Consider the following 115,343-nt stretch of genomic DNA (forward strand, 5'->3'; position numbering starts at 1 on the left):
TGGTGGTCGGCCGAGCTTGCTCGAGCGGGGTGGCGGCATCGGCCAGGCCAGGCCTTCGTCGACCAGTGTGCTGAGTGTTCGGCGGGCGGTTCGCAGGGTGACGCCGAGGAGTTCGGCGACCCTCTCCGCGTCGACGATCCGCTCGGTGTCGTTCGCGTTCTCCAGTTGTTCGGCCAGCGTGGCCAGGATCTGCAGCGCGCGCGAGTCGCCCGGCACCGGGCGCTCGGCGGCACGCGTGCGTTCACCGGGAACCTGCAGTACGAAGCCGTGCGGTCCGACCACGAACGCAGTACCGCCGCCGGCCGCCTTGTCGACGGCGGATTGCGCGTTCACCTCCGCCTCGCGGGTCGACGTACCGAGTCCGATGCCGATCTCGAGCCGGATCCCCAGCTCCTCGGAGATCCGGTCCAGGAACGGCGCCATCGACAGGTTGTCGGTTGCCAGCCGCAACGAACCCATCGTCGTGACGATCAGGAAGCTGTGCTCGTCGCGCGGCACCACCGCCGCGTCCATCGGCCGGGCGTCGCGCAGCAACTCGCGGTGCAGCGACAGCCGCAGCTCCTGGTACCAGTACGCGCTGGCGCTCGCGTGCGCCGGCAGCGACGCGGCGGGAACCCGGACGATCATCGTGACGATCCGGGACTCCTCGAGCTTGGCGCCGCTGCCCATCAGGATGGCCGTGGTCAGCGCCTGCCGGATCGTCATCGACGACGGCGTCATCCGCAGCGTCGGTACGCCGGCCTTGCGCAGTGCCACGTCGACGGTCGGCACCGTGGTCACCGCCCCGGTGGTCCGCCCACGCTCGTGCAGCGAGCGGTGAAAGTCGAGGAACGTCTCGGCCGACTCCGGACCGGTGTATTCCTTCAGCCGTACGCCGGAAGCGCTCAGGCCGATCTCTTCGTAGACATGCGTGAGATCGCGCCGCGACATGGTGTCGACGCTGATCCGGGCCGGATCGAAGACCTTCTCGAGCACGCCGCGCAGCAGGGTCGAGAACAACGCCGGCCCGCCGCTCGGCACGTACGTCGCCGGTACCGGCAGCCCGCCCGCGACCGCCACGTCGTACGGCAGCGGTCCCGCGAACAAGAAGGAGTCGACGCGCGAGGCGATCCGGGCTGCCTGCTCATGCGCGTCGTGCTCGTCGGCGTACTGGGCGGTGACCAGTCGCAGGCCGGGGTTGTCCAGCTCGCGGGCCAGGTTGATGATCCGGTGCACGATCTGCTCCGCGCCGACGACGCCGACCGTGACCTGTTCGTGGGACGCCACCCCGTCAGGTTAACCGGCTCACCCGCGCAGGGGCGGATCGACGTTGACGGTGGGGATCCCGCCGCCCGCCCGAGCGATGATCGCCAGCGACGGGTCGTCGGTGGGGTTGCTCTCGCGGTGCACGGTGAAGGCCGGCACGTGCACGAAGTCGCCTGCGACCGCGTCGAGGTACTCGTCGGTGCCCTCGAACTCCAGCCGCAGTACCCCGGACAAGATGTAAAGGCTGCTCTCGTTCCGGTCGTGGTGGTGCCAGCCCGAGATCGCACCGGGCTGCGTGATGACCTGACCGGCCCACAGGATCGGGAGCTCGAAGGCTCGCATCCGGAGCATGCCGGCCGTCGGGTCGGCGGCGACCAGGTCACCCGCTTTGATCACACGGACCGGCTCAGTCATGGCAACAGTCTGCCTCTGCGCGAGCTGCCCAGGCCATCGGGGCGGCGCGTAAGGTTCGGCTATGGCGAGGATTGTGTTCCGGATCCGGATGATGAGCGGCGACCACCTGGATGTCATCTACGAGGAGCCCGGGGCGGCGGACGACGTGACGATCCAGCATGCCGTCACAGCACTCGCGGGTGACAACGGACTGCTGCGGTGCAGACATGGCGACCGGGACATGGTGCTGTTCGCGCGCGGAGTCGCCGCCGTCGAGATCGCACCACGAGGCGCTGTTCTGTAAAGCCGGATGCCCTGGCCGCGGCCGGCCAGGGCATCCGGTGTCAGTTCAGCCCTCCAAGGTCAGTGCCGCGGGTAGGCCGCGTCGACTTCTACCTCGACGAGCCAACCGCCGACCGGGAGGTTCTCGATCTCCAGGGCGAACCGGGACGGGCGGGACTTGTTGACCACGAACGGTTTCGCGGGTGCCGCCGTACCGAGGGGGACGGGGACGTAGGCGCCGGTGGTGAGGTCGGTGTTCGCGAAGTACTGGCGGTACGCGCGGTTCCACCCGGCGAAGTCGGCGACCGTCGCGCCGGCCGGGTTCTGCAGGAAGACCCGCATCGTGTAGACGTCGGCGTAGGACAGCCCGGCGGCCGCGAGGTTCTCGCCGATCCGCCGGAGTGCGTTGATCCCTTGGGCCTCGGTGATCGTGACGCCCGCGGGCAACGTCCCGCCGGGGAAGATCGCGGTGTCGATGTACGACGCCTCGGATCCGGCCGGGGCGCCGGCGTTGAGTGCCGACGGCCCGATCCCACTCGTCTTGTAGACCGGGGTGTTGGCGCCGATCCCGACACCGCTCGCGATCATCGGGTTGGACTGCCCGGCCGGCAGCGCAGGCACGACGGTGCCAGGCTTGGGCGGCTTCGGGCCGTTCCACCAACCCACAGCGGTTCCGGCTCCTGCACTGAAGGAGACGACGACCGCGACCACACCGACAATCAGACGTGATCGCTTCATCGGCTCGCCACCCGACTGTGTAGGGCGGTCACGGCCGCGCGGGCGGACACCATCGCACCGTGCTGCCAGGCGATCGCGTGCGACAGGTGGTCGCCGGCGAAGTAGATGTTGCCAGTGGCATCGAGCAGCCGGGCGTAGATCCCGTCGGTCTGCGACGGCCAGCTGACCCAGGACGCCTCGGAGTACTTGGTGCCCAACCAGTTCACCGAGAACGACGCCTTCACGTCCTTTGTGTAGACGTCCCCGTGCATCTTGGCGCCCTGCATCAGCGCGCGCTGCAGTCGAGCCGCCGGCGTCAGAGCGCCGTACGTGTTGGCGTTGGTGCCGGTGTTGTAGTAGCCGATTAATGTGCCGCGGTCGCCGTGGAAGCCGTACGACGGGTACCACGTGTTGACGGTGTCGAGGTTGCTGTTGGTGATGCCGCCGTAGATCCGGTGGTCCTCCTCCCACCAGCGCCGGCCGTACTCGATGCCGATCTTGCCCGCGTTCGTCGGGCGGGCGTACTTGAGTGCCTCGACGATCGGCGCGGGCAGGTTGGACGGGACCTTCGCGGCCAGGTGCGGCGGCAGCGTGCAGATCGCGTAGTCCGCGGTGATCAGCTTGGTCCGCGACCCGGTCTTGTAGGTGACCTGGACACCGTTGCCGGTGTTGGTCATCCCGGTCACCTCGGCGCCGTACCGGATCTTGTCCTTGCCGACCGCTCGCTCGAACGCGTACGGGATCCGGTCCATGCCGCCGACCGGCTGGAACATCATCACCGCCTGGTCCCAGCCGAACTCGAACGAGAAGTAGTTGCCGACGCCGCTGGCGAAGACATCGCTCAGTGCGTACGGCGCGGCGGTCGTACCGCCCTCCATTCCGGCGCCCGGCTCGACCGTGTAGCCGCGTCGGCCGTCAGTCCCGGTGTAGGCGAACCCGGAGGCCTTGTTCCCGATCGAGCCGAAGCTGGTCAGGAATCCGATCAGTGCCTCCTTGTCGGTCGCCGTCAGTTGGCTGTCGAGCGCGCCTTGATCGGCGGCCGTGGCGAGCAGTTCGGCGACGTAGCCGTACACGTCCGCCTTGGCGGTGCGGTGCCGGATCGGCTTGTTCGACAGGCTGGTGGCGCCTTCGCGGTAGAGGTACGCGTCCGCGTTCTGGTTGACGAACGGCTCGATCGCGACGCCGAGCTCACGGCAGTAGTCGAGCGTCACGTGGTGCTGCGGCAGTCGCGCCGGCCCGGCGTTCATGTACTGACCGGGCGAGAACGTCGCTCGCTGGGTGTTTCCGGCGAGGTCCGTCTCGACGGTGCCGCCGCGGACGGTCCAGTTGCGGCCGCCCGGACGCTGCCGGGCCTCGAGCAGGGTGACCTTGTAGCCGGCCTTCAGGAGTTCGTACGCCGACGTGAGTCCGGCGATCCCGGCGCCGAGGATGACGACGTGCTTGGCGCCTCGGCCGTTGAGATCGGCCCGCGACGGAGCGGCGTACGCGGGAGTTTCGGCGACGCCCGTGAGGCCGAGCGCCGACATGGTGGAGTAGAGCACCCCCGCTCCACCGGTGAGTCCGACCTGTTGCAGGAATTGACGTCTCGTCTGCGCCATACCTTCTCCTCACTGGGCAACTGGGTAGCTGACCAGAAAGGTAAGGACATGGTGTTTTGATCGCGTGTCATGACCGTAACGAGCAGACGCTCGTACTGACAGGTATGTTTCGGCTTAACGAACCTGTTGGAGCAACGCCTTCGCCGCGCCCGCGATTTCGGTGTACACGCCGGGCTTGCCGGGCTGGGCGCAGCCCTGGCCCCAGGAGACGACGCCGAGCAGCCGGCCGTTCAGGACGAGCGGGCCGCCGGAGTCGCCCTGGCAGGCGTCGGTGCCGCCCGCGAGGTAGCCGGCGCAGACGTTGGTCGCGGCGGCGTACCCGTTGGAGACGTAGCTCTTGACGCCCAGGCACGTCTTGTCGCCGAGGTCCGGTACGGCGGCCTTCTGCAGGGTCTCGTCCGGGCCGGTGTCCTGCGTGTCGCCCCAGCCGTAGACAGTCGGTACGGCGCCGGTCCGGTCCGCTCGCGCGCGGGTCTCCAGTGGCAGTACCGGTACGCCGATGAACGGCTTCGCCAACGTCAACACCGCAACGTCGTACCGGTGGTCCTTCGTGTTGTAGCCCGGGTGGACCCACGCCTTGCTGATCGCCGACACCCGTCCGACCGAGTCGTCCGCGAGGTCCGCCCGACCCTGCACCGCGTAGTACGTCGACACCGCCTCGTCCATGCAGTGTGCGGCCGTCACGATCTTGTCCGGGGCCACCAGGGCGGCTCCGCAGTACCGGCCGCTCGACGACATGGACTGCGTGTTGTTCAACGCGATCGCCCACGGCGCCTCGGTCGGGCTGGCCACCGTCCCTCCGACGATCACCGGCTTTGCGCCGGCAGTGACAACCAGGAGAACCCCGACAAGAAGTACAACCCGCTTCAGCATTCACTACTCCACGTGAGACAACGATCGCTTCAAGTAAAGTCCCACACCGAGCGCGATCGTCCACAGCCCCCACGCCGTACTCCCGAGCAGTCCCGCCGCGTCCCACACCGGGAAGCCGGGGAACGCGGTCGCCAGGACGTCGCCTTGGTTGGCGAAATACAGCACGCTCGCCGCGAGGCCCATCCATCCGATCCACCGCGGTAGCGCGTGCGTCCGCAGGATGACGAGACTCACAATCACGCTCCACGCGATCGCGAGCAACTGGCCCAGGTGTTCGCCGAGTAGTGCACCGCCGAACTGATGCTGTGTGGTCCATGCCATGGCCGCCGTCGGGTCCCCGGCCGCGTGCGCGCGGGCCAACGGCGGTACGACGAAAACCCAGCGCAGGAAGCCGATCAGCGACAGCAGAACGGATGCCGCGCCGAGTGCGGTGCCGACGCGTAGTGGCTGGTTGATTGCCTTCGGCAACATCAGGATCGGGATCGCCAGCAGTCCGTACGTCCAGGCGGTGGCGAACCAGGTCCAGGTCAGCCCGGACCCGCCCTCGACGTACTCGGTCAGGACCTTCGCGGCCGGCTCGCGGAGGATGTCGGGCCAGTCGAAGGTCGCGGACAGGACGGATGCGGCGACGGCGAAACTCAGCGCGGCGAGGACGAACAGGACTCCAGTGGTACGGCGCATGATCCCCCCAATAGAAATTGTACGGTGTACAGAGATAGTGTGCAGGTAATTCTGTACGCTGTCCAGAGATGGCTACGCGAGGGCGGCCCGGGCCGCGACGAACCCTGACCGAGGATGAGCTGCTCGACGCTGCGCTCCAGCTGCTGGACGAGGGCGGGCAGGCGTCGATCCGCGGGATCGCGGCGAAGGTTGGGGTGGCCCCGAACGCCGTCTACACGTACTTCCCGGACAAGTCCGCGGTGATCGCCGCGCTGATCGAGAAGCTGCTCGGCGACGCCGACAGCGGCGGTTTCGCGGACGAGAGCCGACCGTGGCGCGAGCGGATCGAGGCGCTCGCGCTCGACGTCCGCACGAACCTGGTCGCGCACCCCGGCGCCGGGGCGCTGTTGATGAGCGGTCCGATGGACGGTCCGCGGACGACGGCGCTGAACGAGCGTCTGCTCGGTCTGCTCATCGACGCCGGCCTCGAAGCGGCCGACGCCGCGCGGTCGACGTACCTGCTGATCGTCTACGTGCTCGGGTCGATCGCGCTCGAGGTCGCGGACGAGACCGACCCCGGACCGCTGCCGCCCGAGGATGCGCGCGTGGCGCGGCGGCGCGCGACGTACGACCAGATCCCCGCTGAGGTGTTCCCGCGATCAGCCGCGGCGGTGCCGACGATGGCGCGCTACATCACCACCGAGCAGTACCTGTGGGGTCTGCGCCGGATCCTGGACGGCATCAAGAGCTGACTGGGGCCCGCAGACTCCCGTAGCGCTCCATGCGTTGCCAGCGGAGCCTGGTGCCGGCCAGTGCGGTGAAGACCGACTGGATGACCACCAGGTACATCAGCTGCCGGTAGACGAACTGCTGCAACGGCAGCGTCCACAGCGGTCCAGCCCGCTCTCCGTCCAGTCGGAACGCGTAGAAGCCCATGGCCACCTGCAGTACGACGAAGCCGGCCCAGACCGCCAGCACGCGGACCGGGTCGAGGAACACCAGGCCGTAGATCGCGAACACGTCCACGACAGGTGCCAGGAGCGGCAGCAGCACCTGAAAGAGCATGAGGTACGTCAGACCGCGCCGGCCGAACTTCCCGGCCCGGCCGCCCTGCACCATCGCCCCGCGGTGCTTCCACATCGCTTGGAGCGTCCCGTAGCACCAGCGGTACCGCTGCCGCCACAGTGCACCCAGCGACGCGGGCGCCTCGGTCCACGCCACTGCACTCTCCTCGTAGACCACCCGCCACCCGTCCCGGCACAGCGCCATCGTCAGGTCGGTGTCCTCGGCCAGCGTCACGTCACTCAGTCCGCCGATCCGCTCCAGCGCCGTACGACGGAACGCGCCGACCGCACCAGGCACGGTGGGCATGCACTCGGCGAGGTCGAACAACCGGCGGTCCAGGTTGAACCCGATCACGTACTCGATGTGCTGCCAGCGGCCGAGCAGACCGCGCCGGTTGCCCACCTTGGCGTTGCCCGACACCGCCCCGACCGACGGGTGCCCGAACGGCTGGATGAGCTTGCGGACGGCGTCCGGCTCGAACACCGTGTCGCCGTCGACCATCACGATCAGCTCGAACCGCGCCGCGCGCAGCCCGGTGTTCAGCGCGATCGGCTTGCCTGAGTTGGCCTGCCGGATCACGCGGACCCCGGGGATGTGCAGCGCTTCGACAAGGTCCGCCGTACCGTCCGTCGACCCGTCGTCGACGACGATGACCTCTAGCGGGTGGTCCGACGCCACGAGCGAGCGGATCGCGGCCTCGATACCCGCACTCTCGTTGTACGCCGGAACGATGACACTGACCGGCTCTGTCACCGGGGGCCCGTAGCTCCAGCCACGCATCTTCACGTGCCGTCGGGCGGCGATAACCGTGGTGATCGCGCGCAGCACGCTCAGCGCGCCGGCTGCGTACAGCAGCCAGCCGATCAGGGCCATCACGGCATCGCTGATCCGCATCACCCAGATCACCGCGAGACCTCGACCGCGGTCCAGCAGACTTGCTTTACGGGTGGGGTCCGGCAGGCCAACCGAGTCGCTGACCGTGGCGAACCGGAAGCCACGGGCCTTCAGCCGGGGGAGCAGTTTGCTCAGTGCCTCGACGGTCTGGCTGCGGTCACCGCCGGCGTCGTGCATCAGCAGGACCTGTCCGGCGGTGCTGCGCGGCATCGAGTTGGCAATGACCTGTGCGGTCCCGGGCTTACGCCAGTCCTCACTGTCCTGCGTGCTCAGCACGCTGAGGTAGCCCGCCTTCCGGATCTGCTGGAGGCTTGCCCAGTCGCGGTCGGTCAATGCGTTCGGCTCGGAGGAGTAGGGCGGCCGGAAGAGCGTCGTACTGGCACCTGTCGCTCCGGCGAGGATGAGCTGGCTCTGGCGGAACTCGAGCGCACGGCGCCAGGAGGCCGCGGTCGACAGGTCCGCGTGGGTGAAGGTGTGCAGGGCGATCTGGTGCCCTTCGGCAAGGATTCGGCGGGCCAGCTCCGGATGCGCGGCGACCTCGGTGCCGACGACGAAGAACGTCGCGTGCACCTGCTGTTCCCGCAGCAGGTCCAGGATCTTCGGGGTCCAGACGGGATCGGGGCCGTCGTCGAAGGTGAGCGCGATGGTGCGGGCCTTCGGTGACGCGGACCGGGGAGTGCCGTCGCCGGCGTCGATGACCGGTCCGCCGGTGACGATCTGCCGCGGTACCGAGCCGGATCCGCCGGTCGGCTGGATCGCGCCCTCGGACAGCGTACCGAGCATGTGGTGCGTGTAGCCGTTCAGCAACAGCATGCTGGACAAACAGACCAGCACCATGGTCAGCACGATCCAATGCGTGCGGAGCGGGACCTGCTTGGCCCGCCGCGCAACCGGTCTGCTCACGGCGCGGTCGGCGTCTTGGTCTTACCAGGCGGAGTGGTCGGCTTGTTGCCGTGCGTGGCCGTCGCCGTCGGTGTGGGGGCGGTCGTCGGCGAGTTCGTCCGGCCCGGCGGTGTGGTCGTGGTCGTCGTCGGAGCAGTCGTCGGTACGACGGTCGGCGGCGGCACCGGAGTCACCGGCGGGATGCTGGTCGGGACGGTCGTGGGGCTGGAGGTCGGTCCGCCGGTGGGGGTCGTCGACGGCGTCTGCGCGGTGGAGCTCGGCTCGTCACCCGGCGTACCGGACGTGTTCGTCGGCCGGGGCGTTTCGATCGCGATCTCGGCCGGCGGAGCGGTCGGCCGGTGCTTGGGTTTGGCCGCTTCGGGAAGCGGGATGAGCGGCGTATCCATCCGCGGTCCGCCGAGGAGGCTACTGGCCATGAGCACGAGGTAACCGACGGTAGGTACGGCGAGGAAGGCGCCAGTTCTGCGGATGGTGCGACGACGACGCCCGGTCGAGTCCAGGAAGACCGGCCGCCGGGCGGAATGGTGCTTCACAAGGGCGAGAGCTTAGCCGAATCGAGTCAGGATTGGGATGTTGCAAGTCTTGCAGCTTCCTGCAAGCCCTTCCCCGGTGAATTCTCGAAACCGAAACACCCGGCGGTGCGGTGGCCGGAGGCCGGGGTGGCTACTGTCGTCAGGTGCAGAAATGGCCTGGTCGTCCTTACCCTCTCGGCGCCACGTACGACGGCGCCGGGACGAACTTCGCGGTGTTCTCGGAGGTTGCCGATCGAGTGGACCTGTCGCTGGTCGGCGACGACGGAACCGAGCAGCTGGTGCAGCTGACCGAGGTGGACGGGTTCGTACATCACGCCTACCTCCCCGGAGTGCAGCCGGGAGAGCGCTACGGCTTCCGGGTGCACGGGCCGTACAACCCGGCCGAAGGTGACCGATGCAACCCGTCCAAGCTGCTGCTGGACCCGTACGCGAAGGCTGTCGACGGGCAGATCGACGGTGACGAGTCGCTGTTCAGCTACCGGTTCGCGAAGCCGGACGAGCTGAACACCATGGACAACCGCGAGCACACGATGCTCTCGGTGGTGACCAACCCGTTCTTCGACTGGGGCAACGACCGTCCGCCCGAGCACGCGTACCACGAGACCGTGATCTACGAGGCGCACGTCAAGGGCCTCACCAAGACCCATCCGGGGCTGCCCGAGAACATCCGCGGCACGTACGCCGGTATCGGCCACCCGGCCGTCATCGAGCACCTCAAGGAGCTCGGGGTGTCCGCGATCGAGCTGATGCCGGTGCATCAGTTCGCCCAGGACGGGCACCTGCAGGAGCTCGGCCTGTCGAACTACTGGGGCTACAACACGATCGGCTTCTTCGCGCCGCACAACGCCTACTCGTCGACCGGCACCCGCGGTCAGCAGGTGACCGAGTTCAAGGCGATGGTGAAGGCGCTGCACGAGGCGGACATCGAGGTGATCCTCGACGTCGTCTACAACCACACCGCCGAGGGGAACGAGTTCGGTCCGACGCTGTCGTTCAAGGGCATCGACAACGCGGCGTACTACCGCCTGGTCGACCAGGACAAGTCGCACTACTACGACACCACCGGCACCGGCAACAGCCTGCTGATGCGGCACCCGCACGTACTGCAGCTGATCATGGACTCGCTGCGCTACTGGGTCACCGAGATGCACGTCGACGGCTTCCGCTTCGACCTCGCGGCCACGCTGGCCCGCCAGTTCCACGAGGTCGACCGGCTGTCGGCGTTCTTCGACCTGGTCCAGCAGGACCCGGTGGTGAGCCAGGTGAAGCTGATCGCCGAGCCGTGGGACGTGGGCGACGGCGGCTACCAGGTGGGCAACTTCCCGCCCCTGTGGACGGAGTGGAACGGTAAGTACCGCGACACCGTGCGGGACTTCTGGCGGGGCGAGCAGTACACCCTGGCCGAGTTCGCCTCCCGGCTGACCGGCTCCTCGGACCTGTACCAGGACGACAGCCGCCGGCCGCTCGCGAGCATCAACTTCGTCACCGCTCACGACGGCTTCACGCTGCGCGACCTCGTGTCCTACAACGAGAAGCACAACGAGGCGAACGGCGAGGGTGGCAAGGACGGCGAGAGCCACAACCGCTCCTGGAACTGCGGTGTCGAGGGCGCGACGGACGACCCTGAGGTACTGCGACTGCGCGCCAGGCAGCAGCGCAACTTCCTCACCACGCTGCTGATCTCGCAGGGCGTGCCGATGATCGCGCACGGCGACGAGCTGGGCCGGACGCAGAGCGGCAACAACAACGTCTACTGCCAGGACAACGAGATCGCCTGGGTCGACTGGGGTCTCGGCGAGCCGCAGAAGCACCTGCTCGAGTTCACCAGGGCCGTGGTGCGCCTGCGCAACAACCACCCGGTGCTGCGCCGCCGCCGCTTCTTCCACGGCGACACGGGGATCGACGGACTCGGCGACCTGGTCTGGTTCGCACCGAAGGGCGCCGAGATGCAGAACGGCGACTGGCAGCAGAACGACGCGCGGGCGATCGCCGTCTTCCTCAACGGCGACGCGATCTCCGAGCCGGATCCCCGCGGTGAGCCCGTGGTCGACGACTCGTTCCTGATCCTGCTGAACAGCAACTACGAGGCGGTCGACTTCCTCCTCCCACCTGAGGAGTACGGCGAGAACTGGACGGTCGTCGTCGACACGACGAGTGCCACCGGCGCCGGGACCGATGAGCCGCACGCTGCCGGGACCACGGTCCAACTGGAGGCCCGCAGCACGCTGGTCCTGACCCGCCCTAGGCAGGCGGCCGGATGACGGGAGTCCCGCAGGCGACCTACCGGTTCCAGCTCCGCGCTGAGTTCGGCTTCGACGCCGCGGCCGCGGTGGTCCCGTACCTGGCCGGCCTCGGGATCTCCCACGCGTACCTCTCCCCGATCCTCCAGGCCGCACCCGGTTCCACCCACGGGTACGACGTGGTGGACCACAGCCGGCTGTCCGAGCCGATGGGCGGCCGCCCCGCGTTCGACCGGTTGTCCGCGCAGCTCACCGAGCACCGCCTGGGGGTCGTCGCGGACGTCGTACCGAACCATGTCGCCGTACCGACGCCGGAGAGTCTCAACAAGGCGCTGTGGTCGGTACTGCGGCTCGGGCCTGGTTCGCAGTACGCGGACTGGTTCGACGTCGACTGGGGTGCGGGGAACCAGCCGTTGCTGATGGCGGTGCTGGGGCAGCGGATCGGCAAGGTGCTGGCGGACGGTGAGTTGTCGGTCGACGGCGACGTACTGCGGTACTACGAGCACGAGTACCCGCTGCGGCCGGGGACCGAGGGGCTGCCGATCCAGGAGCTCGTCACCGAGCAGTGGTACCGCCTCGCGCACTGGCGGGTCGCTGACGAGGAGCTCAACTACAGGCGGTTCTTCGACGTCGACACGCTCGCTGCCGTACGTCAGGAGACGCAGGAGGTCTTCGACGCGACGCATCAGCTCCTGCTCGCACTGCTGCACGAGGGCAAGCTCAACGGCTATCGGATCGACCACCCCGACGGTCTGGCGGACCCACGCGGCTACCTGCGCCGACTGGCCGAGCGCACCGGCGGAGCCTGGGTCGTGGTGGAGAAGATCCTGGAAGGCGACGAGCAGCTCCCACGCGACTGGCCCTGCGCCGGCACCACCGGGTACGACGCCCTGCTGCGCGTCGGCGGCCTGTTCGTGGACCCTGCCGGTGCTGCACCGCTTGCAGCACTCCACTCCGAGCTCACCGGTGCACCAGCCGACTTCGGGCCCGTGGTGGAGGAGGCGAAGCGCGAGATCGTCCAGCATGGGCAGTACGCCGAGGTGCATCGACTGGTCGAGTTGCTGGCCCGCATCTGCCAGGACGACGTACGGCTGCGTGACCACACCAGGCGGGCGTTCCACGAGGTCGTGGCCGAGCTACTGGTCCAGTTCGACGTCTACCGCGCGTACGTCGTACCAGGTGAAGAGGCACCGGCTGCTGCGGTTGCTGCGATGGAACGTGCGGCCGAGAAGGCACGGGCCAATCTCGACGAGGACCGGCAGGCGACGCTGGACGTAGTACTGCACCTCTTGCTGGGACGTGAGACGAACGCGATCGACGAGCAGGCGCGGGCCGAGCTGATCGTGCGCTTCCAGCAGACCTGTGGGCCGGTGATGGCCAAAGGCGTCGAGGACACCGCGTTCTACCGATGGCTGCGGCTCACATCGCTCAACGAGGTCGGTGGGGACCCAGAGCACTTCGGTGTCACGCCGGAGGAGTTCCATGCGTACGCCTCCCAGCTGAACCGTCACTGGCCCAAGACGATGACCACGCTGTCCACTCACGACACCAAGCGGTCCGAGGACGTCCGTGCGCGTCTCGGCGTACTGTCCGAGCAGCCGGCCGCCTGGTCGGAGGCGGTGCGTGAATGGCGCAGGCTCTCTGAAGACCACCGGAACCCGTTGCTGGACGGCAGCACGGAGTACCTGTTCTGGCAGACGCTCTTCGGCACCTGGCACGACGGACCGCTCGCTGAGGACCGCCTGCAGGCGTATCTGTTGAAGGCGATCCGTGAAGCCAAACGGCACACTTCGTGGACCTCACCCGATGACGAGTACGAACAGACTGTCGCCGCCTTCGCTACAGCAGTCCTGCACGACAACACCGTGCTCGACTCGGTACGCCGCTTTGCTGACGAGCAGACCGACTACGTGCGCGCAGCCACGCTCGGACAGAAGCTGGTGCAGCTGACGATGCCCGGCGTACCGGACGTGTATCAGGGCACCGAACTGGTCGATCTGTCCCTGGTGGACCCCGACAACCGACGTCCCGTGGACTACGAGCAGCGCATCGGTCGGCTGCAGCGGCTGGACGATGGTGGCAAGCCGGAGGACCTGTCCGACGAGAAGCTGCTTGTGACGTCCCGAGCGCTCCGCCTCCGCCGGCAGTACCCGGAGGCCTTTGCCGGCAGCTATACGCCGCTCCCGACGTCAAACGGACATGCGGTTGCTTTCGCTCGTGGAGACGCGGTCATCACCGTGGCAACCAGGCTGCCGGCCGCGCTGCAACGTCTGGGCGGTTGGGGCGAGAGCATGGTGGTACTGCCGAGTGGCCAATGGAAGAACGTACTGACCGGCCGCGACGTCGGTAGCGGCGCTGCCAGGATCGTCGACCTGCTGACCGACCTACCGGTTGCCCTGCTGGTCAGGAGCTGACAGCCATGCACACCTTCCGCGTCTGGGTACCCGGGGCGACCAACGTCGACCTGGTACTGCGGGACGGTGTGCTGCCGATGCGCTTCGCCGCCGACGGCTGGTGGGAACGTCAGGTGGTCGAGGCGCACCACGGCACCGACTACGCGTACTCCGTCGACGGCAGTGACCCGCTACCCGATCCACGCAGCCCCTGGCAGCCGGACGGCGTCCACGGGTTCAGCCGGGTCTTCGACGCGGACCGCTTCGAGTGGAACGACGACAGCTGGACAGGTCGCGACGTACGCGGTGCTGTCTTCTACGAGCTCCACCTGGGCACCTTCACGTTGGAAGGCACGCTGGACGCCGCCGCTGAGCACCTGGACTACCTGGCTGTGCTCGGCGTGGAGGTGGTCTCTCTGCTGCCGATAGCCGCGTTCCCCGGCGCACACGGCTGGGGGTACGACGGTGTGGACCTCTACGCCGTGCACGAGCCGTACGGTGGCCCGGAAGCACTGCAGCGGTTTGTCGACCGGTGTCATCTCGCTGGACTCGCGGTCTGTCTCGACGTCGTCTACAACCACCTCGGCCCAAGCGGGAACTACCTGGCCAGCTTCGGTCCGTACTTCACCACTCGCCACTCCACGCCGTGGGGCCCTGCGGTCAACCTCGACGACACGGGCAGCACCGAGGTACGGCGGTGGATCTGCGACAACGCACTGCGCTGGTTCCGCGACTTCCACATCGACGTACTGCGGCTGGACGCCGTACACGCGCTGGTCGACGACAGCCCGACCCACCTCCTCCAGCAGCTGTCGACAGAGACCGCAGCGTTGTCCAAGGAACTGGGACGGCCGCTGGGGCTGGTGGCTGAGTCCGACCTCAACGACCCGCGCACGGTCGAGCCTGTGTCGCAAGGCGGGATGGGCATGACCGCGCAGTGGAGCGACGACTTCCACCATGCACTGCACGCTCTGCTGACCGGCGAGCGGTTCGGGTACTACGTGGACTTCGGGGATCCGGCCGTGTTCGCGAAGACGTTGACGCGGGTGTTCCTGCATGACGGGGAGTACTCGACGTTCCGCGGCAAGGACTGGGGCCGGCCGGTCGATCCGCGGAACCACCGCGGCGGCGAATTCCTCGTCTACACGTCGAACCACGACCAGATCGGGAACCGGGCGCTCGGCGACCGTCCGGCGTTGACGCCGGGACAGCTCGCGATCGGCGCCGCGCTGGTGCTGACCTCGCCGTACACGCCGATGCTGTTCATGGGTGAGGAGTGGGGTGCCTCGACTCCTTGGAGGTTCTTCACCGATTTCACCGAGCACGCGCTGGCCGACGCGGTGCGGACCGGGCGGCGGCGGGAGTTCGCGGAGTTCGGCTGGGACGCGGACGAGATCCCGGACCCGCAGGATCCGCAGACCTGGCGGAGCTCGGTGCTCGACTGGTCCGAGCCGGACGAGGCACCGCATCGCGACGTACTCGCCTGGTACCGGCACCTGCTGAAGTTCCGGGCCCGGATGCCCGAGCTGCGCGACGACCGGCTCGAGTCCGTCGGGATCGCGTTCGACCCGGCCGGCGCCTGGCTGGTGGTGACCCGCGGCAGCCTGCGGGTGGTCGCGAACCTGACCGCGTCCGGCGCGGTGGTGCCGGTCGACGCGATCCCGGAGTACGTGGTGATGTCGTTCGCCGGGGCCGAGCTGACCGGCGACGGGGTCCTGTTGCCCGCTCACGGCGTCGCGATCCTCGCCGTCTGAGACTTTCTTCACAAACAGCACGTTTGTGGGTCAATCCAACACAAGACGGCGTTCGAGCGTGTTGATCCGTGGTGATTTCCGGAATCACTTGCTGCCGGGCCCCTCGTGACCGACTGTAGATGAGCCAGCAGGGGACGGGGGGTTTGACGGGAGGACCGGATGACAGTCGGAGGCGTCGACACCTACTACGATTACGAAGAGAAGCAGTGGAAGAGCCGGAAACTGGGGGGCGGCCCGATCCGCCGCGGCCCCGTGTGCCCGGCCCCACGCACCCCGGACCACGCGGTGCACGACACACTCCCCGAGCGCCGTCGCGACCACGACGTGCCGAACCACACGCTCAACTGAAACCACCCTGGTGGCAGGGCCCGCCAGACCAGGTCACCGATCGGACCACAGCGGCCGCCGTACGACGGTCGCTGTGGCATGCCCCGTTCAGCCGGCGGCGGTGATGACGTCGGCGGCGAGGAGGGAGCGGAGTTCGTCCATGGAGGGGCGGCGGCCGAGGGCTCGGAGGCGTTGGGACTGGGCTTTGCGCATGCCTTCGACCAGGCGGCGGGCCTCGCGGGCGTTGCCGAAGTTCGGGCCGTCGGCGATCCGGTCGAAGTAGGACGTCAGCGGTGCGCCGGCTGCCGGGTCGAGCAGATAGTCGCCTCCGGCAACCATCCGGTCGGTGATCAGCAGCAGCTCCTCGGCGCTGTAGTTCTCGAACTCGATCGTCTTCGAGAACCGGGACGCCAGGCCGGGGTTGGCGGCCAGGAAGTCGTTCATCTCGGCGGTGTACCCGGCGACGATGATCGCGATCTCGTCGCGGTGGTCCTCCATCAGCTTCACCAGCGCGTCGATCGCCTCCTGCCCGAAGTCGCCGTTCCCGGCCGCGCGGGACAGCGTGTACGCCTCGTCGATGAACAGCACGCCGCCGAGTGCCTTCTCGAAGACCAGCGCGGTCTTCTCCGCGGTGTGCCCGATGTACTGGCCGACGAGATCCCGTCGCGACACCTCGATGAACCCGCCGTCCGGCAGTACGCCGAGAGCCTTCAGCAGCTTCCCGTACAGCCGGGCCACGGTCGTCTTCCCGGTCCCCGGCGCACCCGCGAAAATTAGGTGGTGACTGACCGCGCCGATCGACAGCCCGGCGGAGCTTCGCCACTCGTTGACCTGGATCTCGTCGACCAGCGCCCGTACCTCGGCCTTCACGCCGGGCAGCCCGACCATCGTGTCCAGATCGCCGAGCAGATCGTCCACCGGGCCGTTCTCGGCCGACGCCGTACTCTGCTCGATCACCTCGACCGTGCTGCCCGCCGCGATCGAGAGCGCGGGGTCCGCGGTGTTCGTCGCCCGCAGCCCTTCGACCGCTCCGCCGCAGCCGGGCGCGAACGTGATCGCCGACCCGCGGGTGTCGTGAACAACAGGACGCCGGACCGTCGGTGTACTGCCGTGCGCGACGCCGATGCCTTCGGTGCCGGTCTGGCCGATCTCGACGTCGACGAGTTCCGGACGGCTGTACTGGTAGATGTACACGCCGCGCCCGCCGCAGCCGGTGATCGTGCAGCCGCGGATCAGCGGATCGGCGCCCAGGGCGACGACGATGCCGTCGCCGAAGATCTCCCGGACGGTCGTGTCGAGGATCTGCCCGCCGGCGCCCTCGACCACGATCCCGGTCTCCGCGCCGCGCACCGTGCAGTGCTCGATGGTGAACGACGTACTCGCGTGCACGCTGACCGCCGGCCGCGTCTGCCCGGCCACGGTGCACCGCGAGAGCGTCAGCGCCGTACGGTCGACCGAGACCGCGATCCCGTCCGTCGCGCGGATCTCCAGCCCGCGCAGGGTCAGCGTGCCGTCGACGGCGCGGATCGTCGGCCAGTCGGCGCCTGATCCGTCCAGTACGACGTCCGCGCCGTCCTCGGCCTGCAGCGTCACCGAACGCCCGGTGAGCTCGAGCGTCTCGGCGTACGTCCCGGCGGCGATCGCGACCGTGGCCCCGTCCGGCGCCTCGAGAAGAGCGGAGCCGACGGTCTGGTAGGCGCCGGGACGATCGGCGGCGACGGACAGGATCCTCATGACGCGCGCTCGAGGAGCCAGCCGCGGTCGGCGGCCTTGACGCCGGCCTGGAAACGGCTGCGGGCGCCGAGGCGGTTCATGATCTGCGCGACCATCCGGCGTACCGTCCGGACCGAGATGTCCAGGTGCGCCGCGGCCACCTCGTCGGTCGCGCCGAGCGCCAGCAGCCGCAGCATCTCCTGCTCGCGGAGCGACAGGTCGGCCTCGTCCGGCAGGTCGCTGTCGGCGAGCGGTACGGCGTCCGGCCAGATCCGCTCGAACAACTCCAGAGCCGTCACGACGACGCTGGTCAGCCGCAGTACGGCGATGCTGCCGTTGGTGGTGTCGGCGGGGAGTACGGCGACCGAACCGTCGATCACGATCGCGTTCATCGGCACATGCGGGATCGTCCGTACGGCGACACCGGCCAGCGACAGCGCACCGAGGTGCCGGCCGACGGTCGGCGTGGTGCGCGCGTGGTCCGGGAAGATCGCCCGGTAGCGCACGCCGTGCTTGACCTCGCGCGGCCCGAACGTCGGACCGGCGAGGGTGCTCATGGTGATCACCTCGTCCTCCGCGGATGCGAGCAGTTCGGCGAGCCCGCTGTGGGCCGGGATGTGCTGAAGACCAGAGGGGCGGTTGAGCATGGTTACGGTCATGAGAGAGGGACCCCCAGAGGTAGCGTGGCGGCGACGCCGGCGGCGTGCCGCCCGTCGAGGCGTTCGGGCTCGACCCCGAAGGAGCGGGCCAGCGTGGTCAGGACGGAGAACGCCGTGTCGAGCGTGGCCGGATGGGATGCGGCCAGGCGGAGTACGACGTCGTGGCGGGCGGAAGTCGAATGGGCGGAGCTGGAGGTGGCGGTGACCGCGATCGTCTGCGCGGCGCCGGTCCCGGTGCCGAGCAGTGCGCCGATCAACGCGTGAGTCGTTGCTGCAGGCAAGGATGCGGATCCGGCCAGCCGCACGGACAGCTGCCGGACCGGCCCGCAGGACCACGAGGTCCAGCGCTCGTGGAGCTGTCCGCGGCCGGCGTTCGCGTGGGCCAGCGCGCCGAGGGACGCGAGTACGTCGGACTCGTCGAGCGGCATGTACTCGACTTGCTCGCGATCCAGCCGCCGAACGAGTCGCCGGACCGTGTTGGCCAGCACCTGCCGCAACTGCTCATCGGTGGCGATGTCCGGGGTCCGCTCGGCCGCGACCGCGATCCACGCCCGCGGCGGTTGGTTCTGCTTGACCCCGGTGTGCAGGATCAGCTGTACGCCGACACCGACCGGCTGCTCGTCCGACGCCTCCGCGAGCTGCCCCAGCTGCGGCAGCAGTCGGTGCTGCGTGTCCGAACCGAGCCTGAGCGCGACACTCGCCCCGGCAGGCCGGCTGAGCACGCCGTACGGCTGCTCGCGGACTACCACCTGGTCGGTCGAGGTCCGGCCGTGGAACGTGCTGACCAGCCGGACCGCGATGTCCTCGCCGAGGTCGTGCTTGCGCCGCCGTACCAGGAAGACGAGCAGGACGCCCGCCCAGCGGTACAGCCACAGGCCGCGGATGCGGACCGCCGTGAGCAGGACCAGCGATACCGCGGCGACCGAGGTCAGGATCAGTACGGTCCGGGACGCGGTGGTCGCCGCGCCGACCGCCACCACGGCCAGTTGCCAGCAGATGATCTGCCCGACGTGGACGGCCCGGTCCGGTAGCTCGACCCTGTCGGCGACCGGTGCCGGAGCGGGCGGCTCGGCGGTCAGGTGCAGCTTCTGTTCGGCCGGCTTGACCGAACCCACCGACGCGATCAGGGTGCGCGTCGGCGGCTGCTGCACCCGAGGCTGGGCCAGCGGCATCCCGACCGCGGTCGCCTGCGGGAGCGTCGTGGTGGTCGCGGCGTACTGCGACTCGCCCTCGTGCTGCGGCGCTGCGCCGTAAGCGGCGGACTTCATGCGACCAGCTCCGCTTTGGGGCCGGCGATGACCAGCAACTGGCCGGCGTGATCGCGGACGATCGGGTGCAGCTCGAACCGTCCCGGTGCCGGCTCGGTGACCAGGTTGAGGTCCATCAGCTGGTCGACCATCAGTTCGGCGTCGGACGGGCTGGTGCCGGTGAGCCGGGCCGCCTGGCGCAGGTCGAAGCGCGCCGTCATCCCGATCTGCCGGTACAGCCGCTGGACGGGGCCAGGGAGCGCCTCGTACGCGGCGTCGAAGCGGGCCAGGACCTCGCCCAGCGCCTGGCAGCGCGCCGTCTGGTCCTCGAGCCGGGCGGCCATCCGCGCGACGGTCCACGGCTGCCGGTTGCGCAGGCGCTCGACCAGGTTCCGGATCGCGCCCGGGTGACCGCCGCAGCAGCTCAAGATCTGCTCGAGGTCGGTGAGTTTCGCGGCCTCGTCCGGTGCCAGGACGTCGAGCGTCATGGCCGCCGTACGGTCGAGATCGGAGAGCCTGCGGCGACTGATCACGAGCACCAGCGCGGCCGGGTCGTTCGGCAACAGGTGCCGGACCTGGTCGGCGTGCTCGACGTTGTCCAGGATCAGCAGGCCAGTTGCTGACGGCAACGATGTCGGGCGGTTCAGGTCGACGTACTGCTGGGTCTCGAAACCGGAGGCGGCGGCGACCTCGAGTGCGAACGCGGTCTTGCCGATGCCCGGCATTCCGTCGATCGTGACCACGCCGGTGGCGCCGCGCAGCGCGCGCAACTCGGGACCGCGGCCGACGAAGATACGGACCCGCGGCGGCAGGTTCGAGCTGACGGGCGGCACCGGCGTCGGCAGGACCGCGGGGGACTCCTCGCTGAGGATCTGCTGGTGCAGTGCGGTCAGCTCGGCGCACGGCTCGATCCCCAGGTCGCGGACCAGCGCGGTCCGGGCCCGCTGGTACGCCGCCAGCGCGTCGTGCCGTCGCCCGACCTGGCGGTACGCCGCCATCAACCGGGCCCACGCCAGCTCCCGGAGCGGCTCCTCCTCGGTCAGCGCCCGCAGTACGGCGATCGCCTCGGCGGGCCGCTCCAGCAGCAGCTGCGCGTCCGCCAGATCCTCGCGGAGCGCCCGGTGCAGCTCGGTCAGCCGATCCACCGCCGACGTCGCATCGGCCGTCAAGCCGTCGTACGGCGCACCGCGCCAGAGAACTAGTGCGCGCTGGACGACGTTGACCGCCTCGGCTGCATCGCGATGGCTGAGCAGGTCGCGGGCCTCGTCGCACAGGGCGGCTGCGACGTCGGCGTCGAGCTCGCCGGGCAGCACGTGCACCCGGTACGCACCCGGGCGGCTCTCGATCCGCTCCTCGGGCAGCGAGCGGCGGAGCTGCCAGACGTACGTCTTCAGGTTGTTCTGCGCCGAGGCCGGCACGTCCCGGCCGGCCCAGACCGCGTCCACGAGCTGCTCGGTGCTGACCCAGGCGTTGCGGTGCAGCAGGAGCAGGGTCAGCACGGTCGCCGGCTTGCCGCCGCAGAGGTCCAGCGGGTGTCCGTCGGGCCCGTCGACCTCGAGCGGGCCCAGCACCCGGAAGCTCAACCGGTCTGGTGTGTGCGCTGCGTGACCGTTCATGACACATACGATCCGGGGGAACGATGACATTTCGATGACACACGAGGTTGACCGTGCGCGTACTGGTGGTAGAGGACGACAAAGAGCTGCAGGTGGCCGTCCCGGCGGCGCTCCGCTCCGCCAATCTCGCGGTCGACCTGGCCGTCGACCTGGACGACGCGGACGAGAAGCTGTTCGTGAACTCGTACGACTGCGCCGTGTTCGACCGGATGTTCGAGATGAACGGCCGGAAGGTCGACTCGCTCGCCTACGTCAGCCGCCGCCGGAAGGAGGGCTGGACCCTCCCGGTACTGTTCCTGACCGGACGGGACACGCTGGCCGACCGGGTGGACGGATTCGAGCACGGCGGCGACGACTACCTGGTCAAGCCGTTCGCGGTCGAGGAGCTCATCGTCCGGGTGCTCAGCCTGGTCCGGAGAGGCCCGACCATCCGTCCGCCGATCATCAGGTACGCCGACGTGGAGCTCGACACCGCCCGGCGTACCGTGCACCGGGCCGGCGTGCTGGTGACCCTGCGAGGGAAGGAGTTCTGCGTGCTGGAATACCTGATGTCGCGGCCCGAGCAGCTGGTCACCCGGACCGAGCTGATCGACCACTGCTGGGACGGCGACGGCCCGATGTCGAACGTCGTCGACGTCACGATCACCCGGCTGCGGAACCGGCTGCGCGGCGGTCCGGATCTGGTCCAGGCCGTCCGCGGCCAGGGGTACCGGCTGCACAGCCCGGGCGGTGCCGGATGAGTCAGCGCGGGATGCGCGGTCCGTCGGCCGACCGGCTGCGCCGGTTGCGCTGGTGGTTGACGGTGCTGTTCACCGCCACGAACACCGTCGCTCTGATCGTGCTGGCGCCGGTCATCATCGTCCTGGACGCGCAACGCGGCGCCGATCAGCTCGACCACGACCTGAGCGTGGTGACGCAGCCCGTGCTGCGGTTGATCGACGAGAACCACGGTGCGTTGGTGACCGCCCGAGTCCCGGCGGACCCGCTGTCGTCCGAGTGTCCGCAGTTCGCCGTCATGCCGGGGCAGACGAGAGGTTTCGATCCGTACTTCAGCACGAAGGAGTGCGTGAAGGTCGACCAGCAGGTGCTCGCCGACCTCGCCGCCCAGGCGGTGGACAACGGCGGTCCGCTGACCGCCGACAAGAAGGCGGTGAACGGGCACGAGGTGCAGATCGCGGTGGAGCCGTTCAAGGACTCCAACGGTCGCTACTTCGGCGCCGTACTCGCCTGGAAAGACACGCATGACCAGAGCGATCAGCACCAGCAGCTTACGATCGCCGTGCTGGTCGTCTGCGCGATCCTGATCGGAGCGGCCGCGCTCGTCGGCTACTGGCTGTCCGGTCGCGCGATCCGTCCCGCGATGGCCGCTCTCGAGCAACAGGAGACGCTGCTCGCCGAGACCGCCCACGACTTGCGTACGCCGGTTGCCGCATTGCGCGCCCTCGCCGAGACAGCGGCGCGGGATCCCGAACAGCGTGCGGAGCTGCTGCCGCGGACCGTCCGGCTGGCCGGGCGGATGGGCGACATCATCGACGGACTGCTCGTCCGCGCCCGGCTCGCGGCGGGTGTTGAGCACCTCGCGATGCAGCCGGTCTGGCTCGATCAGCTGGTCGCCGGTGTGGTCGAGGACATGCCGACCGACGGCGCCCGGTTCTCGCTGGTGACCGCGCCGACCATGGTGCGGGCCGACCCGACGCTGCTGCAGCGGGCGATCGGCAACGTACTGGGCAACGCGATGCGGCACGGCCGGGCTCCGGGTGCGGACCAGGCGATCATCACGGTGACGGTCGCCGACGGCCGGGTCACGGTCGCCGACCAGGGCCCGGGGATCGATCCCACCGTCGGCGCGGACCTGTTCGAGCCGTACACGACCGGCGGCGCCTCGACCGGGCTCGGCCTGTCGATCGTGCGCTGGGTCGTACTCGCGCACGGCGGCGACCTGAAGGTCTACAACGCGGACGAAGGCGGCGCGATCTTCGAGCTCCAGCTCCCTACCGTCCAGTAGTAGACCGGTTCTGTACGGCGGATGGACCACGGCTGAGTAGGGTCACTCAGTGCAGTCCGGCGTACACCTGGGGAGACATCTATGAGCGCGACCATTCCGCCTGGCGAGGCGTACCGGCTGGTGGCGGACAACCTGGCGAAGGTGATCCACGGGAAGCCCGAGGTGATTCGGCTGGCGCTGACCGCGCTGTTCGCCGAGGGGCACCTGCTGATCGAGGACGTGCCGGGGCTCGGCAAGACCACGCTGGCCCGGTGCATCGCCCGCAGCATCGACGCGAGCTGGAACCGGATCCAGTTCACGCCGGACCTGCTGCCCGGCGACATCACCGGCGTGATGGTGTACCACCAGGGCACCGAGTCGTTCGAGTTCCACCCGGGCGGCATCTTCGCCAACGTGGTGGTCGCCGACGAGATCAACCGCGGTACGCCGAAGACGCAATCCGCGCTGCTCGAGGTGATGGCCGAGCGTCGCGTCACGGTCGACTCGAACACCCGCGCCGTACCGGACCCGTTCCTGGTCATCGGCACCCAGAACCCGATCGAGATGGAGGGCACCTACCGGCTGCCGGAGGCCCAGCTCGACCGGTTCCTGATGCGGATCGAGATCGGTTACCCCGACCACGACGCCGAGGTCCGGATCGTGCTCGGCGACACCGGCCGGGTCGGACCCGACTCGCTCAGCCCGGTCATCGACGTACCCGCACTGCGGAACGCGATCGCCGCCGTCCGGTCGGTGCACGTGGACCCCGCGATCAGTTCGTACGCCGTGAAACTGGCCGCCGCGACCCGCGAGCACACCGCGGTCCGGTACGGCGCCAGCCCGCGCGGCAGTATCGCCTTGGTCCGTGCGGCCCGGGCGTTCGCTGCCACCGACGGCCGGGCGTTCACGACACCTGACGACGTCAAGCAGGTCGCGCATCCGGTGCTCGCGCACCGGTTGGTGCTGACGCCGGACGCGGAGCTGAGCCAACGGCCGCCATCGTCCGTGGTGGACGAGGTGCTGTCCGCCGTACCGGCGCCGACGGCCGGCGCGACAGCGAGCTGACATGCGGCCGGTCAAGGAGTTCCTGCGGCAGGAGGCGTGGCGCTCCCGGGCGGCGCTGGCCTCTGTCGTGACGGTCTGCGTGGTGGCCACGACGCTCGCCGTGACCGGCGCGGGCGCGGACACCAACGGGATGAAGTTCCTGCAGACCGGCCATCTGATCTACAACAGCACGCTCCGCACGGTCTTCCACATCGACGGCGGCACGAAGGCCGTCGACGGGCAGTTGCCGGTGCCGGAGCTCGGCTCGGGCGTCCAGACCGTGCAGACCGACAAGCACGGGTACATGCTGGCGCGCGGCAGCATCACCGAGTTCGGCAAGTCCGACCTGAAGGTGGAGGACCCGGTCAAGGCGCCGTCCGAGGAGCGTCCGACCGCGCTCGAGGCGGCGGGAGCGGCGTACGCCGTGTACCGCAACGCCGGTGCGATCGCTCGGCTCAGCGAGGATCCGGTGACGTTGCCGGGCAGCGGTTCGCTGGGTCCGCCGGTGACCACCGCGGACGGGACGTTGTGGGTGCACCGGCTGACCAGCCGTGAGCTCTGCCGGCTGCCGATCAAGGCGGACCGGTTGACCTGCACGGCCGAGGTGCCGAGTGGTCACACTGGTGCGCTCACCGTGGTGTCGGACCGGGTCGTGTTCGTCGACACGACCGCACGCGAGTTGCGGGCGGTGGACTCCGACGGGTTCGGCCGGAAGGTGCCGGTCCCCGAGGTCGCGATGACGCCGGCGTCGATGGTCGCGCCGTACGACGTGGACGGCCGGATCGCGATCGTGGATCCGACGAGCAACGAGCTCCAGTTGGTCGACGCCGCGCCGGTGGTCGGCGACCAGCAGGCGGCGGCCCCGGTGGTACAGAAGCTGCCGGCGGGCAAGTACTCGCAGATCGCGTCCTCCGGGCACGGCCTGGCACTCATTTACTCCACCAACGACACCTTGGTGACATTGGGTGCTGACGGCAAGGAAAAGTCAGTCCGGCGGATCCCGCCGGCGAACAAGGCCAAGCCGGACCAGAAGCACGAGCCGACGCTGTTCCGCGGTGCGGACAAGCGGCTGTACGTCGACAGCGTGGCCGGCGAGCACTCAATGGTCGTCGACGACGACGGCGAGGTCACCGAGGTCGAGGCGGTCGGACCGGCACGGAAGCCGGAGAAGTCGCGGCCGAAGGAAACCATCACGCCGTCCACGCCGCCGCGGACCGAGGAGACGCAGAAGCCGCCGCTACCTAAGAACACCGAGGGGTCGGACGGGGACAAGCGCACGCCGCGGCGGACCGAACCGCCACGCACCGAGAAGCCGCAGCGCAAGACCACGCCGCCGCCGTCGAAGCCGACGCCGACCAAACCGACGACCACCAAGCCGACGCCGCCGCCGGTCAAGCCCACGAAACCGAAGCCGAAGCCGCCGCCTGTGAAGGCGAGCCCGGCCGCGGCTCCGCCCGGGCTGAAGGCGACGCCGGGCGACAACGCGGTGACGCTGACCTGGCGGCGACCGAACCTGAACGGCGGCACCTTCGTCAGCTACAGCGTCAGCCAGGACAGCGATCCCGAGACGACGACGTCACCCAGTTACACCTGGGACGGGCTGAAGAACGGTACGGCGTACACCTTCGAGGTCCGTGCGGTGACGCGCGGATCGGACGGCGAGATGCTGATCGGGGTCGCCGCGACGGTCACCGCGACGCCGGGTTCGGGAACGTTCTCGATCACCTACGGGCCGCAGGTCACCAAGTTCACCGACTCGAACTGCCCGGAAGGTACCGAGCAGGACTGTCACTACATGGTCTTGCACGCCAGGGGATTCGAGCCGAACACCGACTACACGTTCCGCGCGTACTCGAACGGCACCCAGATCCATGACCCGTACACGCTGAGTACCGATGACAACGGCGACCTGGACCAGGAGAAGTTCCACAACTCCCGGGTCGGAGAGACGGTGTACGTGACGGTGACAGGGCCTGGTGGGCCGTACAAGTCCAACTCGTTCAAGTGGCCGGCCGGATGAGGCTCACGGGACGCGGGGTGGCGGTGCTGCTCGGGTCGATCGCCGCCTACGTGCTGGGCGAAGTGGCCGGGTACTCCGTCTTTCGCGCACTGGCCGGGATCGGGCTCGGGGCGTTGATCGCCGCGACCGTACTGACGGTGCGGCAACCGCAGGTGACCGTGCAGCGGGTGCTGTCGCCGGACCGGGTCGAGCGCGGCCGTCCGGCGCTGGCGACCTTGCGGGTGCGGAACGAGGGCACCCGTTGGCAGGCCGCGTTCGCCGCGCACGACTCGGCGGGTGACGAGCGGCAGGAGGTCAAGATCCGGCGGCTCGGTCCCGGCAGCGAGGCGACGTACCGGTATGAGCTGCCGACCTTGCGGCGCGGCAAGATCGCGGTCGGACCGCTGACGCTCGAACGGCGCGACCCGCTCGGCCTGGCCCGCAACCGGAAGGCGACCGGCGACGTCGCGACGTTGTGGGTGCATCCGAAACGGCATCCGACCAAGACCGTGGTCGCCGGCCGGCCGCGGCACCACCACGTCGGCCGGACCGCGGACGACTCGTTGCGCGGATCGGCCGACCTGCGCGACGTACGCCCGTACGTCGTCGGCGACGAGGTCCGCCACCTGCACTGGAAGGCGACCGCGCGGACCGGGCAGTTGATGGTCCGCGACTACGCCGATCCGGATCAGCCGCGACTCACCGTGCTGCTCGACACCCGGCGCGAACCGTTGTCTGAGGCAACTTTCGAGGAGGCGACCGAGGTCGCGGCGTCGATCCTGTTCGCCGCGTCCACGGCCGGCCACCGCTGCCGGTTGGTGACCACGGCCGGCGCTGACCTCGCAGCTCCTGGCGGCGCCGTCGCGTCCCGGATGTTCCTCGACGAGCTGTGTGTCGTGGAGCAGCGGGACGACAAGTCCGGTCTGGTGCCCCTTGTGCTGACCACCGGAACGTCCGCGGGCGGCGCGATCGTCGTCGTCACCGGTGCGCGCGGCTCGGCCGCGGACTTCGCTTCGCTGCTCAGCCGGTACTCGTCGGTGACCGTCATCGGCCTCGGTGAGGCGCAAGGTGTCGCGCCGATCCTCAGTGCCCAGGTCGTCCTCGGCGGATCCGCGCAGGAAGCTTTGCAGCAATGGACAGGAGTCTTGCAATGAGTCGCCGGCAGACGATCGCGGTGCTCGCCGCCGTACTCGTCGGTGGGTTGTGCTTCGGGCCGGTGTTCGGGCTACGCAACCTGTGGCTGCCGGTGGGATCGGTGTGTCTGATCACCTTCGTCGTCACGGAGATCTGCCGGCACTGGCTCGCGGCGTGGCGGCCGATTCTGATCGTCCTCGGCGGGCTGCTCGCCGTCGTCGAAACGGTGCTGCGGGCAACTACTGTCGCCGGATTGCCCACGGCGGCGTCGATCCGGGCGCTCGGGGACGGGCTGACGGGCTGGCGGTTGACCTTGGAGTCGACCTGGCCGGCGCGGCCGGATCCCGAGCTCGTGGTCTTCGTCCCGCTGCTGACGTTGATCGCCTGCCTGCTCGCGGTCGAGCTGCTCGATCGTGCGCCGCCGCTGGTCGCGTTGATTCCGGGACTCGGGGTCATCGGTGCGAGCCAGTTGTACATCGCGGCGGACGGGTGGGGCGCCGTACTGATCGCGGCCGCGCTCGGGTTGATCGTGGTGGCGCTGCTGATCCCCGACAACCTCGAGTACCGGCGGATCGCGCCCTGGGTCGCGACCGCGGTGGTGACCGTCGCGGCGATCGTGTGCGGGCTCGTCGTGAGCACGATCGATCCGGTCGGGCGTACGCCGTACTCGCTGCAGAAGGTGCAGTCTGCGACGGCGCCCGGCGTACGGCAGACGAGTCCGCTCGACGAGCTGGCGAGCCGGTTGAGTGCGCGGGAGCGCGACGAGGTGGTGTTCAAGTACACGGCCTCGAAGCCGGTCGATCGCTGGCGGCAGGTCGCGCTCGACGACTTCGACGGGGCGAACTGGACGACCGATCACCCGTTCCTGCGGATGGGGTCCGAGGTGGCCTCCGACGTCACGGTGCCGACGTCGCTCGAGTCGGCGAACGTGCAGCTCGAGGACCTCGACGGTCCGTGGTTGCCGAGCCAGTTGCTGCCGGCAACGGTCAGCGGCGTGACCGATCCGCAGGTCGAGCCGATCGGCGGAACGCTGATGTCGTCGGGCCGGCCGGATGACTACAAGCTGACCTGGCGGAAGCCGGACATCGACGCGCAGTACCTGCTGGACGCCGGGATCGACGGGGACGTGATGAACGGCCTGAGCGACCTGCCGCCGGTGCCGCCGGAGATCGCGTCGATCGATCCGTTGCAGGGCAAGCGCGCGACGTTCGAGACGGCGATCGCGCTGGAGAAGTACATGCGACAGCACTACACGCTGGCGGTCGGGGACAACCTGCCGACCGGGTACGGGTGGCCGCAACTGAAGAGTTTCCTCCTCGACGAGAAGCCGGGCGGGGCGCAGGCCGAGACCAAGCAGCCGGGCACGAGCGCGCAGTTCGCCGCGGCGTACGTCGTACTTGCGCGGCTGAACGGGATCCCGGCGCGGTTGGTGGTCGGGTTCCGCGCACCAGCGAAGCCGGAGGCGGACGGGTACTACACCGTGCGGAACTCGGACGCGTTCGCATGGCCCGAGGTCGCGGTCGACGGCCTCGGTTGGTGGCCGCTGGATCCGGCCGAGGACGCGGCCACCGGGAAGAGTACGGTCGCCGGCTCGATCGACGACATCACCAGCCAGGCGCGGGCCGCCGTACCGTCGGTGGAGAAGATCAAGGACCCGGAGGTCCCGCCGCAGACCGACCGGGGCGACGACACGGGCACGCCGATCCTGCCGCCGATTTCGCTGACCGCCGTGTTCGCGGTGTCGGCAGGGTTGCTGCTGCTTTGGCTGGTCGGCGTACCGCTGTTGAAGCTCGTCCGGTCGGCGCGACGCCGGCGTCGGGGCGGAAGCGCGGCGGTGGTCGGGGCCTGGGCCGAGGCGCGGGATCGGTTGCGTGCGCACGGCGTACCGGTGACTGCCGGTATGACGGTGCGGGACCTCGCCGATGCCGCGAAGGAGTTGCCGGAGACCGCGGGCGGGCTGACGCGGGTCGCGCGGGCGGTCGATCACGCGCTGTGGTCCGGGGGAGCGACGACGCCCGACGTACAGCGCGACGCGTGGACAGGGGTCCGCGAGCTGCAGAAGGCGTTGCGCGGACGGCCGTGGGTCGACCGGTTCCAGGCGTCACTCGAACTGCGAACGCTGTTCACTCGTTAGCTTTGCTGTGACTTGCCGGGGCCGGGAGCGAGGTAGTTTCCGGGTCGCATAGAGTGACATCTGTCTCTACGAGGAAGGATCCGCGCGGTGGCCGATGCAGGTGAGAACTCGCCGTTCCCGGGCTTCGACACGACCAAGCCGAGTATCGCGCGGACGTACGACTACCTGCTCGGGGGCAAGGACAACTTCGCGGTCGACCGCGCGTTCGGGGACCGGTTCATCAACGAACTGCCCGGATCCCGCGTGATCGCATACGACAACCGCGGCGCCTTGATCCGTGCGGTCCGCGAGATCGTCACGACGACGCCGGTCCGGCAGTTCATCGACCTCGGCAGCGGCCTGCCGACCGCGGACAACGTGCACCAGGTCGCCCAGCGGTACGTGCCGGACGCGAAGGTCGTGTACGTCGACAACGACCCGATCGTGCTCGCGCACGGCCGCGCGCTGCTCGCCGAGAACGACAACACCGCGGTCATCCAGGCCGACCTGCGGGAGCCGAAGGCGATCATCGACCACCCGGAGACCGTGCGGCTGATCGACTTCTACCAGCCGGTCGGCGTGATCTTCAGCGCCACCCTGCACCACGTGAACGACGACGAGGACCCGGCCGGCATCGTCGCCTTCTGGAAGGACCGGATCGCCTCCGGCAGCCACGTCTTCATCAGCCACTTCCGCAGCGAGAACGACCCCCGCAGCCAGGAACTCGAGCAGGTCCTCCAAGGCTCCCTGGGCCGCGGCCGCTGGCGCACCGACGACCAGATCCTCGCCCTCTTCGGCGAAGGCTTCACCGTCCTGGACCCCGGCATCGTCCCCGCCACCAACTGGCGCAACCCAGAACCCCCCGACGACCTCACCGACTACCAACACCTCATCGCCGCAGTCCTCGCAGTCAAGAACTAACTGTTCTACCCGGCCTTGGCTTGGGTGGGTTGGTCAGGAATTGATAAGCGGGTGGCTGGGGGCGCGGCTAGCGTGGGCGGCAGGTAGAGGGCCGGAAACGTGATGTCGGGAGGGTGACCATGACCGAGGTGTTGTCGGGAGTGCAGGATCGGACGTTTGAGGGTGCTACCGCGGCGACGGCGAGGACCTATCCGCCGGAGCGGCGGTTGACGGCCGAGCAGTTGACGAGTTATCTCGGTCGGCGTGAGTACGCGGTGGTCGGGACCACTCGGCCGGACGGGCGGCCGCATGCGTCGATGTCGATGTACATCCGCAGTGGCAGCGCGTTCTGGCTGCCGGCAGTCGCCGGATCGGTCCGCGCCCGCAACCTGAAGACCAACCCCTGGCTCACCCTGGTCGTCGCCGAGAACGACGACGAAAGCCACATCGCCGTCATCGCCGAAGGCCCCGCCGAACTGGTCACCCTCGACGACCTCCCCGCCGACCTCCGCACCTCCGTCGACGAAAACTGGCCCCACGTCTGGAAGTGGGTCGGCCTCTGGATCGTGCTGAACACCGAACGAGTCCTCTCCTACGCCGCCGAAGACGCCGAGCCGTAAAGACCCGATCGCGGTTCGGTCAGGTGTCGGATTTCCAGAAGAACTTGTTGGAGGTGTAGGTGCCTTCGGGGCCTTGGACGGTGACCCAGGTGAGTTGGCCCACGGCGCTGCAGGGGAACTGGTCGGGGACGAGGAGTTGGCCCGCGGAGTCCGTCTTGATGCTGTAGCCGGGGTTGAAGTTGCCCCACTCGGACGTGAACGGCTTGATGGTGTACGTCGTGCTCGGCGTCAGGTTCTCGATCCGGACCTGGACGTACGCGCACTCCGGGTGCTGACAGTCGTCGCCGTACGTCGTACCGTCGCCCCGCGAGGCCACCACCCGCTTGGTGGGCTGGTCCTTGCCGATCGAGGTCGCGGACAGGCTGGTGTACTTGCCCACCACCTCCTGCCCGTCCGACGCCTTGGTGATCGCGCGGACGTAGAACGTGGAGTGCTTCCCGTCGGTCAGACCGTTGATCGTCGCGGTGGTGGTGGTCGACTTCACCCGGACCGGCGCGGTCCGCGACCCGATCGACACCTCGTACCGCAGGAACGTCCCGTCGCCCATCGTCGGTTGCATCCACTCGAGCGTCAGCGACCCGCTCGTACCGTCGCCCCTCACCAGGAGTTCGCGCGGTGACTCGGCCGGAGCCCATTTCAGCTCGACCCGGTTCGACTTCACGGCGGGGCCGTTGCCGGCGCTGTTCACCGCGTAGACCGTGAAGTAGTACGCCGTCTTGGTCTTCAGCGTCGGGATCAGCGCCGACCGCGTCGACCCGCTGACCGTCGTCGATCCGCCGGTCCAGCTCAGCTTGTACGCCGTGATGGTCGCGCCATGTGCCGCCGCCGCGCCCCACGTGACGACCGCGCCGCCGTCGATGATGCGGGCCGCCACGTTCAGTGCGGCACCGGGCCGGCCCGGTTTCACGGGCGGCGGTGTCGGCGGAATGGTCTTGCGGGTCGGCGGTGGCGTCTTCGTCTTGCCGGGATCCGGTTTGTCGGGTTTGTCGGGTGTGTGTTCGTTGCCGGGCCGATTCGTCGGCGTGGTCCGCCGCGGCTTCTCCGGCTTGCGAGTGCTCGGAGGAGTGCCCGGCGGAGTGGTCTTCGGAGGTGTGGTCTTCGGCGGGACCGTGGGCTTGGCCGGCGGCGTGATCGTCGGTTTGCCGGTGTTCTTGGGGTTCGGCGTGGTCGTCGGCTTGCCGCCGCCGTCCTTGCCGTTGCCGATGTCCACGGACTCGGTCTCGCCGTCGCGGTCGACCACGACGACGCGGTCGCCGATCCCGTTCTCGACGTACACCCGAGAGTCATCGCCGCGGTACAGGTTCGCCTCGGGCTTCTCGCGCCCGTCGGCCGGCCGGCTCGGGAGCTTGGTCGCGTCGACCTGGTGGCCGTCGCGGCCGAGCGTGATCAGGTTGGAGTTCTTCCGGTCCAGCAGCGCGAGTCCGTCGCCGGAGGACGCGACCTTGTCGTAGTTCCCCTTCGGGATCGACGTGCTGATCGGCGCCTCGGGCTTGTCCGGGTGCGCGATGTCGACCAGGTGCAGCCGGTTGTGGTCCCGGTCGACGATCGCCAGCCGGCCGTCGACGTCGTTGCCCGCGACCAGCGCGTCGTCGGGTACGTCGATATCGCCCAGATCGGGGCCGGTGTCCATCCCGCCGGCGTTCAGCGTGTACACCTGCTGCGCGGTCAGGTCGACGAACACGGCGTTCGCGCCGACCGCGGTCAGTGCTCCCTTGTGCCCCTTGGGAGCCTTCGCGGGACAGGACATCCGGTCCGCGGTCATCGGCAGCCGGCACAGGTCGCCGTCTCCGACCTGGTGCACCCACAGTGTCCCGTCCGACGTCACGACCGGATCGCCGAGCGGCCCGGCCGTGAACGCGATCGTCTCCTTGTCGCCGAACCGCACCACCCGCCCGGCCTGCTGGTACACGGCGAACGCCGCACCGGCCGCCTCGAGGCCGACCGGCTGCTCGTTCGTCGCCGGCGGCTGCACCGGGTCCAGGACCGTCAGGTCGGACTTGCCGAACTGGTCGATCCGCGACCGGGACAGTACGTACCCCTGCTTGTCGGTCTGCACGACCTGGGCACCGGGCGTCGCGCCCTTCAGTTCGGCGTCCGCGTCCACCTTGCCGGTCGCGCCGTCCAGGTGGAAGATCCGTCCGACGACGCTGTTGTAGACCCAGTGGCCGGACTGCGTGAACTTCACACCGCTGTTCGGGGAGCCGGCGCCCGTCAGCACGACCACGCTCATCAGTGCGACGCAACCGGCCACCACTGCGGCCAGCGTGGCCTCGGAGCGGCCACGCCTGCGGAGCAGTTCGGTCAACCGCCTGGGGCGGAACGGGATCGGCCTCACGCGCTCAGACTAGGCGATCGAGGTCCAGAACCGGTCCAAAGTCCGTCCACGGTCAACCACTGCAGGTTGCACCGCGGATGGCCCTCGGCGCGCTCTCGAACTTGTCCACGCCATCGGTGCCCTGCACAAGGAAGCAGTACTTCAGGCCGCTGCTGACCTGCACGGTCAGCGAAGTCATCGTGCCCCGCAGCGTCGTTTGCGGCTGCTTGGCGCCCTGCTCCGCCACGATCACGGCATACGTCAGCCTCGGCGGGCCTGACCAGGTCAGAACAACCGAGGTGCCCTTGTCCACGGGCGGATTCAGCTTGATCGTGGCCTGTTGTGGGGCCGTAGGAGTCGGTGTCGGCGTACTGACAGCCGGCGGTGGCGCGGCCACGTGATCGGCCGGGTCGTCGCCGCCCGGCCGGAACACCACCGGTACGACGGCCACCAGTGCGACCGCCGCGCCCGCGCCGATCAACAGCGGTTTCCGGGACTTTCCGGGCGCATCCTTGACCTTGTCCTGCTTCTGTTTCGCGGGCGCCTTCTTCTTCGGCGCCTCGACGACGGCCAGGGGCGGAACGCTCCGGCCCGCGGCCAGTTCGTCGCGGAAGTCGTCGAAGTCCAGCTCGTCCTCCGGCTCCGCCTCCGCCCCGGCCAGCAACGCCTCGAACTCGCGGACCACGGCCGCTGCCTCAGGACGGGCGTCCGGTTCCTTCGCCATCATCCGCTGCAGCAGCGCCGACAACGCCGGCGGCACGTCCCGGCCGGTCACCTCCGCGGGCGGTTCCCGCAAAACCCGCAGTACGACGCCGTCCGGCGGCTCACCCGTCCGCGCCGGGAACGGCGGCCGCCCGGTCAGGGCCAGATACAGTACGGCGCCGAGCCCGTAGACGTCGGCCGCCTCGGACAACTCGCCTTCCCGCAGTACCTCGGGAGCCGTGTACGCCGCGTCGCCCATCAGGTCGCGCGGAAACCGCAGCCGCAGCGCCATACCGAAGTCCGACAAGGCCGGCTGTCCGCTGGATCGCTCGAGCACGTTGGCGGGCGTCACCCCGCCGTGCACAAGACCGGCGTCGTGCGCCTCGGCCAGCACCGAGCTGAGGATCTGTCCGAGGACGATGACGTCCCCGATCGGTAACGGGCCTCCTGCAACCAGATCGGGCAACCCCTGTGGGCAGAACTCCATCCGCAGCCCGGTCCGCCCGTCCGGCAGGTCGTCCATCGACTCGACCCGAACGATCGACGGCGCCGACCGCAACCCGGCCAGCTTCGCCTGCTCGACCTCGATCCCGTTGTAGGTGCGCCGGTCGAGCGGCTGCGGGTAGACCTTCAACGCGACCGTCCGGCCGCCGGGAGGCGCGAGCAGATACACCGTGGCCACCGGCCCGGTGGCCCGCGGCACCAGCGCATCGGGGGAGATCTCAGCCATCAGGGTCATCTTGTCATCCCGCAACGTCCAGGTACGCGCATCCGCGTGCCACCAGGAACCGCAGGTCGCCGAGGATCTCGGCCAAGGCGGCGTCCGGATCGGGCCGGCCGGACGGCTCGGCGGACACCGTCGCGCGGACCTCGCAGCTGTGCCACAACGTCGGCGCCACCGAACCCCATTGCCACAACTCGTAGCAGTCCGGGTCGAGAATCGCGACGGTCCCGAGGCCGGGAATCCCGACCGCATGCCCTTCGAGCCGGTCCGGAGCGTTGCCGAGGCCAACGAACATGATGTCCAGCCGGTGCCGCTGCGCGAACTGCCGTCTTTCCTCCACAACCGCGATCAATCCCGCGTCGGCGAGGCGCTCGACGTACGCCGCCGGTTCCGCGACCCCGGCGCGCTGAGCATGTACGACGACATCGTCGACGGTCCATGAACCCTTGCCGACCTCAGGCACCCCGTGAGCCAGCACCCAGACCGCGAAGGTATCCGCATCGAGCCGGTGCTGACTCCACCCGACCCGGACGACTTGCTCCTCATCCCGAACACCGTTGTAGTGCCCGATCGGGAAAACCAGTGCGGTCATCGGAGCCTCCGCCGGTCGAAGTACGCCGCGCGTACGCAGAGCAGACCGTGGATCTGCCCGAGCACACCGGACAACACGTTCCGCGGATCCGTCTCCTCCGGCGCCGTCACCCCTGCCTGCACGGCAACCTTGGCCGCATCGTGGCAGCCGCTCCACAGCTCCGGTGCGAGCTGCGCCCACATCAGTACGTCGTACACGGCGACGGAGACCTGCGCGACCGGCTGGTTCAGGAGCCCGACGGTCTGCATCCACGGCTGGTCCGGATCCGGCCCGAGCCCCTGCAGCAACGGGAACAGCTGATGCTCGCAGGCGAACTCGACCGCATCGTCCGCTTCCGGATCGACCGCCGCCAGCAGCCCGTCGCGAAGGAACCGTTCGGCGACCTCAGCCACCTGTCCGGCCTCCAGCCCGATGTTGACGGCGCGCTCCGTCAGCGACGACCGGGTCGGCCGGTCCTGGTCGTCGACCCCGTGCGCCAGCAACCAGACCGCGAATTCGCGGTCCTGCAACTCGGCGACCTCGACGCCCACCCGGACCTGCTGCCGTCGCTCATTCGCCCCCGAATACACCACACCCAGGTCGTGTCCCACTGGGATCAGCAGCTCTCGATCGGTCGTCACGGTCCCTCCACGTCTGCCGGTACGCACAGCACGCTAAGGCGGTCCGACGTACGGCGGTCGTCGACGGCAGGAAGCTGTCGCGCCCGCTCCCGACCGCGCGATCGCCAAGACAGTGGGGGACATGAACATCACAGGTTTGGTCCGGGTGACAGTCGTGGCTCCCCAGCGGCGCCTCGACCTGGCCTTACCCGAACAAGCAGCAATAGCCGAAGTCCTTCCCGGCCTCCTGACCAAGGCCGGTGAACACCTCGCCGACCAGGGCGCGCCGGGCGGCGGTTGGGTCCTGCGCCGCAGCGACGGCATGGAGCTGAACCTCGGCCGGACCCTCGGCTCGCACCGGATCCGGGACGGCGAGATCCTGCACCTGGTGTCGCGCGCTCTCGACTGGCCGGAACTGGAGTACGACGACCTCGTCGACGCGGTCGCCTCCGGCGTGGGCAAACTCGGCGTACCGTGGACCGCCCGTCACACCCGGATCGCAGGCCTGACCGGCGCCGCGCTCGCCCTGCTGGTGGTGCTGGCCGTCGTCCTCCGCCGCGGTGCGCCCTGGGCCGACGCCGCGAGCTGGCTGCTTCTCACCTCGGCGCTACTGGTCGCGGCCGGTGTCGCGCTGGCCCGCGTGGTCGGGGACTCCGGCGCAGGTGCACTGCTCGGTGGTCTCGGACTGCCGTTCGCGACGATCGGAGGCGGCCTGCTGTTCGCCGGTACGTCGACCTGGCCGGCGATCGGCGCGCCGCAGATCCTGTCCGCCGGTACGGCGTTGATGCTCGCCGGAGTCGCGTGCTACCTGGGGATCGTCGACAGCGGCTCGCTGTTCGCGGCGGCCATGAGCACCGGCCTGCTCGGCCTCATCGCCGGCTGGATCGGTACGGCGGAGTCGCTCGACGGCCCCGACGTGGCCGCGATCCTCGGCGCCGCGACGTTCGCGTTCTCACCGCTGCTCGGTCCGCTCGCGCTGCGGCTCGGCCGGCTCCCGATGCCGATCCTTCCACGCACGACGGCCGACCTGGTCCGCGACGATCCACAGCCACCACGCCGGCACGTGTACGGCGCGGTGGTTCGCGCCGACGGTCTGCTCACCGGCATGCTCACCGGCATCGCGCTCGCGGTCTCGGTGTGCCTGGTGCTGCTGACCACGGACCGCAGTACGCCGGCCACCGTCCTGACCGGACTACTCACCCTCGGATGCTTGCTGCGGGCAAGGATCTATCCGGTGGTGAAGCACCGCCTGATGTTGCTCACCACAGCGTTGACCGGAATCGCCTGCCTGGTCCTCGGTCCGCTGAGCGCATCGGCCGCCGACCCGGTCTCGCTGATCGTCCCGTTGATGGTCATGCTGGCCGCCATCACGATCTTCTGCGGCCTCCGGTACAGCACGAAGCTCCCGAGCCCGTACCTGAGCAGGTACGCCGAGATCCTCGAAGTACTGGTCACACTGGCGCTGATCCCGCTCGCCTGCTCGGTACTCGGCCTGTACGCCGTGGTCCGGGGCTGGGGAGGCTGACATGGCGACCAGGAAGGACCAACTGCAGTCGCACCAGTTCTCGGTGCAACGGATGGTGTCCGCGCTCGTCACCCGGGAGACCGATCCCGAGCAGCCGCCTTTCAAGCGAGCCACCTCCGCCGCGTTCGGCGGAGTCGCGATCATGATCCTCGCACTGGCCGTCGTCTGGGTCTACGGGATGGTGGTCCCGGGCGGCAACAAGGCCTGGAGCAAGGGCGACAGCGTGATCGTCGAGAAGGAGACCGGCACCCGGTACGTGTACCTCGACGGCCATCTGCACCCGGTCGCCAACTACGTGTCCGCGTTGCTTGCCATCGGCAAACGAGGACAGACACTGCGGGTCTCGCAGCGGTCGCTCGCCGGTGTCCCGCGCGGTCCGCGGATCGGGATCCAGGACGCGCCGGACGCGCTGCCGCCGGCGTCCAAGCTGCTCGGCGGCGGGTGGACGCTGTGCTCGCAACCGTCCCGCGACCAGGCCGGAACCCGGACCAGCGAGTCGGTGCTCATGATCGGACAGCGGCCCGGCGCCGGTACGGCGATGACCGACGACGCGATGCTCGTCCGGGTGATCGAGACCGGTGACGAGTACCTCCTCAGCGACGGCTACCGGCATCGGATCGCCAAGAGCGACATCGCCACAGTGGCGGTCGCGCTGCATTCGCAGCCGGTTACCCAGGTCGGTGCGGCGTTCGTGGCGGCGCTTCCCGACGGTCAGCCGATCGCCCGCCTGCGGCCGGCAGGCATCGGTACGCCGACGACCGTCGTACCCGGCCGGCCGAAGACGTTGGTGGGACAACTGTTCGTCGTACAGACGTCTGCGGGAAGGCAGTACTACCTGGCGACGCAGAAGGCGTTGCTGCCGATCAGTGACGTGCAGTACGACATCCAGCGTGCGTACGCTCCGCTCAAGGCGGCGTACGGCGGCAAGTCGCCGACGGCGATCGAGCTCAACCTGATGTCCGTCAGTGAGGCCGAACTTCCGGCGGTCAGCACCGAGGAAGGTGCGGTGCCGCGCGTCTGGCCGCGCTTCGTCGGCCCGCAGGACGGCATCGGTACGGTCTGCGCCGCGTTCACACCCGGGCAGTCGCTCCCCGCGATCTTGATCGACCCGGCGATGCCGCTGCCAGATGCGATGACCGCGACCACGAAACGCACCCGACGTGACACCGTCCTCGCTGACCGGATCCTGATCGCCCCCGGTACGGCGGCGGTCGTCGAGGCTCGCCCGTCGGATCATGCCCCGGCCGGCACGATCTCGGTGGTCACCGATATGGGACGCGTCTACCCGTTGTCCGATCCCAAGCTGATCCAGACCCTGGGCTACGGCGGCGTTCAGCCGGTCCCGATCCCGGCCGCCCTGGTCGCCCGAATCCCCCAGGGCCCCGGCCTCAACCCCACCGCCGCCGTGCAGCCCGTGTCCTAGTACCGCAGCGGCAGTTCGTGACGTTGCGCGACGAACAACGATCCGCGGTCACCGACCACACCGCACGGACCAGACCGCACGCACCGCACCGCCGCACGCACCGCCGCACGCACCGCATCCGGCGTGCACCGCCCGGTCCGTCCCGCCGGCCGGTCCCAACCGAGCACGACGGGAGGCCCGGCACACGTGGGGATATCCGACGGCGTTGTGAGTTCTCCGTTGGTATACGAAAGGAGAAGCCACAACACCAGGGGATATCCGGCTCTCTGCCGTCTGTGTGTGGGGTGTTGCATTGCCGGCTGGCGGGAAGCAGCAGGCCAGCGGTGACATAACCCGCCAGTGTGACCTGACGGCGAGCTGGCGTGGGGCTGTTCCGCCGGGCGGTTCAAGCCCGCCACCGCCTACTCCACCCCCCACTCCAGGTCAGCGAGCACCCAGCAATCCACCCCCGCCGATCCAGCTCTGTCATCTTTGAGCTCCCACCAACCATTTTCGAGCCGCTGAGATGGTTGGTGAGGGCTCAAGGATGACCGTGTGCGGTGCCGGGGGCGGATGCCAGCAGCAGCAGGGAAAAGCCCGGCTCGAGATCGGATATCTCGAGCCGGGCTTTTCGGTGATCAGTTGGCGGGCCGGCGTTCCTGCCGCGCGGCGGGCGGCGCCGCCTTGGCGTCGGTGGCCTCCACCTTCCAGAGGTCCTCGTCGAGGAGCTGGAGGGTGTTGGCCGCCTCGGTCTTCTCCTTGCGCCTTCGGGTGTTCACCGGTACGGCGGGGAACGCGCCAGGCAGGTCCTTACCCGCCCTGCCGCGCAGTCCGACCGGGACGCCCGGCGTATCGCCCTGCTGCCGATCACGCCGACGATTCCCCGGCGCGATCATGCCGTTGCCGGGACGCCCGGCCTTGGTGCCGGCACCAGCCGCGCCGCCCATCATCGGCGGCATCATCGGCGGCATCCCGCCGGCACCAGCGCCCGCGCCGGCCGCAGCACCGGTACCACCGGCCAGCCCGCTCGGTGCAGCCGGCGCCCGCCCGCCAGACAGCGGACCTTGCGACGACACGGGTTCGGCCACTGCACCCGGCAGCTTGGAGTCGATGCTCTTCTGACTGCCTCCGCCACCGGGAACACCTGGCAGACCGCCGCCACCGACCCCACCGCCAGGAACCTTGCCGACACCACGTCCGCCGGTGGACCCGCCCGGCACCGCACCGACCGGCAGGTTGCTCATCGGCGGCACAACCGGCGTATGGGTCGTCGGCGGCGCGATCGGCATGTTCGGCAGCGACCCTTCGAACCGGGGCGCAACCGTAGAGGCCGCAGGCATCCCGGCCAACCCGGTACCACCACCGGGCACCCCCGGAATCGATCCGGCACCGGTACCACCCGGCCCACCGGCCCCGTCCGTCCCGCCCCCGCCGGCACCTGCCCCGGCAGCGGCGTCCTGCGCCCCACCACCTTGCTCGGCCGGCCCCGCCTGCTGCCCACTGGGATCAGCGGCCGCCGGGTCAGCACCCGTAGGCCCACCTGGCGAACTGGGCACCGAGGGCGCGTTGGTCGGGGCGCTCGTCGTGGGCGCCGCGTTCCCACTGCCGGGACCGTCCCACTTCAGCTTCGCCGCGTCGGACGTCAGAAACGAACCAGCGAGGCTGTATTTCCCCGCAAGCCCAATCATCGCGTCGCCCGCCGCCTGCAGCGGCACCTTTGCCTTTTTCGCCCAGGCTCTCTCGAAGCTTTCGGGGGATTGCCGTTGCGGGGTCGACGAGTTGTAGCTCTCCACCACCTTGTTGAGCTCGTCTACCTTCGTCGCGACGGTCGAGGCCGTCGTCCGGATCTGCTCAGCCAGGGCATTGAGCACCCCCTGCACCGGAGCCATGGCGCTGTAGGACGTCGACAGCGAGGCTTCAGTGATCGTCCGGGCAGCCACGAAGTCCTTGGCGTCCTCGCTGCCCCACTCCTGCAGCAGGGTGTCGGTGACCGAGTGGAGCTCCAGATGCGCGGTGTTGACGGCATCCGCGGACGAGTTCCACATGATTCCCGCCGTCTCGAGCGGGCCGCTGAGTTCCGCGTCCGTCCTCATCATCACGGAGAGGGTCGTCATCAGATCGACGCAGGCCTGAACCGTCTGCGCACCGCCGATCTGGCTGGTCACGGTGGTGATGGACGAAGCGCCTCCGTCTAGTTTGTCGGCCATCAGTGGCCTCCTGCCGGTGCGGGATTCGGGCGTGGGTGGTCGATTTGGTAGGTGATGGCGTGTCCGGGGTCGAACACCTCGTTCGGCCGGACGTTGCCTTCCAGCGGGTTCAGCAGCTTGGTCAGACGGGCCTTGGTCACCTCGACGTTCCGGTCGAGCGCGCCGCCGATCTCGGTGATCGCGGACTGGTAGCCCTGCAGGCCGTCAGCGGTGTTCGACATGTACTGAACGAGCGTGTTGCGGGCATCTCGTTCGACCTTCATGAAGGCGACGCTCTCGGCCGTTCCGCCGCCGGCGGCCGGCGATGCCGAGTTGTTTCCGGCCTCCCGCATCTTCGTCGAGAAGTCGTCCGTCACGCTGGCGAGGCCGCCGCTGGCTGTTTGGAATGCTTCTGTTCTGGCGTCTAGGTCCGCCATCAGTCCTCCTTGGTCGGTGGTTGGGTCAGTTGGATCAGTTGGTTGGTGCCTTGACGGGTGATCAGCCAGCCGCGGCCGGGTGGCATCGGCTGGGCGCGGAGGCCGCCGAGGAGGGGACCCTCCTCGCGGCTGCCTGACATCAGCAGGCCTGGTGAGCCCACGTCGCGCATCCGGGCGAGGACGGGCTCGAAGAGCCCGCGCATGGCGCCGCCGGTCCGGCGGGCCACGTAGATCCGCAGACCCAGGTCGGCGGCCTGCGGGATGAACGGCAGCAGCGGCATCAGCGGATGGTTCTCCGCGGAGGCCACCAGGTCGTAGTCGTCGATCAGGACGAACAGCTCGGGTCCTTCCCACCAGCTACGATCACGCAACTGGTCGGGAGTGACCTCGGGACCAGGCAGCCGTTCCTGCAGCACGTTGGCCAGGCCGTTGACGAGCTCGGCCGTGACCGCGTGGTTGGTGCCGTAGCCCAGAAGGTGCTCACTCTCGACACCGCCCAACAGACTGCGCCGGTGGTCGACGACCAGCAACCGTGCCTGTTCCGGTGTGTACGTCTCCCGGATCCGATGCGCCATCGTCCGCAGGAAGCCCGACTTCCCGGCACCGGTGTCACCCAGGAGGATGAACGTCGGGTCCGCGTTCGGGTTGAGCAGCACCGCTTCCAAGCTGCGCTCCGCGACGCCGACAGCCAACCCGTGCTCGCGGGAGCTGGCGCCGTTGTTGGCCGCGTACGGCACATCACCTGGCAGCAGTTTGATCTCCGGCGCCGGCTTGCCGGACCAGGCTTCCTTGACGGCGGCAACGAGCTCGCCCAGCCCGACTGAGACCCGATCCTCGCTGTCGGCGAGTCGTGGCGCCGCGATCAGGAAGTGGTGCTTGCTCGTCGTGACCCCGCGCCCGGGTGCATGCTCCGGGACGAGCGCCGCCGTCCGGCGGTCGATCAGAGAGTCGATCGGGTCACCCAGGCGCAGTTCGAGCTTCGTACCGCACAAGTCGCGGACGTTGGTCCGCAGGTCGAACCAGCGCGGGACGCTGATGAGCAGGTGGACGCCGTACGCGAGACCGCGGGCGGCGAGGTCGCCGAGCGATTGCTCGAGATCCTCGAAGTCGTTGCGGATCGTCTGCCAGCCGTCGATCACGAGGAACACGTCGCCGTACGGCGAATCGCCCGCCTCGCCCCGCCGGCGCCGTTCGCGGTACGTCGCCATGCTGTCGATACCGTCCTGCGCGAAACGCTTCTCCCGCTCGGCGATGATGCCGAGCAGTTCGATGACGGTCCGCCGTACGGCGTTGGTGTCCTGCCGGCCCGCGATCGTTCCGATGTGCGGGAGGTCGCGGAGGCTGGAGAGCACGCCGCCGCCGAAGTCGAGGCAGTAGAACTGCACTTCCTCGGGGGTGTGAGTCAGGGCGAGGCCGGTGATGATGCCGGCCAGCGCGGTGCTCTTGCCGCTGTGCGGTGCACCCGCGACAGCGACGTGGCCGGCACCACCCGACAGGTCCAGCAGCAACGGGTCGCGGCGCTGGTCGAGCGGCCGGTCGACGACGCCGGCGACCGTCTGCAGCCGGCCCGGGACGAACGAGTTGCCGGGATCCTGGGCGAGCTGCGAGAGCACCTCGGCCAGCGCCGGCGGCTTGTCCAGCGGAGGCAGCCAGATCTGGCGGGCCGGCGTACCCCGGCCTTCCAGACGATCGACGAGGATCTCCAGCAGCGTCTCGCCGCCGGACTCGTCGAAGACACCGTCCGGATCGTCGTCCTCCTCGACCTCTTCGGTGACCGCCGGGGCGACGTACCGGCTGGAGTAGTCGAGCAGTTCGACCGTGTTGTCCTGGAGCGGCAGACTGTCCGCGGTGGGCCGCCGATGGATTCCGGACACGTACGCCGAGCGGAACCGGTCCATCTGCTCGGTGCCGACTTTCAGGAAGCCGTGGCCAGGAGCACGCGGCAGCTTGAACGCGTCGCTGACACCCAGCACGGTCCGGCTGTCGATCTCGGAGAAGGTCCGCAGGCCGATCCGGAACGACAGGTGCGTCTCCAGCCCGCGCAGTCTGCCCTCCTCCAGTCGCTGGCTCGCCAGCAGGAGATGTACGCCGAGCGACCTGCCGACGCGGCCGATCTGGACGAACATGTCGATGAAGTCGGGGCGCGCAGTCAGCAACTCGGAGAACTCGTCGCAGATGACCAGCAGGGTCGGTACCTCCTCGAGCGGCGCTCCGGCCGTACGCGCCTTCTCGTAGTCGCGCAACGACGCGAAGTTGCCCGCGGCCCGGAGCAGCTCCTGGCGGCGGAGCAGCTCACCGTTGATCGCATCGCTCATCCGGTCGACCAGATGGAGTTCCTCGGCCAGGTTGGTGATCACCGCGCTGGTGTGCGGCAGTGCGTCGAGTCTGGTGAACGTCGCACCGCCCTTGAAGTCGACGAGTGCGAAGTTCAGGGATCGCGGCGGGTGCGTGATGGCGAGCGCCAGTACCAGGGTCCGAAGGAGCTCGCTCTTACCCGAGCCGGTCGCACCGATCAGCAGCCCGTGCGGCCCCATGCCTTCCTGGGCCGACTCCTTCAGGTCGAGTTCGATCGGCTGTCCGTCGGCCCGCAGACCGAAGCGGACCCGGAGCCGCTCCCGCATCGGCCGCGGCAGCCAGGTGTCGTCGGGATCGAAGTCGAACGGATCGCCCAGATCGAGCAGTTCGGCCAGGCCGAGGTCGGCGCTCAGCGGCTGGTCGCCCTGCGAGCCCGCGGTCAGCCGTAGCGGGGCCAGCTGCCGGGCAAGTCCTTCTACAGCAGCGATGTCGAGGCTGTCGGCCTGCCCGAGATGCTCCTCGCCCTCCATGGTCTCGGCGGTAATGGCGCCGTCGGTGGCGATGTCGAGGCTGATCGCGGTCGAGTCGATCGCTCGCGGTGGCGGCATGGTCAGGTCGAGTACCGTCACGCCTTCGAGTCCCGGGCCGACGAGCAGGTGGTCGGATCCGTCGATGTCGCCACCGGCCACGACAACCACCAGGTGCGGGCCGTTGACCCGTCCGGCGACATCCGGATCGAAGCGCGGACGATTGCTCACGACGTCGTCCAACATCGCCTCGATCGCGGTGATCGATCCGGCGATCAGCCGGAGCGGCCCGAGCGCATCGCTGCGTTCCGGGTGCAGGGTGTGGGGCAGCCACTTGGCCCAGTCCCAGTCCTCGAGATCCTCCGCCGCGGCACAGATCGCGATCCGCAGGTTGTCCGGCGCCTGCAGCGTCACCAGTTGCGCGATCATCGCGCGGACCATCGCCCGGGACCGTTCCCGATCACCCGGCAGATAGATCCGGCTGAAACCGGTGATCGCGATGGCGAGCGGCAACCCCGGCACCGTGGAGTACGTCGCCACGAACCGACGTAAGGCCAGCGCGGACAGAGGTTCGAGGCGCTCGAGCGGCTGGGTGTCGGGTGGGACCACCGTGGTGGCGGGACTCTGCGAACCGACGCCGATCCGGGTGGCGCCGAAGTCGGCGTCGTCCTGACGGCGTTCCCACAGCCGGTAACTGCCGGCCAGCGCCCAGAGCGACTCCGGGTCCGGATGCAGGTAGCCGAGAGCTTCCCGCTGCTGTTCGATCGACCTGCTGAGGCGCATCCGCTGCTGGGCCAGATGCCGCAGATACGTCCGCCGGGCCTGGCTCATCTCGGTCTTGCCGCCGCCGGTGCGGGCGAAGAACGCCATCACGATCATGCCCAGCATCGCCAGGCCGAAGAGCCCGAAGATCACGTAGCGCAGACTGCTGCCGATGCTCCCGGAGAACATCAGCATCATCGCGCCCATCATCGCGACCATTGGCAGCACCATCAACATTTGCATCCACTGCCGGCTGCCCGGTTCCGGCACCTCGGGCGGTGCCTCGAGCAACAATTCGCCGCTCGGGAGCTCCGGGGCGAGCCGCCGCATCGGACGCCGGACCAACATGGTCGCCATCGTCGAACCCCTTCCGTGAGGCCTGTCCATGAGGATCCTCACGCGCACCGACCCGTCCGCGGACCTGGATGGCAGGAAGGTGCCGCCCAGACCTCCCGGTGTCGTGCGGTCCTTAGCTTGTGAGCGGAAGCACCTGACAAGAAAGGAGACAGTCATGGCCGGAGCCTTCATTCAGGGACTCACGCCCGAGATGGCCCACCACGCCAACCAGACTGCGGCGTACGCCGAAACACTGGGGGACAACGTCCGCCGGTCGCAGGCGAACACCATGGATCTGGGCGGGTCGATGCGCGGTGAGGCGTACCAGACCAACGTGGCGGGGCACGAGAACTGGAGCCAGTCCGCAAGCCTCAAGGGCCAGAACCAGGCCGGAGTGCAGTCCGACGGAATGATGCAGATCACGAACATCTACGACCAGCTGAGCGCGGGCAACGTGCACTCGTTCGGCACGGTCAACATGCCCACGGCCTGATCGGACAGAGAGGAGTCACTGATGGCTGAGATCTTCCAGCAGTTCGGCGGCATGATGGACGCCGCCCAGGGATACCGGAACCTCGGTCAGGAGCGGATGACCGCCGCTCAGGACCAGGCGAGCGCTGCGAACGCTCTCGCTTCCGGGGCGTGGTGCAGCGAGGACTACACCGACTATTTCGCCAACGTCCAGCTGCAGACCAACGAGACCCACGCACACGGTACGGACGCCGTGCAGCGAGGCACTGTGATGGACAATGTCGTAGCCGACGGTCAGTCCACGCTGGCGACCTGCCGCGGTATCGCGGCCAGCCTGCGGGTCTGATCGCAGCTGCGACAGCATCCAGCGGATGAGCCCCAGCCGGAGATCCGGCTGGGGCTCATCTGTTGCGGGACTCAGACGTCGCGGTCGGGACGGGTGAAGAGGAACTCCGGCGGCAGGTCCGCCTGTTCGCCTCTGGCGTTGCGGGCGATCGCCGATCGGCCGACGGCCCAACGACGACGGTGCCCGGCTGTCGTCAACCACGACAGCAGTACGACGACCGCCATTCCGCCGGCGGCCAGTACAGCGGTGATCCGCGCCCGTGATCCACGCGATTGCCACCAGGCCGCGAGCGCGAGTTCGTGCTCGTCGGGTGGCGGAACATGGGCCGCCGGCAACTTCTTCGCCGCGCCGACGGCGAGCCCTTCGGTGACGGCGCGGTACGGGTCGACGATGCCGGCGCCGTACTCCTGGCTGCCATTGCCGCCACGGGCCGGGTCGGCAGTGGCCATCAATCGTTGGGCGACCTGCGCAGCGGTCAGCTTGGGCCATGCCGCCCGCACCAGCGCCGCCGTACCGGCGACGAACGGCGCGGCGAAGCTCGTACCGTCCTCGTAGGCGTGTCCGGCGACACGGGTCGGCGCGAGTACCGAACCGCCCGGTGCGACCAGGTCGACGTACGGACCGACCTGGGATGCGGTCACTCGTGCCCCGGCGTTGTCGATCGCGCCGACGCCGATCACCCCCGGATAGGACGCGGGGTAGGACGGGAGCTTCCCGCTCTCGGAGCTTTGTCCGTTGCCGACCGCCGCGACCACGACGACGTCGTGGGCGACCGCGTAGGCGATCGCCTGCCGGACCGGTCGTTCGTCGCGGAAGCCGGCCAGCGAGAGGTTGATCACCCGGGCCTGCGCGTCGACGGCGTACTTGATGCCCTTGGCAAGGATATTCGGATTGATCTCCTGGGTGGTGCCGGTGTTGTCCGTCTCCCGCTCGCTGACCCGCACCGGCAGGATCCTGGCTCCCGGGGCGATGCCCGCGAAACCGACCCCGGGCCGGCCGTCGGCGGCGATGATGCCGGCGACCCCGGTCCCGTGCGAGATGCAGTCGTAGTTGCCGGGCAGCTTGCCTTTCAGATAGAAGTCGCGACCGGGAAGGACCTTGCCGGAGCGGCGCAGTTGCGGATGGTCGGCGTCGACACCCGAGTCGATCACGGCGACCGTGACTCCGCTGCCGGTGCTGAACGGCCAAGCGCGCTGCGGCATCAGCAGCTGTTGCGCCCACGGCAAAGCCTTCTGCACCGGATGAGCTGGTTCGGCGTTGCGGCATGCGCCCTTCGGAGGCACGGCGTACGCCGGTACGGCGGCCGCAGCCGGCCCGAGAGCCAGTGCACCGGCCACCGCGGCGGCCTCGAAGCGGTTCTTCGCGTGGGATCTCACCCCCCGAGCGTCGGAGATCCCCGTCGGGCGTAGTCCCGGGTGGCCGGAAGAGGTCAACCGCCCGAGCGCGGAGCCGACCGGCTACAGACTCTCGTTCGTCCCCAGATTCGAGGAGGCAACATGAGTTCCTTCGGCGCTGAGACCGGCAGTGCGCAGGGCAGGGTCAGCCAGCTCGAGGACCTGAACCGCGAGACCCGCCGGATCCGCACCACGATGGAAGGCGCGACCGGCACGGCCGAGTCTCCCGACGGTCTGGTCGAGGCCACCGTCGGTGTGTATGGCGAGTTGGTCGACCTCGCGCTCGACGCCCGGATCTACCGGATGCCGGACGCGGACGTGCTGGCCGAGCAGATCCGGGCAGTGATCAACGAGGCGCACTCGAAGGCCCAGGACGCCGTCCGCACGAAGCTGCCGGACCTCTTCCCGATGGACCTCGACGGCGCGGAGGACTTCGCGTTCGAGCCGTTCCTGCGGATGGCCGGCCGATCGACCGACGGCGGAGCCCGCTGATGGCCGGCGAGCAGATCAGCCTGCACGGGAGCGGTGGAGACCTGAACATGTTCCCGTCCGAGACGAACGCGGCGGCGCACACCATCGGCGACGCCGGCCGCATCATCGGGGACACCTGGAAGGCGGTCGGCCCTGCTCTCGCAGCTGACGAGGCCGCGGTCGGAACCGGGCTGGACGACCTCAGCGCCGCGTTCCGGAACAAGTACAACGCCAGCAAGCCGCAGCTGGAGAAGCTCGCGGCGGGTGCCGAGGACAACTTCACCAAGATGGGCACGAACGCGAACGAGATCGTGGCCAAGTACGTCGAGCTCGCCCGCGAGCAGGCCGACCGGTTGCGCAGGGTGTAGTGATTCCCGAGCCCTCCGGTCCGCTGTGGGACTGGCTGCAGAAACTCGTCGACTCGACCCAGATCTTTCCGAATGTCGACGAGGACGCCGCGGACCGGATGGGCGCCGGCTGGAAAACGCTCGAGAAGGCGATGGCCGACACCATCGCGGCGGCGCAGGCGGGGAACGACCGGATGCCGGCCGTCTGGGGGGACCAGAACGGGCAGCTCTATCACGAGAACCTGAAGCAGGCGCTCGGCAACGAGGGCTACGGGTTGGCGATCGACTCCTTCGAACAGATGTCGGCGCTGTGCACGAAATTCGCCACGGACGTGCGGCAGACGAAGAATCAGATCTGGTCCGAGCTGATCATGAACGCGTTCTTCTTCGCCCTGACGTTCCTGCTGCCGCCGGGGATCGGCGACCTGTTCCGCTGGCGGCTGGCCGCGATGCTGATCGAGCGCTTCTCCGGGCTGATCCGGGCTGCGGCGGAACTCACCCACGCGGCCGCCGGCGGGCTCGGCGCGCGGGCGCTGTCGCTGGCCGGCCACACCGCCTGGGAAGGCGTCGAGGAGGTCCTGACCGAACTCATCGCACAGCAGCTCGACATCCGGGACGGTACACGGAAGAACATCGACTGGACGCAGGTCGGGATCTCCGGGCTGGCCGGCGTCCTGGGTTCGCCGATGAGTATGGGTCTGAATGCCGGCGGCAAGGGTCTGCGAAGGCTTGTGGGTCTTCCCGACGGGACGCGTCTCGAGCGCCGGATTCCGTACATCTTGCAAGGCAGCGGCAACGCCTTTGTCACCAACTCGATCACGTCGCCGATCTCCAGCGAGTTGGCGAAGTACCTCGTCACGGGGCAGGCGCCGGAATTCGGCAGAGCGTTGGCGGAAGGCTGGTTCCAGGCCGGCGTACTCGGCGCCAGCCGCGTGCACTCGGTCCATGCCGGCGACGCCATGGGCCAGAGCTTCTTCAACGGGGTACGCGAGGCCCGCGGTATAGCGCCGTACGTCGACGCGCACGGCGGGCCACCACATACTCCGACATCCCAGTCCGCGCAGGATCCGGGGAACACGACGCAGTCGCCGGCAGCAGCGTCGAACCCCTCTGGAGGTACCACGGCTGCTGCTGGCAGCACGGCAGGTGCAGGCTCGTCGGTCGGCACTGGAAGCGGGTCTTCCTCGGGTGGTTCGGCCAGTGGCGGGACGTCGACAGGCAACTCCGGCGGATCGTCGTCGCAGGATGCGCACGTCGATCGGCATGTGCAGCCCAACAGGACAGCACCGTCGGACCAGCAGCATGACGATCAGCAGCAGAACCAGCAGCACCAGGATCAGCAGCATCAGGACGAGCAAGTCGCCGATCAGCAAGCACCGAACGACCAGGGAGCTCCAGGGCTTGCTGATGCGACCACGCAGCATGCCGGTGACACGTCCGCGCCGAGAGGGCCTGCTGGCCCTGGCGACTCGCACAACGCTGCTAACGACGTGTCGCCCGGTACGACGGACTCGGGCAACCATCCCGTGCAGAGTGAGCACGCACAGCCTCACGCCGAGCAGCCTGGAGCACCTGCTGCCGTGAACACCGGTCAGGATGTGGGTGGGTCGGTGGCCCCGGTTGCGGGTGGGACGGCCGCACCCGCGGCGACTCAGGTGACTGGTGCGGGATCGCATCTCGCCGGTCAAGGGCCGGCACCTACCGCCGTCGGCCAGCAGAGCAGTAGCCCGACCGCTCCACCCAGCACCATCCCGGCCGTCGTCCAGAAGGCGGATCCGGCGGAGGCCACCGGACCAGTTGCTCAGAGCAACATCGCCACCGCGCCGCAGAACGACGTACCCCGGAAGCCGGGTGCCGGCGCGGCGACCGAAGAGTCCGGTATGACGCCCGATGCGACTGGTGAACAGTCCGATGCGGCACCCGCGGCGGACGTGGACGTGGATTCGAACGTGGTGACGCCTGGCGGCGCGGCAATGGCTGGTGAGGCACAGGCCCAGGCGGCCGCCGTGACGGCGGACGCGACCGAGGAGTCGAACGACGCACCCAAGCCGCTTCCGGCGCACACCACGTCAGAGCGGTCTGGGCAGTCCAACGGCCCTGCAGCGGACACCGAGACGGCTGAGGATCCCAGTGAAGTGCTCGCTCAGGAGGGCGACAACATCGTGCGCCGAACGGACGCTCGCGACGGCAAGCCTGCTGAGGTGCGCATCGAGTTCCGCGGTGCCAACCAGCACGGTACGCCGAGTGCGAAGCGAACCAATCCGTTCTCCTGGGTCGCCGGCAAAGTGCGGCACCGTGACATCGTCCCGTCCGGCACGCAGTTCCAGATGTGGGCCTTTCACACCATGCAGCAGCAGCTCGCCGCGCTGGCCCGCGCCGGCCACAGCTTCGATCTGGCGTTCCGCGCCGTACAGAACGCGGAGACCGGGATCATGGAGCTGCACGCCGAGATCACGCTGTTCCGTGCCGATGGCGAGGTCGTCCACGTTGCCCAGACGAACCTGGCCGAAGCAGCCACGGCCGTAAAGCGCGGTGACTTCGGCTCCGGACACCCGCCGGTGCCGCGGACCGCGCCGGGTGACCTGGAGGTCGGGGAGTCGGCGATGTTCCGTCCGCGGGTGATCGACGTCCGCTCGGCGATACCGGACAACCTGGTGGCGAACCCGGAAACCCTGGACACGCTGCACGAACGCCTGGCCCTGCTGGAGAAGGCCGGCCTCGACGTCCGCGTCGAGGTGACCCGGGTACCGCGACCGCACACCAAGGTGGACGGCGTACGACTGACCGTCGAAGTGAGCCACCCGAAGGGAAAACACACCTTCGGCCCCAGCACGCCCGAGGACCTGGTGCAGACCCCCGACCGAACCGCCCATGTCGAGGAGGTCACCGGGGTCGAGGAAGCTCAGGTCGATTCGGACGGGCAGCCCGTGGGCAGACGGCTGTTCCGGACAGAGGATCCCGAGACGTCCCCCGAGGACTTCAGCCGGGTCGATCCGGACGCCTACAGCGTCCTCCGGGACCACGCCGACGCTCTCGTCCAGTCGGGCCACAAGGTGTCGCTCCAGGCGGTTCGGGACGGCGTACTGCTCGAGGTCACCTCGCCCGACGGGACGACCGAGAGGATCACCGGCACGGCCTGGGATGTCCTCGACCAGGTCAGTCCGATCCCTGCCGTCGTCGTCGACGCGGAGGCCGTGGCGGCCGCGGGTTCGGTCGAGGCCGCTGCGCATCAGGAACTGATGGCGCGGCTGAACGAGCGGGCAGCGGACGGCTCGTTGACTGCCGCCGCCGGCCGCATGCGCAAGGCCCACTACCAGGTCGGGCCGGACAGCAAGCCGCGCAGAGGAATCCTGTCCCGGCGCGCCGGGCGAACCGAAGCTGCCCCGGACCGGACGTTCCAGGTCCGATTTGGAGAGCAGGAGCTGTCGGTACGGCTGCCTTGGGTCGAACAGCGTCCCCATCGGACGATCCAGGACCGGAACCTTCGGCCGACCGTCATCGAGCTCGCCCAGGTGGTTGACGGTCATCGGATCGGCAGGACGCAGGTCGAGTTCTCCGACCCGGTCCTGGATCTGTCCGAGAAGGTGCTGGATTCGCTCGCGTCGACCCTGAACGCCTGGCAGGACGGCGGGCCCGCTCTGGGACCCGAGCAGCTCGGCGACGACTTCGCTCGCACCATCGAAGGCTGGCTGGCTGCCAGACATTCCGGTGACCGCGTGTTCCGGGTGTATCTGGAGGTGGCCGGGCGTGGCACCTTCGACCAGCTCTACGTCCGGCTGAGCGCCGACGGCACGGTGACCGGGTTCGCGGTCGTCGAGGCGAAGGGCCCGAACGCCGATCTCGGTGCCGCCCAGGGGATCGACGAGACGACGCGGTACGCCCAGGGTCATTGGGAGTATGTGCGCTCGCTGCTCGCTGGGCTGAGCGATCCAGAACGCCAGGACCGCGTCGGGGTTCTGATGTCGGAGATCGTCGTGGTCCAGCAGTCGGCGGAAGAGTACGCCGGCCGGTATGCGACCCGGACGGTCTCCGAGACCGAGAACTACATCGACGAGTTGCGCAACGCGTATGCCGAGCGTGTGGCCGCCGAGGCTGTGGCCGACCAGCAGGACGCCCACCGGGCGGCGCAGGGGGCTGCCAAGAAGGCTGCCAAGGATGCCGGTCTGAGCGTCAAGGACCAAAAGAAGGCGGGCACGGTCGCACATGCGCAGGCACGGGAGGCGACGCGACAGGCGGCCTATGCGAAGGCCGTTGCGGAGTTTGCGCAAGGGGACGTTGACTGGGAGGTGCAGGCCTGGGCAGACCGTGCCGAACAGCTCACCAAGCAGGAACTGGCCGAGCAGAAACGAGTCGAGGCGAACCCTCGCCCGCAGGAACCGAATCCGGCCTGGGAGACGTACGTCAACCTAAGTCGTGAGGCGGGGAAGGCCAGGGTGGTGGCCAACTGGGCGGCCGAGCATGTGGAGACCGTGCGCGAGTTCCTGGCTGATCCCGACGCGGCGCGGCGGGCCTGGCACGATGCGGCGTACGCCGTTGCGTACGAGGCCGCGTCCGAGGAGGGCGGAGGTCCACTGACCAAGGCTCCGGCCCGGCCGGAGATCCAGAATCCCTTCAGCGACAGCGCTCAGCTCGCCGCCGCGCTCCAGCCGTTCCTGGACGACGGTTCGCTCGAGTACTTCGTCGTACGGGCGCTGGTCGCCGATGAGACCGGTGCCCGTACGCCACACGGGATCGAGATCACCGAGTACTCGATGGACCCGGACGGTGCCACCGAGCCGGCGTCGCCCGGCGTACCTGAACACACCGCGGTGGCTGATCAGGACCTGTTGCGAGCGGCCGAGCACGAGCATGAGCATGAGCACCTGGATCCGGGTGGGCGGCGGATCAATCAGGATGCGGTGGACAACGGCCGCGGTTTGGAGCGTACGGCGGAGACGGTCGAGGAGGTCGCGACGGCGGTCGGCGTGGATCTGACCGGGATCGAGGTGGTCATACTCTCCGAGACCACCGAGTACGCGTACCTCGACGACCGGCGGGCGATGGCGAGTGTGGTCCAGTTCGCCGACGGTACGGTCCGGGTCGAGTTGGGGCCGGCGAGTTTCGCCGATCGGAAGACGCTGGCTGCGACACTCGCGCACGAGAGGACCCATGTCGACCAGTTCCGGGACGGCCGGGTCACCGGCGCCAACACGCCGGAGATGGAGCAGGAGGCGCACGCGAGCGAGGCGCCCGCGCTGGAAAGGTTGCAGGCACATGACCAGATTCACGATCGAAGCGACGTACGACCTGCCGAGCCGACCCGGCATCGTGACCCCCGGAACGATCCACAGCGGGGCGGTCCGGGCCGGCATGGTCCTCCGGATCGAGGGAACGAACCAGGACGTGAAGATCCTGGGCGTGGAACTCACCTGTACCGCGGGGTCGAAGATCACCCGGACGGCCCTGATGATCGACCGCGAGCACACGCCGATGCTGCAGCCGGGGACGGTTCTCGTCAGCCCGACCTGACGCTGACCTTCCGGGGCGTGCGCGTGGGCGTTTTCCCGGCAGAGACGCAGGTGCCGTGGCAGGAGCTCGTGCGGCTGCAGGAGGCGGTCGAGGCCGCCGTACGGCGCGGGCTCGAGGTCGAACTGACCTTCGCGATGGACCCCCAGACGAAGTGGCTGGAGGCAACCGCCCACGTCACCGACCCGCACACCGGCGAGACCGTCACCTACCGCCGAGCCACCATCGCCGACCTCACCAACCGCCTCCGCCCCCTAGTCGCCCGCACCGCCAACCCCACCCCAAACCCACAACCCACCCCACCCTCACAACTAAACCCGGCCTCGCAACCGAACCCGGCCTCGCGACCGAACCGGTCCTCGGTGGAAGCGCCCGCCACGCAGAACCCTCCGACCGAGGCCCCTCGCCGTTCGCCGCGGGTGGAGAAGCCGCGTGGGGACCGGTTCTTGCCGGGGTGGTTGCTGGTGGGAGTCGAGGCGGCACGGGCGATCATGCTGCCGGAGGTCCACCGGGCCGCGGAGGTCCGCGAGATCGTCCACGTCGACGCCGACCGGTATCAGGTCACGACGGTCGGCGGCCGTACGTTCGTCCTGCAGGTGCGAGTCGGTCCGCTGGAGCCCACCACAGTCGCGCACTACCTCGCCGTACCCGGACTAACTCCGACGGCAGACGTGACGCTGTCCGATCGCCTGGCGTTGACCGAAGTGCCGCAGGTGCTGGCTCGTGTGCTCGCCGAGACCGTCGCCGCGACACTCAACCCGACGCCCGCCCAACTGGCCGGCACCGACGAGACCCCCGTACTCCGGCCGGACAGCGACCCGGAGCTCGATCCGCTGCTGAAAGCCGAGGACCACGGCACCCTCGCCGAGGGGCGGCTGCTCGCAGCCGAGTTCGACGCAACCGCATCGGCCTCGCAGCGACGCCACATCCGCGGACTGATGGCCGCCCTGGTCGCGTCGATGAGTCTCGGCAAGCAGCAACCGAACTCAGACCTGCTGCACACCATGATCACCGAGGACGACAGCGCGCTAGCCCAACGGTTCGAGGACCGTCGGTCGCTCAAGGACGACCGGCTTCCGGTGAAGGCGTACGTCGTCAAGTCGCTCCGCAGCTCGGTCCTGTCCGCCGTACTGATCGGATCCTCGGCCTACCTGGCCACCGGCAGCATCGTGACCGGTGTCGCGCTGTCGGTGCCGACGATCGTCAACTCGCTCGTCGGCGCGCTGACCGAACGCTGGCTCGACGGCCGCAAGGAGACCGGCAGGCAACCGGCGTACGACGCCGACCGGGCAATGCGGGATCGCGAGTACCCCGGGATGAAAGGCCTCCTCGACGGGGCGCCGGAGCAGGCCCCCGACCAGGTCGCCAAGGCGCCGCGGGCCACCAAGCAGGTGCATTACCTGGTGCGTCACGCCGTACCGTTGCTCGCCGCAACAGGTACGGCCGCGGCGTTGACAGCGGCCGGTATCCCGGCGATGTCCGCGATCGTCGCAATCGGTCTGTCCGCCGTCGCGAAGTCGTTGGCCGAACGCCTGGTCGACATCAAGAAGCTCGACTTCCGCCTCGGGCGGGTGGATGCCACCGTCCGGAACCAGCTCGCCGACCCCACGGCCCTGCAGAACCAGTTGGTCGCCATCCTCCAGGACTATCGCTCGCAGTTGGAGACGCTGCGTGGTCACTTGACCGGTACGGCGCGCAACGCTATTCAGCCGACCGGCGAACTGGCGACGGCCGAATCGCCCGGTACGCCGGGATTCGGCGTCCACGCGGCCGCCCAGGCGATCGACAACGTGACGGCGGCCGCCCGGCGGTTGATCAGCCATCTCGCCGCGACCCAGAGCCAGGATCCGGCGAAACCCGTGGTGGACAACGATCCTACGGAGCTCGCGAAGCACCTGAACCTCTTCGCCGAAGGGCTCGTCAATGCGGTCGGCCCAGCGATCACCAGCCTGCTGCTAGGGGCTGTCGGCGACAAGATCTTCGTCAACCTCGAGGAGAAGGCCGGCGACGCGCAGAAGAATTGGGACCACGCCCAGCGCGAAGCGGTCCGCAGCCAGGCGCTGCTCGACGCACTGGCGGACCAGGTGCAGCAGGTTGACGAGGCGATCCGGCAGCTTCGGGAGTTGGTCGCCGTCCACCGGCCAGGCGTCGATCTCTCCGACCGTACGGCGGATCGCGCGAGCTTCCCCGCCGCGCCGGAGCTTCCGGAGGGAGCGCGGCCGCCAGGACAGTCGAAGTACTGGGTCTATCTGCAGCAGGTCGCGTTCGCGGCGATCGGTGCCGCGGGCGGCGTACTGGTGCTCGACCAGATCTTCGACCTCGACACCGTGAGCGTGGTCATCACGGTGGCCGGCGCGGTCGGTGGCGTGACCGGTACGCCGGTTGCGCGCCTGCTGTTCCGCCGGGCCGAACTGGAGCGAAAGGAGGCGAACGCGACCGACCTCGCGAAGCAGGCCGTCGACCGGCGCCAGCTCACTCGGCAGGCGGCGATCGGGAAGTACCTCATGGCGCAGCTGCTCGATCAGATCCAGCAGATGCGCGAGCTGCTGGTCACGTCCGGACGGCCGGTCGCGGAGGTGCGGCCGGGCGATCCGGAGTACACCGACCGGGTCCGGGCGGCGACCGAACGCGCGTACCTCGACAACCTGACGCCGGGGCCGGCCGCCACGGACCTGGATGCGCGGGCGCAGCGGATCGAGGCGCTGGAACGGATCGACCGGATGGCGGCGGCACTGGACTGGGCGGACTCATCCCAGGCCGATGTCGCGGAGGCCCGGTCGCGACTGGTCCACGCGATCGCTTTGTACGAAGGGATTGCGGACCAGAGCGGCGCGCGGAAGACGTTCCCGGACCTGGCGCAGGCATCGCCGGAGCGTGGCCGTCGGGTGACGGGCGGGCCAACCGATCAGGTGCGCGCCGGAGCCGGGAGAGCGCTCGGGCGGATGCTCGGCGAGCCGGCCGGGAAGCCGCTGCTCGAAGACCGGCTGGTCGCGCTGGAGGAGATCGTCCGGGCCGCCGGTGCGGTGGATGCGCACACGGCGGCGGGCACGCCGGAGTCGCTCGCGTACGTCCAGCAGCAACTGACAGACCACATCGCGGCGTACAACGAACTCCTCCAACAAGCCGCCCTCCCCGGCACCTTCCCGCGCCCCGCGATCAGCCCGGACGACCCGCCCGACACCGGCCCCGCGACCCCGCCGGCTCCACCGGATCCCCTGACAACCCCACCTGGACCGGTGGTTCTCGGGCAGGTTGGCGACAGCGTTCAGATCGCTGTCACGGAGGGCGGTCTGGCGCAGTCGTTGCCCGAGGCCCTGATTTCCGAGCCGCTGGCTCTGGCCGCGCTGGAGGCTCGCTGGGTAGAGCTCGTGCGGGGCGGCTACCAGGTGAATGTCACCGTGACGAAGGTCGCCGGCCGGCATGCGACGGTCGACTCACTGGAGCTCACCGTCGAGGTGACCGATCCGCACAGCACCGTGCCAGCTGAGGCGCGCAACGTGTACGGGCCGGCCGACGTACGGACGCTTGTCGAGCAAATGATCACCAACCAGCAGTCGCCAGGAGGCCGCCACCGCCAGCCCGACGCCGCGCCGACCGAGGACGGGGCGTCGTCGTATCTCACACCGGCCGCGTTCGATCCGGCGGGCGGTGCGGTGTCCGGCCAGGTGGCGTCCAACGAGTCTGCCAACCGCGCGACCTGGAGCTTCGGTACGCCGGGACAGGCCGACGAGGTCGTGCTGGAGCTGCGCGAAGTTCACCGGCCCGAAGCCCTCGTGAACCCCAACGGAAAGCCCGAGGCTCTGCCCCGGATCCCGCTCGACTGGGCATTCGCGCGCGATCGGGCCCGCGGTCTGATCCCGCCGGGGGCGGCGATCTCGCGGCAGGAGTTCGCGGCGTTGGAGCAACGGATCCAGCAGCTGATCGCGGATGGGCACGCTGTGAGCGTTCGGCTGCGGGTCCTGAACGGACAGCTGATCGTCGACGCGTACGTGCGAGATGCGGCGACCAGGCGCAGCGCGGTACACGAAGATCTGTCGCTGGCGGAGTTGGTCGTTGCTCTGGACAACCAGGTGCTGGTGACACCAGCTAGAGCGGCTGAGGTTGCCGTACACGCAGCTGTCGCGAACCTGGGCGCGATCCACCTGCAGGACGGCAGCGTCCGCGTGACCACGACCGACGGGCGGCAGGTGGTGATTCCCGCCGAGACCCTCGCTCGCATCACCGCCGAGCTCGGACAATCGGGAGCCACCCAGGATGCCCTCAACGCCGAAGCAGTACGGCGCGTCGCCGGGCATCTCGGTCAACCGGAGACCCGGCCCGCGAGGCGTTCAGCGGCCGACGTACTGCGGGCAGCCGCTCATCGTGTCTCCGCCGACGAGATCATCCGCCGCGACCGGGAACTCACCGGCAACCCGGCACCCACTGCGCACGACCAGAACCCAGCAGGCGAAGGAGGCTCCGGTCGGCAGACGCACGCGCCCGAGGTCAAGGACACCAGGTTCATCGCGAACGGACGAGCGGCGGCCGAAGGCCCACTCACCGTCGACCGAGTCATCGCGGCCATCAACGGCGTACTCGGCTCGGATCTTGGTGCATTGAGTGTTGGGGATCCAGCCGTCGTGGGGCAGTTGGTTGTGGTTGCGACGCAGCACTTCAGCGTGCGGGTTGGGCGGGTGCGGCGGGGGAAGGTTGCGGCGACCGAGGTACGGGCGGGAACTGCGCTGGACCCGCATGTGGTGACGTTCGCGACGGGAGTTTCGGACAGCCAGCTGGCGCGGGTGTGGGTGCATGAGCTCAGCCACACGCTGCAGGAACTGCGGGCGCCCGAAGGCGGACCGGTGCGTCGGCTGTGGAGCCGGCTCACCGGCACCGGGCCGAACGCCTGTGTCGATGCCCAGTTCAACGAGTTCCGGTACCTCCAACGGCAGTGGGCAAGGGGGGACAGCCCAGAGCTTCGTCAGGACATCGAAGGGCTCGTCAACGCGATCCGCAAACGCGGACACGTCCCGCCGACGCTTCCGTGGAACTCGCCGATCCCGCTCGACCCGCGGGCGGAACTCAAGGCCGCGATCACGCGGCAGCTCACCGGCATCGACGAGACCATCGCATCGCTCAACGCCCTGATCGCCAGCAAACAAGCGGCTGCCAAGAAGGCGATCGAAGCGGCCGGCAAAGAGGCCGAGAAACGCGATCAAGTTGCCAAGGACAACGGAGCGGCCGCGCGCCGTCGTGCGGCCGAGGCCGAGGAACGCAAGCAGACAGAACTCGCCGCCTGGCACAACCAGATCGCCACCGACTACCAGCGCGCACTCGCCAAGCTGACCGCAGCGCGCGCCGGCTACGCCCAACTCCTCCAGAACGTCGCAACCGCCACACCACGTCACCTCGTCGCCGAAGCGCACAAGTTCGCTGCCGAAGTCGCGGCGTACCAGACGGCTCTGGAGGGCCTCGCCCCGCCGACCGCCGCGCTGCCGAGCATGCAGCCGACCGGCCGCCTCCCGCACCTCACCGCGCTCACCGACCGTATCAACGCCACCTTGGCTGCGAACCGCATCGACCACACGTTCACGGCCGACGAGCTGCAGGACCTGCTCAGTGCCGAGTTCGGTCGCATCCTGACCGATGACGGTGTCGTACTGCGCGTCGGTACCAATCACCCCGCCGATCTCCGCATCAATCTGAGCGTCGACGAGCTGATCGAGGTTCGCGATCCGAAGCTCAAGGCCTCGGAGATCATCAACGGCTTGTTCCCGCAGGGCGGCCGGCGTGTCGCCACGGCTGCGACTTCCCGTCTCGGTACGACGTTCACGGTGCCGATGAAGGCGCTCCTGCAACTCCTCGGCAGGCTCATCCACCAACCGTGGCTCGGCGACCTGACGCTCAAGGGTGAGATCGGCACCGAACGCACCCGCACGGTCACCGGGAACGCCGCCGAGTACTCCCAGACCGGCGCGGTCGAGGACATCCGTGGTGAGTCCGTCCTCTATACGGGCAAGGCGTCCTGGCAACTGGACGTCCGCATCGACCGGACGTGGTCTGCTGCGGAAACAGTTGCTGAAGGCAACGCAGTCGACGCGACCGAGCTCCGCGCCTGGGTGTCGCACGCGTACACCGTCGACGCCGCCAAGGACACCGACCAGCGGCTCGACCTCGCCAACGGCCGCATGCCCGCCCATCTCCTCACCTCGGTCACTGGCTTGGAGGAGCTGACCGACAAGGTGGTCGCGGACAACGAGGGCCGCCTCGCCGAGCTCGGCTCCGACCGTACGCAGGTCGAGGAACAGCTGCACGCCATCCTGAACAACGACCTCCCGAGCCGGTTGGCCGAGTCGACCGACCACGCCGTGCTGCGGCCGCTGACCGTCGACGGGAAGCCGGTCGGGCACGTCGAAATCACGACCCGGATCCGCTACGAGAAGGTCGAACTGGTCGGCGCACAAAGCACCACCCACTGGCAGGAGTCGGTCCGGATCGGTTTCAGCACCACCAGCACCCAGCAGTCCTTCGGCGCCTCGGCGTCGGGGTCCCTGAAGGCCGGGTACGACGGTGAAGCGGTGCATGACATCGACCCGGACGGCACGGACGTCGGACCGACCGTGAGTGGCGGTCGTACGGCGACGCGGTCGGAGGCCCTGTCCGGAGGCGGTACGTCGATCCACGTCGGCGTACACCGTTTCACCGGACCGACGCAGGCCTACAGCATGGAGCTGGAGCACGTCGTGAAGGTGGTCCTGGACGGCGAGCCGGCGACCACGCCCGGGGATAGCGCGGTCGTGGCGCGGGTGCGTGTCAAGGACGCTTACCGGTATGGGCTGCCGGTTGATCGCAGTGCAGTGCACAGCGGCGGGCAGACCGTCGACGGCGAGGTCGACCCGAATGCCGTCGTACCAGGGCGGAAACTGGAGTTTCCTGCGTGGGCCAAGGACGCCGCCGGCCGGCTCAACACGGCCGGGCCGTGGAACGTGCAAGCCGTCACCGGCGGAAAGGCGGCCTTCAAGGCGATCATGGCGCGACTGGCCGGTCGCGGATTCGTACCGCCGCTGGACGGCAACGGAAACCCGGACCTCAGCAAGCTCTCGACCGATCCGATCGAGCGGAACGCACAGCTGCTCAACCTCGAAGAGCTGCGCGAACAACTGTCGACGGAACGTCTGGAGGCCGGGTACGACATCGCCGCCCAGGACGGGATCCTGATCACGCTCACCCACGCGCGGACCGCCCAGGCGACGGAAAACGTTGTACTTCGGATCAGGATCGAACCGCACGCCTCGAAACCGCTTGGTGTCACCAACGACGAGGCCGTCGTACTGCTCAACATCGGATCGGAAACCGCCGGCCGGTCGGCGTCCCGGTCAAAGGTCTGGCCGTGGCGGGCCGATCCGCTGTCGACGAGTTCGACGACCGGCCTCGACGGAAAGGCAGCGCTTTCCTACGGACGGCAGGCTCTTGGTCGCGTCTTGGCCTGGTTCACCGGCGGCACGATCAACCAGGTCACGCTGATCGAGAGCACGTCGCCGGTCGCGGTCTTCGACGTGCGGCACACGCTTTCCGTCTCCGAGGGTGCGGAGACGTTCTACACCAGTTCGCCGGACGAGACCGCGCACATCCTGATCGACAGCGACCTCCTGCCGTACGACGACGCGCTCCCGCCGACCCCGCCCACTGGGCCCATGCGGCCGTCCGTTCTGCAGCGAATGACGTTGCTCGCGCTCGGTGCTACCGAATTCACCGCGAAGTTGCCCAAGGCAATCAGAGATGAGGCGACCGCGCTCCAGCAGCTCGGTGCCTTCCTCAACCCGCGCAACCTGCTCTCGCATCCGGAATGGACCGGCACCGGGTACAGCACGACCCTTCTGGTGCCCGGTTTCGGCGGGTTCTCGCGACGGATCGCGGTCTCGCTTACCGGCCGCCTGCAGAACGCGCAACTGGTCGCCGTGACGGACGGCGTCAGCGGCGACATCAACCTCGCACTCGGTAGCCACGGCTCGGCGACCGGACGCTCGTACGGCGGGAGCACCCAAGCGTCCTTCGGCGCCTCGGAGAACTCGGTCGGCGGCGGCGTCAACGCGTCGCTCGGAACCAGCGGCTCCACGTCCCGGACGGACCAGGACATCTGGGGCGTCGAGCGGCTGACGATCGAGACCGGGCGGCACTACGTCTTCACCGCCGCCGCCGAGGTGTCGTTTGCGGTGGGCAACCATCAGCCGGCCGAGTTGTCGGTCGGCACCGTGTTCCAGCTCGCCGAACGGGAGGCGCTCCGGTTCTACGCGCAGAACGAACTCGCCCTGCCGCTGCAGCAGGTCGCCGACGCCGTAGAACGTTTTCTGCACGGGCACCTGAAGCTCGACCGCCGTGCGGCGACAGGTCTCGTACGTCGCTACCGCGCGGATCTCGCCGCGGCCCGTCGGAGCGGGACGCCCGTACCCGCTCTGTCCGCCGAGCACACCGCGCAGGTTCTCGTCGCGAAGTTGCGCCCGAGCCCGCGACCGCACCCGGGGACCCCCGAGCAGCGGTTGGCCGAAATCTTGCGCGATCAGCCGCCGCCCCGGATCGATCTGCCGGAGCACTACCGGGAGCACCTCGGGTTCAGCCTGATCGAGAGCACGGAATTCGATGCGAACCACGAGTTGCTGGCGGAGGTGTACGACGTACTACGCAGCGAGTTCGGTGTCGATCCGGCTGAGGATCCGGCGTTGGCGGAGGCGCTGTTCGTGGACCTTGCCGGGAAGCGGTGGTGGGGGCGGCTGGAGGACATGCTCGGGCGGAGCGGGTTCACGCGGAGCTATCCGGTGGGGCGTCCGGGGCAGCTGTCGGCGGAGCAGGTGACGTTGCGGATCCGCGCCGAGTTCGCGGACGCGGCGGAGAAGTTGGGCGAGGCGAAGGATGTCGTCGGGATCGTGCAGCGGTATCTGTACGGAGATCGGAGCCGGTCGCGGAGCAGCGGGCGGTCGAGCGGTGTTGGAGCGGATGGGTCGGCCGATCCCACGCGGTCGTGGTCGGCTAGCACGGATCCGAGCGGCGGTACGTCGGCGGCCGCCGGCGATCAGGTGACGCGGCTGGAACGTATCGCCGGGTTCGACGGGATGACGCGGGTCGGGCGGCGGATGCGGCTGCGGATCGAGGTCGAGCACGACGCGGCGGCGCCGACGCGGTCTCCGCTTGGTCAGCGGTTGTCGCCTCGGTTGCCGGTGGTGCCGAAGGTGCGGAACCTGACGGGGACGATCGTGCAACTGATTCCTACCGCTGCGGTGGGGCGGAAGGTGCCGTCGGTGCCTGTTGTGCCGGGGGAGGTCCAGTTGCCGTCGATGTACCACGTCGAGGGTGTGGGGGCGGTCGATGGGCGGGCCGATTTGTTCGACGTGGTCGTCGACGCGTTGGCGGACAAGGAGTGGCTCGGGGTTGACGGCGTACGGGCGCATCTCGCGGAGCTCGAGAACAAGCTGTCGGCTTCGGCGCGGAACGCACAGTTCAGCCGGATGGCGTCGGCGGAAGGGTTCACGCTTGCTCCGTTGGAGGTTCCGGGGACGAAGCAGGACACGGTTGAGGTGACGATTCGTGCGCGGGTGTCGACTGTCGACGTCGTGTCGGCGCCGTTCGCCGGGGAGTTGGGTGAGGTCAATCGTCACCAGGAGACGGCTTCCACGACCACGACCATGGGCAGGATGCTCCCGGTCACGGCGTCCGGGACGTACGCCATCGGATCGGCCAGCACCGGCGACCAGGTGTCGGACGCTACGACGGACCTCCGCGGCGCCCGCACCGAACGCAGCCATTTCGAGAAAGGCAACCTCGTCACAGTCCGCGTCCGCGTCGCCTACGACCTCACCATCACCCGCACCCACCACACCCCAACCGGCGCCACCCGCCAACGCTCCATCACCCACCACCCCTCCGCCACCCAAGGCCACGCCTACCTAACCCTCCACCAATCTGACCACCAATCCCTCACCCCAACCACGCCCCCAGCCCCACCCACGCCACCGCCCCCACCCACTCCACCCACGCCGCCGACCCGACCCAACGCCCCGATGCCACCCACTGCACCGATGCCGCCGGACCCGCGCCCTGCGCCGATGCCGACTGTGCCGATGCCGCCGGACCCGCCCACTGCGCCGATCGTGCCGACGCCACCCGCTCGACTCACCGCACCTATTCCACCGGCGCCGGGCCCGCGGCCTGCTGGAGTGGTGTCATCGCGGTGGAAGCCGATTCATACTGGGGCTTCGGCCGAGGATCAACGGAGAGCGGAATGATGTTGCCTGTAGCAAGGACGCGCGACGAGTCCCGGCTCTACCTAGACCTGACGCCCTGCGCCTGCGGACAGCTGGACGCAGACTGGCAGCACGCAACCGGCCTGCTCGACGGCGAACTGGTGAGCGTGTACGACGCAACCTGTCCATCCTGCGACGCCGAACGCGAGTACACCTTCGGCCTCCCCGAGCACGAAACCGCAGGAGAGTTCCCCAACTTCGGCGGCGCCGAGCCGTCGCAGCTCATCGACCCAGGCCGCTGGATGGCGCTGGCCGACCACCTGGCCGCCAACCTCCCGGCAGACGACCCCGAAACACGCACCCAAGCCCTGCAAATCGCAGCCGCCGCACTCACCGAGGTCATGAAGTTCATCCCCCCAAACGCAACCGCCGTACCAGCCGAAGCCTTCTGGACCCCCGAAGGCCAAGCCACCTACTACGCCGACCCCGCCCGCTTCCACCAAACCCGCCTCGAGATCACCCAACAGACCTACCGCACCACCTGATCCCGCGAATCAGGCCGACGGATCAGGGCCGGCGGGTGAGGAATGCGAATTGGGCGGTCTTGGTGGTGCCGTCCGGTTGGGTGATTTTGGCTTCGGGGCCGAGGGTGAAGCCGCTGCGTTGGAAGCGGTCGATGGCGCGGGTGTTGCGTACGTCGGGTTCGACGACGATGCGTGGATGGCCGAGGTGGGTGAAGGCGAAGCGGGCGAGTGCGGCGACCAGGTGACCGGTGAAGCCGCCTCGTGCCTCGCCGGGTGCGATCAGCAGGTGTACTCCGAGGTCCCCGGCCGCGACGTCGTACGCCGCACCCGCTGGATCCGCCTGCGGATCATAGGTCTGCAGGAGCGCGACCGGTACGTCGTCCAGTCGTACGACGTACACGTGATGCGTCGGCACCGAGTCCAGGAACTGGTACGTCGCCGCGATCTCGTCCCGCGACAACGCGCCCATACCCCAGAACGCCGCCCGCTCCGCCGTCACCCACTCGTGGATCAGCTCGAGGTCGCGCGTCGGATCCGCCTCCTCGATCCGCACGGTCCCGAACCCGTCGACGGTGACCGAGTACGTGCGATCCTCCCGGACCACCGCACCGTCTGCAGGCACGAGCGAACCGCGCAACCACGACGGCAACTGGTCATGGTGATGTGGATCCCCGAGTACGCCGGACGCGCCGAGCGGCACCACCCACCGGCTGGCCGAACGGTCGGCGAGGTCCCACGCGTAGCGGGCGGCGGACGCGCGAATGCAGACGTCGGTGAGCCCAGGCAGGCTCGACGTCGACATCACGCAATGGTGGTCTCCGGACAGGCTGAGGTCGTACGGCTCCTCGTTCGGCGCAAAGACCGGACCGCGCAACGCGTGCAGCGGTGCGAGTTGGTGGGTCTCGCCCCACGGCGGGCGCGGGCTGTTGGCGGCGACCTCTTCCAATGCCTCGCGGGCCAGCCATTCGACGTTGACGTGGGGGATCAGGTCGGTGACGAGGAGGTTCTCGAGTGCGTACGAGACGTAGGTCAGCGGGTCCATCCACGGCGTGAAGATGTCGGCGACGTCGGCGTTCTCGAGCATCGTGAAGTGGTCGGTCAGGCGGGACACGAGTGCCTTGCGGATCGCGGCGTACGACGAGGCCGTCGTACTCGTGGCGTCCATGTGGCGGTCCCAGGCAAGCAGTTCGGTGCGGAGGGCAACTGCTTTTGTGGAAAGGTCTTCGAGGGCGGTCAGCAGGTCCAGGACGGAGCCGGCCGAGCCGAGGTACGTGTCGCGGTGGATGGTCGGCATGTCGTCGAGCGTCCAGTCGGTGCGTGCTTCCACGAGTTCGCGGATGCGGTCGGCGCGGTGCGGCGCGGCGAACTCGACGCCCAGCGGCGTGGCCAAGCCCCGCGCGTTGGCCATCACCGCCGGGCCGTCCACGTCCGCCCGCGGCATGTCGTGCCAGCCGTCCCACGCGTGCGCAGCCTCCCAGGCCGGTACGACGCGCAACCTGTTCTCCTGCGCCCGCCGAGGCACGACACCGGCCGTCCGATGGAGCAACCCACCCGCGGTATCAGCCGCCAGTACGACGTTCACCGGCTCAACCCACGAGTCGAACGCCGAGTCGACATCACCCACAGAAGTTGCCCGCAGCAACCGCCCCATCACCTCGAACCCGAGCCGACCGGTGACCCGTGGTGGATAACGAAGACTGATTCCATCCTGAATGATCGGGCCGCGGGCGGTTTCGATCACCTCGATCTCGACGGGGTCGGCGTCGGCGACCTCTACGACCTCGGTGTGGAGCGATGCCGGCTCCCAACCACCCGGGCCCAGCGCCTCCACGCCCGACTCAGTTCGGCGGAGTTGTTCGGCGTACAGGTCCTGGTAGTCGGCCATCGCATTCGTGATGGACCAGGCGACGCTGCCGGTGTGCCCGAAGTGCGCGAGCCCCGGGATGCCAGGAACCGCAAGCCCCAGTACGTCGTACTCCGGGCACGTCAGCCGAATCTGCTGATACACACCCGGACTCTCGATGTACCGATGCGGATCGCCCGCAACAATCGCCTGCCCACTGGCGGTATGAGACCCCGGGATCAACCACCCGTTGCTCCCCGCCCCATGCGGCCCCTCCGACGTGAACAACTCCAGCGACGCATCCCCGAGCTGCTGCGCAACATGAGTGCGCCAAAGCTTCGACGGGAACCCCGCGAACAGGATGTGCACCGCCAACCAGATCCCGAGCGGCGCCCACGGCTCCCACTCCTGCGGCGTCAGCCCGGTCTCGGCGAACTCCGGCGCGCGCGAGGCGCCACCCGGCAGCGCATGGTTCACCCCCTCGACGTACGCCGTGACCCATTCGCGCGTCTCGTCGTCGAGCGACTCGAAACACCGCTGCGCCGTGTCCGCCAACCGCGCCTGCCGCGCGAACACGTCCCACCCGACGGCTTCCGCCCCGAGGAACGCGGCGCTCGTCCCGAGGTACCGCCGACGCTCCAGCTCCAGCTGCCACGCCCGGTCCCGCGCGGCGTTCACGCCTTGCAGGTACACCAACGCGAGCGGATCCCCGGCCTGCAGGTGCGGTACGCCGTACGTGTCCCGGAACACCCTCGCGTTCACAAACAGTCCCCACTTCAGTTAGGTTAGGCTGCGCTAACTTACAAGGCAGCGATCCGCCGCCACAACCGCAATTCTCGCTGGAGGTCCATCGTGAGGCATGGCTGGGAAGGCGTGGTGCTCAAGCTGTTCCGGGCGAAGGACTTCTCCTTCACCGTGACCGGTGCCGAACAGGTCACCGAGCGCTACCGCCGGGTGCATTTCACCGACGGCGGCCTGCTGCAGACGCTCGGCGTGCACCCGACAATGTGGGTGCGGCTGTGGTTCGACAACGCCGGCAAGCCGCACCAGCGCGCGTACACGCTGGTCGATCCGGACGTCGAGGCGGGCACGTTCAGCCTGGAGTTCGCGCTGCACGACGGCTGTGCGAGCGACTGGTCCCGCAAGGCCGAGCCCGGCGACACCATCGAGGCGACAGTGCAGGGGACCGGGTTCGACGTACCGGATCCGCTGCCGCCGCGGATGCTGGTGGTCGGTGACCCAGCGTCGCTGCCCGCGATCAACTCGCTGCTGGGGGTCGCCCCGAAGTTGCCGGCGACGATCTGGTTCGAGACCACCGACGACGCCGACCACAAGCTCCCGTTCCGGATCGAGGACCACCACGACCTCCGGACGGTTCCGCGGCCGCAGATGGTCGAGCAGGTGAAGGCGGACCTCCAACAGTTCGTCACCCCGGACGCCTACGTGTGGATCGCGTGCGACACCACGACCACGCGCGAACTCACGTCGTACGTCCTCAAGGACCTCGCCGTCCCGAAGCACCGCGTGAAATCCCTCGGCTACTGGAAGGCCGCGTAATCTGGCACCCGTGATCACGCCGCTCGACCTGACCGACCGCGCTCTCGCCGAGCGACTGCTGGCGATCCAGCACGCCGCGTACGCCGTGGAGGCCGAGCTGATCGGTTTCGACGGCATCCCGCCGCTCCGGGAAGACGTCGACGGACTCATGTCCTCGACCGAACTCTGGCTCGGCCGGTACGACGGAACACACCTCGTCGGCGCGGTTGCCTATGAGTTCCCCGACGAGCGCACTGTCGAGATCTCTCGCCTGATAGTCGACCCCGCGCACGCCCGTCGCGGGCACGGCCGAGCCCTCCTCGACCAACTGGACCGGATCGAACCACGACCGGTCAGCCTGGTCTCGACGGGCTCGGCCAACCTCCCGGCCGTCAACCTCTACAAGTCCCGCGGTTATGTCGCCCTAGGCGAGGTAGAAGTTGCCCCCAGCATCTACATCACGCAGTTCCGCCGCGGGTCCTGACCTGCTCGAACCCGTAGTAAACCGCGAGCAGGAAGACGAGCAGCAAGGTCACCTGGGCGGAGATGAACGACACCCCGATGCAGGCGCCGTAGATCACGGTGCCGAACGAGTATCTGATCAGCGACCTCCGCATCTCGGCGCTGTCCATCTCGTGCTCGACCAGGTGCTTGCGCAGCACGTGCCACCAGATCGCGCTGAACGCGATCGCGGCCAGGGTCAGGTTCGCGCTGTAGACGGCGGCGGCGACGTTGGCGTTGATCGTGTGGTCTTCCAGGTGCTCCGCGAACATGCTGGTCGGGAACGGCAGCAACGTGACCCACAGCAGCAGCAAGAGGTTGAGGAACATCAGCCCGCGGTCCGCGCGCTGGATCTGGCGGAACATCGAGTGATGGTTGACCCACATGATGCCGAGGATCGCGAAGCTGGTCAGGTACGCCGCGAATTGCGGCCACTCGTGCAACAGCGCCGGCCACAACCGCTCACCCTCCTCGAGCTCGGGGCTGCGGAGTTCGAGGACGAGGAGGGTGATCGCGATCGCGAAAACGCCGTCACTGAAAGCTTCGAGACGACCCGTCTCGGCAAGGTCAGACTGTGTACTCACGGGGACACAGTCTGAGCCCGCGTGATCAGTTCGTCGACAGAGAAAGCGCTGTCCAGCTGATCGCCGGTAGCGTAATCGTCAAACGACCGTCGACGAGCCGTGCGTCGGCCGGTTGTGGGGTAATGCGGTCGGGCTGGTCGGGAGTGTTCGTGGCCAGCCCGTCCGCGTCGTGCACGATCACCGCCTCGTCGATGGTCGTCACTCCGCTTCGGCTGACGTCGACCGTGACCTCGATCGGACCCTCGGTCGACCGGTTGACCGCGAACACCGCGAGCTTGCCGTCGTCGTAGGTTGCGACTGCGTCGACGGCGGGTACGTCGCCGTACTTCGCCGTGGTCACGACGGGCGAGTCGGTCTCCACCCGCAGGACCTGGCCGGCCGCGAGCCGGGAGGTGATCGCGAACGGGTGGAACGTCGGCTGCCGCCAGGCCGCGCCGCCAGGCTCGGTCATGATCGGTGCGATCACGTTCGCGAGCTGCGCGAGACAGGCCACGCCGACCCGGTCGCTGTGCCGCAACAGCGAGATCAGCAGGTTGCCGACCACCACCGCATCGGTGACGTTGTACTCGTCCTCGATCCGTCGCGGCGCCACCTCCCACTGGTCGCCCGGTCCGTCGGTACGGCGGGAGCGGTCGCCGTACCAGACGTTCCACTCGTCGAAGGAGATGCCGATCTTCTTGCTGCTCTTGAGTTCCGCGCCGACGTGGTCGGCGGTCGCCACCACGGAGTCGATGAAGTGGTCCATGTTCACCGCGGACGCCAGGAACGAGGCGGTGTCGCCGTCGTCGTTGCCGTAGTACGCGTGGCACGAGATGTACTCGACGAATTCGTACGTCTCCCGCAGGACGTCCCGCTCCCAGGTCCCGAACAGCGGCATCTTCGACGACGACGAGCCGCACGCGACCAGTTGCAGGTCCCGGTCGATCATCCGCATCGCCCGCGCGGTCTCCGCCGCGAGCCGCCCGTACTCCGTCGGCGTCTTGTGCCCGACCTGCCACGGCCCGTCCAGCTCGTTGCCGAGACACCACAACTTGATCCCGTACGGCGACGCGCCGTGCTGCTCGCGCAGATCGGAAAGCGTCGTACCGCCCGGATGGTTCGTGTACTCGAGCAGGTCGAGCGCCTCCTGGACGCCGCGCGTCCCGAGGTTGATCGCCATCATCGGCTCGACGCCGGCCTTGGCGCACCAGCGGCTGAACTCGTCCAGCCCGAACTCGTTCGTCTCGACACTGTGCCAGGCGAGGTCGAGCCGCCGGGGCCGGTCCGGGCGCGGTCCGACGCCGTCCTCCCAGCGGTAGCCGGAAACGAAGTTTCCGCCGGGATAACGAACCACGGAAACACCCAGCTCACGGGTCAGTTCCAGGACGTCCTTGCGGAAACCGTCCTCGTCGGCGGTCGCGTGGCCGGGCTCGTAGATACCGGTGTAGACACACCGGCCCATGTGCTCGACGAAGGTTCCGAAGGTCCGGCGATTCACGGGCGCGATCGTGAACGCAGGATCGATGGTCAGGTTGGCAGCGGGCACCAGGTTGCTCCTGTCTTGTGTCTAGCCCTTGATCCCCGCGTCACCCACACCGCGGACGACGTGGCGCTGGAACAAGGCGTAGACGATCAGCAATGGAAGGCCGCCCAGGACCGCGGAGGCCATGATCTGGGCGTAGCGCAGGCCGTACGAGCCCTGCACGTTGGCGAGGCCGACCGGGATCGTCATCATTGACGGGTCGGTGGTCACGATGAAGGGCCAGAGGAAGTTGTTCCAGGACCCGATGAACGTGAAGATGCCGACGGCGACGAGGATCGGTCGGGACATCGGCACCATCACGCTCCAGACGATCCGCCAGCGGGACGCGCCGTCGACCCGGGCGGCGTCCTCGTAGTCGCGGGAGATGCCGTCGAAGAACTTCTTCAGCACGAACACCATCACCGGCGCGACCACCTGCGGCAGCACCATGCCCCAGTAGGTGTCGACCAGGCCGAGCCCGGTCATCTCCTGGAACAACGGCACGATCAGCACCTGCGGCGGCACCAGGATGCCGGCGATGATGAGGCCGAACAGCACCTTGCGTCCCGGGAACTTGGTCCGCGAGAAGCCGTACGCCGCCAGCACCGACACGACCAGCGTCAAGCTCGTCACGAGCACCGACACGATCGTGCTGTTGAAGAACCAGCGGATCAGGTCGCCTTGGTCGATCACGCTCCGGTAGGCGGCGGTGGTCGGTGCCTCCGGCAACCAGGTGATCGGAGCGCGGGTCGTCTCCGGTTCCGGCTTCAGCGAGGTGTCGAGGGCCCAGAGCAGCGGAACGAGCCAGACGACGGCGAGGATCACGGCGCCGACAGCGGTCGCGGTCCCGCCGAAGCTCCAGCGTGGTTTCACCGGGCCGCTGCGTGGCGACCTGGCCGTCGACGGGCTCGTGGTCGGCAGCGTGGTGGCGGTCATTCTGCCTCCCCTCGGCCGGAGAACAGTTTGAACTGCGCGACCGCGACGATCACGATGATCGCGAAGAACAGGTACGAGATCGCGGACGCGTAGCCGATCCGGTAGCTGGTGAAACCGGACTCGTAGATGTACTGGATGATCGGCCGGGTCGCGTGGTTCGGGCCGCCGTTGGTCATCAGGTAGATCTGGTCGAAGATCTTCAGCGACGCCACCAGCTGCAGCACGATGATCAAGCCGGTGGTGCGGCTCAGCAACGGCAACGTGATCCGGAACAGTTGCTGCCGGCCGTTCGCTCCGTCGATCGCAGCCGCTTCGTACACCTGGGCCGGAATCCCTTGCAGGGCAGCCAGATAGAGCAGGAAGTTGAACCCGACCGTCCACCAGACGGTCGTGATCACCACGGCGAGCATCGCCCGGTTCTCGGTGTTCAGCCAGTCGATCTCGGCGAACCCGCCGGCCGTCAGCAGGCCGTTCACCAGGCCGAATCCGGGCTGGTAGATCCACACCCAGATCAGCGTCACGACGGTGGCCGGCAGGACGAACGGAGCGAAGTACGAGAATCGCAACAGCCAGCCGAGCAGGCCTTTGCGGTTGGCGAGCAGCGCCATCACGAGCGCGATGATCACCAGCGGAGGTGTGCTCATCGCGGTGAAGACGAGGGTGTTCTTGAGCGACGACCAGACGGCCGGGTCGCCGAACAGGTCCCGCCAGTTCTGCAGGCCGAGGAACTCCTGCTTGACGCCGGCGAGGCTGGTGTTGAAGAAGCTGTTCCACAGGCCCGAAACGATCGGCCAGAGCATGAACAGGACGAACAACAGGAGGAACGGCGCTACGAAGAACAGCCCGCCCCAGCGTTCCTTCCAGGGCTGTCCGGTCCCCGCCTTCGCCGCGGTCGACGGCGTACCGGGGGTGACGCGCGGTGGTGTCTCTACGGCCATGACCGACCTCCTTAGACCGGGGACGGGGTGTCGAGGAGCTTCTGGGTGGCGGCCTTGAACTGCGCGAGCGCTGCCTGCGGCGTCGCCTGACCGGAGAAGACACCGCTGAACGCCGCGGCGGCCTCGTTCTGCAGTTGCGCACCGGACCCGCTGAACCACGCGTCCGGGTCGAACAGCACGTCCGGCGCGACGCTGCGGTACTCCGCTTGCGGCTTGAGGTTGAGGTACTCCTCACTCTTCGCCACCGGCTGGTACGCCGGGATGTGGCCGCCGGCCGCCCATTCCGCACTGTGCTTGAGCATCCAGGCGATGTACTCGACCGTCGCCTTCGTGTCGTCCTTGTTCCGGTTGCTCTGGTGCGGCAACACGAACGTGTGCGCATCACCGGCGTACTTCGGTACGTCGTACACGACCGGGAACGGCGCCATGCTGAACGGCATCTTCGCGGTCTGGTACGTCGTGACCTCCCACTCCCCGTTGAAACTCAGGCCGGCGTCGCCGTTGCTGAACTGCGCGACCAGAGCCGAGTAGTTGGATGACCGCGGCGTGAGCCCGTCGGCGGCGAGCTTCGCCATCAGGCTCAGGGCTTCCAGCGCCTTGGCGTCGTCGAGGATCAGCCGCGTGCCGGTCTCGTCGAAGAACTTCCCTTCGAGCTGCCCGTACAGCGTCCACCAGAGCCGCCACGGGTTGGTGGTCTCGACCGACGCGCCGAACTTGCCGGTCACGTCCTTGACCGCCTTCAGCATGTCCACGAACGCGTCGACGCCCTGGACGGTCTTGATCTTGCCGTCCGCACCGAGCAGCCCGGCCTTCTTGCAGATCTCGGTGTTGTAGTAGAGGACGAACGGATGCGTGTCGAGCGGTACGGCGTACAGCTTGCCGTCCACGACCGCGCGGTTCCAGGACGTCGGCAGGAAGTCGGACTCGGTGACGCCGGCGTCCGCGAGCACGTCCACCGGGATCGGATCCAGCATTGTCGCCGGGCTGAAACCCTTCAGCCGGGACAGGTGCAGGGTCGCCACCTCGGGCGCCCGGCCGCCGGCCGCGGACATCGCGAGTTTGGTGTAGAACGGCGGGCCCCAGGCCAGCGTGTGCGCCTCGAACATGACGTCCGGGTGCTCGGCGACGTACTGCTGGTGGATCTGCAGCAGGCGGGCGCCGTCGCCGCCGCCGAACAGGTTCCATTCGCGGACCTTGGGTTCGGAGCGGAGGGCGCCGCAACCGGTGAGGGCGAGGGTGCCGAGCAGGCCACCAAGTACTGCTCGACGCCCAGGTCGGAAGGGGGCGGGGTCAGGGGGCATCTGTCCTCCAGGCGGAGTGGAGTCCGGATTTCTACACCGATGTACTACATCGGTGTAGAGAGGATGCCCGAGTGCTCCGGGAGCGTCAAGGTCTCAGTTCGGACCGAGCGTGGATTCCCTGGTGTGGAGTTCGTACGGGGCGACCACCTCGTGGTGTTCGGAGGCGTCGCCCGCCATCCGCTGGACCAGGAGCTCGACCGCGGTCCGGGCGATGTGGACCCGGTCGGGGTCGACCGTGGTCAGGGTCGGGCTGCTGTAGCTGGCCTCGTCGATGTTGTCGAAGCCGGCGACCGCCACGTCGTCCGGGATTCGTACGCCGTGCGCGGTGAGAGCCCGGATCGCGCCGAGCGCCAAGGTGTCGTTCAGCGCGAAGACGGCGTCGAACGGCTGTCCGGTCTCGAGCAGCTCCGCCACCGCGTCCGCCCCGCTCGATCGATGCCACTTCCCGCCCGAGACGGCGAGCTCTTCCCGCACCTGAACGCCGTACTCCGCCAGCGTCTCGATGTAGGCGCCGTACCGGATGGCCGCGGTGCCGACGCCTTCGCGGGGCCGGATCCCGATCACCGCGATCCGCCGGCGGCCCTGGTCGAGCAGGTGCCGTACGACGGCCTTCGTGCCCGCGACGTTGTCGATCATCACGTGGTCGACCGGGCCGTGGAAGATCCGCTCGCCGAGCAAGACCATCGGCGTCTCGGTGCGCAGTTGGTCGACGTCCTCGGGGCCGAGGCCGAGCGGGCTGTACAGCAGGCCGTCGACCAGGTGCCCGCGCGGCCGGGCCAACGCGGTCAGTTCCCGTTCGCGGTCGGCGCCGGTGGTCTCGATCATCACCGTCAGGCCGTGCTCGCCGGCCGCCGCGATCGCCGCGTCGGCGAGCTCCGCGAAGTACGGGTTGCTGAGCTCCGGTACGGCGAGCGCGATCACACCGGTCCGGCCGGACTTGAGGTTCCGGGCGGAGATGTTCATCCGGTAGCCGAGGGCATCGATCGCGGCGAGCACCTTGGTCCGGGTCTCCTCCCGGATGTACGGGTAGCCGTTCATCACGTTCGAGACCGTCTTCGGTGACACGCCGGCCTTGCGCGCGACATCGCGCATCGTCACAGCCATGGCCTCAGCGTAAAGGCTGTGCGACCTATGGCCGCGGTGGTGCGGTGCTGCCTCGGGTGATGAGTTGGGTTGCGAGTTCGAGGCGGTGGTGGGCCGGCGACTCACCGCGATCGAGGGTGATGACCATGTCCGCGGCCGCGGCGGCCATGTCGGTGAGTGGCTGGCGGATGGTGGTCAGCGGGGGCGTGACCCAGCTGGTGATCGGCAGGTCGTCGAAGCCGACGACGCTGAGGTCGTCGGGGATGCGCAGTCCGGACTCGGCGGCTGCGCGGTACACGCCGAAGGCCTGCAGGTCGTTCTGGGTCACGATCGCGGTGGGCCGGTCCGGGCGGCTGAGCAGGGCGCGCCCGTGCGTCAGGCCGTCCTCGGCCTGGAACGTCCCTTCGCAGATCAGATCGGGCGCGATCGGCGTACCCGCGTCGTCCATCGCCGCGCGGTATCCGTCCAACCGGGCGCGGCTGGACAGCATCCGGATCGGTCCGGTGATGGTGGCGATCCGCCGGTGCCCGAGCTCGAGCAGATGGCGGGTGGCCGAGAATCCGCCACTCCAGTTGCTGGCCACGACCGACGGGAACTCGTGTCCGGGGTCGCCGGTCGGGTCGACCAGGACGAACGGGATGTCGCGGCTGCGGATCTGGTCGCTCTGCGCGGGAGTGAGTCCGGAGAACACCGCGATCACTCCGACCGGCCGGCGGGCCAGCACGCCTTCGATCCAGCCGCGCCCGGGGGTGTGGCCGTGCATCTCGGACAGTACGACGGCCAGCCCGTTCTCGCCGGCCACGCGTTCGACGCCCTTGATCACCTCCATCGCGTACGCGCCGGCGAGCTCGTGGAAGACGAGCTCGATCAGCGCGGCTTTGGTGCCGGGCTTCTTCAGCCGCCGGAAACCGTGCGTGCGAATGATGTCCTCGACCATCGCACGGGTCCTGGGCGAGACATCGGACTGACCGTTGATCACGCGGGACACGGTCGGGATCGAGACGCCGGCGAGTTCGGCGATCTGGGCGACGGTCATGGCCCGGCCTGACGGCTCCGCCGCGGAGTCGCTGCTAGCGGTCATGGCGGTGAGTTTAGCTGCGGCCACCTGGACGCTCTCTCCGGATGTTTCGGCAGGAATCTCGAAACGACCTGTTGACCCTCCGCAATCGCAGCCCTACAGTTCCCCGCAATGATCGGCGGGGACTCCGAAATTTTCGGACTTGGCGCGACTCGATCGAGCCAGGGTCGGTACCGCCGCCACCACTGCGTCCGCAGTGTGAGGGAGGTTTGCCGTGAAAGTACGTCTTGCGCTCGCTGTCGGTGCTGCCGCCGCGCTGGTGGTCGCCGGCTGCTCCAGCAGTGATTCCGGTGGTTCGGCCGACCCGAAGTCGTTCGATTTCTGGTCGTTCTCCGGGATCAACCAGAAGTCCGCCGTCGACGAGTACCAGAAGAAACACACCGATATCCACATCAAGCTGACCGAGGTCGGATCCTCGGTCGAGACGGCGCAGGCGCTGACCACTGCGCTTGCCGGGGGCAAGGTTCCGGATCTGGTGCTGATCCAGGGCGACGACCTGCCGAAGTTCGTCGAGCAGCCGCAGAACTTCGTCGACCTGCGCAGCCTTGGTGCGGACGACCTGAAGAAGGACTACCTGGACTGGGTGTGGTCGCAGAGCGTCGCCAAGGACGGTCCGGTGCTCGGCATCCCCACCGATGTCGGTGGTCTGGCGATCGCGTACCGGAAGGATCTGTTCGCGGCCGCGAAGTTGCCGACCGACCGGGACGCGGTCGGTAAGTTGTGGCCGACGTGGGACAAGTTCATCGAGGTCGGCAAGCAGTACAAGGCCGCCACCGGCAAGGCGTTCGTCGACAACGCCTCGACGAGCGTGTTCTACCAGGCGGTCAACCAGGGGTCGATGAAGTACTACGACGCCGACCACAACCTGGCCTACGACCACAGCCCGCAGGTCAAGCTGGCCTTCGACTACACGTTGGCGGCCGCGCAGGCAGGCATCACCGCGAAGCTCAGCTCGTTCACGGAGGGCTGGACGGCAGGGATGGTCAAGGGCGACTTCGCCGTCGTCGCGGCACCGTCCTGGATGCTCGGCAGCATCCGCTCCAACGCGCCGGCCACCAAGGGCAAATGGGACGTTGCCACGATCCCCGGCGGGTCCGGGAACTGGGGTGGCAGCTATCTCGCCATCCCGAAGAACGCCAAGAATCCCCAGGCGGCCTGGAACTACATCAAGGAGATGCAGTCGCCGCAGTCCCAGCTGACGCACTACGTCGGCTCGGGTTCGCTGCCGTCGACGCCGTCGGTGTACAAGGATCCGCAGTTGACCTCGCACAAGGATCCGTTCTTCTCGAACGCACCGACCGGGAAGATCTACACCGACTCCCTGCTGGGCCTCAAGCCGTTCTACATCGGCCCGGACAGCTCCGCCATCGGACAGGAGTTCCAGAACGCCCTCACCAATGTCGAGCAGGGCAAGGGTGATCCGGCGAAGGCCTGGGACACGGCGTTGCAGAACGTCAAGACCGCGATCGGGAAATAGTGTGACCAGCAGCCTCACCGCTCCGCGTGCCTCGACGCGACCACCGGTCGTGTCGAGGCGCCGGGTGCGCGAAAGCATCGGCGAGCGCGTCGCGCCGTACGCCTATATCGCGCCGTTCTTCGTGATCTTCGCCGTCTTCGGCCTGTTCCCGCTGCTGTTCACGTTCTACGTCGCGTTGTTCGACTGGAACCCGGTGGCCGAGCACACGTTCGTTGGGCTGGCCAACTTCTCCCGGCTGTTCGACGACCCGCGGTTCTGGAACGCACTGCAGAACACGATCAGCATCTGGGTGCTGTCCACCGTGCCGCAGTTGCTGATCGCCCTCGGCCTCGCGCACCTGCTCAACCACGCGCGCCTGCGGTGGGCCACGCTCTTCCGGATGTCGATGCTCGTCCCGTACATCACGTCCGTCGCGGCGACAACGGTCGTCTTCGCGCAGCTCTTCGACCGCGACTACGGGCTGCTGAACTGGGCGCTGCACCTGATCGGCGTCGGTCCGGTCGACTTCGTCCAGTCCACGTGGGGTAGTCAGGCGATGATCGCCACGATGGTGATCTGGCGGTGGACCGGCTACACGACTCTTCTCTACCTGGCTTCGCTGCAGGCGATCTCGCGCGACATCTACGAGGCTGCCTCGGTCGACGGCGCCGGCAACTGGAAACAGTTCCGCTACATCACCATTCCGTCGCTGCGCCCGGTGATCGTCTTCACCATCGTCACCTCGACCATCGGCGGCCTGCAGATCTTCACCGAGCCACTGCTGGTGTCGACGAATTCGCCGATGACCTGTGGAGCGGTCCGGCAATGCCAGACCCTCACCCTCTTCTTGTTCGAGCAAGGCTTCGGCCAGTTCAAGTTCGGGTACGGCGCGGCGATCGGCGTCACGCTCTTCGTCCTCGTCGTCGCCTTCGCGCTCCTCAACTATCTGCTGTCGACTCGTTTCCGTAGGGAGGGCCGATGATCACCAGCCGCCGGATCGAACGAGTGCCGTGGTGGGTCTACGTCCTGCTGACCATCGCCGTGGTGGTCACAGTCTTCCCGCTGTACTGGATGTTCGTCGTAGCGTCGAACGACTCGGCGACCGCCTACAAGATGCCGCCACACGTCATCCCCGGTGGGAATCTCTTCCACCTCGCGGAACTCGTTTTCACCACGGTTCCGTTCGTTCGGTCGCTCGTCAACAGCGCCGTGGTCGCGCTGGCCATCGGCGCCGGCCACGGCGTGCTCTGCGCGCTGGCAGGGTTCGCGTTCGCCAAGCTGCGCTTCCCGGGCCGGAACACGCTGTTCCTGATCGTCGTACTCACGATGACCGTTCCGACGCAGCTCGCCGTGATTCCGCAGTACATGATCATGTCGAAGCTCGGCTGGGTGGACACCCTTCAGGCGCTGATCGTGCCCGGGCTGGCCAGTGCCTTCGGCATTTTCTGGATGCGGCAACACATCGCCTCGACCGTTTCCGACGAACTGCTCCAGGCGGCCCGGATCGACGGTGCGAACTCCTGGCAGATCTTCTGGCAGATCGCCTTCCCACTGGTCCGTCCGGCCGCCTTCGTCCTCGGGCTTCTGGGTTTCGTCACTTCCTGGAACGACTTCCTCTGGCCCTTCATCATCCTCAAATCCCCGGAGATGTACACCGCCCAGATCGCCATCAAAGCTCTGCAGAACAGCCGCGTCATCGACCTCGGCCTCGCGATGGCAGGCTCCTTCCTCGCCACCATCCCGCTCCTGATCCTCTTCGCCTTCGTCGGCCGCCGCCTCGTTACCGGCATCATGGACGGCGCCTTCAAAGGCTGAGCGCCGCGCTTGTTCTCAGCGGTCGGTCAGGGCCCGGCGGCGTTGGGTGAGGTCGGTGAGGGATTGGGGTTGCCAGGCGGCGTCGGCGCGGTACACGTCGGTGCCGGGTGGGACGATCTCGTCGATCCGGTCGAGGGTCTTGTCGTCCAACGTCAGGTCCGCGGCGGTGATCAGGCCCTCGAGCTGCTCCATGGTGCGCGGTCCGGAGATCACGGACGTGACCGCCGGATGCGTGGTGACGAAGGCCATCGCCAGTTCGGGCAGCGTCGTACCGATGCCGTCGGCAACTTCGACCAGTTGCTCGACGGCGTCGTACTTCGCCGCGTTCGCGGGCAGCGCCGGATCGAAGCGATCGGGCGCGAGCGCGGCTCTGGCGGACCGGTCGAGCGGCTGGTTCTTGCGGACCTTCCCGGACAGGAACCCGAAGGCGAGCGGACTGTACGTCAGCACGCCCATCCCCAGTCGGCGGCAGGTCGGGAGGACGGAGCGTTCGATGCCGCGGGCCATCATCGAGTACGGCGGCTGGTTCGTCCGGAATCGCCCGTACCCGCGCCGGTCCGACACGTGGTACGCCTCGACGATGTCCTCGGCCGGGAACGCCGAGCACCCGAACGCGCGGATCTTGCCCGCGCTGACCAGGTCACTCAGCACCCACAGCGTCTCCTCGATGTCGGTGGTGTGGTCCGGCCGATGGATCTGGTAGAGGTCGATCCAGTCCGTGCCGAGCCGGCGCAGGCTGTCCTCGACCGCGCGGGTGATCCAGCGCCGCGAGTTCCCGCTCCGGTTCCGGCCCTCGGTGAACGGGAAGTGCACCTTGGTCGCCAGTACGACGTCGTCGCGGCGATCCTTCAGCGCCTTGCCGACGATCGTCTCGGACTCGCCCGCGGAGTACATGTCCGCGGTGTCGACGAAGTTGATGCCCTGGTCCAGCGCGGCATGGATGATCCGGATGCACTCGTCGTGATCCGGGTTCCCGACCGCACCGAACATCATCGCCCCGAGACAGTGCGTACTGACCTCGATCCCGGTCCCACCCAGCGTGCGATAACGCATACGTCCAACTCCTTCGTGGTCTCTGCCCCGCACGCTAGAAGCTAGAGCGCTCTCTAGGTCAAGCCCCGCACTTTGAGCACCCACCAACCGTTTGCGGTCCCTGGAAACGGTTGGTGGGTGCTCAAAGTTGGTCCGTAGGGTGGGGGAGTGGAGATTGCAGAGCTTTGGGATCCTGAGCCGGGCTGGTTGAACACTGCGTCGTACGGGCTGCCGCCGCGGCCGGCGTGGGAGGCGTTGCAGGCTGCGTTGTCGGACTGGCGGGTCGGTGCGACCAGTTGGGAGCCGTGGGACAAGTCGACGACGCGGGCCCGGGAGTCGTTCGCGCGACTGGTCGGGGCGCCGGCGGCGGACGTGTTCGTCGGCAGCACGGTGTCCGCGGCGCTGGCGCCGATCGCGGCCGCGTTGCCGGACGGTGCGAAGGTTCTGACCGACGACGTCGAGTTCACGTCGAACGTGTTCCCGTGGCAGGTGCACGCGGACCGTGGCGTCGAGGTGATCGCCGTACCGGGTGACGAGGTGGTCGCCGCGATCACGCCGGGGATCGACCTGGTCGCGGTGAGTGCGGTGCAGTCGTCGACCGGCGTCGTCCTCGACCTGCCTGCAGTAGTTGCTGCCAGCAAGCAGGTCGGCGCGCTCGTGGTGATCGACGCGACCCAGGCGGTCGGCTGGCATCCGATCACGGTCGACGGTGTCGACGCGCTGATCGCCCACAGCTACAAGTGGTTGATGTCACCCCGCGGCGCGACGCTCGGGTACCTGTCGCCGCGGTTGCAGGAGCGCTGCCGGCCGTCGGCGGCGGGCTGGTACGCCGCACGCGACATCCATGGCTCGTACTACGGGCCGGTGATGGAGCTCGATCCGGCCGCCCGCAGGTTCGACCAGTCGCCGGCGTGGTTCAGCTTCGTCGGCGCGGCGCCGGCGCTCGAGCTGATCGAGGAGATCGGCGTCGAGACGATCAACCGGCACAACCTCGCGCTCGCGAACGAGTTCCGCGCCGGGCTCGGGCTCGCGCCGTCGAACAGCGCGATCGTCAGTACGAGACTGCCCGGCGCGCAGGAGGCGTTCGCGGCCGCCGGGATCCGGGCCGCCGTACGGGACGGGAAGCTGCGCGCGTCGTTCCACATCTACTCGACCCGCGACGACGTACAGCAGGCTCTCTCGGCGCTGAAGCCTTTGATCCGGAGTTAGGGTGCGGACATGGATGGACTGAGCATCGGGCAGGTCGCGGAGCGGACCGGGTTGAGCGTGCACGCGCTGCGGTTCTACGAGCGCGAGGGACTGCTCGCGGACGCGGTACGGCGGGAGTCGAACGGGCGGCGCGTCTACACCGAGGACGACGTCGACTGGCTGAACATGTGCATCAAGTTCCGCTCGTCCGGGATGCCGCTCGACACCATCCGCAAGTACACGGAGCTGGTTCGCCAGGGGGCCGGCAACGAGGCGGACCGGCTGGCCCTGCTCAAGAGCCATCAGGACTACGTGCGCGCGCAGATCGAGGAACTCAACGAGTGCCTCAACGTGATCACCTGGAAGGTCGACATCTACCAGGAGCACGTAGACGCCGGCACCGCCGACTGCCTGTGGACGACTCCGTCCACACAGACCGCCAGCGAGGCGTCCTGATCACTTGAGTGCCGACTCCATGGCGGCGAGGGTGGTGCGCATGTTCGCTGCCAGTTGGTCGAGTCGGCCCTGGATGACCTCCGCTGCTCGGTCCGGGTGCTGTCCGACGCCTATCCGCAGCCCGCTCTCGCCCGGGCCGTGGGTGAACGACTGACGGACGAGGGTCTCGGTGCCGCGGTCCTCCAGCTCGTACTCCCAGTGCGCCAACGGGACCGCCTCGTCGCCGTACACGTCCCAGCCGAAACGCTTCGGCTCCTCGAGGACGGTGACTGTGCAGGTCACGTACGTCTCCAGGCCGTCCGGGAAGCGGTTCCGTGCCTCGAAGCGGGCGCCCTCCTCGAGCCAGGCGCCATGGATGCACTCCGGGCTCCACTCGCCGTACCGCTCGATCGCGGTGATGCCGGACCAGACCTCGTGGATCGGCAGCTTGATCAGTACCTCGACGCCGGTGGTCGCACCGGTCACTCCGTAGTCGTTCATGCCCGGTACGTCGTATGCGCCTCAGCGGCCTCGACATTTACCCGTTCCGGGCGGCTGTACAGGTTCAGGTTGCCGTTGCGGATGAAGCCGGCAAGGGTCAGGCCGGACTCGGCGGCGAGGTCGATGGCGAGCGAACTGGGAGCCGAGACCGCGCCGAGGATCGGGATGCCGGCCATCACCGCCTTCTGAGCGAGCTCGAACGAGGTCCGGCCGGAGACGATCAGGATCAGGCCGCGGGCGGGGATCCGGCCGTTGAGCAGGGCCCAGCCGATGACCTTGTCGACGGCGTTGTGGCGGCCGACGTCCTCGCGGACGACGAGCAGCTCGCCGGTCGGCGTGAACAGGCCGGCCGCGTGCAGGCCGCCGGTGCGGTCGAAGACCTGCTGCCTGGCGCGGAGCGCGTCGGGGAGCATCGCGAGTACGTCGTACTTGATGGTGACGTCGTCCGCGGCCGGGGAGTGGCGGGTCTTGGTGCGGACCGCGTCGAGGGACGCCTTGCCGCAGACGCCGCAGGACGAGGTGGTGTAGAAGTTGCGCTCGACGCCGGTGACGGGCGCGGGTACGCCGGGTGCCAGGCCGAGGTCGAGGACGTTGTACGTGTTGCGGCCCTCGTCGTCGCGGGAGTCGCAGTACCGCGCGTCACGGGTGTCGTCGACGCTGCCGATCACGCCCTCCGTGTGCAGAAACCCGTGCGCGAGCTCGACGTCGTGGCCGGGTGTCCGCATCGTCACGGCCAGCGGTTTCCCGTCAACCCGCAACTCAAGTGGCTCCTCCACCGCAATCGAGTCAGGCCGCGAGCGGCTACCGGCCGGGGTAACCCGCACCACTGGCCGCCGCGCAATCAACCGGCCCACGGCTTGCCTCCTCCGGGTGTGATCGGGCGTCCCACGGCTTGCATTCGAGGGGATATCCGCTCGTGTTGTGGGTTCTCCCCTGCTGTATCAACAGAGAACCCACCAGAGGAGCGGATATCCCCTCCGCTGCGGGCGCACTGGGGATGCGGGTGGGTCAGGTGGGCCATGGGGCGGCTGCCGGGTTGAGGGGGAGGAGGCGGGCGGCGATGGCTTCGGCGGGGCCGGGGGCTACTACGGCGAGGGCGTCGGCGGTGGCGGGGCCGCGGAGCATGGCGGCGCCGCCGTGGCCTACGGGTACGGCGCCTTGTGCGGTGAGGCGGACCGGGACGAGTCGGGTACTGGTGGGGTGGCAGGGGATGCCGCCGGGGACTGCGATGTTGGTGAGCTCGGGGAGCGGGAGGCCGCGCATGCGCGTGATGGCTGCGACGCCCAGCGTCAGGAACGCGACAAGCGCCGCGAACGGGTTGCCGGGGAGGCCGATCACCAGGCGGCCGTCCGGTAGTTGTGCGAGCGCTTGCGGATGCCCGGGACGGCACGCCACTCCGTCGACAATCAGCTCGGCACCCAGCGTCTTGAGCGCCGGCCAGAGGTGATCGGCCGGCCCCGAGGCTGAGGAACCGGAGACGAGGATGACGTCCGCCTGGGTCTCCCGCAGCGCACTCACCAACTGATCGAGCGAGTCCGGCAAATGCCGCACCGAGGCGGCGGGTGTGGCGCCGGCGCGGGTGATTAGGGCGGGGAGCATGGGGCCGATGGCGTCGCGGACTCGGCCGGGGGTTGAGGGGCCTTGGCGGACCAGTTCGTCGCCGGTGATCAGGGCGGCGACTGTGGGTGGGGAGATGGCGGTGAGCCGGTTCAGGCCGACTGTCGCCGCGAGGCCGAGGACCGCTGGGCCGATGACAACTCCGGCCGGCAGCAGCTGGTCGCCGGGTCGGCATTCCTCGCCCGCCCGCCGGATATGCCGCCCGTCCTCGACCGGCCCCTCCAACCACTCGCCCGTCATGACGGCGTCTTCTGAGCGGAGGACGGAGGTTGCTCCGGTTGGCACTGTCGCGCCAGTGACGATGCCGGTTGCCTCGCCGTCGGCCAGCTCACCTGGATCCGCGGTCCCGGCCTTCACGTGCCCGATCACGCGCCACGGTCCAGCGCCACGTACGGCGTACCCGTCCATCGCCGCCCGATCCACCGGTGGCACCGCAACCGGCGAGACCAACGGCGTGGCCAGCACGCACCCGTCCGCCTCGTCGAGCCCGCGCCGTACGACCGCTCCCGGCCGGGCCACGGCATACGCCAACCCTCGAGCCACGTCCCAGGGCACCACGTCCCGCCGCGCCCTCGCGACACGGCCTCCAGCAGTTGTGCGCCCGGGCCCGTCCTCCACAGGCCCACCCTCTCCGACCCGCCCCCGCTTGTCGAACCGATCCCGCACGCCGGACGGCATTTCCGCCTTGGTCGTGTCGGGCTGGGTCATGCGGGGGCCTGGAGTTGCTGGGCGGCCAGTGCGGCGGCGGGGTCGAGGTCGGTGGCACCGGATGCGACGTGCGCGATCAGCGCCTGCTTCATCCGCGGGTCCCAGACGGCCTTCATGTGGTTGGCGATGGCGGTCGCAGCATCCGCGGGCGGACGGTGCGCGAACTGGGCCGCGATCTCGTTCGCCAACCGCACGTACGGCGGTACGCCGCCGCTCATCGATTGCCGCCAGCAACGACAGGCTCACGGGCGGACTCGTCCGCGACCGGCTCCGGGATCAGATCGACCTGGACCGCGGTGACCTTGTACTCGGGGCAGTTGGTGGCCCAGTCGGAGTTCTCCGTGGTGACGACGTTCGCGCCGCTCACCGGATGATGGAACGTGGTGTAGCAGACGCCCACCGGCATCCGGTCCGAGATCGTCGCGCGTAGCTCGGTCCGCCCGACCCGGCTCGACAACGCGACCGTGTCCCCGTGCGTGATGCCACGCACCTCGGCGTCGTGCGGATGGATCTCCAGCACGTCCTCGGCATGCCACGCGACGTTCGCCGTACGCCGGGTCTGCGCCCCCACGTTGTACTGCGACAGGATCCGCCCGGTGGTCAGGATCAACGGGAACTTCCGCGTTGACCGCTCCGACGTCGGCACGTACACGGTCTCCATGAACCGCCCCTTGCCGCGGGTGAACTCCTCCTCGTGCATGATCGGCGTACCGGACGGGTGCTCGACGTTGCACGGCCACTGGATCGACCCGAGCTCGTCGAGCTTGCCGAACGACACCCCCATGAAGGTCGGCGTCGTCATCGCGATCTCGTCCATGATCTGCGCTGCCGAGTCGTAGTGCATCGGGTACCCCATCGCCTGCGCGATCTCGCAGATGATCTCCCACTCCTGCTTCCCGGTCCGCGGCGCCATGATCGGCCGCACCCGGTTGATCCGCCGTTCCGCGTTGGTGAACGTGCCGTCCTTCTCCAGGAACGATGTCCCCGGCAACAACACGTGTGCGAACTTCGCCGTCTCGTTGACGAACAGGTCCTGTACGACGAGCAACTCCAGCGCACCTAGTGCCGCGAACACGTGCTGCGTGTTCGGATCGGACTGGGCGATGTCCTCGCCCTGCACGAACAGCGCCTTGAACGAGCCCTCGATGGCCGCGTCGAACATGTTCGGGATCCGCAGCCCGGGCTCGTCGAGGATCGGCGTACCCCACAACTTCTCGTAGATGTCGCGGACGTCCTCGTTCGACACGTGGCGGTACCCGGGCAGCTCGTGCGGGAACGAACCCATGTCACACGAGCCCTGCACGTTGTTCTGCCCGCGCATCGGGTTCACCCCGACGCCCGGCCGGCCGATGTTGCCGGTCGCCATCGCGAGGTTCGCCATCCCCATCACCATGGTCGAGCCCTGGCTGTGCTCGGTGACGCCGAGACCGTAGTAGATCGCCGCGTTCCCGCCGGTCGCGTACAGCCGGGCCGCTTCCCGGATCTTCTCCGCCGGTACGCCGGAAACTTCGGAAACACTTTCCGGGCTGTGTTCCGGCCCAGCGATGAACTCCTCCCAGGCCGCGAAATCCTCGCACCGGCTCGCGACGAACTCGCGGTCCACCAGCCCTTCGGTCACGACCACATGCGCGAGCGCGTTGATGATCGCGACGTTCGTGCCCGGGCTGAGCTCGAGGTGGTACGCCGCCTCGATATGCGGCGACCGGACCAGGTCGATCCGTCGCGGGTCGATCACGATCAGCCGGGCGCCCTGCCGGATCCGCTGCTTCATCCGGGAGGCGAACACCGGGTGCGCGTCGGTCGGGTTCGACCCGATCACCAGGATCACGTCGGCCTCGTCGACGGAACGGAAATCCTGGGTTCCGGCGGATTCCCCGAAGGTCTGCTTCAGCCCGTACCCGGTCGGCGAGTGGCAGACCCGCGCGCAGGTGTCGACGTTGTTGTTTCCGAAAACTGCGCGGACCATTTTCTGGACCGCGTACACCTCCTCGTTCGTGGTCCGCGACGAGGTGATCGCGCCGATCGAGCCCTGGCCGTGCGCCGCCTGGATCTCCCGGAGCCGGCTCGCCGTGAACGAGATCGCTTCTTCCCAGGAAACTTTCCGCCACGGTTCCGAAATCGTGTTCCGCACCATCGGCTCCAGCACCCGGTCCGGGTGCGAGGCGTACCCGAACGCGAACCGGCCCTTCACACACGAGTGGCCCTCGTTCGCGCCGCCGTTCTTGTACGGCACCATCCGAACCAGTTCGTCGCCCCGGAGCTCGGCCTTGAACGAGCACCCGACACCGCAGTACGCGCAGGTCGTCAGCACGGTCCGGGTCGGCATCCCGAGCTCGACCACCGACTTCTCCTGCAACGTCGCGGTCGGACAGGCCTGCACGCACGCGCCGCAGGAGACACAGTCCGACTCGAAGAACGACACCCCGGCACCGGCTGCGACCTTGGAATCGAACCCACGCCCCTCGATCGTCAGCGCCAGCGTTCCCTGGACTTCGTCACAGGCGCGCACGCACCGCGAGCACGCGATGCACTTCGACGCCTCGAAGTCGAAGTACGGATTGGAGGAATCGGTCGGCAGATCCATGTGGTTGGCACCGGCCTCGACGCCGGAGCCGTAGCGGACTTCGCGCAGCCCGGTAACGCCGGCCATGTCCTGCAGTTCGCAGTCACCGTTCGCCGAGCAGGTCAGGCAGTCGAGCGGATGGTCGGAGATGTACAGCTCCATTACGCCGCGGCGCAGCTTCCCGAGCCGCTCGTTCTGCGTCCGGACCACCATGCCGTCCCGGCACGGCGTCGTACACGAGGCCGGCGTACCTTTCACGCCGTCGATCTCGACCACGCACAAGCGGCACGACCCGAACGCCTCCAGGTTGTCGGTCGCGCACAGCTTCGGCACGTCGACGCCCGCTTCCTTCGCCGCGCGCATCACCGACGTACCAGGTGGGACCTTGACCGGAACCCCGTCGACCATCAGCTCGATCGTTGCCGCACCGGCGCGGGCCGGCGTACCGAAGTCAGGTTCCTTCAGGAGCGTCATACGTGGAAGTCCTCTCCGAAATGGCGGACGGCACTGCGTACAGGCATCGGGGTGAGGCCGCCCATCGCGCAGAGCGAGCCGTCGGTCATGAGTTCGCACAGGTCCTCGAGAACGACCAGATTCTTGGCGCGGTCCGTGCCGGACACGATCCGGTCGATGGTCTCGACGCCGCGGACCGCCCCGACCCGGCACGGCGTGCACTTGCCGCACGACTCGGCCGCGCAGAACTCGAACGCGAACCGCGCCATCGCCGCCATGTCCACGGTCTCGTCGAACACCACGATCCCGCCGTGCCCGACCATCGCGCCGGCCGCCGCAAACGCCTCGTAGTCCATCGGCAGGTCGAACTGCTCGACCGGAAGGTAGGCGCCGAGCGGTCCGCCGACCTGGACGGCGCGGACCGGCCGGCCAGACGACGTACCGCCGCCGAAGTCGTTCACCAGTTCGCCGAGCGTGATCCCGAACGCGGTCTCGACGATCCCGCCGCGGGCGACGTTCCCGCCGAGCTGGAAGACGCTGGTGCCGAGCGAGCGGCCGGTGCCGTACGCCGCATACTCGGCGGCTCCGTGCGCGAGGATCGTCGGGACTGTTGCCAAGGACAACACGTTGTTGACGACCGTTGGGCGACCGAAAAGCCCTTCCAGTGCAGGGATCGGGGGTTTCGCGCGGACCATGCCGCGCTTGCCCTCCAGGCTTTCGAGCATCGAGGTCTCTTCGCCGCAGATGTACGCACCCGCGCCGACCCGGACGTGCAGGTCGAAGCCGAACCCTGAGCCGAGAATGTCCGGCCCCAACCAGCCTTCGTCACGCGCTCGCTCGATCGCGTCCTTGAGCGTCGCGACCGCGTCCGGGTACTCCGAGCGCAGGTAGACGTAGCCCTCGGAGGCGCCCACGGCGTACGCCGCGATCGTCATCCCCTCGATCAGGGTGAACGGGTCGCCCTCGATGAGCATCCGGTCCGCGTACGTACCGGAGTCGCCCTCGTCCGCGTTGCAGCACACGAACTTGAGGTCCGCCTCGGCGCCAAGCACGGTGCGCCACTTGATGCCGGTCGGGAACCCGGCCCCACCGCGTCCGCGCAGCCCCGAGTCCACGACGGTCTCGACTACGTCGGCGGGCGGCATCGCTAGCGCCGCTAGCAACCCGCGCGTCCCGCCGTGCGCCACGTAGTCCGCGGTCGACAACGGATCAACCACACCCACCCGCGCAAACGTCAACCGCTGCTGCCGTTTCATCCACGGCAACTCCTTCACCAGCCCGAGGCCGTCACCCTCACCCTGGAACATCCCGGCTGCGATCAGCCCGTCGACATCCTCCGGCGCGACCGACCCGTACCCCACCCGCCCCGCAGCCGTCTCCACCTCCACCAACGGCTCCAACCACAACATCCCTCGAGACCCGGTGCGGACAACCTCAACACCGCCGGCCGCGGCGATCCGCTCGGCAACCTCGTCCGCCCCGACGGAGCAAGCGGCCGAGTCACGCGGCACAAACACCCGAACCGTCATCGGGTTTCTCCCAGTAGGGCGTTCAGGCGGGTGGGGGTTACTCGGCCGTGGAGTTTGCCGGCTATCTGGACTGCTGGGCCCAGTGCGCAGTTGCCGAAGCAGTAGATTTCTTCGAGGGTGACGCGACCGTCGTACGTCGTCTCGCCGAACTCGCACCCGATGGTGCGGCGAGCGTGCTCGGCGAGTTCGACCGCGCCGACTGAGCGGCACGCCTCCGCCTGGCAGATCGCGACGGTGGTGCGACCGGCCGCCGTACGCCGGAAGTCCTTGTAGAACGTGACGACGCCGTGCACCTCGGCGACCGCGAGGTTCAGTACGTCGGCGATCACCGCGACATCGGGCTGGTCGACGTACCCGAACTCCTCCTGCACCGCGTGCAGGATCGGTATCAGCGCACCACGGAGACCGCGCAGTTCCTCCGCGATCTCCCGCACTCGTTGGGCGCGCCCGGGGACCGGGGCGGGGGCGGCGGCCACGACCTCACTCGTCATGTATACAACATTCCGTCGCCAATCCACCACGGTCAAAGCAATGCTGCCTATCAGCTGATAGACGGTAGCTATCAAGTCAGGCTGTACGCCGGACCGTAGAGGGCAGTCGGGTGGTGCTCGAGGAAAGCCCAGTAGCGGTCGCCGTACGACCAGTGCCACCACTCCGTCGGGTAGTTCACCAGACCGGCAGCAGACAGTACGTCGGCCAGCAACGAGCGGTTCGTCCGCGCCTCGCGGCTGATGTTGGTCGCGGCGAAGAAGCATGCGCCGTTGCTCTGCTCAGGTGTCGCGTCGATCGGCGTACCGAGGTCGAGCGCACCGTGTGCGCCGATCAGCGTCAGATCGACCGCCGCCCCCGCGACGTGCGGCGCGACCTCAATGGGGGACACGAAGCGGCTGGCGAGCTGATCCACGTCGCGCGAGGAGATGCCGGGATGCAGCCGTTCCAGCTCGGCGCGGTACCCGTCCCAGATCGCCTGCTGGCTCTCGACCGGCCGCAGCCCTTCGACCACGTGCAGACGGATGCCCACCGGCAGGAACGTGTCGGCCACCGCGAGCCGATCGGCCACGCTCTCCCGCGCGAACTGCTGCCCGGTCGTCAGCACGTCTCGGGTGAACAGGTCGACCAGCGGCTCACCGTTCTCGATCGCCGGGATGCCGGTGATCCGCTGGTCGCTTAGTAATACGGTCATCCGCGCGCCACCGCCGTACGGATCAGGGTGTCGACGACCTCGGCGTACGACATCCCGGCCGCAGCCCACATCCGCGGGAACTGCGACGCCGGCGTGAACCCGGGGAACGTGTTGATCTCGTTCACCACCGGCTCACTGTCGCGCGTCACGAAGAAGTCGACCCGCGCCAGCCCCTCGCACCCGAGCACCTCGAACACCTCGATCGCCGTACGCCGCAGTCGCACCGCCAGCTCGGGATCGATCGGCGCCGGTACGACGAAACGCGTGGCGCTGCTGTCGTACTTCGCGGTCGCGTTGAAGAACGGCTGCTCCGGATCCGGATGGATCTCCAGCGCCGGCGCGGTCTCCACCCGCCCGTCCGGGAACTCCAGCACCGCGAGGTCGATCTCGCGACCAACCATCTCCCGCTCCACCAGAACCTGCGGTCCGAACGCGGTGGCTTCCGCGATCGCGGCCAGCAGCGTCGGCAGGTTCGTCGCGCGGGTCACGCCGAAACTCGAACCGCCGTTCGCCGGTTTGACGAACAGGGGGAAGTCGAGGCCGGCCACCTTCAGCTTCTGCAGCGCCGCTTCGGTGTCGGTCAGCTCGGCGCCGCGCAGTGTGACACCTGGCGTCACCGGGATCCCGTGGGCCTTCAGGACCGCCTTGGTCAGGTGCTTGTCCAGTCCGACCGCGCTGGCGGCGATCCCGCTGCCGACGTACGGGACGTGCAGCTGTTCGAGGAAGCCTTGCAGGCTGCCGTCCTCGCCGCTCTCGCCGTGCAACGCCGGGATCGTGACATCGCACGCCTGCAGGATCTCGATCGCTTCGTGCTGCCCGTCCAACCAGTTGCCATCAGCATCGATCACCAGAGGGATCGCCATGTGGCCGAGCAGTTCGACGGCCTTCGCGATCCCCCTGCCGCTGGCCAGCGAGACGTCGTGCTCCGGACTCGCCCCACCCATCACGACCGCGACCTTCATTGGTTCCCCTCCTCGTAGCGCCGTGCCACTCGGCCGCCGATGCCGCAGTAGATGTCGTGCGGGATGGTGCCTGCCCAGTCCGCCCAGTCCTTGGCGGTCGGCTCGCCGTGGGAGCCGTCGCCGAAGATCGACACCGGTTCACCGGGCTCGACCGTGAGGTCACCGGCGTCGACGACGAACTGGTCCATCGCGATCCGCCCGATCACCGGCATCCGTACGCCGCGGCACAGCACGCTCGCCTGCCGTACGGCGGCCCGCGGGACACCGTCGGCGTACCCGATCGGAACCAGCGCGATCGTCGTGTCCCGATCCGCCACGAAATCGTGCCCGTACGAAACCCCTTCGCCGGCGCGGATCCGCCGTACCTGGGTCAGCTTGCTCAGCAGCCGCATCGCCGGCCGCAATCCGATCCCCAGCTCGTCGATCCCGTACAGGCCGGCGCCGATCCGGACCAGGTTCGTATCCGGCGCGTCGAGCGTGATCGCCCCGGCCGAGTTGGCCAGGTGGACGACGCCGGGCCGCAGACCGGCTCGCTGCGCGAGACCCACCCCGGTCCGCAGGAACTGCAGTTGCCGCTTGCTCTGCACAGCGTCGGCGGAATCGCCGTGCGAGAGGTGCGACCAGATCCCGCGGACCGTGACGGCGCCGAGCGCCTCGTAGTGCGCCGCCGTTCGGGTGAGCTCGATCCACTGGTCAGGTGCACTGCCGGCCCGGTGTAAACCGGTGTCCAGCTTGAGGTGCACGAAGTGGACGGATGGAATGGACACGACATGGTGCAGTTCGGCGACCGTGGAGACGCTGACGTCGACATCCACATCGCCCAGAAGCATGAGTTCCGCGGCGTCGTACAGCCAGGTGAGGATGGGTACGGTCAGCCCGGCCGCGCGCAGTTGCAGCGCTTCGTCGGCGTGTGCGACGCCGAGCCAGGTCGCGCCGGCCTCGACGGCTGCCCGGGCCACCGGTACGGCGCCGTGCCCGAAGGCGTCGGCCTTCACCACGGCCAGAACGTCCTGCGGAACACGTTTTCTGAACGTTCTGACGTTGTCGCGGACGGCGGACAGGTCGACGACGGCCTCCGACAGTCCGGTGATCCCACGTGCTGCCGGGCGGTGGCGGGACTGAACCAGGGTCATACCGTCATTGTTGTTTCTGGCAACGATCGGGATCATCGGAGTGCGGACGGATGTCTGCCTACGACCCTGGTATGACCTGCCTCCTCCAGAGGAATGAGGGATACTGGGCCGGTGCAAGCCACCGATCATCTGCAGGCGTCCTTGCAGGCCGCGATCGCGCTGGCCAACACCTTCGGATCCGCCGAGCGGCAGGGGCGCCCGGCAGTTCCACCGGACGCCGCCGCCATCGACGCCGTACTGCGGCTGACCACCAACCGCCCACCCGTCGTCGATCCCGCCGACTACGCAGCCGGCGGGAAAACGCTGTACGACGCCCTCGGCAGCCTTCCCGACGTCGATCGCGCCGTCGAGGTGGTGAACGCGTTGCTCCGGGAAACCAAGGCCGCGCCGCAGCTGACCCGCGACGGGGGAGCGCCGTGGCACCTGCACTTCGGCAGCCCCGACGACGCGAACGGCTGGCTGGCCGAATTCGCCACCGCCGTGGCGATGCTGCTCGGCAGCGACGAGGCGGAACGGCTCCGCCGGTGCGACGCCGACCGGTGCGACGACCTGTTCCTGGACTCGACGCGCAACGGAAACCAGCGATTCTGCTCAACCGCCTGTCAGAACCGCGCCAAGGTCGCCGCTCATCGGGCGCGAGCCCGCAACTCCTGACGCGGTCACCATGGTGGCCTCCGGCGACCAACCGAGCTTGCGATAGAGATGGAAGCCGTCGGTCGTGGCCATCAACAGCCCGGTCCGCGCGCCGCGTTCGAGCGCTCGTCCGGCCAGCGCACCCATCACCACGCTGCCCAGTCCCCGTCGCCGGTACGCCGGATCGGTTTGGATGTCGTGCATGACGGCGTCGTCGCCGACGATCGCCGCCATGCCATGCGCCGCGACGGTGCCGTCCACCAGGACTTTCACGTACTCCAGTGGGCCGTCGGACTCGATCTCGGCCGTCGCGCGCGGGTGCGCGAGCAGGTCGATCGACATCAGCATCTTCTGTTCTTCGAACGGCTGTGTCCCGGCAGCGGCCAGGCGGCGGGCGATCTCCGTGCCGTGCTGCGTGGTGACGGTGAGCCAGGTGTCCGCGGGCAGGTTCCGGGCCAGCCGGTCCACGGTCATCGGGTCGTCGGTGCGGGTGAACAGTTCGCGGTCGCGCCCCGGGAGTCCCAGTACGGCGGCGTACGCGTCGTCGTACTCGATCACCGGCGCCAGGCCGCGGCACAGCCGCCAGCCTTCCAGCCATCGCCTCATCATTGTCCGAGTGTAACTGCCTATTGAGAAATAGCCAGTTACTCGATCCCGAGGACGAAGGTCTGGATCGCGACCACGGCCGCGCCGCGGGCCCATTCGCTGAAGTCCGCAGGCTGCAGGACCATCGTCAGCTCGGCGGCGGACGGGTGCCGGTTGGCGTGCAGGCCGGCCAGCAGTTCGTCGTGCGCGACCTCAGCCAGCCGGACGCCTTCGCCGCCGAGGACGACCAGCTCGGGCATGGTGAAGTTCGCGGCCGCCGCGATCAGCTTGCCGAGCGCGCGACCGGCCCGGCCGATCACCTCGCGCGCGGCCGGATCGCCTTTCGCCGCGAGATCGAGCGCCTCCTCGTACTCGACCGGCCGGCCGAGCGCCGCACCGACCTGGGTGGTGATGGCGCCGACCGTCAGCAGGCTGAGCGCGCAACCGCGGTGGCCGCGGTCGCAGGGCGGACCGTCGTGAAGCAGCGGGTGGTGCGCGACCAGGCCGATGGTGACGTCCGGACTGTCGACGATCCGGTTGTCGACGATGAGCCCGTACCCGACGCCGGCGCCGATCGTGAGCAGGACGAAGCGGCGCGAGTTCCGCCCGGCACCGAACCAGTGCGTGGCCTCGGTCAGCGAGGTCAGGTCGTTCGCGACCACGATCGGGACGCTGGTGTGCGCGGCGAGGATCTCTCCGAACGGTACGTCGACCCAGTTCAGATACGGGCCCCAGCGGACCTCGGAGCGGTTCGCCACGCGGCCGCCGAGCGAGACGCCGAGCCCGGTGATCGGCGTACCTCCCGGAACCTGGATCGCCAGCTCGTCGGTGATCTCGAGGACGAGGTCGGCGACCACGGACGGAGTCGGGTCGGTGATCGGGCGCTCGACGCTGGCGAGCACGTCTGCGCGCAGCGTCGTGAGGACGCCCATCGCGGAGTCGGCGGTGAGCTTGATGCCGACGAAGTGGTGGGCGTTCGCGTCCAGGTCGAGCGGCTGCGAGGGCCGGCCGACGCGGGCGTCCGTGGGCCCGCCCTCGACCTCGACCAGCAGACCGGACTCGACCATCGGTTTCGTCAGCCGGGTCAGGCTGCCCGGCGACAGGCCGACCCGCCGCGACAATTCGGCGCGCGACAAGGGCCCGTCCAGCAGGATCTCCAACGCCACCTGCCGCGAGGGCCCCGCCAACGGCCGCCACTCACCCATTGCGCCAGACTAGCTTGGGTCAGAGAGAGGGCTTGAGACGCCGGGACGTGACCCGGTCCGCGGTACTGGCCGCACAAATCCCGGCGTCAAGCTCCACCCGAAGTATGCAACGGATTGGGGTGGGCGGAGCCGGGACAACGGTGTCAGATCCTGTTCAGTGCGGAAGCTTGCGCGTATCTATCAGTTGCTGAGCGACGTCGCGCAGTTTGGTGTTGGTGTCCTGGGAGTACCGCTTGAGGATCGCGAACGCCCGGTCGCCGTCCACGTCGAAGCGTTCCATCAGGATGCCCATCGCCTGACCGACCAGCTTCCGCGCGTCGACGGCCTCCGCCATCGTCTCCTCGTGCCGAGCGGACGCTACCGCCACGGACGCGTGCCGCGCGAGAATGTGCGCGATCGCCTCGTCGTCCTCGGTGAAGGCGTCCGGCTCCGAGCTGTACAGCCCGAGCACGCCGACCGTGCCCCTGGGTGCGTCGCCGGTCGCCAGCGGTACGTCGAGAACGCTGCGGATCCCGAGCGCGGCGACCTTCGTACTCCACTCGGGCCAGCGCTCGTCGGAGGTCGTGTCGCCGATCAGGACTGTCTTGCGGTCGCGCAGTGCCGTGACCAACGGACCGCTCTCCGTACTGATCTGCGGGTCGTAGATATCAGTGACGACCTGATCCGTGACCGCGGCGATCTCCGCCTGCGAACCACGCGAGTAGAGGGCCACGCCGGCGTACGTGCAGTTCACCGCCTGCAAGGCGAACTGCACCACGGCATCGATCGTCTCCTCGACACCAGGCGCATCGTGCAACTCGATCGCCAGCCGGGCGAAAGTGTCCGCCGAATGGGCACGCTCAGGCTCAGTCACTGGAAACTCCAGGGCATGGTCACGCAGTAGGGCAAGGTAATAATGCAGCCCAACCCGCCCGCACCGTTAGCCGCCACCAAAAGCTTGCCGATTAGAGTGGGCGGCATGGCGGAGCTGGCCGGTCTTTTGAGTGGGCGGACTGACTGGCGGCGGGGGTTTGCGGCGCCGATGCGGGCGTTCTTGCGGACCGAGGCGGGTAGTTCGGGGGTGCTCGCGGCCGCGATCGTGCTGGCTCTGGTGTGGGCGAACGTGTCGCCGGGGACGTACGGCGAGGTGTGGCGGACCGATCTGTCGATCGGGCTCGGGCCCGACGTACTGAGTCTGGATCTGCAGGAGTGGATCAACAGCGGGCTGATGACGCTGTTCTTCCTGGTCGTGGGGCTGGAGGCGCGTCGCGAGTTCGATCTCGGCGACCTGCGGGAGCGCAGCCGGTTCGTGCTGCCGATGCTGGCCGGGATCGCGGGGATGGTCGCGCCGGTGCTGATCTACCTCGCGTTCAACGCCGGCGGCCCGGGGTCGCACGGCTGGGGTGTCGCGATGTCGACCGACACCGCGCTCGCGCTCGGTCTGCTCGCGTTGGTCGGTCGTGGGGTGCCGGATCGGGTGCGGGTGTTCCTGCTGACGGTGTTCGTGGTCGACGACCTGCTCGCGCTGGTGGTGATCGCGGTCGTCTACAGCGAGGACATCAGAATGATGCCGCTCGTGCTGGCGATCGTCGCGTTCGCGATCGTGCTGGTGCTCTCGCTGCTCCACGTCCGCAAGGCCTGGGTCTACGTGATCCTCGGCGTACTGATGTGGGCTGCCCTCCTCAAGAGCGGCGTGGACCCCGTGGTCGCCGGGCTCGCGATCGGGTTGACGGCGCCGGCGTACTCGCCCGGTCGTGAGCAGCTGGAGGAGGCGACCGGTCTGTTCCGGTTGTTCCGTGAGCAGCCGACGCCGGAGCTGGCACGGTCCGCGACGGTAGGCCTGACCACGACGATCTCGCCGAACGAGCGCCTGCAGTACCTGTACCACCCGTGGACCAGCTACCTGATCGTCCCGCTGTTCGGGCTCGCGAACGCCGGTGTCACGATCGACGCGGCGTTCCTCGGGCGGGCGTTCACCTCGCCGATCACGCTCGGCATCCTGCTCGGGTACGTCGTGGGCAAGCCGCTCGCGGTGACGACGGTGTCCTGGCTGCTCGAACGTGTGAGCGGCGGGCGGATCCGGCCGGGAGTGGGCTGGGCCGCGGTCATCGGCAGCGGGACGATCGCCGGTATCGGGTTCACGGTGTCCTTGCTGATCGCAACGATCGCGTTCGACGGGCCGGAGCTGGCCGAGGCGAAGGTCGGGCTGCTGTCCGCGGTGGTGGTCGCGTCGGCGCTGACCTGGGCGGTGTTCCGCGCGGCCAAGCTGCTCTCCCCGCCGAAGAAGGCGCTGGCACTGCTCGGCAACGCGGAGCAGCTCCAAGACCTGACCGATCCGGTCGATCCCGAGCGGGATCACATCCGCGGCCCGGAGACGGCGTCGGTGACGCTGGTCGAGTACGGCGACTTCGAGTGTCCGTACTGCGGGATGGCCGAGCCCATCGTCCGGGATCTGCTGCAGGACGACGACCTGCGGTACGTGTGGCGTCACCTGCCGCTGTCCGACGTACACCCGCGGGCCCAGATCGCGGCCGAGGTGGCGGAGGCGGCGTCCGCGCAGGGGGCGTTCTGGGAGATGCACGACCTGCTGCTCGCGAACCAGGAGAACCTCCAGCCGAAGGACCTGATCGGGTACGCGGAGCAGCTCGGTCTGGATGCCGATCGGTTGCACGACGACGTGAAGCGGCACGTGGCGGCGGCGCGGGTCGCGCAGGACGTGGAGTCGGCGGACACGAGTGGCGTTTCGGGTACGCCGACGTTCTTCGTGAACGGGCAGCGGCACTACGGGGCGTACGACGTGGAGACGTTGAAGCAGGCGATCAAGGTGGCGCGGGCCCGGGCGAAGATTCGTGGCTGAATCTTGATGCACTAGGGCATTTCTGCCACTGTTGCCGGTGTATCGGATCCCCGACGCTTGGCTCCATGACCAAGCAGATCGATGAGGGCGCCGTCGCGCACTTCGCAGGACGGCTGGCGTACGAGACGGACGTAGCGGATGTCGCCTCCGACATCGGCGCCGGCGTGACCGGCTGGGTGCTGATCGACAGCCGCAGCCAGGAGAGCTGGGACCAGGGGCACGTCCCGGGGGCGGTTCACCTGCCGACCCGAGAGATCGCGGCGCGCGCGGCGTCCGTCGTACCTGAAGGCGTGTCGGTTGTGACGTACTGCTGGGGGCCGGGATGCAACGGCGCGACCCGTGCCGCGCTGGAGTTCGCGCGGCTCGGGTATCCGGTGAAGGAGATGATCGGCGGGTTCGAGTACTGGGTGCGCGAAGGCGGGCCGATCGAGACCGCGGACGGGATCGAGCGCCGGGAGTCGGACCCGCTGACAGCGCCGCGCGGTGTCGCCTGCGCGTGCTGAAAACCCCTGTCAGGGTTGAGGTTTTACAGAGATCGAACTCGCCGTTGTGAAACGCTGACTCTCTGTGCGTTACGCTCGTTGTGACCGTGCGCCCCCGCGTCGCGAGGAGACAGTGTGACCGATCAGCCGATGTACGACGGTGGTCTGGTCGCGCACGGGATCGACACCACGCGACCGAGCGTCGCCCGTGTCTACGACTACTTCCTCGGCGGCAAGGACAACTACGAGTCCGACCGTCAGCTGTACCAGCAGATCATGAAGATCGCGCCGGAGGCTCCGGAGTGGGCGCGGGCCAACCGGCGGTGGCTGAGTCAGGTGATCACGTGGCTGGCCGGGGAGGCCGGCGTACGGCGGTTCATCGATGCCGGCTCCGGCCTGCCGACCGCTGAGAACACGCACCAGATCGCCCAGAAGGCGAACGGCGAGGCCTCGGTCGTCTACATCGACAACGACCCGTCCGTGGTCGCGCACGGGCGGGCGCTGCTGGTGGACAACGACCGGACGCAGTTCACCGCGGCGGACCTGACCAAGCCCGACGAGGTGCTGGCGGATCCGGCGGTCGCGGAGCTGCTGGCCGCCGGCGAGCCGGTCGGGCTGGTGATGGCCCTGATGCTGCACCACATCTCCGACTACGAGGAGACGCGGGTGGTCGCCCAGACGTACGTCGACGCGCTGCCGCCGGGGTCCTATCTGGCGATCACGCACGCGTGCAAGCCGGGCGACGGCGGTCCGGTCGACGAACTCGTGACCGAGCTTGCGGAAAAAATCCGGACTGCGTTTCCGACGCTGGCTTTCCGGTCGGTTGCGGAGATCTCGTCCCTGTTCAGCGGGCTGGAGATCCTCGAACCCGGTGTCGTGCGGCTCGCCGACTGGCACGTTCCCGGCGGCCGGGTCGAGGACGACCCGCCGACGGGTGTCCGCGACATCATCTTCGGCGGCGCCGCGCACAAGCCCTGACGCGCGCCCTAGTAAGAGTCCTAGCTCAGGCCGGCCAGGTAGTCCGCGTTGCCGCGGATGGCGGCCTCGTACCGCTTGATCTCGGCGGAGTCGACCTTGTCGGCGATCACCAGCAGGAGTGTCGCGAGCGCTTTGTCCTTCATCCCGGCGGCGTGCAGCGTCAGCGCCTTGAACACCCGCAGTGAGTCCGACTCGGGGAACTCCGCGCAGGCGGACTTGAACAGCGCGAGCGACTCGTCGAAGCGGTCGAGGTTCCGCAAGGTGCTGCCGTACTGCAGCAGGCACTTCCGGCGCGTCTCCCCGGTCAGTCCGGGCAGCGCGCGCTCGTAGTACCCGACGGCGGTCTCCTCGTCGCCGGCGGTGTCGTACGACCCGCCGACCTCGTACAGCACGTAGGGGTTGTCCGGGTGCTCGGTCAGCAGCTTCTCGAAGAAGGCGATCGTCGGACCCATGTTCGCCCGGTCCCGCCGCGCGAACGCCTCATCGATCGTCGCGGCCAGTTCCGGCGTCAGTTCAGTCGTCACAGTTCCATCATGCCGCGTCGGTCCGGCGGGCCTGCCACGGCCACGATCCGAAGATCGTCCGGGCGACGTCCGCGAAGACCTGCTCGAAGTCCAGTCCTCAGAGTTACCAGTCACGCGGCGGACTCGTTGTCAGGCTCGCCGGGCCGGATGTTCTGGTTCAGGTGGAACACGTTGGCCGGGTCGTACGCCGTCTTCAGCGCGATCAGCCGCTTCAGCGTCGCGGGCGGAAACGCGCGGTGGATCGGGTCGTCGTTCAGCGTGTTCACGTACGCCCCACTCGCGTACGGCGCCAGCGTCGCGGCGTACCCGCGCAGCCGGCCGATCCACTCCTCGTCCTCGGCCGGGTCCTCCCACCGGGTCGCGGTGACGAACTCGAACAACGTGTCCCGGTGACTGAATGCAGCGTTTTCCGTGGGGACGTCGGCGATCGCCCCGCCGTACGCCTGCAGGCTCGCCGAGACCCCCGGGTTGTCCACCAATGCCCGGATCGCCTCGTCCGGCAGCGACTTGAAGTAGTGCCCCTTCCAGTACCGCCGAAAACGGTGTCCTTGGACGTTGTCGTCCCGCGTCTGCAGCTTCAGGTACGTCGTTTCCTCGACCATCTCGTCGCTCACCGGCCCGAGCGCGCGGAACGCCGGCAGCACGTCGTACCCGCCCTCGCCGACCCACACGTACCCGACCGTCACCGAGTCGCCCGTGATGTTCGCGGTGAAAGTCGCCTCCCGCGGCGCGTCGGCGTTCAGCTCCCGCCACCCGCGCAGTACGTCGAACCCCACCGACACCGGATAGGTGAACTCGACGATCAACGCCCGCGTCCCCACCTGGTGCAGCTGGAACTCGAACGACGTGACGATTCCGAAGTTTCCGCCGCCCCCGCGCAGGCCCCAGAACAGCTCGGGGTTCTCGTCCGCACTCGCCCGTACGACGTCACCGTCCGCCGTCACGACCTCGTACGACACGACGTTGTCGCAGGCCAGCCCGAGCCGCCGGGCCAGCCAACCCATCCCGCCGCCGAGCGTCAGCCCGCCGACCCCGGTGTGCGAGACGTTCCCGGCCGTCGTCGCCAGCCCGAACTCCTGCGCCGCCTTGTCCAGCTCGCCCAGCATCGCGCCGCCTTGGACCCAGGCCCGCTTGGCCGCAGGATCCACGCGGACCGCGCTCATCGGCGTCAGGTCGATCATCAGCCCGCCCTCGGGGACGGCGAGACCCGCGATGTTGTGCCCGCCGCAGCGGACCGCGATCTCCAGCCCGGCCGCGCGCCCGAACCGGACCGCCTCGGCCACGTCCTCGCTCGAGGTGCACCGGGCGATCACGGCCGGCCGGCGGTCGATCATCGCGTTCCAGACGGTGCGCGCCTCGTCGTACCCGGCGTCGCCGGTGCGCAGAAACTCGGTCATCTCAGCTCTCCTGGGGTGATTTGGTCTGTCCCACAACCCTGACAGCGCAGCGGTACGTCGATAAGGTCCAGTTCTGTGAGCCGAATGAGGACCAGTTCCGGGGCCGGCGAGCTCCTGGTCGAGCTGCAGCGCGACAGCGGCGTCCCGCTGCACCAGCAGCTCGAGAGCGGGATCCGCACCAGGATCCGGGCGGGGCTGCTGCGCGCCGAGACCGTGATGCCGTCGACGCGCGCCCTCGCGCAGGACCTCGGCCTGTCCCGCGGCGTGGTCGTCGAGGCGTACCAGCAACTCGTCGCCGAGGGGTACCTGATCAGCCGCGCCGGGGGCTACACGCAGGTCGCCGACATCGCCGTGATCGAGGCGTCGACCGCTCTGAGGCCCGACGCGGGTCCACCGCGGATCGACTTCCGCTACAGCCGCCCGGACGTCTCGGAGTTCCCCCGCGCCGCGTGGCTCCGATCGGTACGGCGCGTGCTCAACGAGACGCCGTACCGCAGCCTCGCCTACATCGACGGACGCGGCACGATCGAGCTGCGCACCGCTCTCTCCGACTATCTGAATCGGGTTCGCGGTACGGCGGCGCGCCCGGAGAACATGCTGATCTGCAACGGGTTCGCGCAGGGCTCGCGGCTACTGCTGCAGGTGCTGGCCGCACACGGGCGCCGACGACTCGCGGTCGAGGATCCGTCCGACAACGACCTGCGAGAGGTCGCGCAGGCGGCCGGGCTCGAGGTGGTCGGCGTACCGATGCTGGAAACGGGCATCGACGTCAACGCGCTCGAGCGGTCGGGTGCGGACGTCGTACTCGTGACGGCTGCGCATCAGTTCCCCACTGGAGCGGTGGCGTCGGCGGAAACGCGGGCGGCGCTGGTCGCGTGGGGCGGGCTGGTGATCGAGGACGACTACGACGCGGAGTACCGCTACGACCGGGAGCCGATCGGCGCGATGCAGGGGCTCGCACCCGACCGCGTCGCGTACGCCGGGACCGCGAGCAAGACGCTGGCGCCCGGGTTGCGGCTGGGGTGGCTGATCCTGCCGACGTGGCTGGTCGAGCCGATGGCGCAGGCGAAGCTGATGGACGATCGCGGGTCGCCGGTGTTCGATCAGCTGGCGTTCGCGGATTTCGTGGCGCGGGGCGAGTTCGACCGGCATCTGCGGCGGATGCGGCCGCGGTACCGGACGTTGCGGGACACGCTGGTCGAACGGTTGGCGGCGCGCCTCCCGGAGCTCGAGCCGGTCGGCATCTCGGCCGGACTGCACGTGATGACGTGGCTGCCGCCCGACCTCAGCGAGGACGCGTTGCGCGACGCGGCCCAGCAGCGCGGACTAGGGGTGTACGGGCTGGCGCCGTACTGGGTGTCCGGGGAAGGGCCCGCCGGGTTGGTGTTCGGGTACGGCTCGCTCTCCCAGAAGGAAGTTGTCGAGGGCATCGAGTTGCTCGCGGACGTGGTTGCCACGATCCGCGGTCGATGAATAACTATCCATTCGATTGCAATTCGATCCGGGCGGTTCTACGCTTGGTGGAGTGATCGCCGAAGCTCGCATGGATGCCCTGATGAACCAAGGCTGGCCCGCCGCGCACAGCACCGAACTGGACGGCTGGCTGGTGCGGCACAACGCCGGAGTCACCCTGCGAGCCAACTCGGTGCTGCCCGCGAGTGCACCTTTCGACCTCGACAGGGCCTTGGAATACGTGGAAAACCTGTACGCCGCACATCAGATCGCGCCGTCCTTCCAGGTGGGTCCAGCGGCGCAGCCGGGCGACCTCGACGAGTACCTGGCAGCCCGCGGCTACGAACGCCGCAACCCGACGCTGGTGATGTGCGCGGAGGTTGCCGACGTGCTCGCGAAGGTGCCCGACCCGGCCGTCACGGTGAATATTTCCTCGACGCCCGACGATGACTGGATGGACTTCTGGTGGGCTGTCGACGGCCGCGGTGGATCCGCCGCGCAGGCCGCTGCCCGGCAGATCCTCAACCGCGGCCGGGCCCTGTATGCCGTGATCCCGGCCGGCAGGCCGCTCCAGGCCATCGGCCGCCTCGCTCTGGTCGACGACTGGGCCGGGATCTACTGTCTCGCTGTCGATCCCGGCCATCGCCGGCGCGGCCTCGCTCAGGCCGTGATCCACGGTTTGTTGCAGAGGGCAACAAACCTCGGCGTCAACCGCGTCTGGCTCCAGGTGGTCGAGGCCAACGCTGCGGCCCGCGCACTCTACGACCGCTTGGGTTTCCAGGCCGTCTCGCGCTACCACTACCGCGTCAAAGCGTGACCTGCTGCAGGTGATCGAGGACGACGAACTCGGCGCCGGTCTTCTCGACGGACGTGCGGAGCGGGGTCAGGTCGGTCCACGGGATGCCCGGGTCGTCGAGGGGCTTGTCGAAGTCGTCCCAGTGGGTGGCGAACACCTTCCGGACCGGTTTGATCGTCTGCAGCAGGCGGTCGGTGATGCCGGGTTCGCCGCCCGGAGCGGCCAGTACGACGTCGACCTGGAGGCCGCGCAGCGCGTTCGGGTCGAAGTTCGCCGTACTGAGGCTGAGGATGCGCAGGCCGCCGATGGTGATCACGAACGCGAGCGTGCCGCCCTCGACCAGGTCCTCGATCACGCGGGGGCGCGGCGGGACGTCGTACCGGTAGCCCGGGTACGCGTACGTGTGCCGCTTGCCGCCGCAGGAGTGCAGCGACGGGAACACCTCGATCGTGAAGCCCTCGAACGGCAGGTACTCGCCGCCGCGGACCCGTGACAGCAGCTCGTTCGGCGTCTTCATCGCGCGCAGCATGTTCGCGTGCGTCTCGGTGCAGAGCACGGTCGCCTGCGTCTTCTTCGCGACGTACGGTACGTCGGCCATGTGGTCGTAGTGGCCGTGGTGGACCAGAATCGCGTCGGCGGTGCTCAGATGCCGGTCGATCACGTCGGGCTTGATCACCAGCTTCGTCTTCGGGTCGGCGCCCTCCGGGGTGAACGTCCCGGTGTGGAACCGGGTCAGCCACGGATCGGTCAGTACGACGCTCTTGCCGCACCGGATCTGCCACGCGTGCGTCCCGAACCAGGTCAGCTCCACCGACTCCCGGACCGCCTCACCCACCGCCTCGGTCCCACCCGCTGCCTCGGTCGCGCTCGCCTGCGCGGTCGCCGCCTCGCTCCGGTTCTCGAGGCCGATCGCCCCCGCCACGCCCGCGGCCCCGGCCGCCGCCGCTCCTGCCAGCATCCCTCGTCGACTCACCTTCACGCTGTCTCCTTTCGTTGCCGTCAGTCAAAGCGAGTGCCGCGCGGTATGTCGAATATGCTCTTGCGCATGGAGCGATTGGCCGGAGATATCACCGCAGGTCAGTCACGTCATGATCACTGAAAGGCACCTGCAGATCTTCATCGCGCTCGCCGAGGAGCAGCACTTCGGTGACGCGGCACGGGCCGTGGGTATCACCCAGCCCCCGCTGTCCCAGGGTCTGCGCCGCCTGGAGGCGCTGGTCGGCGCGAAGCTCTTCGAACGCGGCGCCGGTGGCGTCGAACTCACGGCCGCCGGCGTCGCGCTACTGCCGTACGCACGACGCGCGCTCACCTCGATCGAGGAGCTCCACCAGGCGGCCGTCGCGCGTGATCCGGAGGGACCGGAGATCCGGCTCGGTCTGGCGCCCGAGGTGCCGCCGTCGGCGGGTGCGGCGGTGGCTGCGGCCTGCGGCTCGGTGATTCCGGGCAGTCGGGTGACGGTGGTGACCGCGCCGACGAGTTCGCTGGTCAACCAGATCGGCACGGGCCGGTTGACGTTGGCCGTCGTACTGCATCCCGCCGTACTGGATGGTCTGGAAGCCGGACCTGTATCGCTCCTGCCGACCTGGGCGCTGGTGCCGGCAGCGACCGTCGACAGTGAGATCGTGGCGTTGCGGCAGTTGAAAGGGCTGCCGATCGCGGTGCGGCCGCGGGCCGAGGCGCCGGCGGCGCGGGACCTCTTCCTGGACACGCTGGCGTTGCACCGGCCGGACGGCGGGACGGTCGTGGTGACGGACGAGCGCGCCGGACTCGCGATGGCGGCCGCCGGGCAGGCGATCGTGGTGACCGCCGACCCGGCGCTGATCGCACCTGGTGTCGGGCGGCACCGACTGGCCGACGATCCGCTGCCGTTGCGTCTCCGGCTCGTCTGGTCGAGGACCCGTACGCCGTTCCTCCGCCCGAACGACGTGATGGCTCAGCTCACGGAAGCGCTGGCATCGTGAACGCCCGGATCCGTGGGATCTTCGAGGACGCCGGTGTCCGCGGCTGGATGCACGCGGTCTCGCTCGACGACCCTGCAGCGTCCGTCGACCTCGACGCCGACGCCGTCGTACCGCTGGCGTCGGTCTACAAGTTGCCGTTGCTCGCCGGGTTCTGCCGACTGGTGGACCTGGGGGAGCTCGATCCGCGCGAACGCGTGACGCTCGAGCCGTCGGCGCGGACTGCCGGACCCACCGGGCTGTCCACGTTCGCGGATCCGGTGACGGTGTCGCTGCGCGATCTGGCGCTGTCGATGGCGACGGTGTCGGACAACGCGTCGGCCGATGCGCTGCTGGACATCGTCGGGCTGCGTCGGCTGGCCGAAATCCTCGAGTCCTTCGGTCTGCGCCGCACCTGGGTCCGACGCGGTACGGCGGCCAACCTGCGAGACCTGCAACGCCGTACGGGTGCCGACGATGCGGACGCGGCCCTCGCCGTACTCGCGGACAACGACCGGACCGATCCGGCCGGGGTGTACGAGGCTGCGAACGGGTCAGCGGCCAGTGCGCGCGACCTGACCCTGTTGCTGCGGCGGTTGTGGGCGGGGGAGTTGCTGTCGGCCGGGCAGACCGAGTTCGTGAAGGCGACGATGCACCGGCAGATCTTCCTGCACCGGTTGGCGTCCGGTTTCCCGTACGACGGCGTACGCGTCGCGGGGAAAACCGGCACGTTCGGCGCGTTGCGGCACGAGGCCGGCGTGGTCACCCTGCCCGGTGGGGCGGCGTTCGCGATCGCGGTTCTCACGCTCGCCGCCCGCGGCGACCTCCGCCAACCGCGCGTCGACGCCGCGATCGGCGAGGTCGCTCGGGTGGCGGTCGACGTACTGCGCTAGACGATTGCGAAGGCCTCGATCTCGAGCAGGGCGAGTGGGCTGAACAGTGACGCCACCTGCACCGCCGAACTCGCGGGCTTCGGACCCGGGATGTACTTGTCGCGGACCACGCGGATTTCCGGCAGGTAGTTGACGTCGGTGACGAAGTACGTCAGCTTCACCACGTTCTCGAACGTCGCGTCGACCGCTGTCAGGCAGCGCGCCAGGTTCGCGAAGACCTGCTCCGCCTGCACCCGCGGACTACCGCGGCCGACGAACTGCCCGTTCGCGTCCAGCGCGACCTGCCCGGAGATCGCCACCCATCGGCCGGTCCCGGTCACCACGTGGCTGTAACCGTTGCCTGGGGCAACGCCTTGCACCTGCGGATACTCCAGCTCACTCATGGACCACATATACCCCGGACAGGGGTTGAGAAACCGGTTTCCATCGGGAGAGGATACGGGGGTGGGACGGACACCGAAGGACTCGATCACGATTGCCGACGTCGCGCGGGCGGCGGAGGTGTCGCGGGCGACCGTGTCCCGGGTGATGAACGGGCGCCTCAGTGTCGCACCCGAGATCGTCGCCCGGGTGCGCGCCGCGGCGGAGCGGCTCAACTACCGGCCGAGCGATCTGGCCCGCAGCCTGTCCCTGGGCCGGACGAACATGGTCGCGCTGGTCGTCCCGGACCTCGGCAACCCGCTGTTCCAGCAGATCCTGCGCGGCATCACGAACGCGTCCGCGGCGGCCGGGTACAAGGTGCTGGTCGCCGAGACCGACGAGGACCCGGACGCCGAGGCGGGGATCGCGATCGAGGCCCGGCGGCGCTGCGACGCGTTGATCATGGTCTCGCCGCGGATGGACGAGGAGCGGCTGCTCGAGCTCCTGCCGCAGGTGCAGCCGGTGATCCTGGTCAACCGTCAGGGGCCGGCGGAGGTCGCGTCGGTGGTGGTCGACTACGGCCGCGCCGTACGGATCGTCGTCGATCATCTGGTCGGCCTCGGACACCGGCGGCTCGCGTTCCTGTCCGGCCCGGCGGCGAGCGCGTCCAACGTGCTGCGGCTGCAGGCGCTCGCGGTCGCCGAGCGGGAGATCCCGGGACTCGAGCTCGTCCGGCTCGAGTGCGGCCGGTCGATCGAGGACGGGTACGCCGCGGTGGAGCGGGTGCTCGAAGCGCAGGTCACCGCGGTCGTCGCGTTCAACGATCTGGTGGCGTTCGGGTTGCTGGCGCGGCTCAACGAGGTCGGGGTCGCCGTACCGGCTGATCTGTCGGTGACCGGGATGGACGACATCGGGCTCGCGCGGTTCGCCGTACCGTCGCTGACGACTGTCCGGGTGCCGCAGACGGACCTCGGCGAACTCGCGTGGCAGCGGTTGCACGCGTCGATCGCGGCTGGGGCGGGCGAGACGGACGCCGTACCCGAGCTGCGGCTGGCGGTGCGGGCGAGCACTGGTCCGGTGCCGCAGGAGCCGCGTTCTCAGGCGTCGGCTGATCAGATCGGGTGGCTGCAGCAGGGGGACATCTTCGCGCTCGGGAGTTCGGCGGGGTTGCTCGCGCGGTACGAGTTCGGCCGGCGGATGCCGCAGGTGCACGCGCCGCGCCCGTACCTGCATCCGGTCCGGACGCTCGGCGGACACCCGCTGACCGAGGTCAACCCGGTGGACCATCGCCACCACTACGGACTCTCACTGTCTGTCGCGCAGGTCAACGGCACTTCACACTGGGGCGGCCGGACCTATGTCCGCGGTCAAGGCCCGACCCTCCTGACGAACCACGGTCAGCAGCGCAGCCGCGGCGTCACCGTCGACGATCGCTCGTTGGTCGACGACATCACTTGGTACGACGAGCAGGGCCGACCGCAACTCGTCGAACGCCGGTGTCTCGCCGGGGACCTCGCCTTCGGTGGCTGGCGCCTGGACTGGCGGAGCGTGCTGACGGCGCGCTACGGCTCGATCCGGATCGACAGCCCGGCGACTTGTGGACGCGAGGGCGCGGGGTACGGCGGGATCTTCTGGCGCCTGCCGTCCGCGCCGACGACGGTCCTGAGCGCCGACGGTGAAGGATTGGACGCCGCCTTCGGATCTGGCAGTCCGTGGCTCGCATTCGTGCAGGGCAATGTCAGTTTGCTGTTGCTGCAGCCGGATCAGGTGTGGCCGTGGTTCTTGCGCACCACCGAGTACGTCGGCGCGTGCCCGGCGCTCGCGTGGGACGAGCCGTTGACGTTGCAGCCCAACCAGGACCTGACGTTGTCGCTCACCGCGCTGCTGCTGGACCGCGCGGTGGACGCGGCGGAGGCTAAAACGTTGGCAGACCAGTTGTAGGCGACGACGCCAACGCCGACTGCCATCGCTTCGGCACACGGCCGGCGAGGCGTGCGTTCCGGCCGGCCGAGACGGCGTCGCGCATCGCGGCGGCCATCAGGGCAGGCTTCTCAGCACGAGTCACCGGGGTCGCGAGCATGACCGCGTCGCATCCGAGTTCCATCGCCAGCGCGGCGTCACTCGCCGTACCGATGCCGGCATCAACGATCACCGGGACGTTCGCCGCCTCGGCGATCAGCGCGATGTTGTGCGGGTTGCGGATGCCGAGCGCCGAACCGATGGGTGCGGCCAACGGCATCACGGCCGCGCACCCGGCCTGCTCGAGACGGCGGGCGAGGATCGGGTCGTCGTTCGTGTACGGCAGCACGGTGAAACCGTCGGCCACCAAGGCCTCCACGGCATCGAGCAGCTCGAACGGGTCCGGCAGCAACAGGTGGTCGTCGGCAACGACCTCGACCTTGATCAGGTCGGTCCCGAGCGCCTCGCGGGCCAGTTTCGCGGTCAGTACAGCCTCGGCCGCGGTGTGGCAGCCGGCCGTGTTCGGCAGTACGTCGATGCCGTGCTTCTTCAGTACGTCGAGCACCGAGCCCTCGTGCCCCGTGCCGAGGCGGCGCATCGCGACCGTGGTGAGTTGGGTGCCGGAGGCAATCAATGCCTCCTCCATCACTTCCAGGTTGGCCGAACCGCCGGTCCCCATGATCAGCCGCGACGTGTACGTGCGCCCGCCGAGCTCCAGTGGATCATCCATGGTCAGCCTCCCTGCGTCGCGCTGACGATCTCGACCCGGTCGCCCGGCCGCAGGGTGGTCTGCGCCCATTCAGCCTTGGTCAGCACGTTCTGGTTCACCGCGACCGCGATCCCGGTGGCGCGATCGGAGTACTCCGCGATCAGCTCGGCCACCGACTTGCCCGGCGGTACGTCGATCGCCGTACCGTTCACCCAGACGGATTCCATCGCTTCCTCCCTACGCCGGAATTACCCGATTCAGGTTCAGCGGTCGGTGACGGTGCAGTCACCCTCTCAGCCCACTTCCTGCGAGCTCCCGCGGACGTCTCGACTATAGCTGACGGCTCAGTCGACTTGCGTGCCGGTGAGGAGGGCGGCGAGCTCCGTCGGGCGGTAGAGGACCTGTTTGCCGGTGCGCTGCGGTTCGACGAGCCCGGTACGGCGTAGTAGTTGGAGGTGCTGGCTCACCGCGGACGGCGTCACCTTCAGTTCGCCGGCCAGGTCGGTCGTCGTACGGGGATGGGTGAGGAGCTCGAGGATGTGTGCTCTCGGCGTACCGATCAACTGAGCGAGGTCGTGGCGGGACGGCGGCTCGACGACGGACCACAGATGGGCCTGACCGCGCGGCGGGTAGCCGAGCAGCGGTTCGGCGCCCGGGTCGAACGGGATGACGGCGTGCGGTCCGAACAGGGTCGGCTGCAGCACGAGCCCGCGACCGTCGACGTGTTCGGTGCGGCTCTGCTCGGCCACGCGGTCGACCTTGAGGAGCCCTTCGGCGTAGGTGATCGCTGGGCCGAGGCCGTTGAGCATGGCGCCGGTCCCTTGCTGGGTGACGACGTGACCGCGGTAGCTGATGTCGGCGGAGAGGAGAGTGCGCATGCGGCTCCAGTACGGCGCCATCACAGCGTCCCAGTACTGGCTGAGTGCCTCGAGGACCTTGTCGATGGTCAGGTCTTCCGGTAGCTCGCCGTTGACCGCTACGAGTTGTCGCTCGAAGGTGTCCGGTTTGACGTTAGCGATCACGTCGAGCTCGTCGGAGAGCTGGGTGAGCGGCGAGGTCGGTCGTGGCGTCAGGAAGTCCGGGCTGCCCATGGTGTCGTTGACGAGCCACCGCAGTACGGACCAGTCCAGGGCGGTGACCTGCGGCTGTACGGCGCGCACCCAGCCGAGCTGCAGCGGGAAACGGCCGGGATCCCGTAGCGCGCGCAACGACAGCACCATCTCCGCGACCGGCGAGACCGCGAACCGCACGTCGGCCAGATCCTGTGAGTTCAGGACATAGGTGAGCACCGCGCCTCGCTTTCAGTCACGACACGAAGTATGGCCGAATTGTCGGTGGCGGGTGGGAGCGTGGTTTTCATGGGGTTTCGAGCGATGGACGACGACGAGGTAGCAGAGTTCCTGGCGCAGCCGCTGGTGGCCGTGCTGGCGGTCGACGACCCGGGCTGGTCGCCGCATGTGACGCCGGTGTGGTTCCGCCACCTGCCCGACGACAACAGATTCCAGGTGATGACGCCGGCCAAGTCGAAGAAGACCAGACTGCACCGGACCGGCACGGGTGAGCTGTCCCTCTCGATCCAGTCCGCCGACGGACCGACAGCGAAGTACGTCAACATGCAGGGCGTGGCGCGCTTCCTCCCGCTCAGTGCCGACCTGCTGAACGCGATGGTCGAGAAGTACCTACCGGAGGAACACCGCGCGGCCTACCTGGCCAACCCACCCGAAGACTCGATGTTCGACATCACCCCACGCCGCATCACCACAGCCGTCATCGACTGACAGTTCACTCGCAGGCGATCCCGTCGTGGTCGGCGTCGAGGCGATATTTGTCGGTGCCGACGACATCGATCGGACCATCGACGTACTCAGGTCCGTTCCCGCTCCCGCCCGAGCAATCAACGTCACTGGCAATCGGAACGCAACCGGAGTAGTTCGGATCGCACCCGCCGGATTCCTCCGGCTCCTCGACCTTCGTACCGACCGCCGTCACCTGCGACCGCGGCTCCTTCGCCACCTCCTGCCGGACCATCCGCTTAGCCGTCTGTACGCCGTTCACATAGGTAACCCGATACACGAGCCGCCGCGTGCCGTTGACCCCCGCCGTACGCACCGTCCGCTCACCCTTCGGCAACGAGTCATCCGTCACCGTCTTCTTCTTGAACGGAATCACCCGAAACTCCACGACCTCCTTCGTCGTGATCACCTTTGGCTTGACGCTCGCCTTGGGCGTCGTCTTAGGCGTAGCGGACGTCTGCGGCGTGGATGTCGCCGTACTGACCGGCGCGGGCGTCAGGCTGGCGATCGCAGCCGGCTCACCCACCCCCGACGTACCCGAATCCGCCCCACACCCTCCAACGAGCGCCGCCACCGCAACCGACCCCAACGCAGCACGAAGCAACAACACGATCCATCCCCCCAAACCCGCCGTCGGTTCCCCCCCGCGGCAGGATTTGTCAGCACCCGGACCACCCGAGCGAATTCCGATCTGTACCACCACCCCGCCCGCCACGCAACCCCTCACCCCAACCCCCCACCAAGCAAACCCCCACCAAACCTGACACACTGTTCCCCTCACCAGATGAGGGCCTCTAGCTCAATTGGCAGAGCAGCGGACTTTTAATCCGCGGGTTGTGGGTTCGAGTCCCACGGGGCCTACCAGTTTCCGCAGGTCAGGCGCACATCGGCACCTCGACCGGGATCATGGGGTCTGCTTTTACTCTGCCAATACGTAGAGTCACCACAGGCGGCTAGTTGCGCGTTGTTCAGCGACGTACCGCATCCGTTCGCACTGCTCGTTTCGCCTGTTCTCCGGCCGCCCAGCCGTTGAGCTGCCACATGCAGCTGGACCTTGGAGAACAGAGATGAGCAGACCGCACCTTCCGATCGGAACGTGGGGCAACGTCCGATCGCGTGGTGTCGTCGGTCCGGTTCCGAGAGGAGGATCCGCCAAACCTCCAGATGAGGACCCAGTTTCCTCGATGCCCGCGGTACACCGAGCTTCTTCGCAGCATCCCAGAGGTCTGGTCGATCAAGTGCGCCTAGAAGACCATCGCCAACGCCGAGGCGGACCGGCGGGCACCTGCGAGAGCAGAGGGTCGCCCGCCGTCGTCACAGGGCCTGGTAGTAGTTGTGGATGGTCGCCGCCATCAGCTTCCGGCGCTCGACCAAGAACTCTTTGTAACTCCCGGCTGTGACCTGGGCCAGCTTGGCCGGGACGGCGTTCTCGGCGAGATTCGCAGCCAAGTCCTCAGGGTCTGTGATCTCTCCGAGGACTAGCTGCGCGGACTCGGTCTGGGTGGCGATCTCGGCCATGTACTGCATCGGCGGCTTGTTGCTGATGCTGATGTTGATCGCCGTCTCGGTGAGCGCGAAGTTCGCGACCTGGTTGTAGTCGCCGCGGTCCGGGTAGCCGTTCTTCTGCAGGTAGTCCTTGGGCACGATGTGGTGAATGTCGCCCGACTGTTGTTGCATGGCCGCGACGGTGATGCCCTTGGACAGAAATCCGCGAGAGTTGTTCGCCACCTGTGCGGCCAGGAATGTCTGGAAGAACGGGCTGACCGTGCTCGTTGTCTCGAGGGCAGCAGGGAGAGCGACTGCCCAGAAGGCATCCGACAGTTCGGATTCCTCAACCTGCTTGAGGTAGTTCGCGGGTCCTTGTTCGCCGATCCGGCGGATGTCTTGCTCCCAGGTTGACTCGAAGCTGCCGGAGTGGCGGCCGGTGAGCATCGACATCACGAACCAGCGCTTCACGATCCGCTTCCGCTCGCCTTCACTCATGGCCTTGTCCTCGCGCAGGCGGAGGTAGAGGGCGTAGGCGAAGTTGAGGGCGTTCTTCGAGTTCACCATCCCCGGCGTGATGAAGCCCGCCGACTTGATGAGCATCAAGAAGTTGTCGAAGTGGTAGTTGTTTACGATCTGCAGCAGGGCACGCTCGAGCTTGTCGTACGCGACCGGGATCCGCTCCTCGTCGACCCTCCGGGTTTCCGGATCGCGCCCTGACAGCTCGCTGACGATGCTTGACGCCTTGCCGCGGCTGAAGCCGACGAGGCCGGTGACTCGAATGATGTCGCTGTACTCGGGGTCGTAGAGGTCCTCGGCCTCGTCCTTCAGCCAACTGATGGCCTTGAGGTAGGAAGTGCCCGCGAATTCGTGGTCGTTGTCGTTGATGTCGGCGTAGGCGTGGGGTGCGACAGCGAGGTGGCAGAAGTAGTCGATGAGCTTGCGCAGGTTTCGGCCGCGATCGCCGTAGGTCGCGATCTTGCTCATGGCGAAGTCGGCGCTGCTAAGGGGGACGCCCTTGGAGTTGATCCGGATAAAGATCTCGGAGACGGTTTCGACGTCGAGGTCGTCGGCGAGCCCGATGATGCCGATCTGGGCGTTCTTGATGCCTTCCAGCCGGGCCAGGTTCGTCTCGAACGTCTTGGCGTCGACGTCGGGGTTGCGCTCGAGGTACTCACGCGCGAAGGACAACGGTGAGTCGGCGTTAAAGTACTCGCTGATATCGGAGATCCACTGCGGGTTCTTGCCTATGACCGGGGTCAGGGTCGCGAACTCCTCGGTGATTGGGTTGAACGCGATGGTGATCCGAACGGCCTTGTACTTCTTGTTGATCACCTTGAGTCCGGCGACTGCGGCGCGGAGGGCGGTGATCCGCTGTTGCCCGTCGATGAGGATCTGCTGGTGGGCTGCGACCTGGCCGCCCTTGAGCTTGGCTCCGACCGACTGCCACGTGATGAGGTAGCCCACGGGGTAGCCCTTGTAGAGCGAGTCCATGAGGTCGCGGACTTTGACGCTGTCCCAGACGAACGGGCGCTGGAGCTCGGGGATGGCGATGTGGTCGCGCTTGACGTCAGCCAGCAACTGCGTGACCGCTGACTGCGTTACCGAGTACTTCGCCATTCATGTCTCCTCTTCGTGCACAGGAAAGGTTAGTGGGGACTTCCGACATCCGCGCCAGCTAAGTGACCGACTTGGCGGTGCTGAACGGGCAACTAGTAAAGCGGTGGCGAGGATTGGAGTTATCCGCCCCCTACTTGGCCGTTACTCGATGAGGCTGTAGGAGCCATCGGGATGACGAACGAAGTACTCCGTGTAGCCCACCGGATTGCCCCGGCCGTGCTTGGGCAGGAAGACACCATATGTGCGATCGGCCCACCCTGGGCAAGTGCGACGCACGTCAGCCGGCCGGAAGCGCTCGGGTAAGTCGCCACGCCTGCGTGCAAGGCGGATGTCTTCGACGAGACGGCTCACGACTTCACTGTCGCACGACTTGCTGACTCGCTCCAGTTCACGACCATCACACCGACGGGCTGGAACCTCCGCCACTCTGGGCTAGGTCGTCGAGAACCGCGTGACGATCACGAATGCCACCTTCCCAACGAAGGCGGTGTATTAAGCCCGGAGTGGCGGAAGATCCGGGCTACAGTCAGTCGCGTCCTGTAGACATTCGGCGTGTGTCAGCTAGTGGCAAAAGGGGCCTCATCTTGAACCAAGAGTCGACAGGTCGCACCGCGCCTACCATTGCAGGCCTCTTGGCGGTCATGCGGAAGCGGCAACACTGGTCCCAAGCCGTCGAGCGCCTTCGGGACCTCGCCGGTTCGCGCGGGGACGGGCCCCATAGGGCCGCTGAAGAGTACGGCGAGGTGTATCGCGGACGCCGCGGGGCGATGGTTTTCGATGTGGTGGTCTCCCGGCAGCGGAAGTATCACAGTGTCGTCTTGCCTCGCGTCGAGAAGTGGGCCGCGGCAGGTGACCCCTCCTTGGCGAGGCTGGCGCAGAGCGAAGTGCCGGCCGAGCAGTTCGGGCTGCAGCGGAGCGAGCCGGTAACGCTTCAGACGGTGGCGGCTAACCTCCTCGCCTTTTGCCGTGACCAAGCGGTTTCGGAGGACGAAGGCTGTCGAGCATGGGCCGACGGGGTTCAGGGTCTCGAGCACGCTCCGAAGTTGGACCCGATCGTTGGTGGGGTGTCGGGGATCGGCCCGGCACTGTTCGCATACATGCGCATGCGATGTGGATCCGACGCCTTGAAGCCGGATCTACGGGTCGCCGGTGCACTCCGCAAGCTGGGGTTCGACGTGCCGGGCGATGAACATTCCATCCTGGTTGTGGCGCGGGCAGCAGCGGCCGAGCTTGGCGTCAGCCTGCTC

91 protein-coding genes, 1 tRNA gene and 1 riboswitch (2 of these 93 only partly in view) are annotated in these 115,343 nt (G+C 68.5%); of the genes, 41 read left to right on the top strand and 51 right to left on the bottom strand.

From position 1 onward, the window contains the following. Together ACLJOO_RS22120 and ACLJOO_RS22125 are read right to left on the bottom strand one after the other, a co-directional pair. Positions 1–1,266, bottom strand: partial view of a hypothetical protein gene (locus tag ACLJOO_RS22120; protein ID WP_410789166.1) — the 5' portion only. The gene continues 39 nt to the left of window position 1, outside the view; 1,266 of the gene's 1,305 nt are visible here — the first part of the coding sequence; its start codon is at positions 1,264–1,266; its stop codon lies beyond the left edge, outside the window. Positions 1,267–1,284: 18 nt separating this feature from the next. Continuing rightward, entirely contained in the window at positions 1,285–1,659 is a 375-nt protein-coding gene (locus tag ACLJOO_RS22125) for a cupin domain-containing protein (RefSeq protein WP_410789167.1), read from the bottom strand. Between the two features lie 61 nt (positions 1,660–1,720). On the opposite strand from ACLJOO_RS22125, the gene ACLJOO_RS22130 reads away from it, so the two are divergent. Further along, positions 1,721–1,942: a hypothetical protein gene (locus ACLJOO_RS22130; RefSeq protein ID WP_410789168.1), complete on the top strand. Its 222-nt coding sequence runs from the start codon at positions 1,721–1,723 to the stop codon at positions 1,940–1,942. A 59-nt stretch (positions 1,943–2,001) separates the two neighbouring features. On the opposite strand, the gene ACLJOO_RS22135 is transcribed toward ACLJOO_RS22130, so the two are convergent. The 4 genes from ACLJOO_RS22135 to ACLJOO_RS22150 form a co-directional block, all read right to left on the bottom strand. Then, a complete protein-coding gene (locus ACLJOO_RS22135; protein ID WP_410789170.1) occupies positions 2,002–2,658 on the bottom strand; it encodes a Rid family hydrolase in 657 nt (218 codons plus the stop codon). Next, positions 2,655–4,235 carry a flavin monoamine oxidase family protein gene (locus tag ACLJOO_RS22140; RefSeq protein WP_410789171.1) on the bottom strand — a complete coding sequence of 527 codons (1,581 nt, stop codon included), beginning with the start codon at positions 4,233–4,235 and terminating at the stop codon, positions 2,655–2,657. The genes ACLJOO_RS22135 and ACLJOO_RS22140 overlap by 4 nt, the downstream gene beginning before the upstream one ends. Before the next feature lie 114 nt (positions 4,236–4,349). Continuing rightward, on the bottom strand, positions 4,350–5,108 hold the full coding sequence (locus ACLJOO_RS22145; RefSeq protein WP_410789172.1) for a S1 family peptidase: 759 nt from the start codon (positions 5,106–5,108) through the stop codon (positions 4,350–4,352). 3 nt (positions 5,109–5,111) lie between these two features. Continuing rightward, on the bottom strand, positions 5,112–5,789 hold the full coding sequence (locus tag ACLJOO_RS22150) for a DUF4386 domain-containing protein (protein WP_410789173.1): 678 nt from the start codon (positions 5,787–5,789) through the stop codon (positions 5,112–5,114). Positions 5,790–5,857: 68 nt separating this feature from the next. On the opposite strand from ACLJOO_RS22150, the gene ACLJOO_RS22155 reads away from it, so the two are divergent. After that, a complete protein-coding gene (locus ACLJOO_RS22155; protein ID WP_410789174.1) occupies positions 5,858–6,520 on the top strand; it encodes a TetR/AcrR family transcriptional regulator C-terminal domain-containing protein in 663 nt (220 codons plus the stop codon). Here ACLJOO_RS22155 and ACLJOO_RS22160 read toward each other — a convergent pair. Next, positions 6,510–8,630 carry a bifunctional polysaccharide deacetylase/glycosyltransferase family 2 protein gene (locus tag ACLJOO_RS22160; protein WP_410789175.1) on the bottom strand — a complete coding sequence of 707 codons (2,121 nt, stop codon included), beginning with the start codon at positions 8,628–8,630 and terminating at the stop codon, positions 6,510–6,512. The two genes, ACLJOO_RS22155 and ACLJOO_RS22160, sit on opposite strands and share 11 nt — an antisense overlap. Continuing rightward, a complete protein-coding gene (locus ACLJOO_RS22165; protein WP_410789176.1) occupies positions 8,627–9,163 on the bottom strand; it encodes a hypothetical protein in 537 nt (178 codons plus the stop codon). The genes ACLJOO_RS22160 and ACLJOO_RS22165 overlap by 4 nt, the downstream gene beginning before the upstream one ends. Before the next feature lie 143 nt (positions 9,164–9,306). Here ACLJOO_RS22165 and glgX point away from each other — a divergent pair, with 143 nt between their 5' ends. The 4 genes from glgX to ACLJOO_RS22185 all read left to right on the top strand — a co-directional run bounded on the left by glgX (position 9,307) and on the right by ACLJOO_RS22185 (position 15,898). After that, entirely contained in the window at positions 9,307–11,424 is a 2,118-nt protein-coding gene (gene glgX, locus ACLJOO_RS22170; protein WP_410789177.1) for a glycogen debranching protein GlgX, read from the top strand. After that, a complete protein-coding gene (treY, locus tag ACLJOO_RS22175; RefSeq protein WP_410789178.1) occupies positions 11,421–13,817 on the top strand; it encodes a malto-oligosyltrehalose synthase in 2,397 nt (798 codons plus the stop codon). The genes glgX and treY overlap by 4 nt, the downstream gene beginning before the upstream one ends. 5 nt (positions 13,818–13,822) lie before the next feature. Next, positions 13,823–15,550, top strand: a complete 1,728-nt coding sequence (gene treZ, locus ACLJOO_RS22180; RefSeq protein WP_410789179.1) for a malto-oligosyltrehalose trehalohydrolase — start codon at positions 13,823–13,825, stop codon at positions 15,548–15,550. Between the two features lie 159 nt (positions 15,551–15,709). Then, positions 15,710–15,898, top strand: a complete 189-nt coding sequence (locus tag ACLJOO_RS22185) for a hypothetical protein (RefSeq protein ID WP_410789180.1) — start codon at positions 15,710–15,712, stop codon at positions 15,896–15,898. A gap of 87 nt (positions 15,899–15,985) precedes the next feature. On the opposite strand, the gene ACLJOO_RS22190 is transcribed toward ACLJOO_RS22185, so the two are convergent. From ACLJOO_RS22190 to ACLJOO_RS22205, 4 genes are read right to left on the bottom strand one after another with little or no spacing between them, the layout of a single operon-like run. Further along, positions 15,986–17,611, bottom strand: a complete 1,626-nt coding sequence (locus ACLJOO_RS22190; RefSeq protein WP_410789181.1) for a right-handed parallel beta-helix repeat-containing protein — start codon at positions 17,609–17,611, stop codon at positions 15,986–15,988. After that, positions 17,608–18,249, bottom strand: a complete 642-nt coding sequence (locus ACLJOO_RS22195; RefSeq protein WP_410789182.1) for a LuxR C-terminal-related transcriptional regulator — start codon at positions 18,247–18,249, stop codon at positions 17,608–17,610. Before ACLJOO_RS22195 ends, ACLJOO_RS22190 begins: the two co-directional genes overlap by 4 nt. Further along, positions 18,246–19,517 carry a type VII secretion protein EccE gene (locus tag ACLJOO_RS22200; RefSeq protein ID WP_410789183.1) on the bottom strand — a complete coding sequence of 424 codons (1,272 nt, stop codon included), beginning with the start codon at positions 19,515–19,517 and terminating at the stop codon, positions 18,246–18,248. Before ACLJOO_RS22200 ends, ACLJOO_RS22195 begins: the two co-directional genes overlap by 4 nt. Continuing rightward, the gene (locus ACLJOO_RS22205) at positions 19,514–21,112 is read right to left on the bottom strand and encodes a BTAD domain-containing putative transcriptional regulator (protein WP_410789184.1); all 1,599 of its coding nucleotides are present in this window, start codon (positions 21,110–21,112) and stop codon (positions 19,514–19,516) included. Before ACLJOO_RS22205 ends, ACLJOO_RS22200 begins: the two co-directional genes overlap by 4 nt. A 53-nt stretch (positions 21,113–21,165) precedes the next feature. Here ACLJOO_RS22205 and ACLJOO_RS22210 point away from each other — a divergent pair, with 53 nt between their 5' ends. The 8 genes from ACLJOO_RS22210 to ACLJOO_RS22245 all read left to right on the top strand — a co-directional run bounded on the left by ACLJOO_RS22210 (position 21,166) and on the right by ACLJOO_RS22245 (position 30,906). Further along, positions 21,166–21,852: a response regulator transcription factor gene (locus ACLJOO_RS22210; protein WP_410789185.1), complete on the top strand. Its 687-nt coding sequence runs from the start codon at positions 21,166–21,168 to the stop codon at positions 21,850–21,852. Further along, positions 21,849–23,117 carry a sensor histidine kinase gene (locus tag ACLJOO_RS22215; RefSeq protein WP_410789186.1) on the top strand — a complete coding sequence of 423 codons (1,269 nt, stop codon included), beginning with the start codon at positions 21,849–21,851 and terminating at the stop codon, positions 23,115–23,117. The genes ACLJOO_RS22210 and ACLJOO_RS22215 overlap by 4 nt, the downstream gene beginning before the upstream one ends. Before the next feature lie 81 nt (positions 23,118–23,198). Continuing rightward, entirely contained in the window at positions 23,199–24,161 is a 963-nt protein-coding gene (locus tag ACLJOO_RS22220; RefSeq protein ID WP_134130419.1) for an AAA family ATPase, read from the top strand. Position 24,162: 1 nt separating this feature from the next. After that, positions 24,163–26,160 carry a fibronectin type III domain-containing protein gene (locus tag ACLJOO_RS22225; RefSeq protein WP_410789187.1) on the top strand — a complete coding sequence of 666 codons (1,998 nt, stop codon included), beginning with the start codon at positions 24,163–24,165 and terminating at the stop codon, positions 26,158–26,160. Continuing rightward, the gene (locus tag ACLJOO_RS22230; protein ID WP_410789188.1) at positions 26,157–27,293 is read left to right on the top strand and encodes a DUF58 domain-containing protein; all 1,137 of its coding nucleotides are present in this window, start codon (positions 26,157–26,159) and stop codon (positions 27,291–27,293) included. The genes ACLJOO_RS22225 and ACLJOO_RS22230 overlap by 4 nt, the downstream gene beginning before the upstream one ends. Beyond that, entirely contained in the window at positions 27,290–29,407 is a 2,118-nt protein-coding gene (locus ACLJOO_RS22235) for a DUF3488 and DUF4129 domain-containing transglutaminase family protein (protein ID WP_410789190.1), read from the top strand. The genes ACLJOO_RS22230 and ACLJOO_RS22235 overlap by 4 nt, the downstream gene beginning before the upstream one ends. 87 nt (positions 29,408–29,494) lie before the next feature. Next, positions 29,495–30,307 carry an SAM-dependent methyltransferase gene (locus tag ACLJOO_RS22240; protein ID WP_410789191.1) on the top strand — a complete coding sequence of 271 codons (813 nt, stop codon included), beginning with the start codon at positions 29,495–29,497 and terminating at the stop codon, positions 30,305–30,307. 119 nt (positions 30,308–30,426) lie between these two features. Further along, on the top strand, positions 30,427–30,906 hold the full coding sequence (locus ACLJOO_RS22245) for a pyridoxamine 5'-phosphate oxidase family protein (protein WP_410789192.1): 480 nt from the start codon (positions 30,427–30,429) through the stop codon (positions 30,904–30,906). Between the two features lie 19 nt (positions 30,907–30,925). On the opposite strand, the gene ACLJOO_RS22250 is transcribed toward ACLJOO_RS22245, so the two are convergent. The 4 genes from ACLJOO_RS22250 to ACLJOO_RS22265 are packed head-to-tail and all read right to left on the bottom strand — an operon-like array spanning position 30,926 to position 35,858. Continuing rightward, entirely contained in the window at positions 30,926–33,241 is a 2,316-nt protein-coding gene (locus ACLJOO_RS22250) for a fibronectin type III domain-containing protein (protein WP_410789193.1), read from the bottom strand. Positions 33,242–33,293: 52 nt separating this feature from the next. Further along, complete coding sequence (locus ACLJOO_RS22255; protein WP_410789194.1) at positions 33,294–34,652, bottom strand: serine/threonine-protein kinase; 1,359 nt, start codon at positions 34,650–34,652, stop codon at positions 33,294–33,296. A gap of 13 nt (positions 34,653–34,665) precedes the next feature. Continuing rightward, positions 34,666–35,238: a hypothetical protein gene (locus ACLJOO_RS22260; protein ID WP_410789195.1), complete on the bottom strand. Its 573-nt coding sequence runs from the start codon at positions 35,236–35,238 to the stop codon at positions 34,666–34,668. Next, positions 35,235–35,858 (bottom strand): hypothetical protein, encoded by a 624-nt coding sequence (locus ACLJOO_RS22265; protein ID WP_410789196.1) that lies wholly within the window; start codon positions 35,856–35,858, stop codon positions 35,235–35,237. The genes ACLJOO_RS22260 and ACLJOO_RS22265 overlap by 4 nt, the downstream gene beginning before the upstream one ends. A gap of 121 nt (positions 35,859–35,979) precedes the next feature. Here ACLJOO_RS22265 and eccD point away from each other — a divergent pair, with 121 nt between their 5' ends. Together eccD and eccB are read left to right on the top strand one after the other, a co-directional pair. After that, a complete protein-coding gene (gene eccD / locus ACLJOO_RS22270) occupies positions 35,980–37,362 on the top strand; it encodes a type VII secretion integral membrane protein EccD (RefSeq protein WP_410789197.1) in 1,383 nt (460 codons plus the stop codon). 1 nt (position 37,363) lies between these two features. After that, positions 37,364–38,785: a type VII secretion protein EccB gene (eccB, locus tag ACLJOO_RS22275; protein WP_410789198.1), complete on the top strand. Its 1,422-nt coding sequence runs from the start codon at positions 37,364–37,366 to the stop codon at positions 38,783–38,785. Between the two features lie 617 nt (positions 38,786–39,402). Here the strand turns inward: eccB and ACLJOO_RS22280 are convergent. The 3 genes from ACLJOO_RS22280 to eccCa are packed head-to-tail and all read right to left on the bottom strand — an operon-like array spanning position 39,403 to position 45,328. Next, entirely contained in the window at positions 39,403–40,971 is a 1,569-nt protein-coding gene (locus tag ACLJOO_RS22280) for a hypothetical protein (RefSeq protein WP_410789199.1), read from the bottom strand. Then, the gene (locus ACLJOO_RS22285) at positions 40,971–41,387 is read right to left on the bottom strand and encodes a hypothetical protein (protein ID WP_410789200.1); all 417 of its coding nucleotides are present in this window, start codon (positions 41,385–41,387) and stop codon (positions 40,971–40,973) included. Before ACLJOO_RS22285 ends, ACLJOO_RS22280 begins: the two co-directional genes overlap by 1 nt. After that, complete coding sequence (gene eccCa, locus ACLJOO_RS22290; RefSeq protein ID WP_410789201.1) at positions 41,387–45,328, bottom strand: type VII secretion protein EccCa; 3,942 nt, start codon at positions 45,326–45,328, stop codon at positions 41,387–41,389. Before eccCa ends, ACLJOO_RS22285 begins: the two co-directional genes overlap by 1 nt. Before the next feature lie 154 nt (positions 45,329–45,482). Between eccCa and ACLJOO_RS22295 the strand changes: the two genes are divergently transcribed. Beyond that, on the top strand, positions 45,483–45,800 hold the full coding sequence (locus ACLJOO_RS22295) for a hypothetical protein (RefSeq protein WP_410789202.1): 318 nt from the start codon (positions 45,483–45,485) through the stop codon (positions 45,798–45,800). A gap of 21 nt (positions 45,801–45,821) precedes the next feature. Then, a complete protein-coding gene (locus ACLJOO_RS22300) occupies positions 45,822–46,124 on the top strand; it encodes a hypothetical protein (RefSeq protein WP_410789203.1) in 303 nt (100 codons plus the stop codon). A gap of 71 nt (positions 46,125–46,195) precedes the next feature. Here the strand turns inward: ACLJOO_RS22300 and mycP are convergent, their stop codons facing one another. Further along, complete coding sequence (gene mycP / locus ACLJOO_RS22305; RefSeq protein ID WP_410789204.1) at positions 46,196–47,500, bottom strand: type VII secretion-associated serine protease mycosin; 1,305 nt, start codon at positions 47,498–47,500, stop codon at positions 46,196–46,198. Between the two features lie 120 nt (positions 47,501–47,620). Here mycP and ACLJOO_RS22310 point away from each other — a divergent pair, with 120 nt between their 5' ends. From ACLJOO_RS22310 to ACLJOO_RS22325, 4 genes are read left to right on the top strand one after another with little or no spacing between them, the layout of a single operon-like run. Continuing rightward, complete coding sequence (locus tag ACLJOO_RS22310) at positions 47,621–48,010, top strand: YbaB/EbfC family nucleoid-associated protein (RefSeq protein WP_410789205.1); 390 nt, start codon at positions 47,621–47,623, stop codon at positions 48,008–48,010. After that, positions 48,010–48,357, top strand: coding sequence for a hypothetical protein (locus ACLJOO_RS22315; RefSeq protein WP_410789206.1), 348 nt, complete (start codon positions 48,010–48,012; stop codon positions 48,355–48,357). Before ACLJOO_RS22310 ends, ACLJOO_RS22315 begins: the two co-directional genes overlap by 1 nt. After that, a complete protein-coding gene (locus ACLJOO_RS22320) occupies positions 48,357–64,094 on the top strand; it encodes a hypothetical protein (RefSeq protein WP_410789207.1) in 15,738 nt (5,245 codons plus the stop codon). The genes ACLJOO_RS22315 and ACLJOO_RS22320 overlap by 1 nt, the downstream gene beginning before the upstream one ends. Continuing rightward, entirely contained in the window at positions 64,091–64,597 is a 507-nt protein-coding gene (locus tag ACLJOO_RS22325) for a hypothetical protein (RefSeq protein WP_410789208.1), read from the top strand. Before ACLJOO_RS22320 ends, ACLJOO_RS22325 begins: the two co-directional genes overlap by 4 nt. A gap of 22 nt (positions 64,598–64,619) precedes the next feature. On the opposite strand, the gene ACLJOO_RS22330 is transcribed toward ACLJOO_RS22325, so the two are convergent. Then, the gene (locus tag ACLJOO_RS22330) at positions 64,620–67,181 is read right to left on the bottom strand and encodes a GNAT family N-acetyltransferase (protein WP_410789209.1); all 2,562 of its coding nucleotides are present in this window, start codon (positions 67,179–67,181) and stop codon (positions 64,620–64,622) included. Between the two features lie 90 nt (positions 67,182–67,271). On the opposite strand from ACLJOO_RS22330, the gene ACLJOO_RS22335 reads away from it, so the two are divergent. After that, positions 67,272–67,976 carry a siderophore-interacting protein gene (locus ACLJOO_RS22335; RefSeq protein ID WP_410789210.1) on the top strand — a complete coding sequence of 235 codons (705 nt, stop codon included), beginning with the start codon at positions 67,272–67,274 and terminating at the stop codon, positions 67,974–67,976. A 10-nt stretch (positions 67,977–67,986) separates the two neighbouring features. Then, complete coding sequence (locus ACLJOO_RS22340) at positions 67,987–68,439, top strand: GNAT family N-acetyltransferase (RefSeq protein WP_410789211.1); 453 nt, start codon at positions 67,987–67,989, stop codon at positions 68,437–68,439. Here ACLJOO_RS22340 and ACLJOO_RS22345 read toward each other — a convergent pair. From ACLJOO_RS22345 to ACLJOO_RS22375, 7 genes are all read right to left on the bottom strand, one after another. Beyond that, a complete protein-coding gene (locus tag ACLJOO_RS22345; RefSeq protein WP_410789212.1) occupies positions 68,414–69,040 on the bottom strand; it encodes a TMEM175 family protein in 627 nt (208 codons plus the stop codon). The genes ACLJOO_RS22340 and ACLJOO_RS22345 overlap by 26 nt on opposite strands. Positions 69,041–69,065: 25 nt before the next feature. Further along, entirely contained in the window at positions 69,066–70,565 is a 1,500-nt protein-coding gene (locus tag ACLJOO_RS22350; protein ID WP_410789213.1) for an alpha-N-arabinofuranosidase, read from the bottom strand. Between the two features lie 21 nt (positions 70,566–70,586). After that, entirely contained in the window at positions 70,587–71,477 is an 891-nt protein-coding gene (locus tag ACLJOO_RS22355) for a carbohydrate ABC transporter permease (RefSeq protein WP_410789214.1), read from the bottom strand. Then, entirely contained in the window at positions 71,474–72,415 is a 942-nt protein-coding gene (locus tag ACLJOO_RS22360) for a carbohydrate ABC transporter permease (protein WP_410789215.1), read from the bottom strand. The genes ACLJOO_RS22355 and ACLJOO_RS22360 overlap by 4 nt, the downstream gene beginning before the upstream one ends. Before the next feature lie 11 nt (positions 72,416–72,426). After that, entirely contained in the window at positions 72,427–73,716 is a 1,290-nt protein-coding gene (locus ACLJOO_RS22365; RefSeq protein WP_410789216.1) for an extracellular solute-binding protein, read from the bottom strand. A gap of 93 nt (positions 73,717–73,809) precedes the next feature. Further along, positions 73,810–74,820 carry a LacI family DNA-binding transcriptional regulator gene (locus ACLJOO_RS22370; protein WP_410789217.1) on the bottom strand — a complete coding sequence of 337 codons (1,011 nt, stop codon included), beginning with the start codon at positions 74,818–74,820 and terminating at the stop codon, positions 73,810–73,812. 25 nt (positions 74,821–74,845) lie between these two features. Further along, positions 74,846–75,880: a LacI family DNA-binding transcriptional regulator gene (locus ACLJOO_RS22375; protein ID WP_410789219.1), complete on the bottom strand. Its 1,035-nt coding sequence runs from the start codon at positions 75,878–75,880 to the stop codon at positions 74,846–74,848. 211 nt (positions 75,881–76,091) lie between these two features. On the opposite strand from ACLJOO_RS22375, the gene ACLJOO_RS22380 reads away from it, so the two are divergent. From ACLJOO_RS22380 to ACLJOO_RS22390, 3 genes are all read left to right on the top strand, one after another. After that, on the top strand, positions 76,092–77,354 hold the full coding sequence (locus ACLJOO_RS22380) for an ABC transporter substrate-binding protein (protein ID WP_410789220.1): 1,263 nt from the start codon (positions 76,092–76,094) through the stop codon (positions 77,352–77,354). 64 nt (positions 77,355–77,418) lie between these two features. Beyond that, the gene (locus ACLJOO_RS22385; RefSeq protein WP_410789221.1) at positions 77,419–78,315 is read left to right on the top strand and encodes a carbohydrate ABC transporter permease; all 897 of its coding nucleotides are present in this window, start codon (positions 77,419–77,421) and stop codon (positions 78,313–78,315) included. Continuing rightward, complete coding sequence (locus ACLJOO_RS22390) at positions 78,312–79,148, top strand: carbohydrate ABC transporter permease (RefSeq protein WP_410789222.1); 837 nt, start codon at positions 78,312–78,314, stop codon at positions 79,146–79,148. The genes ACLJOO_RS22385 and ACLJOO_RS22390 overlap by 4 nt, the downstream gene beginning before the upstream one ends. A 15-nt stretch (positions 79,149–79,163) precedes the next feature. Here the strand turns inward: ACLJOO_RS22390 and ACLJOO_RS22395 are convergent, their stop codons facing one another. Next, the gene (locus ACLJOO_RS22395; protein WP_410789223.1) at positions 79,164–80,201 is read right to left on the bottom strand and encodes an aldo/keto reductase; all 1,038 of its coding nucleotides are present in this window, start codon (positions 80,199–80,201) and stop codon (positions 79,164–79,166) included. 147 nt (positions 80,202–80,348) lie between these two features. On the opposite strand from ACLJOO_RS22395, the gene ACLJOO_RS22400 reads away from it, so the two are divergent. Further along, on the top strand, positions 80,349–81,389 hold the full coding sequence (locus ACLJOO_RS22400) for an aminotransferase class V-fold PLP-dependent enzyme (protein WP_410789224.1): 1,041 nt from the start codon (positions 80,349–80,351) through the stop codon (positions 81,387–81,389). A gap of 9 nt (positions 81,390–81,398) precedes the next feature. After that, entirely contained in the window at positions 81,399–81,824 is a 426-nt protein-coding gene (locus ACLJOO_RS22405) for a MerR family transcriptional regulator (protein WP_410789225.1), read from the top strand. Here the strand turns inward: ACLJOO_RS22405 and ACLJOO_RS22410 are convergent, their stop codons facing one another. The 10 genes from ACLJOO_RS22410 to alr all read right to left on the bottom strand — a co-directional run bounded on the left by ACLJOO_RS22410 (position 81,825) and on the right by alr (position 92,452). After that, a complete protein-coding gene (locus tag ACLJOO_RS22410; protein WP_410789226.1) occupies positions 81,825–82,304 on the bottom strand; it encodes an SRPBCC family protein in 480 nt (159 codons plus the stop codon). It abuts the gene before it with no gap. Continuing rightward, entirely contained in the window at positions 82,301–83,158 is an 858-nt protein-coding gene (fdhD, locus tag ACLJOO_RS22415; RefSeq protein WP_410789227.1) for a formate dehydrogenase accessory sulfurtransferase FdhD, read from the bottom strand. The genes ACLJOO_RS22410 and fdhD overlap by 4 nt, the downstream gene beginning before the upstream one ends. Before the next feature lie 154 nt (positions 83,159–83,312). Continuing rightward, a complete protein-coding gene (locus ACLJOO_RS22420; protein ID WP_410789228.1) occupies positions 83,313–84,464 on the bottom strand; it encodes a molybdopterin molybdotransferase MoeA in 1,152 nt (383 codons plus the stop codon). A 161-nt stretch (positions 84,465–84,625) separates the two neighbouring features. Then, positions 84,626–84,847 carry a formate dehydrogenase subunit delta gene (locus ACLJOO_RS22425; RefSeq protein WP_410789229.1) on the bottom strand — a complete coding sequence of 74 codons (222 nt, stop codon included), beginning with the start codon at positions 84,845–84,847 and terminating at the stop codon, positions 84,626–84,628. Next, a complete protein-coding gene (fdhF, locus tag ACLJOO_RS22430; protein ID WP_410789230.1) occupies positions 84,844–87,666 on the bottom strand; it encodes a formate dehydrogenase subunit alpha in 2,823 nt (940 codons plus the stop codon). The genes ACLJOO_RS22425 and fdhF overlap by 4 nt, the downstream gene beginning before the upstream one ends. Next, entirely contained in the window at positions 87,663–89,174 is a 1,512-nt protein-coding gene (locus ACLJOO_RS22435; protein WP_410789232.1) for a formate dehydrogenase beta subunit, read from the bottom strand. Before ACLJOO_RS22435 ends, fdhF begins: the two co-directional genes overlap by 4 nt. Next, positions 89,171–89,665: an NAD(P)H-dependent oxidoreductase subunit E gene (locus tag ACLJOO_RS22440; RefSeq protein WP_410789233.1), complete on the bottom strand. Its 495-nt coding sequence runs from the start codon at positions 89,663–89,665 to the stop codon at positions 89,171–89,173. Before ACLJOO_RS22440 ends, ACLJOO_RS22435 begins: the two co-directional genes overlap by 4 nt. A 71-nt stretch (positions 89,666–89,736) precedes the next feature. Continuing rightward, positions 89,737–90,357, bottom strand: coding sequence for a M15 family metallopeptidase (locus ACLJOO_RS22445; RefSeq protein ID WP_410789234.1), 621 nt, complete (start codon positions 90,355–90,357; stop codon positions 89,737–89,739). Beyond that, on the bottom strand, positions 90,354–91,319 hold the full coding sequence (locus tag ACLJOO_RS22450) for a D-alanine--D-alanine ligase (RefSeq protein WP_410789235.1): 966 nt from the start codon (positions 91,317–91,319) through the stop codon (positions 90,354–90,356). Before ACLJOO_RS22450 ends, ACLJOO_RS22445 begins: the two co-directional genes overlap by 4 nt. Then, positions 91,316–92,452, bottom strand: coding sequence for an alanine racemase (gene alr / locus ACLJOO_RS22455; RefSeq protein ID WP_410789236.1), 1,137 nt, complete (start codon positions 92,450–92,452; stop codon positions 91,316–91,318). The genes ACLJOO_RS22450 and alr overlap by 4 nt, the downstream gene beginning before the upstream one ends. Positions 92,453–92,563: 111 nt before the next feature. On the opposite strand from alr, the gene ACLJOO_RS22460 reads away from it, so the two are divergent. Next, positions 92,564–93,106, top strand: a complete 543-nt coding sequence (locus tag ACLJOO_RS22460; protein ID WP_410789237.1) for a CGNR zinc finger domain-containing protein — start codon at positions 92,564–92,566, stop codon at positions 93,104–93,106. On the opposite strand, the gene ACLJOO_RS22465 is transcribed toward ACLJOO_RS22460, so the two are convergent. The 3 genes from ACLJOO_RS22465 to ACLJOO_RS22475 all read right to left on the bottom strand — a co-directional run bounded on the left by ACLJOO_RS22465 (position 93,044) and on the right by ACLJOO_RS22475 (position 95,728). Beyond that, positions 93,044–93,694: a GNAT family N-acetyltransferase gene (locus ACLJOO_RS22465; protein WP_410789238.1), complete on the bottom strand. Its 651-nt coding sequence runs from the start codon at positions 93,692–93,694 to the stop codon at positions 93,044–93,046. The two genes, ACLJOO_RS22460 and ACLJOO_RS22465, sit on opposite strands and share 63 nt — an antisense overlap. Positions 93,695–93,729: 35 nt before the next feature. Next, complete coding sequence (locus ACLJOO_RS22470; RefSeq protein ID WP_410789240.1) at positions 93,730–94,875, bottom strand: ROK family protein; 1,146 nt, start codon at positions 94,873–94,875, stop codon at positions 93,730–93,732. A 154-nt stretch (positions 94,876–95,029) separates the two neighbouring features. Further along, positions 95,030–95,728 (bottom strand): GAF and ANTAR domain-containing protein, encoded by a 699-nt coding sequence (locus ACLJOO_RS22475; RefSeq protein ID WP_410789241.1) that lies wholly within the window; start codon positions 95,726–95,728, stop codon positions 95,030–95,032. A gap of 105 nt (positions 95,729–95,833) precedes the next feature. On the opposite strand from ACLJOO_RS22475, the gene nhaA reads away from it, so the two are divergent. From nhaA to ACLJOO_RS22490, 3 genes are all read left to right on the top strand, one after another. Next, entirely contained in the window at positions 95,834–97,711 is a 1,878-nt protein-coding gene (gene nhaA, locus ACLJOO_RS22480; RefSeq protein WP_410789242.1) for a Na+/H+ antiporter NhaA, read from the top strand. Between the two features lie 65 nt (positions 97,712–97,776). Next, entirely contained in the window at positions 97,777–98,214 is a 438-nt protein-coding gene (locus ACLJOO_RS22485) for a rhodanese-like domain-containing protein (RefSeq protein ID WP_410789243.1), read from the top strand. Positions 98,215–98,328: 114 nt separating this feature from the next. Beyond that, positions 98,329–99,171: an SAM-dependent methyltransferase gene (locus ACLJOO_RS22490; protein ID WP_410789244.1), complete on the top strand. Its 843-nt coding sequence runs from the start codon at positions 98,329–98,331 to the stop codon at positions 99,169–99,171. Positions 99,172–99,191: 20 nt separating this feature from the next. Here ACLJOO_RS22490 and ACLJOO_RS22495 read toward each other — a convergent pair whose 3' ends face one another. Both ACLJOO_RS22495 and ACLJOO_RS22500 read right to left on the bottom strand, forming a co-directional pair. Next, positions 99,192–99,695 carry a tetratricopeptide repeat protein gene (locus ACLJOO_RS22495; protein WP_410789246.1) on the bottom strand — a complete coding sequence of 168 codons (504 nt, stop codon included), beginning with the start codon at positions 99,693–99,695 and terminating at the stop codon, positions 99,192–99,194. Positions 99,696–99,805: 110 nt separating this feature from the next. Then, positions 99,806–101,092 (bottom strand): FAD-binding oxidoreductase, encoded by a 1,287-nt coding sequence (locus ACLJOO_RS22500; protein ID WP_410789248.1) that lies wholly within the window; start codon positions 101,090–101,092, stop codon positions 99,806–99,808. Positions 101,093–101,176: 84 nt separating this feature from the next. Here ACLJOO_RS22500 and ACLJOO_RS22505 point away from each other — a divergent pair, with 84 nt between their 5' ends. Both ACLJOO_RS22505 and ACLJOO_RS22510 read left to right on the top strand, forming a co-directional pair. Next, positions 101,177–102,565 carry a PLP-dependent aminotransferase family protein gene (locus tag ACLJOO_RS22505; RefSeq protein ID WP_410789249.1) on the top strand — a complete coding sequence of 463 codons (1,389 nt, stop codon included), beginning with the start codon at positions 101,177–101,179 and terminating at the stop codon, positions 102,563–102,565. A gap of 52 nt (positions 102,566–102,617) precedes the next feature. Next, positions 102,618–103,361 (top strand): GNAT family N-acetyltransferase, encoded by a 744-nt coding sequence (locus ACLJOO_RS22510; protein WP_410789250.1) that lies wholly within the window; start codon positions 102,618–102,620, stop codon positions 103,359–103,361. Here ACLJOO_RS22510 and ACLJOO_RS22515 read toward each other — a convergent pair. Next, entirely contained in the window at positions 103,351–104,319 is a 969-nt protein-coding gene (locus ACLJOO_RS22515) for an MBL fold metallo-hydrolase (RefSeq protein ID WP_410789251.1), read from the bottom strand. The genes ACLJOO_RS22510 and ACLJOO_RS22515 overlap by 11 nt on opposite strands. Before the next feature lie 109 nt (positions 104,320–104,428). Here ACLJOO_RS22515 and ACLJOO_RS22520 point away from each other — a divergent pair, with 109 nt between their 5' ends. Both ACLJOO_RS22520 and ACLJOO_RS22525 read left to right on the top strand, forming a co-directional pair. Further along, positions 104,429–105,301 carry a LysR family transcriptional regulator gene (locus ACLJOO_RS22520; protein WP_410789252.1) on the top strand — a complete coding sequence of 291 codons (873 nt, stop codon included), beginning with the start codon at positions 104,429–104,431 and terminating at the stop codon, positions 105,299–105,301. Continuing rightward, a complete protein-coding gene (locus tag ACLJOO_RS22525; RefSeq protein WP_410789253.1) occupies positions 105,298–106,170 on the top strand; it encodes a serine hydrolase in 873 nt (290 codons plus the stop codon). Before ACLJOO_RS22520 ends, ACLJOO_RS22525 begins: the two co-directional genes overlap by 4 nt. Here the strand turns inward: ACLJOO_RS22525 and ACLJOO_RS22530 are convergent. Beyond that, positions 106,167–106,553: a RidA family protein gene (locus ACLJOO_RS22530; protein WP_410789254.1), complete on the bottom strand. Its 387-nt coding sequence runs from the start codon at positions 106,551–106,553 to the stop codon at positions 106,167–106,169. The two genes, ACLJOO_RS22525 and ACLJOO_RS22530, sit on opposite strands and share 4 nt — an antisense overlap. A gap of 61 nt (positions 106,554–106,614) precedes the next feature. Between ACLJOO_RS22530 and ACLJOO_RS22535 the strand changes: the two genes are divergently transcribed. Then, a complete protein-coding gene (locus ACLJOO_RS22535) occupies positions 106,615–108,471 on the top strand; it encodes a DUF6807 family protein (protein WP_410789255.1) in 1,857 nt (618 codons plus the stop codon). Here ACLJOO_RS22535 and ACLJOO_RS22540 read toward each other — a convergent pair. The 3 genes from ACLJOO_RS22540 to ACLJOO_RS22550 all read right to left on the bottom strand — a co-directional run bounded on the left by ACLJOO_RS22540 (position 108,446) and on the right by ACLJOO_RS22550 (position 110,487). Continuing rightward, entirely contained in the window at positions 108,446–109,219 is a 774-nt protein-coding gene (locus ACLJOO_RS22540) for a thiazole synthase (protein ID WP_166658747.1), read from the bottom strand. The genes ACLJOO_RS22535 and ACLJOO_RS22540 overlap by 26 nt on opposite strands. Positions 109,220–109,221: 2 nt before the next feature. Then, on the bottom strand, positions 109,222–109,425 hold the full coding sequence (thiS, locus tag ACLJOO_RS22545; protein WP_327639704.1) for a sulfur carrier protein ThiS: 204 nt from the start codon (positions 109,423–109,425) through the stop codon (positions 109,222–109,224). Beyond that, a riboswitch (TPP riboswitch) is annotated at positions 109,416–109,527 on the bottom strand. It overlaps the preceding gene by 10 nt. Positions 109,528–109,542: 15 nt before the next feature. Continuing rightward, on the bottom strand, positions 109,543–110,487 hold the full coding sequence (locus ACLJOO_RS22550) for a DUF5937 family protein (RefSeq protein ID WP_410789256.1): 945 nt from the start codon (positions 110,485–110,487) through the stop codon (positions 109,543–109,545). Positions 110,488–110,556: 69 nt separating this feature from the next. Between ACLJOO_RS22550 and ACLJOO_RS22555 the strand changes: the two genes are divergently transcribed. Beyond that, the gene (locus ACLJOO_RS22555) at positions 110,557–110,976 is read left to right on the top strand and encodes a pyridoxamine 5'-phosphate oxidase family protein (RefSeq protein ID WP_410789257.1); all 420 of its coding nucleotides are present in this window, start codon (positions 110,557–110,559) and stop codon (positions 110,974–110,976) included. Between the two features lie 4 nt (positions 110,977–110,980). On the opposite strand, the gene ACLJOO_RS22560 is transcribed toward ACLJOO_RS22555, so the two are convergent. Then, the gene (locus ACLJOO_RS22560) at positions 110,981–111,517 is read right to left on the bottom strand and encodes a G5 domain-containing protein (protein ID WP_410789258.1); all 537 of its coding nucleotides are present in this window, start codon (positions 111,515–111,517) and stop codon (positions 110,981–110,983) included. Positions 111,518–111,779: 262 nt separating this feature from the next. On the opposite strand from ACLJOO_RS22560, the gene ACLJOO_RS22565 reads away from it, so the two are divergent. Continuing rightward, a tRNA-Lys gene (locus ACLJOO_RS22565) sits at positions 111,780–111,855 on the top strand. 450 nt (positions 111,856–112,305) lie between these two features. On the opposite strand, the gene ACLJOO_RS22570 is transcribed toward ACLJOO_RS22565, so the two are convergent. Beyond that, the gene (locus ACLJOO_RS22570; protein WP_410789259.1) at positions 112,306–114,096 is read right to left on the bottom strand and encodes a DUF262 domain-containing protein; all 1,791 of its coding nucleotides are present in this window, start codon (positions 114,094–114,096) and stop codon (positions 112,306–112,308) included. Positions 114,097–114,863: 767 nt separating this feature from the next. Here ACLJOO_RS22570 and ACLJOO_RS22575 point away from each other — a divergent pair. Further along, on the top strand, positions 114,864–115,343 hold the 5' portion of the coding sequence (locus tag ACLJOO_RS22575; RefSeq protein WP_130388718.1) for a hypothetical protein. 36 nt of this gene lie beyond the right edge of the window; 480 of the gene's 516 nt are visible here — the first part of the coding sequence; the start codon lies at positions 114,864–114,866; its stop codon lies beyond the right edge, outside the window.

The organism is Kribbella sp. C-35 (assembly GCF_046549195.1).
Taxonomy (GTDB): Bacteria; Actinomycetota; Actinomycetes; order Propionibacteriales; family Kribbellaceae; genus Kribbella.

What these genes read in the sequence shown, in the direction of transcription:
- ACLJOO_RS22300 (WP_410789203.1), top strand. Translation starts at nt 45,822, where the DNA reads ATGGCTGAGATCTTCCAGCAGTTCGGCGGCATGATGGACGCCGCCCAG.
- ACLJOO_RS22445 (WP_410789234.1), bottom strand. Translation starts at nt 90,357, where the DNA reads ATGACCGTATTACTAAGCGACCAGCGGATCACCGGCATCCCGGCGATC.
- alr (WP_410789236.1), bottom strand. Translation starts at nt 92,452, where the DNA reads ATGACCCTGGTTCAGTCCCGCCACCGCCCGGCAGCACGTGGGATCACC.
- ACLJOO_RS22220 (WP_134130419.1), top strand. Translation starts at nt 23,199, where the DNA reads ATGAGCGCGACCATTCCGCCTGGCGAGGCGTACCGGCTGGTGGCGGAC.
- ACLJOO_RS22530 (WP_410789254.1), bottom strand. Translation starts at nt 106,553, where the DNA reads ATGAGTGAGCTGGAGTATCCGCAGGTGCAAGGCGTTGCCCCAGGCAAC.
- ACLJOO_RS22225 (WP_410789187.1), top strand. Translation starts at nt 24,163, where the DNA reads ATGCGGCCGGTCAAGGAGTTCCTGCGGCAGGAGGCGTGGCGCTCCCGG.
- ACLJOO_RS22540 (WP_166658747.1), bottom strand. Translation starts at nt 109,219, where the DNA reads ATGGATGATCCACTGGAGCTCGGCGGGCGCACGTACACGTCGCGGCTG.
- ACLJOO_RS22200 (WP_410789183.1), bottom strand. Translation starts at nt 19,517, where the DNA reads ATGAAGTCCGCCGCTTACGGCGCAGCGCCGCAGCACGAGGGCGAGTCG.
- eccB (WP_410789198.1), top strand. Translation starts at nt 37,364, where the DNA reads ATGGCGACCAGGAAGGACCAACTGCAGTCGCACCAGTTCTCGGTGCAA.
- nhaA (WP_410789242.1), top strand. Translation starts at nt 95,834, where the DNA reads ATGGCGGAGCTGGCCGGTCTTTTGAGTGGGCGGACTGACTGGCGGCGG.
- ACLJOO_RS22130 (WP_410789168.1), top strand. Translation starts at nt 1,721, where the DNA reads ATGGCGAGGATTGTGTTCCGGATCCGGATGATGAGCGGCGACCACCTG.
- ACLJOO_RS22365 (WP_410789216.1), bottom strand. Translation starts at nt 73,716, where the DNA reads ATGCCCCCTGACCCCGCCCCCTTCCGACCTGGGCGTCGAGCAGTACTT.
- ACLJOO_RS22390 (WP_410789222.1), top strand. Translation starts at nt 78,312, where the DNA reads ATGATCACCAGCCGCCGGATCGAACGAGTGCCGTGGTGGGTCTACGTC.
- ACLJOO_RS22230 (WP_410789188.1), top strand. Translation starts at nt 26,157, where the DNA reads ATGAGGCTCACGGGACGCGGGGTGGCGGTGCTGCTCGGGTCGATCGCC.
- ACLJOO_RS22410 (WP_410789226.1), bottom strand. Translation starts at nt 82,304, where the DNA reads ATGAACGACTACGGAGTGACCGGTGCGACCACCGGCGTCGAGGTACTG.
- ACLJOO_RS22355 (WP_410789214.1), bottom strand. Translation starts at nt 71,477, where the DNA reads ATGACCGCCACCACGCTGCCGACCACGAGCCCGTCGACGGCCAGGTCG.
- ACLJOO_RS22205 (WP_410789184.1), bottom strand. Translation starts at nt 21,112, where the DNA reads ATGAACGGTCACGCAGCGCACACACCAGACCGGTTGAGCTTCCGGGTG.
- ACLJOO_RS22185 (WP_410789180.1), top strand. Translation starts at nt 15,710, where the DNA reads ATGACAGTCGGAGGCGTCGACACCTACTACGATTACGAAGAGAAGCAG.
- ACLJOO_RS22285 (WP_410789200.1), bottom strand. Translation starts at nt 41,387, where the DNA reads ATGGCGGACCTAGACGCCAGAACAGAAGCATTCCAAACAGCCAGCGGC.
- ACLJOO_RS22195 (WP_410789182.1), bottom strand. Translation starts at nt 18,249, where the DNA reads ATGACCGTAACCATGCTCAACCGCCCCTCTGGTCTTCAGCACATCCCG.
- ACLJOO_RS22395 (WP_410789223.1), bottom strand. Translation starts at nt 80,201, where the DNA reads ATGCGTTATCGCACGCTGGGTGGGACCGGGATCGAGGTCAGTACGCAC.
- ACLJOO_RS22450 (WP_410789235.1), bottom strand. Translation starts at nt 91,319, where the DNA reads ATGAAGGTCGCGGTCGTGATGGGTGGGGCGAGTCCGGAGCACGACGTC.
- ACLJOO_RS22190 (WP_410789181.1), bottom strand. Translation starts at nt 17,611, where the DNA reads ATGAGGATCCTGTCCGTCGCCGCCGATCGTCCCGGCGCCTACCAGACC.
- ACLJOO_RS22505 (WP_410789249.1), top strand. Translation starts at nt 101,177, where the DNA reads ATGAGGACCAGTTCCGGGGCCGGCGAGCTCCTGGTCGAGCTGCAGCGC.
- eccD (WP_410789197.1), top strand. Translation starts at nt 35,980, where the DNA reads ATGAACATCACAGGTTTGGTCCGGGTGACAGTCGTGGCTCCCCAGCGG.
- ACLJOO_RS22140 (WP_410789171.1), bottom strand. Translation starts at nt 4,235, where the DNA reads ATGGCGCAGACGAGACGTCAATTCCTGCAACAGGTCGGACTCACCGGT.
- ACLJOO_RS22500 (WP_410789248.1), bottom strand. Translation starts at nt 101,092, where the DNA reads ATGACCGAGTTTCTGCGCACCGGCGACGCCGGGTACGACGAGGCGCGC.
- ACLJOO_RS22325 (WP_410789208.1), top strand. Translation starts at nt 64,091, where the DNA reads ATGATGTTGCCTGTAGCAAGGACGCGCGACGAGTCCCGGCTCTACCTA.
- ACLJOO_RS22360 (WP_410789215.1), bottom strand. Translation starts at nt 72,415, where the DNA reads ATGGCCGTAGAGACACCACCGCGCGTCACCCCCGGTACGCCGTCGACC.
- ACLJOO_RS22370 (WP_410789217.1), bottom strand. Translation starts at nt 74,820, where the DNA reads ATGGCTGTGACGATGCGCGATGTCGCGCGCAAGGCCGGCGTGTCACCG.
- ACLJOO_RS22310 (WP_410789205.1), top strand. Translation starts at nt 47,621, where the DNA reads ATGAGTTCCTTCGGCGCTGAGACCGGCAGTGCGCAGGGCAGGGTCAGC.
- ACLJOO_RS22295 (WP_410789202.1), top strand. Translation starts at nt 45,483, where the DNA reads ATGGCCGGAGCCTTCATTCAGGGACTCACGCCCGAGATGGCCCACCAC.
- ACLJOO_RS22405 (WP_410789225.1), top strand. Translation starts at nt 81,399, where the DNA reads ATGGATGGACTGAGCATCGGGCAGGTCGCGGAGCGGACCGGGTTGAGC.
- ACLJOO_RS22470 (WP_410789240.1), bottom strand. Translation starts at nt 94,875, where the DNA reads ATGGGTGAGTGGCGGCCGTTGGCGGGGCCCTCGCGGCAGGTGGCGTTG.
- ACLJOO_RS22485 (WP_410789243.1), top strand. Translation starts at nt 97,777, where the DNA reads ATGACCAAGCAGATCGATGAGGGCGCCGTCGCGCACTTCGCAGGACGG.
- eccCa (WP_410789201.1), bottom strand. Translation starts at nt 45,328, where the DNA reads ATGGCGACCATGTTGGTCCGGCGTCCGATGCGGCGGCTCGCCCCGGAG.
- ACLJOO_RS22135 (WP_410789170.1), bottom strand. Translation starts at nt 2,658, where the DNA reads ATGAAGCGATCACGTCTGATTGTCGGTGTGGTCGCGGTCGTCGTCTCC.
- ACLJOO_RS22465 (WP_410789238.1), bottom strand. Translation starts at nt 93,694, where the DNA reads ATGATGAGGCGATGGCTGGAAGGCTGGCGGCTGTGCCGCGGCCTGGCG.
- ACLJOO_RS22425 (WP_410789229.1), bottom strand. Translation starts at nt 84,847, where the DNA reads ATGAGCGGCGGCGTACCGCCGTACGTGCGGTTGGCGAACGAGATCGCG.
- ACLJOO_RS22150 (WP_410789173.1), bottom strand. Translation starts at nt 5,789, where the DNA reads ATGCGCCGTACCACTGGAGTCCTGTTCGTCCTCGCCGCGCTGAGTTTC.
- ACLJOO_RS22435 (WP_410789232.1), bottom strand. Translation starts at nt 89,174, where the DNA reads ATGACGGTTCGGGTGTTTGTGCCGCGTGACTCGGCCGCTTGCTCCGTC.
- fdhF (WP_410789230.1), bottom strand. Translation starts at nt 87,666, where the DNA reads ATGACGCTCCTGAAGGAACCTGACTTCGGTACGCCGGCCCGCGCCGGT.
- ACLJOO_RS22555 (WP_410789257.1), top strand. Translation starts at nt 110,557, where the DNA reads ATGGGGTTTCGAGCGATGGACGACGACGAGGTAGCAGAGTTCCTGGCG.
- ACLJOO_RS22155 (WP_410789174.1), top strand. Translation starts at nt 5,858, where the DNA reads ATGGCTACGCGAGGGCGGCCCGGGCCGCGACGAACCCTGACCGAGGAT.
- ACLJOO_RS22570 (WP_410789259.1), bottom strand. Translation starts at nt 114,096, where the DNA reads ATGGCGAAGTACTCGGTAACGCAGTCAGCGGTCACGCAGTTGCTGGCT.
- ACLJOO_RS22215 (WP_410789186.1), top strand. Translation starts at nt 21,849, where the DNA reads ATGAGTCAGCGCGGGATGCGCGGTCCGTCGGCCGACCGGCTGCGCCGG.
- ACLJOO_RS22440 (WP_410789233.1), bottom strand. Translation starts at nt 89,665, where the DNA reads ATGACGAGTGAGGTCGTGGCCGCCGCCCCCGCCCCGGTCCCCGGGCGC.
- ACLJOO_RS22145 (WP_410789172.1), bottom strand. Translation starts at nt 5,108, where the DNA reads ATGCTGAAGCGGGTTGTACTTCTTGTCGGGGTTCTCCTGGTTGTCACT.
- ACLJOO_RS22260 (WP_410789195.1), bottom strand. Translation starts at nt 35,238, where the DNA reads ATGACCGCACTGGTTTTCCCGATCGGGCACTACAACGGTGTTCGGGAT.
- thiS (WP_327639704.1), bottom strand. Translation starts at nt 109,425, where the DNA reads ATGGAATCCGTCTGGGTGAACGGTACGGCGATCGACGTACCGCCGGGC.
- ACLJOO_RS22375 (WP_410789219.1), bottom strand. Translation starts at nt 75,880, where the DNA reads ATGACCGCTAGCAGCGACTCCGCGGCGGAGCCGTCAGGCCGGGCCATG.
- ACLJOO_RS22125 (WP_410789167.1), bottom strand. Translation starts at nt 1,659, where the DNA reads ATGACTGAGCCGGTCCGTGTGATCAAAGCGGGTGACCTGGTCGCCGCC.
- ACLJOO_RS22520 (WP_410789252.1), top strand. Translation starts at nt 104,429, where the DNA reads ATGATCACTGAAAGGCACCTGCAGATCTTCATCGCGCTCGCCGAGGAG.
- ACLJOO_RS22255 (WP_410789194.1), bottom strand. Translation starts at nt 34,652, where the DNA reads ATGGCTGAGATCTCCCCCGATGCGCTGGTGCCGCGGGCCACCGGGCCG.
- ACLJOO_RS22235 (WP_410789190.1), top strand. Translation starts at nt 27,290, where the DNA reads ATGAGTCGCCGGCAGACGATCGCGGTGCTCGCCGCCGTACTCGTCGGT.
- ACLJOO_RS22315 (WP_410789206.1), top strand. Translation starts at nt 48,010, where the DNA reads ATGGCCGGCGAGCAGATCAGCCTGCACGGGAGCGGTGGAGACCTGAAC.
- ACLJOO_RS22280 (WP_410789199.1), bottom strand. Translation starts at nt 40,971, where the DNA reads ATGGCCGACAAACTAGACGGAGGCGCTTCGTCCATCACCACCGTGACC.
- ACLJOO_RS22245 (WP_410789192.1), top strand. Translation starts at nt 30,427, where the DNA reads ATGACCGAGGTGTTGTCGGGAGTGCAGGATCGGACGTTTGAGGGTGCT.
- treZ (WP_410789179.1), top strand. Translation starts at nt 13,823, where the DNA reads ATGCACACCTTCCGCGTCTGGGTACCCGGGGCGACCAACGTCGACCTG.
- treY (WP_410789178.1), top strand. Translation starts at nt 11,421, where the DNA reads ATGACGGGAGTCCCGCAGGCGACCTACCGGTTCCAGCTCCGCGCTGAG.